The organism is Sedimentitalea nanhaiensis DSM 24252 (genome assembly GCF_000473225.1).
Classification (GTDB): Bacteria; Pseudomonadota; Alphaproteobacteria; order Rhodobacterales; family Rhodobacteraceae; genus Sedimentitalea; species Sedimentitalea nanhaiensis.
This window is the reverse complement of the sequence record NZ_KI421509.1, coordinates 1-112,428: the sequence shown is the minus strand read 5'-3', so window position 1 is coordinate 112,428 and position 112,428 is coordinate 1. Positions and strand designations below refer to the sequence as shown.

The 112,428-nt window shown below is 60.5% G+C and carries 113 protein-coding genes, 2 tRNA genes, 1 other RNA gene and 2 pseudogenes (1 of these 118 only partly in view); 55 read left to right on the top strand and 63 right to left on the bottom strand.

Translation table 11 applies throughout. The features are described from left to right. Both NANH_RS0102100 and NANH_RS0102095 read left to right on the top strand, forming a co-directional pair. On the top strand, positions 1-28 hold the end of the coding sequence (locus NANH_RS0102100; protein WP_027260556.1) for a LysR family transcriptional regulator ArgP. The gene continues 872 nt to the left of window position 1, outside the view; 28 of the gene's 900 nt are visible here — the last part of the coding sequence; the start codon falls outside the window, past its left edge; the stop codon is at positions 26-28. A 41-nt stretch (positions 29-69) separates the two neighbouring features. Continuing rightward, positions 70-762, top strand: a complete 693-nt coding sequence (locus tag NANH_RS0102095; RefSeq protein WP_027260555.1) for a nitroreductase family protein — start codon at positions 70-72, stop codon at positions 760-762. A gap of 105 nt (positions 763-867) precedes the next feature. Here the strand turns inward: NANH_RS0102095 and NANH_RS0102090 are convergent, their stop codons facing one another. Together NANH_RS0102090 and NANH_RS0102085 are read right to left on the bottom strand one after the other, a co-directional pair. Then, the gene (locus tag NANH_RS0102090) at positions 868-1,608 is read right to left on the bottom strand and encodes a YebC/PmpR family DNA-binding transcriptional regulator (protein WP_027260554.1); all 741 of its coding nucleotides are present in this window, start codon (positions 1,606-1,608) and stop codon (positions 868-870) included. A gap of 100 nt (positions 1,609-1,708) precedes the next feature. Further along, entirely contained in the window at positions 1,709-2,446 is a 738-nt protein-coding gene (locus NANH_RS0102085; protein WP_027260553.1) for an SDR family NAD(P)-dependent oxidoreductase, read from the bottom strand. Positions 2,447-2,544: 98 nt separating this feature from the next. On the opposite strand from NANH_RS0102085, the gene NANH_RS0102080 reads away from it, so the two are divergent. The 4 genes from NANH_RS0102080 (at position 2,545) to NANH_RS0102065 (ending at position 7,549) form a co-directional block, all read left to right on the top strand. Then, complete coding sequence (locus NANH_RS0102080; RefSeq protein WP_036049276.1) at positions 2,545-3,138, top strand: TetR/AcrR family transcriptional regulator; 594 nt, start codon at positions 2,545-2,547, stop codon at positions 3,136-3,138. Positions 3,139-3,202: 64 nt separating this feature from the next. Beyond that, complete coding sequence (locus NANH_RS0102075) at positions 3,203-4,975, top strand: SLC13 family permease (protein WP_027260551.1); 1,773 nt, start codon at positions 3,203-3,205, stop codon at positions 4,973-4,975. A 104-nt stretch (positions 4,976-5,079) separates the two neighbouring features. After that, a complete protein-coding gene (locus NANH_RS0102070) occupies positions 5,080-5,814 on the top strand; it encodes a glutamine amidotransferase (protein ID WP_027260550.1) in 735 nt (244 codons plus the stop codon). Positions 5,815-5,890: 76 nt separating this feature from the next. Beyond that, positions 5,891-7,549: an FAD-binding dehydrogenase gene (locus tag NANH_RS0102065; RefSeq protein ID WP_027260549.1), complete on the top strand. Its 1,659-nt coding sequence runs from the start codon at positions 5,891-5,893 to the stop codon at positions 7,547-7,549. A gap of 213 nt (positions 7,550-7,762) precedes the next feature. Here NANH_RS0102065 and NANH_RS0102060 read toward each other — a convergent pair whose 3' ends face one another. The 6 genes from NANH_RS0102060 to mgtE all read right to left on the bottom strand — a co-directional run bounded on the left by NANH_RS0102060 (position 7,763) and on the right by mgtE (position 13,912). Next, entirely contained in the window at positions 7,763-9,541 is a 1,779-nt protein-coding gene (locus tag NANH_RS0102060) for an SLC13 family permease (protein ID WP_027260548.1), read from the bottom strand. Between the two features lie 34 nt (positions 9,542-9,575). After that, on the bottom strand, positions 9,576-10,505 hold the full coding sequence (locus tag NANH_RS0102055) for a DMT family transporter (protein WP_027260547.1): 930 nt from the start codon (positions 10,503-10,505) through the stop codon (positions 9,576-9,578). Then, positions 10,502-11,314, bottom strand: a complete 813-nt coding sequence (locus NANH_RS0102050) for a TIGR00282 family metallophosphoesterase (protein ID WP_027260546.1) — start codon at positions 11,312-11,314, stop codon at positions 10,502-10,504. The genes NANH_RS0102055 and NANH_RS0102050 overlap by 4 nt, the downstream gene beginning before the upstream one ends. 142 nt (positions 11,315-11,456) lie before the next feature. Continuing rightward, entirely contained in the window at positions 11,457-11,879 is a 423-nt protein-coding gene (locus NANH_RS0102045) for a globin domain-containing protein (protein ID WP_027260545.1), read from the bottom strand. 78 nt (positions 11,880-11,957) lie between these two features. Then, positions 11,958-12,521 carry a 5-formyltetrahydrofolate cyclo-ligase gene (locus NANH_RS0102040; protein WP_027260544.1) on the bottom strand — a complete coding sequence of 188 codons (564 nt, stop codon included), beginning with the start codon at positions 12,519-12,521 and terminating at the stop codon, positions 11,958-11,960. After that, positions 12,518-13,912 (bottom strand): magnesium transporter, encoded by a 1,395-nt coding sequence (mgtE, locus tag NANH_RS0102035; protein WP_027260543.1) that lies wholly within the window; start codon positions 13,910-13,912, stop codon positions 12,518-12,520. Before mgtE ends, NANH_RS0102040 begins: the two co-directional genes overlap by 4 nt. 134 nt (positions 13,913-14,046) lie before the next feature. On the opposite strand from mgtE, the gene guaD reads away from it, so the two are divergent. Then, a complete protein-coding gene (guaD, locus tag NANH_RS0102030; RefSeq protein WP_027260542.1) occupies positions 14,047-15,330 on the top strand; it encodes a guanine deaminase in 1,284 nt (427 codons plus the stop codon). Positions 15,331-15,438: 108 nt separating this feature from the next. Beyond that, positions 15,439-16,179, top strand: coding sequence for a VPLPA-CTERM sorting domain-containing protein (locus NANH_RS0102025; protein ID WP_027260541.1), 741 nt, complete (start codon positions 15,439-15,441; stop codon positions 16,177-16,179). Between the two features lie 74 nt (positions 16,180-16,253). On the opposite strand, the gene NANH_RS0102020 is transcribed toward NANH_RS0102025, so the two are convergent. From NANH_RS0102020 to NANH_RS0102010, 3 genes are all read right to left on the bottom strand, one after another. Then, positions 16,254-17,594, bottom strand: a complete 1,341-nt coding sequence (locus NANH_RS0102020) for an 8-oxoguanine deaminase (protein WP_027260540.1) — start codon at positions 17,592-17,594, stop codon at positions 16,254-16,256. Positions 17,595-17,710: 116 nt separating this feature from the next. Continuing rightward, positions 17,711-18,520: a histidinol-phosphatase gene (hisN, locus tag NANH_RS0102015; RefSeq protein ID WP_027260539.1), complete on the bottom strand. Its 810-nt coding sequence runs from the start codon at positions 18,518-18,520 to the stop codon at positions 17,711-17,713. Between the two features lie 50 nt (positions 18,521-18,570). Beyond that, positions 18,571-18,942 (bottom strand): helix-turn-helix domain-containing protein, encoded by a 372-nt coding sequence (locus tag NANH_RS0102010; RefSeq protein ID WP_027260538.1) that lies wholly within the window; start codon positions 18,940-18,942, stop codon positions 18,571-18,573. Positions 18,943-19,281: 339 nt separating this feature from the next. Here NANH_RS0102010 and NANH_RS0102005 point away from each other — a divergent pair, with 339 nt between their 5' ends. Then, positions 19,282-20,244: an NADPH:quinone oxidoreductase family protein gene (locus NANH_RS0102005; protein ID WP_027260537.1), complete on the top strand. Its 963-nt coding sequence runs from the start codon at positions 19,282-19,284 to the stop codon at positions 20,242-20,244. A gap of 4 nt (positions 20,245-20,248) precedes the next feature. On the opposite strand, the gene NANH_RS0102000 is transcribed toward NANH_RS0102005, so the two are convergent. Continuing rightward, positions 20,249-21,127, bottom strand: coding sequence for a LysR family transcriptional regulator (locus tag NANH_RS0102000; RefSeq protein WP_027260536.1), 879 nt, complete (start codon positions 21,125-21,127; stop codon positions 20,249-20,251). A gap of 125 nt (positions 21,128-21,252) precedes the next feature. Here NANH_RS0102000 and NANH_RS0101995 point away from each other — a divergent pair, with 125 nt between their 5' ends. The 3 genes from NANH_RS0101995 to NANH_RS0101985 all read left to right on the top strand — a co-directional run bounded on the left by NANH_RS0101995 (position 21,253) and on the right by NANH_RS0101985 (position 22,761). Next, complete coding sequence (locus NANH_RS0101995; protein WP_027260535.1) at positions 21,253-21,462, top strand: DUF1127 domain-containing protein; 210 nt, start codon at positions 21,253-21,255, stop codon at positions 21,460-21,462. Between the two features lie 172 nt (positions 21,463-21,634). Beyond that, a complete protein-coding gene (locus NANH_RS0101990; RefSeq protein ID WP_027260534.1) occupies positions 21,635-22,384 on the top strand; it encodes a Bax inhibitor-1/YccA family protein in 750 nt (249 codons plus the stop codon). Between the two features lie 53 nt (positions 22,385-22,437). Further along, positions 22,438-22,761 (top strand): DUF1272 domain-containing protein, encoded by a 324-nt coding sequence (locus NANH_RS0101985; RefSeq protein ID WP_245601376.1) that lies wholly within the window; start codon positions 22,438-22,440, stop codon positions 22,759-22,761. Between the two features lie 8 nt (positions 22,762-22,769). On the opposite strand, the gene NANH_RS0101980 is transcribed toward NANH_RS0101985, so the two are convergent. After that, a complete protein-coding gene (locus NANH_RS0101980; RefSeq protein WP_027260532.1) occupies positions 22,770-22,958 on the bottom strand; it encodes a hypothetical protein in 189 nt (62 codons plus the stop codon). 178 nt (positions 22,959-23,136) lie between these two features. Further along, complete coding sequence (gene rpmG, locus NANH_RS0101975) at positions 23,137-23,304, bottom strand: 50S ribosomal protein L33 (protein WP_027260531.1); 168 nt, start codon at positions 23,302-23,304, stop codon at positions 23,137-23,139. A gap of 234 nt (positions 23,305-23,538) precedes the next feature. On the opposite strand from rpmG, the gene NANH_RS29535 reads away from it, so the two are divergent. After that, positions 23,539-23,667, top strand: coding sequence for a hypothetical protein (locus NANH_RS29535; protein ID WP_281170989.1), 129 nt, complete (start codon positions 23,539-23,541; stop codon positions 23,665-23,667). Positions 23,668-23,714: 47 nt separating this feature from the next. Here NANH_RS29535 and rnpB read toward each other — a convergent pair. From rnpB to gatC, 5 genes are all read right to left on the bottom strand, one after another. Then, positions 23,715-24,111: RNase P RNA component class A (gene rnpB, locus NANH_RS27650), an RNA gene on the bottom strand. Positions 24,112-24,122: 11 nt separating this feature from the next. Then, positions 24,123-24,860 (bottom strand): N-acetylmuramoyl-L-alanine amidase, encoded by a 738-nt coding sequence (locus NANH_RS0101965; RefSeq protein WP_027260530.1) that lies wholly within the window; start codon positions 24,858-24,860, stop codon positions 24,123-24,125. Further along, positions 24,799-25,566 carry a hypothetical protein gene (locus tag NANH_RS0101960; RefSeq protein ID WP_051372597.1) on the bottom strand — a complete coding sequence of 256 codons (768 nt, stop codon included), beginning with the start codon at positions 25,564-25,566 and terminating at the stop codon, positions 24,799-24,801. The genes NANH_RS0101965 and NANH_RS0101960 overlap by 62 nt, the downstream gene beginning before the upstream one ends. Before the next feature lie 41 nt (positions 25,567-25,607). Continuing rightward, positions 25,608-27,095 (bottom strand): Asp-tRNA(Asn)/Glu-tRNA(Gln) amidotransferase subunit GatA, encoded by a 1,488-nt coding sequence (gatA, locus tag NANH_RS0101955; RefSeq protein WP_027260528.1) that lies wholly within the window; start codon positions 27,093-27,095, stop codon positions 25,608-25,610. Beyond that, a complete protein-coding gene (gene gatC, locus NANH_RS0101950) occupies positions 27,095-27,382 on the bottom strand; it encodes an Asp-tRNA(Asn)/Glu-tRNA(Gln) amidotransferase subunit GatC (protein WP_027260527.1) in 288 nt (95 codons plus the stop codon). Before gatC ends, gatA begins: the two co-directional genes overlap by 1 nt. A 129-nt stretch (positions 27,383-27,511) precedes the next feature. Between gatC and NANH_RS29200 the strand changes: the two genes are divergently transcribed. The 3 genes from NANH_RS29200 to NANH_RS28300 all read left to right on the top strand — a co-directional run bounded on the left by NANH_RS29200 (position 27,512) and on the right by NANH_RS28300 (position 29,444). Next, on the top strand, positions 27,512-28,297 hold the full coding sequence (locus NANH_RS29200; protein ID WP_245601373.1) for a DUF4440 domain-containing protein: 786 nt from the start codon (positions 27,512-27,514) through the stop codon (positions 28,295-28,297). Between the two features lie 56 nt (positions 28,298-28,353). Next, the gene (locus NANH_RS0101935) at positions 28,354-29,046 is read left to right on the top strand and encodes a metal-dependent hydrolase (RefSeq protein ID WP_027260526.1); all 693 of its coding nucleotides are present in this window, start codon (positions 28,354-28,356) and stop codon (positions 29,044-29,046) included. Positions 29,047-29,219: 173 nt separating this feature from the next. Further along, the gene (locus tag NANH_RS28300) at positions 29,220-29,444 is read left to right on the top strand and encodes a hypothetical protein (protein ID WP_139236269.1); all 225 of its coding nucleotides are present in this window, start codon (positions 29,220-29,222) and stop codon (positions 29,442-29,444) included. Here the strand turns inward: NANH_RS28300 and NANH_RS0101930 are convergent. Then, the gene (locus tag NANH_RS0101930) at positions 29,438-29,899 is read right to left on the bottom strand and encodes a nucleoside deaminase (RefSeq protein ID WP_027260525.1); all 462 of its coding nucleotides are present in this window, start codon (positions 29,897-29,899) and stop codon (positions 29,438-29,440) included. The genes NANH_RS28300 and NANH_RS0101930 overlap by 7 nt on opposite strands. A 61-nt stretch (positions 29,900-29,960) precedes the next feature. Here NANH_RS0101930 and NANH_RS0101925 point away from each other — a divergent pair, with 61 nt between their 5' ends. The 15 genes from NANH_RS0101925 (at position 29,961) to NANH_RS0101850 (ending at position 46,736) form a co-directional block, all read left to right on the top strand. Beyond that, a complete protein-coding gene (locus NANH_RS0101925; protein ID WP_036050304.1) occupies positions 29,961-30,812 on the top strand; it encodes a pseudouridine synthase in 852 nt (283 codons plus the stop codon). A 203-nt stretch (positions 30,813-31,015) separates the two neighbouring features. After that, complete coding sequence (locus tag NANH_RS0101915) at positions 31,016-31,921, top strand: 5-bromo-4-chloroindolyl phosphate hydrolysis family protein (protein WP_027260523.1); 906 nt, start codon at positions 31,016-31,018, stop codon at positions 31,919-31,921. Positions 31,922-31,951: 30 nt separating this feature from the next. After that, a complete protein-coding gene (locus NANH_RS0101910) occupies positions 31,952-33,142 on the top strand; it encodes a toxic anion resistance protein (protein WP_027260522.1) in 1,191 nt (396 codons plus the stop codon). A 10-nt stretch (positions 33,143-33,152) separates the two neighbouring features. After that, on the top strand, positions 33,153-34,109 hold the full coding sequence (locus NANH_RS0101905; RefSeq protein WP_139236267.1) for a DUF2927 domain-containing protein: 957 nt from the start codon (positions 33,153-33,155) through the stop codon (positions 34,107-34,109). Between the two features lie 25 nt (positions 34,110-34,134). Beyond that, positions 34,135-35,253: an SPFH domain-containing protein gene (locus tag NANH_RS0101900; protein ID WP_027260520.1), complete on the top strand. Its 1,119-nt coding sequence runs from the start codon at positions 34,135-34,137 to the stop codon at positions 35,251-35,253. A 44-nt stretch (positions 35,254-35,297) separates the two neighbouring features. Then, a complete protein-coding gene (locus NANH_RS0101895; protein ID WP_245601511.1) occupies positions 35,298-36,413 on the top strand; it encodes a TFIIB-type zinc finger domain-containing protein in 1,116 nt (371 codons plus the stop codon). A 63-nt stretch (positions 36,414-36,476) separates the two neighbouring features. Then, a complete protein-coding gene (locus NANH_RS0101890) occupies positions 36,477-37,151 on the top strand; it encodes a nitroreductase (protein WP_027260518.1) in 675 nt (224 codons plus the stop codon). Continuing rightward, positions 37,151-37,588, top strand: a complete 438-nt coding sequence (gene dtd, locus NANH_RS0101885; RefSeq protein ID WP_027260517.1) for a D-aminoacyl-tRNA deacylase — start codon at positions 37,151-37,153, stop codon at positions 37,586-37,588. The genes NANH_RS0101890 and dtd overlap by 1 nt, the downstream gene beginning before the upstream one ends. A gap of 51 nt (positions 37,589-37,639) precedes the next feature. Next, complete coding sequence (locus NANH_RS0101880) at positions 37,640-39,634, top strand: CocE/NonD family hydrolase (RefSeq protein ID WP_027260516.1); 1,995 nt, start codon at positions 37,640-37,642, stop codon at positions 39,632-39,634. Between the two features lie 110 nt (positions 39,635-39,744). Continuing rightward, the gene (locus tag NANH_RS0101875) at positions 39,745-41,328 is read left to right on the top strand and encodes an ABC transporter substrate-binding protein (protein ID WP_027260515.1); all 1,584 of its coding nucleotides are present in this window, start codon (positions 39,745-39,747) and stop codon (positions 41,326-41,328) included. A 1-nt stretch (position 41,329) separates the two neighbouring features. Further along, the gene (locus NANH_RS0101870; protein ID WP_027260514.1) at positions 41,330-42,286 is read left to right on the top strand and encodes an ABC transporter permease; all 957 of its coding nucleotides are present in this window, start codon (positions 41,330-41,332) and stop codon (positions 42,284-42,286) included. Continuing rightward, positions 42,283-43,098, top strand: coding sequence for an ABC transporter permease (locus NANH_RS0101865; RefSeq protein ID WP_027260513.1), 816 nt, complete (start codon positions 42,283-42,285; stop codon positions 43,096-43,098). The genes NANH_RS0101870 and NANH_RS0101865 overlap by 4 nt, the downstream gene beginning before the upstream one ends. Then, the gene (locus NANH_RS0101860) at positions 43,098-44,735 is read left to right on the top strand and encodes an ABC transporter ATP-binding protein (RefSeq protein ID WP_027260512.1); all 1,638 of its coding nucleotides are present in this window, start codon (positions 43,098-43,100) and stop codon (positions 44,733-44,735) included. The genes NANH_RS0101865 and NANH_RS0101860 overlap by 1 nt, the downstream gene beginning before the upstream one ends. A gap of 241 nt (positions 44,736-44,976) precedes the next feature. Continuing rightward, the gene (locus NANH_RS0101855; RefSeq protein WP_027260511.1) at positions 44,977-45,606 is read left to right on the top strand and encodes a VPLPA-CTERM sorting domain-containing protein; all 630 of its coding nucleotides are present in this window, start codon (positions 44,977-44,979) and stop codon (positions 45,604-45,606) included. A 293-nt stretch (positions 45,607-45,899) separates the two neighbouring features. Next, positions 45,900-46,736, top strand: a complete 837-nt coding sequence (locus NANH_RS0101850) for an alkaline phosphatase family protein (RefSeq protein WP_027260510.1) — start codon at positions 45,900-45,902, stop codon at positions 46,734-46,736. A gap of 19 nt (positions 46,737-46,755) precedes the next feature. Here the strand turns inward: NANH_RS0101850 and NANH_RS0101845 are convergent, their stop codons facing one another. The 3 genes from NANH_RS0101845 to NANH_RS0101830 form a co-directional block, all read right to left on the bottom strand. Beyond that, on the bottom strand, positions 46,756-47,682 hold the full coding sequence (locus tag NANH_RS0101845) for an alpha/beta hydrolase (RefSeq protein WP_027260509.1): 927 nt from the start codon (positions 47,680-47,682) through the stop codon (positions 46,756-46,758). Between the two features lie 32 nt (positions 47,683-47,714). Then, complete coding sequence (locus NANH_RS0101840) at positions 47,715-49,604, bottom strand: acyl-CoA synthetase (RefSeq protein ID WP_027260508.1); 1,890 nt, start codon at positions 49,602-49,604, stop codon at positions 47,715-47,717. Positions 49,605-49,861: 257 nt separating this feature from the next. Next, complete coding sequence (locus tag NANH_RS0101830) at positions 49,862-51,670, bottom strand: ABC transporter transmembrane domain-containing protein (protein WP_027260506.1); 1,809 nt, start codon at positions 51,668-51,670, stop codon at positions 49,862-49,864. A 218-nt stretch (positions 51,671-51,888) separates the two neighbouring features. Here NANH_RS0101830 and NANH_RS0101825 point away from each other — a divergent pair, with 218 nt between their 5' ends. From NANH_RS0101825 to modC, 4 genes are all read left to right on the top strand, one after another. Continuing rightward, positions 51,889-52,764: a hypothetical protein gene (locus tag NANH_RS0101825; RefSeq protein WP_027260505.1), complete on the top strand. Its 876-nt coding sequence runs from the start codon at positions 51,889-51,891 to the stop codon at positions 52,762-52,764. 100 nt (positions 52,765-52,864) lie between these two features. Further along, complete coding sequence (gene modA / locus NANH_RS0101820) at positions 52,865-53,653, top strand: molybdate ABC transporter substrate-binding protein (RefSeq protein ID WP_027260504.1); 789 nt, start codon at positions 52,865-52,867, stop codon at positions 53,651-53,653. Next, a complete protein-coding gene (modB, locus tag NANH_RS0101815; protein WP_027260503.1) occupies positions 53,650-54,348 on the top strand; it encodes a molybdate ABC transporter permease subunit in 699 nt (232 codons plus the stop codon). The genes modA and modB overlap by 4 nt, the downstream gene beginning before the upstream one ends. After that, on the top strand, positions 54,345-55,430 hold the full coding sequence (gene modC / locus NANH_RS0101810) for a molybdenum ABC transporter ATP-binding protein (protein ID WP_027260502.1): 1,086 nt from the start codon (positions 54,345-54,347) through the stop codon (positions 55,428-55,430). The genes modB and modC overlap by 4 nt, the downstream gene beginning before the upstream one ends. 50 nt (positions 55,431-55,480) lie before the next feature. Here modC and NANH_RS0101805 read toward each other — a convergent pair whose 3' ends face one another. The 24 genes from NANH_RS0101805 to fabD all read right to left on the bottom strand — a co-directional run bounded on the left by NANH_RS0101805 (position 55,481) and on the right by fabD (position 76,144). Continuing rightward, entirely contained in the window at positions 55,481-59,401 is a 3,921-nt protein-coding gene (locus tag NANH_RS0101805; protein ID WP_027260501.1) for a baseplate multidomain protein megatron, read from the bottom strand. Further along, complete coding sequence (locus NANH_RS0101800) at positions 59,401-59,850, bottom strand: NlpC/P60 family protein (protein ID WP_027260500.1); 450 nt, start codon at positions 59,848-59,850, stop codon at positions 59,401-59,403. The genes NANH_RS0101805 and NANH_RS0101800 overlap by 1 nt, the downstream gene beginning before the upstream one ends. Then, positions 59,850-60,737, bottom strand: a complete 888-nt coding sequence (locus NANH_RS0101795) for a DUF2163 domain-containing protein (RefSeq protein ID WP_027260499.1) — start codon at positions 60,735-60,737, stop codon at positions 59,850-59,852. The genes NANH_RS0101800 and NANH_RS0101795 overlap by 1 nt, the downstream gene beginning before the upstream one ends. Continuing rightward, positions 60,737-61,369, bottom strand: coding sequence for a DUF2460 domain-containing protein (locus tag NANH_RS0101790; protein ID WP_027260498.1), 633 nt, complete (start codon positions 61,367-61,369; stop codon positions 60,737-60,739). Before NANH_RS0101790 ends, NANH_RS0101795 begins: the two co-directional genes overlap by 1 nt. Before the next feature lie 24 nt (positions 61,370-61,393). Next, on the bottom strand, positions 61,394-62,053 hold the full coding sequence (locus NANH_RS0101785) for a phage tail tape measure protein (RefSeq protein WP_027260497.1): 660 nt from the start codon (positions 62,051-62,053) through the stop codon (positions 61,394-61,396). Beyond that, complete coding sequence (locus NANH_RS0101780) at positions 62,046-62,249, bottom strand: rcc01693 family protein (protein ID WP_027260496.1); 204 nt, start codon at positions 62,247-62,249, stop codon at positions 62,046-62,048. The genes NANH_RS0101785 and NANH_RS0101780 overlap by 8 nt, the downstream gene beginning before the upstream one ends. Continuing rightward, the gene (locus NANH_RS0101775) at positions 62,246-62,566 is read right to left on the bottom strand and encodes a gene transfer agent family protein (protein WP_027260495.1); all 321 of its coding nucleotides are present in this window, start codon (positions 62,564-62,566) and stop codon (positions 62,246-62,248) included. Before NANH_RS0101775 ends, NANH_RS0101780 begins: the two co-directional genes overlap by 4 nt. Positions 62,567-62,570: 4 nt before the next feature. Continuing rightward, positions 62,571-62,984 (bottom strand): phage major tail protein, TP901-1 family, encoded by a 414-nt coding sequence (locus tag NANH_RS0101770; RefSeq protein WP_027260494.1) that lies wholly within the window; start codon positions 62,982-62,984, stop codon positions 62,571-62,573. Positions 62,985-63,008: 24 nt separating this feature from the next. Next, positions 63,009-63,422, bottom strand: a complete 414-nt coding sequence (locus NANH_RS0101765; protein WP_027260493.1) for a DUF3168 domain-containing protein — start codon at positions 63,420-63,422, stop codon at positions 63,009-63,011. Further along, complete coding sequence (locus NANH_RS0101760) at positions 63,419-63,757, bottom strand: head-tail adaptor protein (protein WP_027260492.1); 339 nt, start codon at positions 63,755-63,757, stop codon at positions 63,419-63,421. Before NANH_RS0101760 ends, NANH_RS0101765 begins: the two co-directional genes overlap by 4 nt. Next, the gene (locus NANH_RS0101755) at positions 63,754-64,353 is read right to left on the bottom strand and encodes a head-tail connector protein (protein ID WP_027260491.1); all 600 of its coding nucleotides are present in this window, start codon (positions 64,351-64,353) and stop codon (positions 63,754-63,756) included. The genes NANH_RS0101760 and NANH_RS0101755 overlap by 4 nt, the downstream gene beginning before the upstream one ends. A gap of 168 nt (positions 64,354-64,521) precedes the next feature. Beyond that, a complete protein-coding gene (locus tag NANH_RS0101750) occupies positions 64,522-65,703 on the bottom strand; it encodes a phage major capsid protein (protein ID WP_027260490.1) in 1,182 nt (393 codons plus the stop codon). 36 nt (positions 65,704-65,739) lie between these two features. Beyond that, a complete protein-coding gene (locus NANH_RS0101745) occupies positions 65,740-66,297 on the bottom strand; it encodes an HK97 family phage prohead protease (RefSeq protein WP_027260489.1) in 558 nt (185 codons plus the stop codon). 35 nt (positions 66,298-66,332) lie between these two features. Continuing rightward, entirely contained in the window at positions 66,333-66,560 is a 228-nt protein-coding gene (locus tag NANH_RS0101740) for a GTA head formation protein, RCAP_rcc01685 family (RefSeq protein ID WP_027260488.1), read from the bottom strand. After that, positions 66,553-67,740, bottom strand: a complete 1,188-nt coding sequence (locus NANH_RS0101735; protein ID WP_027260487.1) for a phage portal protein — start codon at positions 67,738-67,740, stop codon at positions 66,553-66,555. Before NANH_RS0101735 ends, NANH_RS0101740 begins: the two co-directional genes overlap by 8 nt. 137 nt (positions 67,741-67,877) lie before the next feature. After that, entirely contained in the window at positions 67,878-69,221 is a 1,344-nt protein-coding gene (locus NANH_RS0101730) for a terminase large subunit domain-containing protein (protein ID WP_175543399.1), read from the bottom strand. Next, complete coding sequence (locus tag NANH_RS0101725; protein ID WP_245601371.1) at positions 69,172-69,510, bottom strand: hypothetical protein; 339 nt, start codon at positions 69,508-69,510, stop codon at positions 69,172-69,174. Before NANH_RS0101725 ends, NANH_RS0101730 begins: the two co-directional genes overlap by 50 nt. Positions 69,511-69,732: 222 nt before the next feature. After that, complete coding sequence (gene mltG, locus NANH_RS0101720) at positions 69,733-70,887, bottom strand: endolytic transglycosylase MltG (protein ID WP_027260484.1); 1,155 nt, start codon at positions 70,885-70,887, stop codon at positions 69,733-69,735. Further along, positions 70,887-72,152, bottom strand: coding sequence for a beta-ketoacyl-ACP synthase II (gene fabF, locus NANH_RS0101715; protein WP_027260483.1), 1,266 nt, complete (start codon positions 72,150-72,152; stop codon positions 70,887-70,889). The genes mltG and fabF overlap by 1 nt, the downstream gene beginning before the upstream one ends. A gap of 142 nt (positions 72,153-72,294) precedes the next feature. Next, complete coding sequence (locus NANH_RS0101710) at positions 72,295-73,038, bottom strand: 1-(5-phosphoribosyl)-5-[(5-phosphoribosylamino)methylideneamino]imidazole-4-carboxamide isomerase (RefSeq protein ID WP_027260482.1); 744 nt, start codon at positions 73,036-73,038, stop codon at positions 72,295-72,297. Between the two features lie 101 nt (positions 73,039-73,139). Next, positions 73,140-73,679 carry a GNAT family N-acetyltransferase gene (locus NANH_RS0101705; RefSeq protein ID WP_027260481.1) on the bottom strand — a complete coding sequence of 180 codons (540 nt, stop codon included), beginning with the start codon at positions 73,677-73,679 and terminating at the stop codon, positions 73,140-73,142. A gap of 137 nt (positions 73,680-73,816) precedes the next feature. Further along, on the bottom strand, positions 73,817-74,050 hold the full coding sequence (locus NANH_RS0101700) for an acyl carrier protein (RefSeq protein ID WP_005982462.1): 234 nt from the start codon (positions 74,048-74,050) through the stop codon (positions 73,817-73,819). Positions 74,051-74,393: 343 nt separating this feature from the next. After that, on the bottom strand, positions 74,394-75,131 hold the full coding sequence (gene fabG / locus NANH_RS0101695; RefSeq protein WP_027260480.1) for a 3-oxoacyl-ACP reductase FabG: 738 nt from the start codon (positions 75,129-75,131) through the stop codon (positions 74,394-74,396). A gap of 74 nt (positions 75,132-75,205) precedes the next feature. Then, entirely contained in the window at positions 75,206-76,144 is a 939-nt protein-coding gene (gene fabD / locus NANH_RS0101690; protein WP_027260479.1) for an ACP S-malonyltransferase, read from the bottom strand. A 159-nt stretch (positions 76,145-76,303) separates the two neighbouring features. Here fabD and NANH_RS0101685 point away from each other — a divergent pair, with 159 nt between their 5' ends. Then, complete coding sequence (locus NANH_RS0101685; RefSeq protein ID WP_027260478.1) at positions 76,304-77,551, top strand: cytochrome b/b6 domain-containing protein; 1,248 nt, start codon at positions 76,304-76,306, stop codon at positions 77,549-77,551. 7 nt (positions 77,552-77,558) lie between these two features. Here the strand turns inward: NANH_RS0101685 and NANH_RS0101680 are convergent, their stop codons facing one another. From NANH_RS0101680 to NANH_RS0101670, 3 genes are all read right to left on the bottom strand, one after another. Continuing rightward, the gene (locus NANH_RS0101680) at positions 77,559-78,149 is read right to left on the bottom strand and encodes a YceI family protein (RefSeq protein ID WP_036049257.1); all 591 of its coding nucleotides are present in this window, start codon (positions 78,147-78,149) and stop codon (positions 77,559-77,561) included. A 105-nt stretch (positions 78,150-78,254) separates the two neighbouring features. Then, a complete protein-coding gene (locus NANH_RS0101675; RefSeq protein ID WP_322786775.1) occupies positions 78,255-78,821 on the bottom strand; it encodes a YceI family protein in 567 nt (188 codons plus the stop codon). Positions 78,822-78,978: 157 nt separating this feature from the next. Continuing rightward, a complete protein-coding gene (locus tag NANH_RS0101670; RefSeq protein WP_139236265.1) occupies positions 78,979-79,500 on the bottom strand; it encodes a hypothetical protein in 522 nt (173 codons plus the stop codon). 231 nt (positions 79,501-79,731) lie between these two features. Between NANH_RS0101670 and rpsF the strand changes: the two genes are divergently transcribed. The 8 genes from rpsF (at position 79,732) to NANH_RS0101630 (ending at position 86,595) form a co-directional block, all read left to right on the top strand. After that, positions 79,732-80,085 (top strand): 30S ribosomal protein S6, encoded by a 354-nt coding sequence (gene rpsF, locus NANH_RS0101665; protein WP_027260474.1) that lies wholly within the window; start codon positions 79,732-79,734, stop codon positions 80,083-80,085. A gap of 29 nt (positions 80,086-80,114) precedes the next feature. After that, the gene (gene rpsR, locus NANH_RS0101660; protein WP_005852865.1) at positions 80,115-80,342 is read left to right on the top strand and encodes a 30S ribosomal protein S18; all 228 of its coding nucleotides are present in this window, start codon (positions 80,115-80,117) and stop codon (positions 80,340-80,342) included. Positions 80,343-80,354: 12 nt separating this feature from the next. Beyond that, the gene (gene rplI / locus NANH_RS0101655; protein ID WP_027260473.1) at positions 80,355-80,984 is read left to right on the top strand and encodes a 50S ribosomal protein L9; all 630 of its coding nucleotides are present in this window, start codon (positions 80,355-80,357) and stop codon (positions 80,982-80,984) included. Positions 80,985-81,241: 257 nt separating this feature from the next. Continuing rightward, positions 81,242-81,691: a lytic transglycosylase domain-containing protein gene (locus NANH_RS0101650; protein ID WP_245601510.1), complete on the top strand. Its 450-nt coding sequence runs from the start codon at positions 81,242-81,244 to the stop codon at positions 81,689-81,691. A gap of 702 nt (positions 81,692-82,393) precedes the next feature. Next, complete coding sequence (locus tag NANH_RS0101645) at positions 82,394-84,352, top strand: bifunctional 2',3'-cyclic-nucleotide 2'-phosphodiesterase/3'-nucleotidase (protein ID WP_027260471.1); 1,959 nt, start codon at positions 82,394-82,396, stop codon at positions 84,350-84,352. Between the two features lie 215 nt (positions 84,353-84,567). Next, positions 84,568-84,966, top strand: coding sequence for a helix-turn-helix domain-containing protein (locus tag NANH_RS25155; RefSeq protein WP_074920520.1), 399 nt, complete (start codon positions 84,568-84,570; stop codon positions 84,964-84,966). A gap of 37 nt (positions 84,967-85,003) precedes the next feature. Next, positions 85,004-85,705: an autoinducer binding domain-containing protein gene (locus NANH_RS0101635; RefSeq protein WP_027260470.1), complete on the top strand. Its 702-nt coding sequence runs from the start codon at positions 85,004-85,006 to the stop codon at positions 85,703-85,705. An 89-nt stretch (positions 85,706-85,794) separates the two neighbouring features. Continuing rightward, positions 85,795-86,595, top strand: a complete 801-nt coding sequence (locus NANH_RS0101630; protein ID WP_027260469.1) for an acyl-homoserine-lactone synthase — start codon at positions 85,795-85,797, stop codon at positions 86,593-86,595. A 153-nt stretch (positions 86,596-86,748) separates the two neighbouring features. Here NANH_RS0101630 and tig read toward each other — a convergent pair whose 3' ends face one another. The 3 genes from tig to NANH_RS0101615 form a co-directional block, all read right to left on the bottom strand. Then, complete coding sequence (gene tig, locus NANH_RS0101625; RefSeq protein ID WP_027260468.1) at positions 86,749-88,080, bottom strand: trigger factor; 1,332 nt, start codon at positions 88,078-88,080, stop codon at positions 86,749-86,751. A gap of 180 nt (positions 88,081-88,260) precedes the next feature. After that, positions 88,261-89,361 carry a porin family protein gene (locus NANH_RS0101620; protein WP_027260467.1) on the bottom strand — a complete coding sequence of 367 codons (1,101 nt, stop codon included), beginning with the start codon at positions 89,359-89,361 and terminating at the stop codon, positions 88,261-88,263. 125 nt (positions 89,362-89,486) lie between these two features. Beyond that, the gene (locus NANH_RS0101615; RefSeq protein WP_027260466.1) at positions 89,487-89,930 is read right to left on the bottom strand and encodes a hypothetical protein; all 444 of its coding nucleotides are present in this window, start codon (positions 89,928-89,930) and stop codon (positions 89,487-89,489) included. A 586-nt stretch (positions 89,931-90,516) separates the two neighbouring features. On the opposite strand from NANH_RS0101615, the gene NANH_RS0101610 reads away from it, so the two are divergent. Together NANH_RS0101610 and NANH_RS0101605 are read left to right on the top strand one after the other, a co-directional pair. Beyond that, positions 90,517-94,095: a hypothetical protein gene (locus tag NANH_RS0101610; protein WP_027260465.1), complete on the top strand. Its 3,579-nt coding sequence runs from the start codon at positions 90,517-90,519 to the stop codon at positions 94,093-94,095. 19 nt (positions 94,096-94,114) lie between these two features. Further along, positions 94,115-94,720, top strand: coding sequence for a hypothetical protein (locus NANH_RS0101605; protein ID WP_027260464.1), 606 nt, complete (start codon positions 94,115-94,117; stop codon positions 94,718-94,720). 443 nt (positions 94,721-95,163) lie between these two features. Here NANH_RS0101605 and NANH_RS0101600 read toward each other — a convergent pair whose 3' ends face one another. Then, positions 95,164-96,018 carry a LysR family transcriptional regulator gene (locus NANH_RS0101600; protein ID WP_027260463.1) on the bottom strand — a complete coding sequence of 285 codons (855 nt, stop codon included), beginning with the start codon at positions 96,016-96,018 and terminating at the stop codon, positions 95,164-95,166. A gap of 97 nt (positions 96,019-96,115) precedes the next feature. Between NANH_RS0101600 and tmpA the strand changes: the two genes are divergently transcribed. Continuing rightward, entirely contained in the window at positions 96,116-97,261 is a 1,146-nt protein-coding gene (gene tmpA / locus NANH_RS0101595) for a 2-trimethylaminoethylphosphonate dioxygenase (RefSeq protein WP_027260462.1), read from the top strand. Then, positions 97,258-97,851, top strand: coding sequence for a (R)-1-hydroxy-2-trimethylaminoethylphosphonate oxygenase (gene tmpB / locus NANH_RS0101590; protein WP_027260461.1), 594 nt, complete (start codon positions 97,258-97,260; stop codon positions 97,849-97,851). The genes tmpA and tmpB overlap by 4 nt, the downstream gene beginning before the upstream one ends. Before the next feature lie 123 nt (positions 97,852-97,974). On the opposite strand, the pseudogene NANH_RS27720 reads toward tmpB, so the two are convergent. From NANH_RS27720 to NANH_RS0101580, 3 genes and pseudogenes are all read right to left on the bottom strand, one after another. After that, positions 97,975-98,124: pseudogene (locus NANH_RS27720) on the bottom strand (IS5/IS1182 family transposase); the annotation flags it as partial. A 112-nt stretch (positions 98,125-98,236) separates the two neighbouring features. Beyond that, a tRNA-Leu gene (locus NANH_RS0101585) sits at positions 98,237-98,320 on the bottom strand. A 121-nt stretch (positions 98,321-98,441) separates the two neighbouring features. Beyond that, positions 98,442-100,025, bottom strand: a complete 1,584-nt coding sequence (locus tag NANH_RS0101580) for a bifunctional ADP-dependent NAD(P)H-hydrate dehydratase/NAD(P)H-hydrate epimerase (protein ID WP_027260460.1) — start codon at positions 100,023-100,025, stop codon at positions 98,442-98,444. A gap of 170 nt (positions 100,026-100,195) precedes the next feature. Between NANH_RS0101580 and NANH_RS0101575 the strand changes: the two genes are divergently transcribed. The 4 genes from NANH_RS0101575 (at position 100,196) to NANH_RS0101560 (ending at position 104,159) form a co-directional block, all read left to right on the top strand. Beyond that, positions 100,196-100,534 (top strand): P-II family nitrogen regulator, encoded by a 339-nt coding sequence (locus tag NANH_RS0101575; RefSeq protein WP_027260459.1) that lies wholly within the window; start codon positions 100,196-100,198, stop codon positions 100,532-100,534. Between the two features lie 35 nt (positions 100,535-100,569). Further along, positions 100,570-101,976 carry a type I glutamate--ammonia ligase gene (glnA, locus tag NANH_RS0101570; RefSeq protein ID WP_027260458.1) on the top strand — a complete coding sequence of 469 codons (1,407 nt, stop codon included), beginning with the start codon at positions 100,570-100,572 and terminating at the stop codon, positions 101,974-101,976. A gap of 290 nt (positions 101,977-102,266) precedes the next feature. After that, positions 102,267-103,256, top strand: coding sequence for a M10 family metallopeptidase C-terminal domain-containing protein (locus tag NANH_RS0101565; RefSeq protein ID WP_027260457.1), 990 nt, complete (start codon positions 102,267-102,269; stop codon positions 103,254-103,256). 96 nt (positions 103,257-103,352) lie between these two features. Beyond that, positions 103,353-104,159 (top strand): lytic murein transglycosylase, encoded by an 807-nt coding sequence (locus NANH_RS0101560; protein ID WP_036049249.1) that lies wholly within the window; start codon positions 103,353-103,355, stop codon positions 104,157-104,159. A 13-nt stretch (positions 104,160-104,172) separates the two neighbouring features. Here the strand turns inward: NANH_RS0101560 and NANH_RS0101555 are convergent, their stop codons facing one another. Continuing rightward, positions 104,173-105,492 (bottom strand): ATP-binding protein, encoded by a 1,320-nt coding sequence (locus tag NANH_RS0101555; protein WP_027260455.1) that lies wholly within the window; start codon positions 105,490-105,492, stop codon positions 104,173-104,175. Between the two features lie 40 nt (positions 105,493-105,532). On the opposite strand from NANH_RS0101555, the gene NANH_RS0101550 reads away from it, so the two are divergent. Both NANH_RS0101550 and NANH_RS0101545 read left to right on the top strand, forming a co-directional pair. Further along, positions 105,533-106,450, top strand: coding sequence for an MBL fold metallo-hydrolase (locus NANH_RS0101550; RefSeq protein ID WP_027260454.1), 918 nt, complete (start codon positions 105,533-105,535; stop codon positions 106,448-106,450). A 78-nt stretch (positions 106,451-106,528) separates the two neighbouring features. After that, positions 106,529-106,603 (top strand) — tRNA-Asn (locus NANH_RS0101545). Between the two features lie 109 nt (positions 106,604-106,712). On the opposite strand, the gene NANH_RS0101540 is transcribed toward NANH_RS0101545, so the two are convergent. The 4 genes and pseudogenes from NANH_RS0101540 to NANH_RS0101520 form a co-directional block, all read right to left on the bottom strand. Continuing rightward, positions 106,713-107,099 (bottom strand): hypothetical protein, encoded by a 387-nt coding sequence (locus NANH_RS0101540; RefSeq protein ID WP_027260453.1) that lies wholly within the window; start codon positions 107,097-107,099, stop codon positions 106,713-106,715. A 72-nt stretch (positions 107,100-107,171) separates the two neighbouring features. Then, positions 107,172-108,367 (bottom strand): annotated as a pseudogene (locus NANH_RS0101535) (IS3 family transposase). 57 nt (positions 108,368-108,424) lie between these two features. After that, positions 108,425-108,967, bottom strand: a complete 543-nt coding sequence (locus NANH_RS0101525) for an ATP-binding protein (RefSeq protein WP_027260450.1) — start codon at positions 108,965-108,967, stop codon at positions 108,425-108,427. A 198-nt stretch (positions 108,968-109,165) separates the two neighbouring features. Then, positions 109,166-109,612, bottom strand: a complete 447-nt coding sequence (locus tag NANH_RS0101520; protein ID WP_139236702.1) for a hypothetical protein — start codon at positions 109,610-109,612, stop codon at positions 109,166-109,168. A 319-nt stretch (positions 109,613-109,931) separates the two neighbouring features. On the opposite strand from NANH_RS0101520, the gene NANH_RS0101515 reads away from it, so the two are divergent. Next, positions 109,932-110,957: an IS110 family RNA-guided transposase gene (locus NANH_RS0101515; protein ID WP_027260448.1), complete on the top strand. Its 1,026-nt coding sequence runs from the start codon at positions 109,932-109,934 to the stop codon at positions 110,955-110,957. A 596-nt stretch (positions 110,958-111,553) separates the two neighbouring features. Here the strand turns inward: NANH_RS0101515 and aroB are convergent. Next, positions 111,554-112,428: 3-dehydroquinate synthase (aroB, locus tag NANH_RS0101510; RefSeq protein WP_027260447.1), on the bottom strand; the 875-nt coding region annotated here is incomplete at its 5' end.

Sequence of the window (112,428 nt, the reverse complement as noted above, 5' to 3'; positions counted from 1 at the left end):
GATCGCAAACGGACCTTGCCGCGTCTGACCTGCGCGGCAATACTGACGTGCACTCAACCGGAGACCAAGATGTTCGCCAAGGAAGCCCTGAGTTACTTTGCCATCCCCCTGCCCGACCGGACCGAAATGGACGATACGCAAATGCGCGCGCAGGCTCGGGAATTCTACGACAGGATGCGCCGTCGGCACACCGTGCGGGACTATTCCGACCGCCCGGTGCCACGCGACGTGATCGAAAGCTGCATCCGCACCGCTGGCACGGCCCCATCGGGCGCCAATCATCAACCCTGGCATTTTGTCGCCATCGCCGATCCGGCGCTCAAACAACGGGTGCGCGCCGCTGCCGAAGAAGAAGAACGCCGGTTCTATGACGGTGGTGCGGGCGATGAGTGGATCAAGGCGCTGGAACCGATCGGGACCAACGCCGACAAACCCCACCTGACCGTGGCCCCCTGGCTGATCGTGGTCTTCGCCCAACGCTGGGGCACGTTTCAGGACGGCACCCGGTTCAAGAACTACTATGTGCCCGAAAGCGTCAATATCGCCACCGGTTTCCTGCTGGCGGCGCTGCATCACGCGGGCCTGTGCACGTTGACCCACACACCCAACCCGATGAAATTTCTGAACGAGGCGCTTGGTCGCCCCGCCTCGGAAAAGCCGACCATGATCATCGCCGTGGGACACCCCGCCAAAGACGCGACAATTCCATCGGTAGCCAAGCAAAAGAAACCGCTGGCCGAGATCCTGAGCGTGTTCGACTGAAGCGTGTTGCGTTCAATTGTAGACGGCTAACGGCAATGCACACTCGGTGCCCTGGACAGTTCCAGTTATCCGATCAATTTTCCCGCAGTACAATTGACGCCCGCGTCAAAGCTGGTCCATCACCTCGTCTGAGGCTTCAAAGTTGGTGGTGACGCGCTGCACGTCGTCATCGTCTTCCAGGGCATCGATCAGCTTCATCAGCTTTTCCATCCCCTCCAGATCCATCTCGGTGGTGGTGGTCGGTCGCCAGACCAGCTTGGTCGAGTCCGAGTCGCCCAGCTCTGCCTCAAGCGCGCTGGCGACATCGTTCAAATCCGTGTCCGCGCACCAGATGATATGCCCGTCCTCGGTGCTTTCCACATCCTCGGCCCCGGCCTCGATCGCCGCCATCATAACCGTGTCCGCATCGCCGACGCTGACCGGATAGGTCACCTCGCCCTTGCGGTCGAACATGAACCCGACACTGCCGGTTTCACCCAGGTTCCCGCCGTTCTTGGAAAACGTCGAACGCACGCTGGACGCGGTACGATTGCGGTTGTCTGTCATCGCCTCGACGATCACCGCGACGCCATTGGGGCCATAGCCCTCATAGCGGATTTCCTCGTATTCGTCCCCATCTCCGACCTGGGATTTCTTGATCGCGCGGTCGATCACGTCCTTGGGGACCGAACTGGATTTGGCCTCTTTTACCGCCAGGCGCAGGCGCGGGTTCTTGTCCGGATCCGGGTCGCCCATCTTGGCCGCCACGGTGATTTCCTTGCTGAGTTTGGAAAACAGCTTGGACCGCGCGGCATCCTGCCGCCCCTTGCGGTGCTGGATATTTGCCCATTTGGAATGGCCGGCCATGAATAGCCTCCTGAAGATAGACCCGATTTCATGCTCTATAGGTGAAAGCGCTGGCCGGGTTCAATCCCTGTAAAGAGGACAACCCTGCAATGGCCGCCACTCAGGCACCGCCGATTTGCCGCACGTTTGGCCCACGCAGCAACCGGTGGGCCAGCGCCGGAGACAGCCGGTTGAGCAGACGCAGCAAGCGGGTGCGCTCGATCCAGATCTCGTCCCGGCCCGCTTCGATCCCCTTTAACAGATCCTCAGCCGCCCGTTCGGGCGGATACCGATCGGGCATATCCCGCGACAGCGAGGTCGCCACCAGCGTCATCACCGTTTCGCTGACATGCACCGGCAGACCGGCATCCTGACACTGATATCGCAGCGTCCGCACAAAGCTGCGCAACCCGGCCTTGGTCGCGCAATATATCGCCGCCTCGGCGCGGGACGCGATGGCCAGACCGGAGGTGACGACATTGACAAAGCCGGGTCCATTCGCAGCCAGTTGCGGCACCATGGCTACGGCCAATTGCATCGGCGCGGTCAGGTTGATGGACACTTCGCGCGCGATCCGCGTGTCATGATCGCCCTGCGTCAGGTCGACATGCTCCATGATCGCCGCGTTCGCGATCAGCCCGCAACATGCCGGATGATCCCGCGCAATCCGCTCCGCAAGCCTGCGCGCCGCGCCGGTCTGCTCAAAATCCAGCAGCAACGGCGTAACCCCCGGAACCTGAAATGCGGTCCGCGCAACCCCCAGTACATCCACGCCGCGATCAATCAGCAACCGGGCGAGTTCGGCACCGATCCCGCGCGAAGCCCCTGTCACCAGCACGGTGCGTCCCCTCATGTTCATGTTGCCGCTCCTTTTTCCCCGCTTGCAATCAGTCTTGATGACCCCAATAATCCGAACAATTGCTCGACTTTTCCACTCGTCTTCCCGAGGTATTGGCCATGGTCCAGATTTCTCTGCGGAAACAACCGGTTCAGGCCCGGTCTCAGGCCACCTGTGCGGCGATCAAAGAGGCGGCTGCTCGGATTCTGGTGACCCGTGGCATCGAGGCTCTGAACACCAACCTGATTGCGGAAACCGCCGGGGTCTCGGTCGGTACGCTGTACCAGTATTTCCCGTCCAAACAGGCCATCCTGGCCGAATTGATCCGCGACATGCGCGCCGAAATGCTGACCGATTTGCAGCGCGGGCGCCAAGCGGCCCAGGGCTGCGATCTGAACACGACCGTGCGCATTCTGATCGATGCCACGCTGGATCACCACCGGCGCGATGCACCGCGCGCCGAAGCCCTGGAGCATGCCGAAGCCACGCTGCGGATGGATGGCGAAACCGAACGGCTGAAAGCCGACATTCACCTTCTGGTCGTCGAAATCCTGACCTTGTTCGGCGTGGACGCACCGGCGCGGGCGGCGCGCGATCTGGCCGCCCTTGCCAGCGGCATGGCGCGGGCGGCGGTCTGGGCGGGCGAGACCGATTTCGACGACGTGGCGGCCCGGATCACACGGGCGGCCACGGGCTATCTGAGGCCAAACTGAATTGGCCCCGTATCATCCCCTATCATCCCGGCCAGGCAACTGATCACAACAGGCGAACCACCACATGACCACCGACCAGATCATCCTTTTCGCGCTGTTTGGCGCCGTATTCGCAGGCTTGCTGTGGGGGCGCTTCCGATATGATCTGGTGGCGTTTTCAGCCCTGATGCTGGGCGTCGTACTGGGAGTCGTGCCGACCGAGGATGCGTTTTCCGGCTTTGGGCATCCCGCCACGCTGGTGGTGGCATTGGTTCTCATCGTTTCGGCCGGGCTGGTGCGTTCGGGGGCGGTGTTTCTGATCACCCGCACAATGGTCGACAGCAGCCGCGCGCTGCAGGGGCACATCGCCCTGATGGGCGGCATCGGCGCGGTACTGTCGGCCTTTATGAACAATGTCGCCGCACTGGCCCTGCTGATGCCGGTCGATATCCAGACCGCGCGCAAGGCCGAACGCAGCCCGGGGCTCAGCCTGATGCCGCTGAGCTTTGCCACTATCCTGGGCGGGATGGCCACGCTGATCGGCACCCCGCCGAACATCATTATCGCGTCGATCCGGGCCGATGCGCTGGGAGAGCCGTTCAGGATGTTCGACTTTGCCCCGGTAGGCGGGATCGCCGCAATTGCCGGCCTGATCTTTGTGGCCCTGATCGGCTGGCGGCTGATCCCCGACCGTGGCGAAGCCACGGGCGGAGCGGGTAAACTGGCCGAATACATAGCAGAACTGACCGTGCCCGAAGGCTCGGATCAGATCGGCAAACGTCTGGCGGAACTGGACGAGACGGCCGAAAAGACCGACGTGGCCATTCTGGGGCTGATCCGCGATGGTAAGCGGCGCTATGGCCGCGCGGCCAATGCGCTGCTGCGAGGGGGCGACACGCTGGTACTCGAGGCGCGGCCCGACGCGCTGGATGAATTCCGTTCGGCACTCAAACTCGATTTCTCGGATGCCAAACGTCAGGAAATGCTCACCGCCGCCGGCGAAGGTCTGGAGGTGATCGAGGTCGTGGTGCGCGAATCTGCCCGCATCGCGGGCAAGACCGCCCAGGGCATCGGGTTGTCCTGGCGGCAGAACACCGTGCTGATGGGAATCTCGCGCCAGGGCCAGCGGATCACCAAGCACATGCGCCAGACCGAAATCCTGCCCGGCGACATCTTGTTGCTGCTGTGCCCGCGCGACCGGGGGCCGGACGTGACCGAATGGCTGGGCTGTCTGCCGCTGGCCGAACGGGGGCTGAATGTGACCGCCAATGAAAAGGTCTGGCTCGCGACCGGCCTGTTCGCCGTGGCGGTTGCAGCGGCCAGCCTGGGGCTTGTGTACCTGCCAATTGCGCTGGGGCTGGTGGTGGTGGCCTATGTGCTGACCCGGATCCTGCCCATCGCCGAGATTTATGACCATGTCGAATGGCCGGTGGTGGTGCTGCTGGGGTCGATGATCCCACTTGGCGCGGCACTTGAAACCTCGGGCGGAACCCAATTGATCGCGGGCGCCCTGACCGATCTGACCCGGGGCATGCCGGCCTGGGCGATCCTGACGGCGCTGATGGTCGTGACCATGACGCTGTCGGATGTGCTGAACAATACCGCGACCACCATCGTCGCCGCTCCGGTCGGCATTCAGATGGCGCAAACCCTTGGGGTGTCACCCGATCCCTTCCTGATGGCCGTGGCCGTGGCGGCGTCGTCGGCTTTTCTCACGCCGATCGGGCACAAGAACAACACCCTGATCCTGGGCCCCGGCGGCTATCAGTTTGGCGACTACTGGCGCATGGGCCTGCCGCTCGAAATCATCATCGTCGCGGTCTCGATCCCCGCAATCCTGCTGTTCTGGCCGCTCTAGGGTCAGGCGGGGTCCAGCAGGAAACCGGGCAAAATTGGCCGCGACATCGTTGATCCGCGCGAAAACCGCTTCACAGTGCGCAGCTCGCCCGATAAGCCCAGGTCATGAAACGCTTTCTGATCCTGCAACTGCGCCCCGAGTCCGACGCTGCGGATGACGAGTTCGCCGCAATCCTGAACAAATGCGCACTGGACACCGCGCGCGTCCACCGCGTGCGGCTGGACCGCGAAACGCTGCCCAGCACTCTGGACGTATCCATCTATGCCGGAGTCATCGTGGGCGGCGGCCCCGGCTGTGTCAGCGATCCCGCCGAGACAAAATCCGATCTGGATGCCCGGACCGAAGCCCAGATCTTGGCCCTGATGCCGCAAATCATCGCCCGCGATCATCCCTTCATGGGATGTTGCTACGGGCTGGGCATCCTGGCTCATCATCTGGGCGGCGAGGTCAGCAAGGCCCGGTACGGCGAAGCGGTCGGCCCAACCGATTGCCGCCTGACCCCAGAGGCGCAATCCGACCCGCTGACAGCCGGGTTGGACAATAATTTCCAGGCCTTCGTCGGTCACAAAGAAGCGGTTCAGGCCCTGCCGCCGGGCTGTGTGCATCTGCTGGCTTCGGACCCGTGCCCGATCCAGATGATCCGCTATGGGCAGAATGTCTATGCCACACAATTCCATCCCGAGGCGGATGCAGGCGATTTCGAACGCCGCATCCGGATCTACCGCAACCACGGTTATTTCCCGCCTGAACAGGCAGACGCGCTGATCGAGCTCTGCCACGCCGCCACGGTCACCGAACCCGGTGAAATCCTGCGCCGCTTTGCCGCCCGCTATGGCTGACCCCACGGCGCGCACCGTCGGCCCATTGCCTGAGCGACCCCGACCTGCATAACCTGTCCTGAAACAGGAGAGGCGGATGGACAACGCGGACGTGATCATCGTGGGTGCAGGGTTGTCCGGGCTGACAGCTGCTGCGGAACTGGGCGACCGGGGGAAAAAAGTGATACTGCTGGATCAGGAGCCCGAAGGGTTTCTTGGCGGTCAGGCGTTCTGGAGCCTCGGCGGATTATTCATGGTCGACACCCCCGAACAACGGCGCATGGGGATCCGCGACAGCGGCGCACTGGCCTTGCAGGATTGGTTGGGCAGCGCCCAGTTCGACCGCCCCGAAGACGAATGGCCGCGCAAATGGGCCGAAGCCTATATCAATTTCGCCGCTGGCGAAATGCGGCCTTGGCTGCACGCAATGGGCCTGCGCTGGTTTCCCGTGGTGGGCTGGGCCGAACGCGGCGGCGGATGGGCAGACGGGCACGGAAACTCGGTGCCCCGGTTTCACATCACCTGGGGCACCGGACCAGGTGTCATGGAACATTTCGAACGACGCGTGCGCGAACATGCCGCCAATGGGCTGATCCAGATGAAATTCCGTCATCAGGTCAGCCGGATCATCCTGCAAAACGGCAACGCCACCGGTGTGGCAGGCGAAGTCCTGGCCCCTGACAGCGCGTCGCGTGGCCGGAAAACCAACCGCGAGGTGGCGGATGAATTCGAACTTTTCGCCCCCTCGATCATCGTCAGCTCCGGCGGCATCGGAGGCAATTTCGATCTGGTGCGTCAAGCGTGGCCAACGGATCGACTGGGTGGACCGCCCGCGAAAATGATCGCCGGCGTTCCGGCCCATGTCGATGGGCGGATGATCGCAATTTCCGAAGCCGCTGGCGGCCATGTCATCAACGGCGACCGGATGTGGCACTATACCGAAGGGGTACAGAACTGGGACCCGATCTGGCCTTCCCACGGCATCCGTATCCTGCCGGGGCCGTCCTCCATGTGGTTCGATGCCACCGGACGCCGCCTGCCGCCACCCTGCCTGCCGGGTTTTGACACCCTGTCCACGCTGCGCGAGATCCTGAAAACCGGACACGACTACAGCTGGTTCGTTCTGACCCAGAAGGTGATCAAGAAGGAATTCGCGCTTTCAGGTTCGGAACAGAATCCCGACTTCACCTCGGGCAAATGGTCCAAAGTGATCCGCCAACGCATTCTGGCCGGTGCCAAGGCGACCGCCCCGGTCGAGGCGTTCAAGAAGCATGGCAAGGATTTTGTCGTGGCCAATACGCTGGGCGATCTGGTCAGGGGGATGAACCGCATCGCCGGGAATGACCTGATCGACATGACGGCACTGCAGGCGCAAATCGCGGCGCGGGACGCACAGGTCGACAACCCCTTCACCAAGGATGTGCAGATGATGGCAATCCACGCCGCACGCAACTATTGCGGCGATCGCCTGATCCGCACCGCCAAGCCGCACAGGTTTCTGGATCCCGCCAATGGCCCCTTGATCGCTGTGCGGCTGAACATTCTCACCCGCAAGACACTGGGCGGATTACAGACTAATCTGGACAGCCAGATGATCGGTTCGGATGGGCAGGCGGTGCCAGGCCTGTTCGCCGCCGGTGAAATTGCCGGGTTCGGCGGCGGCGGTTACCACGGCTACAACGCGCTGGAGGGAACCTTTCTCGGCGGCTGCATCTTTTCCGGGCGCAAAGCCGGACGTTCGACCGCCATCGCCTGAGCTCGCCCCGCGCATCACCAAGGGGCGCTGCCCCTTCGCAGGCTAAGCCTGCTCATCCCCGGAGTATTTTTCGCAAGAGGAATAACTGAAGGATCACCAAAGCCTTCCTCTTGCACCAAATACTTCAGGGAGTTTGAGGGACAGCGTCCCTCAAGGCCCGCGTGGCCTGAACGCAAATCATTCAAGTGCGCGCGGCACGCGTGCTCCGCTGGATCAAAGCGGCCAGATCAGCGGAATCAGTGCCGAAGCCAGCAGCCCGATCGATAGATTCAACGGGATACCGACACGCATGAAATCGGTGAACCGATAGCCACCGGGGCCATAGACCAGCATATTGGTCTGATACCCGATTGGCGTGGCAAACGAGGCAGAAGCCGCGATCATCACCGCCACAACCAGCGGTCGGGGATCCAGCCCCATCGCGCTGGCAAGACCAATGGCAATCGGCGTCACGACGACGGCTACCGCGTTGTTGGACACCAGTTCGGTCAGCACCGAGGTCAGCAGATAAATCGCCCAGACCACCAGAAACGGTGGCAGTATATCCAGAAAGGGTGCAATCGCGTTGACGATCATCCCCACCGCGCCAGAACTTTCCAACGCGGCCCCGATCGCCAGCATCGAAAAGATCAGCGCCAGAAGCCGCCCATCGACAAAGGAAAATGCCTCGTCCGCGTCGATGCAACCTGTGATCAGAACCACGGACACCGCAAGGATCGACAGGTACAAGATGGGCGCGACCCCCAATGCCGCAAGCAATACGATACCGGTCAGCGCCGCGATGGCGATCGGCGCGTGGCTGCGCCGATATGCGCGGGCCGAGGGATGGCTGACATCTACCATCTCCATATCCGCCGCCAGCCGCTGAATATCGCCCGGCGTTCCCTCCAGCAGCAGCGTATCGCCAACCCGCACTATCAGATCGTCCAGTTGCCGCCCGATATTCTGGTTGCGCCGATGCACCGCAAGAACATAGACGCCGTAGCGCCGCCGCAAGCGCAGCGCGCCCAGACTGCGCCCGACCATCTTGCAGCCCGGTGTGATCAGAACTTCGACGGTCGAGGTTTCGACCGCGGACACCTGGTCGACGCGTTTCAACTCCTTGTTGGCCTGCAGGCTCAGCAACTCGGTCATCTGCGTTCGCAGCACGACCCGGTCACCCACCTGCAGCTCGACGCCTTTCAGATTGCGCCGCAACGACACATCTCCCCGGACCACGTCGATCAGCCGCACGCCTTCGCGCTTGAACAGCTGCACCCCCGTCACTTCCCGCCCGATCAGGTTGCTCTCGGGGGGAATCACCGCCTCGGTAAAGAACTTCATCCGCGACCGGTCGCTCAGCATCATTGCCATGCTGTCGCGATCCGGCAGCAGGCGCGGTGCGACAAAGCGCAGATAGATCATCCCCCAAGCGACAACCGCCAGGCCCAGCGGCGTGACCTCGAAGATGGTAAAGGCCTCCATTCCGTTGGCCCGCGCAACACCGTCGACCAACAGGTTGGTCGAGGTCCCGATCAGCGTCAGCGTCCCCCCCATCACCGCAGCATAACTGAGCGGGATCAGCAGCTTGCTGGCCGACATCTCCAGCGTCCGCGCCAGTTGGATGAACACCGGGATCATCACCACCACCACCGGCGTGTTGGACACCACAGCCGAGGCCAGCACCACAAAGGCCATCAACATGCCAATCGCAAACCGGGGATTCACGCTGGCCTGTTTCTGCGCCAGCGACGTAAAGGCATCCAGCGCCCCGGTCCGCACCAGCGCCCCCATGATGATGAACATCGCCGCTATCGTCCAGGGGGCCGGGTTGGCCAGCACAGGCAGGGCCGCCTCATAGGGCAGCACACCGGTCACCAGCATCAGGGATACGCCCGTAATCGCAACCACTTCGGTCGGAAATGCCTCTCGCAGGAACAACACGAACATCGCGGCCACGATGGCCAGCGACAGGATCGCGCTGCCGGTGTCGGAAAGCTGGAAAAGCTGCATGTTTTCTGTGAGGTCCGGGCGCAGGGGTAATCGGCTAGCGCGCAGTTTCCACGATTGACGCGCCGGGGGCAAGTGCATCTTGCCGTCGCGGCTGCACCAGGAATACTCCCGCCAGAATGATCCCCATCGCCGCCCAGAAATATGGCGAGTAGCTTTCACCGAGAATCACCAGCGAAAACAGTACGCCAAACCCGGTCACGAGATAGCTGACCTGAACCGCAAACACCGACCCGGCCCGCGACACCAGCCAGACATAGCAGGAATAGGTGATTACATGGATGAGAGCCGCAACGATCAGCGCCCATTCCGCCGCCCCATAGCTGCGCAACGGCGAAATAAATTGACCCGTGACCAGCGCCAGCGGCAGCGACAGACCGGCTGCCACCAGTGAGGCCCCTAGCAGAACCTGCATCGGACCCAGCCCCGCCGTCCCCCAGCGCGACACGTAATTGCCTTCACACGCATAACAGACCGAAGACACCAGCGCCAAAGGTACCCAGATCAGCATCGCCGGATCCGGCAGGCTGGCCTGCGGTAGAACCAAAAGCAGGACCCCGATCAAGCCGCCGAAAAGACCCGCAAAGCGGCGCAGGCTAAACCGTTCCAGCCCCAGCCCCAGCGCGATGGGAAACGCCAGCATCGGCACCAGCGACAACAGAACCGCCACGACCCCGGCCGGCAGATGATGCAGCGCCTGATACGAAGCGGCATTCGGGATCAAGGTGCCCAGCAGCGCGATCACCACATAGACCCGCAGCGCGGATCGGTTCAACGGTAGGGGCCGCCGCAGCAGCGCCAGAACCACGCCCAACAGTGCAGCCCCGATAAACGTGTCCCAGAAGATCAGCCCAAAATGCCGGTGTCCGGTGCTGACAGCAATCTTTGACAGAGGTACCGTCAGCCCCCATCCCGCGCCCAACGCGATCAGGATCAGCATGAACAGGACCACCTCTCGTCGGGTCACGGCGCGGATTGCTCCAATCGGCCGCCGACCCGCACCATTTGAACGGACTGTGCCGCGCCGGTGCGGTTGTCGGTTTCGACAAAAATACCCGAAAGCGTCGCTTCGCCCGCGGCCGGGGTGAACCGCGCCTTGGGCATCCCGGTAATGAACCGGCGCATCGGCTCGGCCTTGTCCATGCCGATGACCGAATTGTAATCGCCGCACATGCCTGCGTCACTCAGATATCCGGTGCCACCCGGCAGCACCATCGCATCCGCCGTTGGCACATGGGTGTGGGTGCCCACCACCAGGCTGGCGCGCCCGTCGCAGTAATGGCCCATCGCCATCTTCTCCGAGGTCGCCTCGCAATGCACATCCACGATGACCGCATGGGCCAGCCCGCCACGGGGGTGCGATTTCAACACCGTTTCCACCGCCGAAAACGGATCGTCAAAGGCGCGTTTCATGAACACCTGCCCCAGCACCTGCAACACAAGCACCTTGCGCCCCCCCGGAGCGGTGAACAGCCGATAGCCCTTGCCGGGCGCGTTCTTGGCAAAATTCAACGGGCGGATGATTCGCGGCTCGTTTTCGATGAACTGCAGCATGTCCTTTTGGTCAAACGCATGATCGCCCAAAGTCAGACAATCCGCCCCGGCAGCCAGCAGCGCCTTGGCATGATCCCCCGACAGGCCCATACCGCTGGTCGCGTTCTCGCCGTTCACCACGACAAAATCTAGCCGCCAATCGGCGCGTAGCCGTGGCAGGTGTTCACTGATGGCGGCGCGCCCGGCGCGGCCCATCACATCGCCCAGAAACAGAATTCTCATGCCCGCGTGTTAGAGAGTGACAGCCCCAAGGGCAAGCACGCGCTAAAGGCAATTCAGGTCTGCGGCGGCCCGGCGATCACGGCCACGAATCCCAACTCTGCCCTCTCACCCGGCAGAACAGGAAAAGGCGCGCAATTTCTGGTCAGGCACCGGGTATCGCCCCGCGGCGGATCATGTTGGCCGACACCTTATCATAGGCCTTGCTCCATGCGGCTTCGAGTTCCGGCGTGAAATCCTCGCCCAGCCCGGCGCGCAGGGTCTCGATCAGCGCTTCGCCCATCGGCGCGAAATGGGCCGCCTTGATCCCGAGCATGGCATGTTTGCGACCCAGCCCGTTGTATTGCGCTTCGCTGAAGTCTTCATCGTTCAGCTTTTCCACGATCACGCCCAGCGTGCTCATGAATTTCATCCCCTGCCCCGCCAGATCCTCGCGGAACAGGGTGCGCATCTTGGGGGCGCGGCGAAACAGGGCCTCGTAGAAATACAGCGAATGCCCGTCAAATTCCGAACGCAGCCGATCCAGACTCTTGCGGACCATCTCATGTTCAGCGGAAGTGAGTTCCATGACCTCTCCTTTCTGCACTGAACGAATCATTAGCACAGCCCGGCTGCGCGCGACTTGATCTGGCACCATGCCCGCCGGTCACAGCCCCGGCGTCAGCACCCGGCTTTCGGTCACAATCAGGTCCAATGGCTGATCGGTCGCCTCCAGCGGCAGATCCTCGGCCAGTTGCGCGTCATAGGCAAAACCGATGGCCAGCGTGGCCCGCTTGCGGCGCAGCCGCTCGAGTGTACGGTCATAAAACCCGCCACCATATCCCAATCGCCCGCCGTTCAGATCAAACGCCACCAGCGGCACAATCACGATCTCGGGATCCAGAAAATCATCAACCTCGGGTACGCTGGCACCAAAAGGCCCGTCCCGCATCGCACCACCCGGTTCCCAGCGACTGAACCGCAGCGGCTTACCCGCGCCCAAAATCACCGGCACGCCCACGGGACCGTGCGCCGCCGCTTCGGCCATCGCCGGCAGCGGGTCGATCTCGGTGCGGATCGGCACGTATCCGGACAGCGGCACACCGCGATACCCGGCCAGCACCTCGGACAGCAGGGCCGAACTAGCCCCGTTCGTCGCCGCATGTGCGGCCTTGCGCCGGGCGAATCCGGCCTTGCGCGCTGCGGCCTTGCGTTGTTCCAGATCGCTCACATCATCACCATACCGGCCAGCCCCAGAAAGGCGAAAAATCCGACCACGTCGGTTACCGTGGTAACAAAGGTGCCCGACGCCAGCGCCGGATCGACCCCCATCTTGTCCATAACAACCGGAATCACGGTTCCCGCCAAACCCGCCACCATCAGATTGATCACCATAGCCACCGCGATCACATAACCGATTATGGGCGAATTGAACCAGACCAGACCGATAATTCCCATGGACACGGCAAAGACCAGCCCATTCAGCAAGCCGACAACGACCTCGCGCCGGATCACCCGCCATACGTTGGCTCCGGTCAAATCCTTGGTCGCCAGCGCCCGCACCGCCACTGTCAGCGACTGGGTTCCTGCATTGCCCCCCATGGATGCAACGATGGGCATCAGCACCGCCAGCGCCACGAATTTCGACAGCGTTTCCTCGAACTGGGAAATCACCAGCGACGCCAGGATCGCCGTTAGCAAATTCACCGCCAGCCACGGCAGACGACGCTTGGCCGTGTCCGCGACGCTGTCGGACAGCGAACTGTCATCGGAAACCCCGGCCAGACGCAGAATGTCTTCTTCATGTTCCTCGTCCAACACCGCCATGGCGTCGTCGATGGTGATCACCCCGGCCAGCCGGCCTTCTTCGTCGACCACCGGCGCCGAAATCAGATGATACTGGTTGAACGCATAGGCCACGTCTTCTTCGTCCTGGGTGGCCGGGATCACCCGGAACATGTCTTCGGTCAGATCAATCAGGGGCACCTCACGGCGTGACCCCATCAGCTTGCCCAGGGTGACATTGCCGATCGGGTGCATCCGCGGATCCACCAGCACGATATGATAGAACTGCTCGGGCAACTCGTCGCTATTGCGCAAATGGTCGATGGCCTGCCCGACGTTCCAGTGCTCGGGCGCCATCACCACTTCGCGCTGCATCAGACGACCGGCAGAGCCTTCGGGCCAGGCCATCGCCTGTTCCACCGCAACCCGGTCGGAGTCTTCCAATGCGTCCAGAATCGCCTCTTGCTGCGGCTCTTCCAGATCCTCGATCAGATCGACGACATCGTCGCTTTCCAGTTCGCGGACCGCATCGGCCAGAACCTGCGGGCGCAGGGTCGCGATGACCTCTTCGCGGATGCTCTCGTCCAGTTCCGACAGGATATCCCCGTCGAATTCACGGTCATACAGACGGATCAGCCGGGCCCGGTCATAAGAATTCAGCTGTTCCAGAAGGTCGGCGATATCAGCCGCGTGCAGCGGCTCCATCAATTCGGTCAGCTGGGTCTGATCCTCGGTATCCACCGCATACAGAATTGCTGCGACGGCACGCCGGTTCAGCACATAGGACGAGTCGTCGCGGGTTTGCTCGTCTTCGACCCGATCGGTGTCTTCAACCATTCTCTGCTCCCCGCAATTGGCCGCAAAATAGAAGAAGCTGCTACCCGAAAACAATGACAATAGCGGAATTTACCGGAAGAATTCGGCCCTGTAGTCTTTGCTCTGGCAATACGGCTGCAAAAAGGGGCGGGTTTATGGACGACACGACAATTCTGAAAGGACAGGTGCTGTCCTTTGACGGTTCACCCTTTGACGCCCCCCCCACAGAGGCGGCCCGCATCGACCAAGCGGTTGCAATCAGCGGCGGGCGAATTGCCGCGCTCGGTGCCACCGATGCCCTGACCCGCGCCTATCCACAAGCGCGCATAGAAGATCGCGGCGACCGGGTGATCATGGCGGGGTTCGTCGATGCCCATGTGCATTTCCCGCAGACCGCGATGATCGCCAGCTGGGGCAAGCGGCTGATCGATTGGTTGAACACCTATACCTTTCCCGAAGAAATGCGGTTTGCCGATGCCGATTATGCCGCCGAAATCGCCGCGCGCTATCTCGACCTGACGGCCGCCCATGGCACCACCACCATGTGCAGCTTTGCCACCATCCATCCGCAAAGCGTGGATGCGTTTTTTACCGAGGCACAACGCCGGGGCCAGCGCGTCGTGGCCGGCAAGACCTGCATGGACCGCAACGCCCCGGAAGGCCTGCGTGACACGCCGCAATCCGCCTATGACGACAGCAAGGCGTTGCTGGCGCGGTGGCACGGCGTGGACCGGATCGGCTATGCCATCACGCCGCGATTTTCACCGACTTCGACGCCGGAACAGTTGGAGGCGATGGGTGCGCTGTGGGCCGAACATCCCGATTGCCTGATGCAGACCCATCTCAGCGAGCAGGTCGATGAAATTGCCTGGGTGAAATCCCTGTACCCCGAGGCGCGTGACTACCTGGACACCTACGAGGCGCATGGGCTGTTGGGCGCACGCGGCCTTTACGGGCACGCCATCCACCTTGAGCCGCGCGAGCAGGACCGGCTGCGCGAGGTCGGTGGCGCACTGGTGCATTGCCCGACCTCCAACACTTTCATCGGCTCCGGCCTGTTCGACATGGCCGGGCTGATGGCGCAGGGCCAGACCGTCGGGCTGGCCACGGACACCGGGGGCGGCTCATCCTTTTCGATGCTGCGCACGATGGCGGCAGCCTACGAAATCGGGCAGCTGCGCGGCACGCCCCTGCACGCGGCGCAATTGCTGTGGCTCGCCACCGTCGGCTCGGCCCGCGCGCTGCATATGGACGGGCGGATCGGCAACCTGCAAGTGGGGCACGAGGCCGATCTGATCGTGCTGGATCTGGCCTCGACCCCCGCAATCGCCCAACGGACCGCACAGGCCAAAGACATCTGGGAGTCGTTGTTTGCCACCATCATGATGGGCGACGACCGCGCCATTGCAGAGACCTGGATCGCCGGCGCGAGCCGCTAAAATTTACCGAAAATCAGGTTCAGACTGGCGAAACCGGCGCTTACGCTGTATCAAGTCTTTACAGGTTAACGATTTAACGAAAGCTCATTGGCCAGAAAGAATAGATTCATGCAAAAATTATTTACGTCCCTACTCGCCATCGCGGCGGCGACAGGCTCACATGCCGGTACCGTTGTCGTTCCCTACACGGGCAGCTTCGACGAAGCCGCGATCGTTGCCGAAGGCGGTTTTCCCGCCGGCGATTTCGACACTTTGGGCGGCGCCGAGGATGTCGGCCTGTTCAACCTCGTCGCGGGCACGAACACCTTTTCCGGTTCGGTCTACAGTGCAAACGATCCAGCCGACACTTTCCTGATCGCCATCGCCGAAGGCATGCAGATCGTCGGTGCCAGCATCGCCTGGGCGACCAACCTGCCCGGCATCGAGTATGATTTTCTGTCGCCCTCACCGGCTGGCTTCCTGCAACAGAACACTTTTGGCGCAGAAGCGCCCTATTGGACGCTCGAGGAAAGCTCGATCACTCCAACCGTTTTCCGGTTGGACGGGCTCGAAGCCACCAAGGTCGGAAACACGTTCGACGTGGCACCGTCCAGCTATGACGCGCCTGATTTCATGCGCGGTGCCGGCATCTATAGCAGCCTGCTGGACGCAACCGGCACCTGCGGCCAGATCTATGTGGCTGCCGATCCCGGCGTAAACACGCAATGCGCGTCGGGCCTGAGCTATACGCTCAGCTTCCAGGTTGAACCGACGATCTCGGCAGTGCCGTTGCCGGCGGCCGGCTCTTTGCTGGTGTTTGCGCTGGCCGGATTCGGTGCCGCGGGTCTGCGCCGCCGCAAAGCCGCCTAAGTTCAGGCCAAGATCGGCCTCGTGAGAACGGCGCCGTCCTATGGGCGGCGCCGTTCGTCCGTGTCGCGCAACGTTCAGATCGCTGCAGACAGGCCTTGCGCCAGAGCGTTCTGCCGTTCGATGACGCGCGGCAGATCCAAAGTGGCGATCCGGTGATCGGCCACCACCAGCCGGCCCTCGACGAACAAATGCTTCACCCGCACAGGTCCGGCCAGCAACAGCGCCCCCGGATCCCAGCTCCCGGCGCTCTCGATCCCGGTCGTGTCCCACAGGGCGATATCGGCGCGTTTGCCCACCGCGATCCGACCGCAATCGGGCCGCCCCAGCACATCCGCCCCGCCACGGGTTGCGATCTCCAGCGCCTCGCGCGCACTCATGGCGTCGGCCCCGTTGGCAACCCGTTGCAACAGCATCGCCTGACGGGCTTCGCCAATCAGTGTGCCGCTGTCGTTGCTGGCAGAGCCATCCACCCCCAACCCCACCGGCACCCCGGCATCGCGCATCCTGCGCACCGGGGCGATGCCACTGCCCAGGCGGCAGTTGGAACAGGGGCAATGGGCAACGCCCGTGCGGGTGCGGGCAAACAGGTCGATTTCCGCGCCGTCCAGCTTGACACAATGGGCGTGCCAGACATCGGGACCGGTCCAGCCCAGATCTTCGGCATATTGACCGGGACGGCAGCCAAATGTCGCCTCGCTATAGGCGACATCTTCGTCATTTTCGGCCAGATGGGTATGCAGCATCACCCCCTTGTCCCGCGCCAACAGCGCCGCATCGCGCATCAGGTCGCGACTTACCGAAAACGGCGAACACGGTGCGATCCCCACCCGGCACATCGACCCCTCGCGTGCATCGTGATGGGCATCGATCACCCGGATACAATCGTCCAGAATAGCCAGCTCGGCCTCGACCAGCGCATCGGGGGGCAAACCGCCTGCGCTCTCACCAATGCTCATCGCACCGCGGGTTGGATGAAACCGCATTCCAATTTCGGCTGCCGCCGCGATGGTATCATCCAATCGTGCCCCGTTCGGATAAAGATACAGGTGATCCGAGCTGAGCGAGCACCCCGACAGCGCCAGCTCTGCCAGCCCGATCTGGGCTGAAACGAATATTTCCTCGGGTCCGAACCGGGACCAGACCGGATAGAGGGTCTTGAGCCATCCGAACAGCAGCGCGTCCTGTCCGCCGGGCACCGCGCGGGTCAGGGTCTGGTACAGATGGTGATGGGTGTTCACCAACCCCGGCGTCACCACGCAGCCCCGTGCCGAATGCACCGCCCCGGTCGTGGTCAGGTTTTCACCAATGGCCGCGATCACCCCGTCGCGCAGCAGTATATCGGCACCCGCCAGTTCGCGGCGCGCGTCGTCCATGGTCAGGATGGAATCGGCCTTCTGGATCAGGATTTCGGACATGACAGTCTCCACACTTCAGGTTTGGCCCGATTCGGTATGAAGTGTGATGGCGCGCCGACAGAATACGGGCAAAGGACTCGGCACGGGCGCAAGCATAGCGCCGGTGCCGGACCCGCTCAACCCTCTGGAGTTTGACTTAGGGTCCGCAAGGCTGCGGCGTGCAATTCAGCGTTCGCAGCCGCCAGAACCCGCCCGCCGTCATGTGCCGGACCACCCTGCCAATCGGTGACGACACCGCCCGCCGCCTGGATCACCGCAATCGGTGCCTGAATGTCATAGGCATTCAGTCCGGCCTCGATCACCAGATCGATCTGTCCCGCCGCCAACAAGGCATAAGCGTAACAATCCATGCCGTATCGGGTCAATTTCACCTGCCGGGATACGGCCTGAAACCCGGCCCGTTCGACAGCCGAGCCGACCTCGGGAAAGGTAGAGAACAGGATCGCCCGGTCCAACGCCACCCCGTCCCGCGTCGACAACGCCATTGATCCATGTGGCCCAGTCATTTCGGCATGACCCAGACCGCCAATGAACCTTTCCTGCGTATAGGGTTGGTCGATAAGTCCCAGGATCGGACCGTTCTGGTCCGCCAGAGCAATCAGCACACCCCAGGTCGGTGTGCCGCTGATAAAGCCCCGGGTGCCGTCGATCGGATCAAGCACCCACTGGCGCCCGGAGTCTCCGGGCATAGAGCCGAATTCCTCGCCCAGGATTCCGTCGCCGGGCCTGTGTTCGGTCAGCAGGTCGCGCATGGCCTGTTCGGCTGCGCGATCCGCGATTGTGACCGGGTCAAACCCTCCGGCGCATTTGTTCTGCGCCATCAGCCCCGGCTGCCTGAAATGCGGCAGAATCACCGCTCGCGCCGCATCTGCAAGCAGATGGGCCACGCCCAAATCGGACAGTTCAGAATTTTCTGCATTGGTCATGCTCGTCCGACTGCCAGCCGGGCGTGCAAATTGCAAGTCGTCCCGGCCCGTCAGGCAACGTCGCTGAGCACTCGGGCCAGTTCAAACAGCCTGCGGCGCTGGTTCTCGGGGATGGCGTAATAGGATCTCACCAGATCCAGTGCCTCCTTGTCCGCCATCAAATCGGCCGGCAGCGTGGTTTTGCTGTCTTCCGGTTTTTCGTCGCCCTGCAGTCCTTCGAAGAAGAAGCTGACCGGCACATCGAGCGCATCGGCAATATCCCAGAGCCTTGAGGCACTGACCCGGTTTGCACCCGTTTCGTACTTCTGAATCTGCTGGAACTTTATCCCAACCTGTTCAGCCAATTGCTGTTGCGTCATGCCAATCAGCCACCGGCGATGGCGCACGCGCTTTCCAACGTGCACATCTACGGGATGAGTCATACAATTCTCCTTTACCAATACTAGTTACAAACGAGTTAGACTAGAGGACTGCTGTAACCTTTGATCGCCCGATGCGATCATGGCCTTCCCCGGTAGCCAAACCCATTCCCCCACCACATGCGCATACTACTGGCTTTTGGGTTGATTTCAAGTCAGGCCGCTCTCGGATAACGGGAGAATACCCCTTATTCAGAACGATTTACTCTTGATTCGAAACAATTTTTTCTGCCAATCACGACCACATCATCTTTCGGCATGATCGTGGATCGCCCATTCGCGGCACTGTGCGACCCAATAGGAAACGTGCCCTCAAACCGTTAAAAAGACAAGGATATTATTGTGCAGGCATATCGTATCGTAGCGTCAAGAGGCCCAGCCAACCTTACTCGTATAGCGACCCCCGAGCCCGGATTCGGACAGATCCAGGTCCGCATAAAGGCCTGTGGATTGAATTTTGCCGACCTGCTCACTTTAGAGGGTCGTTACCAAGATATTCCCTCAGCACCGTTTACGCTTGGGATGGAATTGTCCGGAATCATCGAGAAAACCTGCGATTCGGTTGACAATCTGGCAGTCGGAGACCGAGTCGCGGTGTTCTCGGGTCAGGGCGGCCTGGCCGAAATGGGCGTTTTTGATTCGTCCCGCGCCATCCGGATTCCCGATGAGATGAGCTATGAACACGCCGCCGCCTTTCAGATCGCCTATGGCACCAGTCACATGGCGCTGGACCATCGCGCCCGGTTGCAACCCGGCGAAACCCTGCTGGTGACCGGCGCCGCGGGTGGCGTCGGGCTGACAGCGGTCGAGATCGGCAAGCTGATGGGCGCAACCGTCATTGCCCACGCGCGCGGCGCGGACAAGCTGGCCGTGGCGCAACAGGCCGGGGCCGACCATCTGATCGACGATTCCGAGGATCTGCGATCGCGCGTTCTTGATCTGGGCGGGGCCGACGTGGTCTATGACGCAGTTGGCGGCGCGGCGTTCAAGGCCGCCTTCCGCGCCTGCAAGCCCGAAGGCCGGTTGCTGCCCATCGGCTTTGCCAGTGGCGAGGTGCCACAGATCCCGGCCAACCACCTGCTGGTCAAGAACCTCTCGGTCCTGGGCTTCTATATCGGCGGCTACATGAAGTTCCGCCCCGATCTGGTGCGGGGCAGCCTGACCCAACTGATCGCCTGGTATCTCGACGGTCGGCTCAAACCCCACCTCAGCCATGTGCTGCCCCTGTCGCAGGTCGCCGAAGGCATCGAGTTGCTGCGCAGCCGCAGATCCACCGGCAAGGTTGTAATCCGAACCGGCGACTAGCCCCCTAGCCTGCCGCTTGCAGGCGTGGGGCTGCAGGCCTGCCAAAGGCATTGCGCAACAGGGCCATCAGCGCCTGCGACGCTTCGCTTTCAGTGTTCCCGCGGGTGTAGAAGTTGATGAATTGCAGCGGCAGCGGCGGCAGGTTGCCACAATGATCCACGATCTCCAGATGCGGTGGCTGGGTCCCGTCCAGCATCGCCATCACCGCCAGGTCGGCGGCTACGCTGGCCTCGATCGCGCGATCAGAATCGGTGTCGATCGCTATATTCCACTCGACCCCAGCCCCATCCAGCGCCCGCAGGACTATGGGCCGAAAGATGCAGCTGCGCCCCTGGGCCAGATCCAGCGGTCGCTTGCGCCAGGCCACGCCGCAGGGCGCACCGACCCACACCAGAGGGATCGCGCTCAGAACCTGGCTTCCCGCGACCTTTTCCGGCTCGGTGGTCAGGATCATGTCGCATTCACCGCGCTCGAACCGGGTTTTCAGATCCAGTGTATTCGCCGTGACCAGTTGGACTTTCATCCGGGGATAGGCCGCATTGAATTGCTGTAAAACACGCGGAATCGCCGGATAGACCACATCGTGCGGCACACCCAGGACAATCTCGCCTTCAAATTCCTGATCCGTCAGCCGCCCGATCAGCTCGTCGTTCAGCGCCACCATCCGACGCGCGTAGGTCAACATCTGCTCCCCCGACGCGGTCAGCGCGATGGTCCGTCCCGAGCGGTCCAACAGCTCGACCCCCAACAACTCCTCCAGCCGTTTCAACTGCATGGACACCGCCGATTGGGTCAGATGCAGAAAGCCGGCCGCGCGGGTGACACCGCCAGAGTCGGCCACGGCTACAAAAGACCGCAGGGTGGTAATGTCGAGATTTCTCATACTTCACAATCCTTGATGGATGAGCGCACAATCATTGGCTTTTATAATGTGCCACTGCCGGGCATATTTATCAAGGAAGTTGATTCAATAGACACGATTCATCGCAAATCGGAAAGGAAATAGCCATGACCGCCCTTAATGCCGCCCGCGCCGCACCGCACTGCACGCCCTCGCTGGGCCGTCGTCTGGTGCGGGCCCTTGGCCTGTGGCGTCAGCGTCGGGCGCTGCGCCGCCTTGATGCCAAGTCCCTGTGCGACATCGGCATCACCCGCGCGCAGGCCGAAGCAGAGGCCCGCCGTCCACTCTGGGATGCGCCCGCCAACTGGCGGATCTGACCGCCCCGCACGGCATTTTTCGCCCTGCCTTCCCCGGCAGGGCAATTTTTGCCAAGTTCTACCGATAATCCGTGTCGGATTCACTTGAAAATGCCGCCGGTACACCCGATATTTCAAACAAGAGCTGTTGGGCTGTTTCCAGCGGCACCCTTGTCTTGAACGGAGACCTTGAATGGCTGAATTCGACATGAACCGCGTGGCGGGCCGGACCGCGGCCGGAACACGATCTTCCGCGATCGATGCGGGATTGCGTGCACATATGAACAAGGTCTACGGCACGATGTCCGTGGGCACCTTGCTGACCTTCCTCGTGGCCTGGGCCGTCGGCACCAACCCGGCACTGCTGGGCGCGTTCCGCGATCCGGTCACTCTGTCGCCCAATATCCTGGGCTGGATCGTGATGTTTGCACCGCTTGGCATGGTATTCGCCTTTGGAGCGGCAATAAACAAGCTTTCGGTGGCGGGCGCGCAACTGTTCTTTTACGCCTTCGCTGCCGTGATGGGTCTGTCGATGGCGTGGATCTTCGTCGCCTTTACCGGCCTGTCGATCGCCAATGTCTTTCTGGTAACGTCAATCTCGTTTGCCGGGCTGTCGCTGTATGGCTACACCACAAAGAAAGACCTGTCCGCGATGGGCACTTTCCTGATGATGGGGGTTATCGGCCTGATCGTAGCGATGGTGGTCAACATTTTCCTGCAGTCGCCTGCGATGATGTTTGCGATCTCTATCCTGGGCGTTCTGATCTTTGCGGGCCTCACCGCCTACGACACGCAAAAGATCAAGACCGAATACATCCAGCACGCCGCACATGGCGATGCCGAATGGCTGGGCAAGTCCGCAATCATGGGCGCGCTGACCCTGTACCTGGACTTCATCAACATGTTCATGTTCCTGCTGCAACTGTTCGGCAATCGCGAATAACGCAGCACCGCAGACGACAATCGGGGCCGGTCCTTGCGACCGGCCCTTTTTCTATGCAAACTGCCCATATGCTAGAGCTGCGCCCGAACTGCGAAATTTGCGACCATGACCTGCCGCCCGCCTCACCCCTGGCGCGGATCTGCAGCTATGAATGTACCTATTGCGCCGATTGCGCCGACCGCGCGTTACAGGGGGTCTGCCCCAATTGCGGTGGAAACCTGGTCGCGCGGCCGATCCGCCCTGCGCACAGCTGGCGCACAGGCACCGGTCTGGCAACGCATCCGCCTGCCACCCAAAGGCGCAGCTGCAAATGGGATCAGGCCGACCGCGCCGAGTTGACCGCCCGTCTCAAGGACGTTGCGCCTGATCAGAGGTGACGCGCGCCTCAGCGGGTGCTGCCCCGCTCCGACGCCGTCGTCTCGCGCGCCACAAAGGCCAGCCCCTGAAAGTCCAGCGCATAGGCGGCCCGCAGCGATTGCGCGGTCCCGACCTCGCCAAAACCGACATCGCGTTCCGGTTCACATCCGGCGGTCAACAAGGCGGCCGCACATGCGATAACGATCCTGACTGTCATGATCCCCTCGTTTTGTCTTTAATCGGATCTATCGGCAATTCCTTGACAGCCGGTTAATCCAGACCGCACCGGGGTGCTCAGCATCCGGTTGACGCCCTGCAAACGCCCACCGTTCACACAAAAGAAAAAGGGCCACGCGCTGGCGTAACCCTTTGACTTTCGATCCGGTCGGACAAGATTACTTGATCTTGCCTTCCTTGTACTCGACGTGCTTGCGAACCACCGGGTCATATTTGCGGACCACCATCTTGTCGGTCATGGTGCGCGCATTTTTCTTGGTCACATAGAAATGGCCGGTGCCTGCGGTCGAGTTCAGGCGGATCTTGATTGTGGTCGGCTTCGCCATGGTCTCTCTCCTGCAACGAAAGGCAAATGCCTGCTGGGGCACCTTTCGACAAATTCGTATGAAGCTGCGCTTTTACCCGGGCGCGGGGCCGAGTCAACAGCGGATTTGCGAATGCAGCCGATTCAGCAACGATAGCCCCCCTCGAACAGCGCATTCTTTACAATCTGACATTGTCCGGTTACACAAGGGCTGTATTTTTCGATGTGTTTTTGATGTAACGATTAGGAGTTTGTCATGCGTGTCCCGCATTTTCCCCGCTTTGCCATCCTGGTGATCCTCTGCGCCGCAGCGCTCGCGGCCACCCAGGTCGTCGCCTCGCGCGCCACCCTCGATGCTGAAAGCCCGGTGCTGTCCGGCAGGTAGCCGCCCTGACGGCCCGTCACGTCCCAGAGGCCAAGGTCCGTCAGAAATTGCGCGGAGGGCCTGTAAGCCGGATTCTGTTCAGGGGTTACCCCCGTCGATGACCATTCCTCTAGCGCCCGTGTTGCCACGTGCGTCCAGCTGCCAACCCGACCCCTCTCGGCCAACGCGCGCCTAGCGGCGGTATCCCGTTGCCGGGACCGGTCCCGCGCGGGGGTCCTATTTGGCATTGCTCCCGGTGGGGCTTGCCATGCCGCCCCTGTTGCCAGCGGCGCGGTGGGCTCTTACCCCACCGTTTCACCCTTACCTGTGCGGACACAGGCGGTCTGTTTTCTGTGGCGCTATCCGTCAGGTTGCCCTGCCCGGGCGTTACCCGGCACCGTTGCCTTGTGGAGTCCGGACTTTCCTCTCGTGCCTTGCGACACCAGCGGCCATCCGGCCCTCCGCGCCCCTGCGACTTAGGAGGTCCGCGCCGCCCGGTCAACGCCAAAGCGTGCCGCCAGATCGGCGATCAGTGCACGGTCCTCGGCCTCCAGCGGACCCTGTGCATGGGGTCGAAACCGGGTGCGGAACGCAGCCAGCGTTGCCGTCCGGTCCTGCACCGGATACCCAAAGCACGCCGCGTCGTCCCAAAAGTCACCGCCTTGTGCCGGCCTCGGCCAAACCGACAGCCCCTGACGCGCCAATCGGCGCCAGTCAAACCGGGGGCCGGGATCAAACTTGCGCGCCGGTGCCATGTCGGAATGACCGATGACGCCCTGCGGCGCGATCTCCCATCGCAGCAGTATCCCGGCCAACAACGCCTCAAGCGCGCTCATCTGCGGCTGTGAAAACGGATGGGTGCCGCGATTGTCAAGCTCGATGCCGATCGAACGCGAATTGACATCGCCCCGCGCGGCCCATTCCCCCGCACCCGCATGCCAGGCGCGCAGGTCTTCGCGCACCATCTGCCAAACCGTGCCATCGCCCCCGATCAGGTAATGCGCGGACACTTCGGCGCTGGCATCGCACAGCCGTTCCAGCGCCGCTGCGGCGCTGTTCATCGCGGTATAGTGAAGCACCACCAGTTCCGGGCGCAGCCCGTCCCGGCGCGGCCCGGCGTTCGGCGAGGGATGCCAGATCGGCGTCACCGGATCAGTTGTCGACCGCGCGGCGGAACGGGGCCGGATCCCAGCCGCAGGCATATCCGTCGCCATCCGGGTCCAGCCCGGCACGGTCGCGTTGTGGCCCGCCCTTGGCCAGGAACTCGGCCTGCGCCATGTCGGGCGAGGTAAAGGCGTTGCAATTGCGCTCGGCCTTGGCCACCAGGTTCGAACCGCTTCGGCTGTAAACGCGGGTGCCACGCGGGTGCGCGCTGGCCAGCGCATAGCTGACGATATTCGGCTGCGCGGTATCGGTGCGTTCCGGCAGGGCCGTGGGCTCGATCACCTGATACTGTGCGCGGTTGGTGGCGATCAGCGCGGCATCGCCCTGGATCGTGCGGCTGCCCGACACGGCCGTGAAATCGTTTTCCGCCGACAGGCCCGTCGCCGTGGTCACCACGCCAGCCGAAGGCGTTCCCGAACTGGCGGCCAGCGCCGCCGCTGTCTGGGCCGCGATATCATCCGCACCCGCGCCCGGCGGCAACGCCGCGCTTTGCACACCGGTCGAACTGGCCACGGTGCGCATCGGCGCCCCCGGTGCGGTCACCGGAGCAAGCGGTTCGCTGGACAGCAGCTGCGGCGGCGCCAGCCGCTCGGTCGAGGCATCTGCCCCGGCCAGCTCCATCTCGCGCGCCCGCATCGCATCGGCGTCCGAGCCGAACCCAACCCCCGCCATCGTATCCGGTGGGGTTTGCGCACAGCCCGCCAGCACCGCCAGCGCAAAGCCAAACAGGATGGGAAATCGGATCTGGTTCTGCATCTCTTCCGTCCTGTCGTTACTGCCGGTTCCGGTCCTGTATTCTACCACCACTTGCCCGGCTTGGCCACGAACCCGGCGGCGTTTTCCAGCGCATGGGCGGTGTTCAGCAGATCGCCTTCCTCCCAGGGTCGGCCGATCAGTTGCAGCCCCAGCGGCAGCCCCTGCTTGTCCAGCCCGGCTGGCACTGAAATACCCGGCAACCCGGCCAGGTTCACGGTGACCGTGAACACGTCGTTCAGATACATCTGCACCGGATCGGCATCCGTCATCTCGCCCAGACCAAAGGCCGCCGAGGGGGTCGCCGGGGTCAGGATCGCGTCGACCCCGGTGGCAAACACATCCTCGAAGTCCTTTTTGATCAGGGTGCGAACCCGGCGGGCGCGGTTGTAATAGGCGTCATAGAACCCCGCGCTCAGCACATAGGTGCCGACCATCACCCGGCGCTGCACTTCGTGGCCGAACCCCTCGGCGCGGGTCTTTTCATACATCTCGGTGATGCCGTCACCGTGAGCCAGCGTGGCGCGGTGACCGTACCGCACCCCGTCATAGCGCGCCAGATTGCTGGACGCCTCGGCGGGCGCAATGACATAATAGGCCGGCAGCGCGTATTTCGTATGCGGCAGGCTGATATCGACAATCTCGGCCCCCGCATCCTTCAGCATGTCGGCACCGTCGGCCCACAGCTTTTCAATCTCGCCCGGCATCCCGTCCATGCGGTATTCGCGCGGAATACCGATCTTCTTGCCCTTGATGTCGCCGCTCAGCATCGCTTCGAAATCCGGCACCGCCAGATCGGCGCTGGTGCTGTCCTTGGGGTCATGGCCGCACATCGCACCCAGCATGATCGCCGCGTCGCGCACCGATTTGGTCATCGGCCCGGCCTGATCCAGCGAACTGGCAAAGGCGACAATGCCCCAGCGCGAGCAGCGCCCATAGGTCGGCTTGATCCCCACCGTGCCGGTAAAGGCCGCAGGCTGGCGGATCGAGCCGCCGGTGTCGGTGCCGGTCGCCGCAAGGCACAGATCGGCCGCCACAGCCGCCGCCGAGCCACCGCTTGATCCGCCGGGCGTCAGCTCTGCCGCGTCATTGCCACGCCGCCAGGGGCTGATCGCGTTGCCATATGTGCTGGTTTCGTTGGACGATCCCATGGCGAATTCGTCCATGTTCAGCTTGCCCAGCATCACCGCGCCCGCATCGGCCAGGTTCTGGCTGACGGTGGATTCGTATTCCGGCAGAAACCCCTGCAAAATCCGGCTGCCGGCCTGGCTGGGTACGCCTCTGGTACAGAACAGATCCTTGATGCCGATCGGCAGACCGCACATCGCGGGCGCGTCGCCCGCCTGAAGCCGCGCATCCGCCGCCGCCGCCCGCTCCAGGGCGATTTCCGGTGTCTTGTGCACAAATGCGTTCAGCGCATCCGCGCCGTCGATCGCCGTCAGGCAGGCCTGCGTCAGCTCGACTGCGGTGGTTTCACCCTTGCGCAGCGCGTCGCGCGCCGATGCCAGTCCCAGTTTGTTCAGATCAGACATTATTCAACCACCTTGGGAACCGCAAAAAATCCTTCGCGCGCATCCGGCGCATTGGACAAGATCTTGGCCTGCTGATTGCCATCCGTGACCTCATCGACCCGCCGTTTCAGACGTTGCGGCGTCACCGAGGTCATCGGCTCGACCCCGTCCACATCCACTTCGTTCAACTGCTCGATGAACCCAAGGATGGTGTTGAACTCGTCGGCCAGCGCCGGCAGCGCATCCTGCTCGACCTTGATGCGGGCCAATTTGGCCACCCGGGCGGCGGTGTTCTGATCAATCGACATGGGACCTCTCATGCTGTGTTAGGGGCATTTACCCCCGTGACGGGCGGCTCGCAAGGGGCGCGGACCTGTACAGCGGCCGCAACAGCCGTCAAGGTGACGCCTGACGCAATCACAAGGCACGGCCCAACGATGAAACTGACCCTGCATCATCTCAACATGGCCACGGAAAATGTGGCGCGTATGGACAGGTTTTACCGCGACATTCTGGGGCTTGAACGCGAGACCGCGGGCCTGCCGGTGCTGGAAAAGACCAAAGGCTATGCCGGCGACGTCACCTTTGTCACCGATGGCGCGATTCAGACCCATCTCGCCCAGCGCGACATACATGCCGGATTTGCCACCGGCCAGATCGTCAACCCGGTCAGCCACGGCCATATTGCCTATCGCACCGATGACCTGAGCGCCTTTCGCGCCCATCTGGAAAACCACGGCATCCCCTATTCGGACTGGGGCCATGCGGCGGTGGCAGGCTGGCATCAGATCTTTTTCTACGATCCGGACGGCAACGTCATCGAAGTCCATCAGGTCGGTGGCCCGTCACATCCGCCAGAGACCAGCCTGCTGGCAGAACTCGAAACCTGCGAACGGCAGGTCTGGGATGCCTTGGTGACCGGCGATCAGGACAGCGACGCGGCCCGGCTGGACGATGGCTTTCTCGGGGTTTATCCCGACGGTTTTTCCGGCAAGGCCGCGCATGTGGCACAGCTTGCCGACGGGCCTACGATCAACACCTACGACCTTAACGACATGCGCTGCGTCGACCTCGGGGCGGACCACGCCATGTTGTGCTATCAGGCAACATTCACGCGGGCCCCCGGCTCCGATCCGGAACGGATGTATGTCAGCTCCATCTGGAAACGCTGGCAAGGCGGCTGGATCAACCTGTTCAGCCAGGACACCCCCGCCGCCACCTGACCGGTGCAAAACCGCAATCCAGGCGTTAGCCTCTGCCTGAAAACAAGGAGTACGACATGAAGATCATCTGGCTGGGACATGGCAGCTTTCGCATCGAGACGGCCGACCTGGTGCTGTTGCTCGACCCGTGGCTGACCGGCAACCCGATGCTGACCGAACACCAGCACGACGCCGCCGTTTCGGGGGCCACCCATATCATCCTGACCCATGTGCATTTCGATCATGTGGTGGACGTGCTGCCGCTGGCCAGGCGGCTGAACATACCGGTGGTCGGGCAATACGACATCATGGGCCTTTGGGGTGAAACCGAGGGCATCGAGACCATCGGCTTCAACAAGGGCGGCACCGTCGATCTGGACGGCGCCAAGCTGTCGATGGTCACGGCCCAGCATTCCTCGACCTTCTCGACCGAAGACGGGCTGCGCACCGGTGGGTCCGAAGTGGGTTACATGCTCGCCGCCGAGGGCCATACCGTCTATCTGTCCGGCGACACCGACATCATGGCCGACATGGAGTGGTTCGGGGACTATTACAAACCCGATATCGGCATCCTGTCCGCCGGTGGGCATTTCACCATGGACATGGCCAAGGTCGCCTATGCCGCCAAACGGTACTTTGCCTTCAAGACCCTGATCCCCGCCCACTACCGCACCTTCCCGATCCTGGAACAATCCGCGCAAACGCTGGCTGCGGCTCTGCCCGGTGTCGACGTGATCGAACCCCAGGTGCTGCAGGCGATCGAGATCTGACACAGCGACCGCCCCGATCCCGCCATCACGCCGGAGTAACGGGGCGGACCGCCAAACAGAGCGCCACACATCACCATACGTGATGTCACCCTGGACAAACATTCATTTTCCTAATGACAAATCCGGTTCTATATCCACGGTATCAAAATACACCGTCAGGATCGGAGATCACCATGACGCCAACTGTTAACTGCCTGTCTTCGCCCGCGCCGCGCACGCCTGCTCCGCGTCCACGCGGACACTGGCTTTGGGTTACTCTTCTGCTGGGGATTGCCGTCGCCGGATACGCGGTGCTTGAGCGCACCGGCACGCCGTTGAGCGGGTTGAAAATTGAAACCGGGTCCATTCCCGGCCAGGACTGGCACGGCAACGTGCGCCGCTCGTCCCCCGGCTACTGATCCTTGCCGCGCCGCTGCGCAAAGAACCTGCGCAGCAGATCGGCGGATTCGGCTTCTGCGAGCCCGTCGTAAACCTCGGGGGTGTGGTGTGTCTGGGCATGATCAAAGATCTGCGCCCCGTGCGCCACACCGCCCGACTTCGGGTCGGATGCGCCGTAATACAACCGCTCGATCCGGGCATAGGCAATGGCTGCGGCACACATCGGGCAAGGCTCCAGCGTGACATACAGGTCATGCCCGACCAGCCGCTCGCTGCCCGCCGCCGCACAGGCCGCCCGGATCGCCAGAATCTCGGCATGGGCCGTCGGATCGTTCAGCTCGCGCGTGCGGTTGCCTTCCGCCGCCACCACCTGCCCATCCGGGCCAACGATGACCGCGCCCACCGGCACCTCTCCGCGCGCGGCGGCGGCCCGCGCCTCAATCAGCGCCTGAGTCATCTGCGACTTGAAAACCATGGCGCACCCTGCCCCGCGATGCACCCTTTCGCAAGACCGTGGATTGAGCTATGCGCAGGCCATGAAACAGTCCCCCACCCCGCCACCGACGACTCCCGGTGACCGCATCGCCAAGGTGCTGTCGCGCGCCGGTGTCGCCAGCCGCCGCGAAGCGGAGCGGATGATCGCCGCCGGTCGCGTCAACGTCAACGGCGCCCGCATCGACAGCCCTGCCCTGAACGTAACCGACACCGACAAGATCACGGTGGACGGCAAGCCGCTGGCCGAACCGGAACCCGCCCGCCTGTGGCTTTATCACAAACCTCAGGGATTGGTGACCACCAATGCCGACGAAAAGGGCCGCAAGACCATCTTTGACGACCTGCCCGAGGACATGCCCCGGGTGATGAGCGTGGGCCGGCTGGACCTGAATTCCGAGGGGCTGTTGCTGCTTACCAATGACGGTGGCATCAAACGCCGCCTGGAACTGCCCAGCACCGGCTGGCTGCGCAAATACCGGGTGCGCATCAACGGGCGCCCCAGGGACGAAGATTTCGCCCCCCTGCGCAAAGGACTGGTGATCGAAGGCGAGCGGTTTCAACCCATGACCGTGGCGCTGGACCGCCAGCAGGGCGCAAACGCCTGGCTGACCATCGCCATCCGCGAAGGCCGCAACCGCGAAATCCGCCGCGCCATCGAGAATGTCGGCTATGCGGTGAACCGGTTGATCCGGGTGTCCTATGGTCCTTTCCAGCTCGGCACGCTCAAACCCGGCACCGTCGAAGAAGTCCGCCGCCGCGTGTTACGCGACCAACTGGGTCTGGACGCGGGCGACGACAGCGGCACCGCCAAACCCAAGGCCAAACAGCCGCGCCCCGGAGCCAAGCCCGCAGCGCGTCCGCAACGCAGCAGAACACCGCCGAAATCCCGCTGAACTGGCGCGAATCCGGCCTCAATCTGACAGGTTGGGGCAACTCTTCCCCCTAGCAAGCTGGCCCCACATGGCGTAGGTTTGCATTGTCAAACAATGTCAGGGGGTTGGCATGTCACCGTCAGGATTGCAGAAAACCGCGTATGCGGCGCTGATCGTGCTGCTGTTCGGCGTCTGCACCGGCTGGCTGGGGGGGCTTTAGACACATGGCCAAACGTTTCGGCGGCAAATACAGCCCGGATGGTGCATCGGACGTTGACGCGCCCGACCCGCGCGGCGCGTATGAAGGCGCGCAGGTCGACCCGGCGGGCGCGCGCACCAACATCCTGTTTATCCCCGCCATTGTGCTGGTGTTCATGTCGCTCAACGATGGGGCTGTCGGCATGGCTCTGGGGCTGGTGGCTGCCGGGACGCTGACCCTGGCCGCCTGGTTGCTGCGCGAGGGCCTGCGCGCCCAGGCCGCCTATGACGCGCGCAAAGTGGCCCGCCGTCCGGCCTTTCCGCGCAAGATGGTCGCCAGCGCACTGACCGGCATCGGTGTCGCGCTCGCCGCCTACAAGACCGAACCGGGGCTGGTGGCGCCGCTGCTCTATGGCGGCGCGGCGACAGCGCTGCATATGATGTCCTTTGGGCTGGACCCGCTGAAAGACAAGGGCGTCGAGGGCATCGACACGTTTCAGCAGGACCGCGTCGCCCGTGTCGTGGACGAGGCCGAATCCCGTCTTGCCGAGATGGCCGACGCGATCCGGCGCGCGCGGGATCCCAAGATGGAAGCCCGCGTCGAGCGGTTTCAAACCACCGCCCGCGACCTGTTCCGCACCGTAGAGGAAGACCCCCGCGACCTGACCGGCGCACGCAAATACATGACTGTCTACCTGCAGGGCGCGCGCGACGCGACGATCAAGTTCGCCGACATCTATTCCCGCAGCCGCGACACGGAGGCACGGGCGGATTACGCCGCCCTGCTGGATGATCTGGAACAGAACTTTGCCGCCCGCACCCGCAAGATGCTGCTCGAAGACCGCAGCGATCTGACCGTTGAAATCGACGTGCTGCGCGACAGGTTGCGGCGCGAAGGCGTCCACACCAGCCCCCCCGACACCGCCCAGTAAAGCCGCCCTGTAAACACGAGGAACCATTTTATGTCCGACACCATCCGCAAGAAAGCCCAGGACGCCCTGAGCCAGGTCGAAGAAGTCACCGCCGTGGTCCTGCCCGAACCCGTCAACGAGATTGTACCGCTGGCCAAGGCCGACGCGCCGGTCGGGGCGGAAATTCGGCGGCGGATGGACGAGATCGACATGGGCGACACCCATTCGATCGTCGCCTTCGGCTCGGGTGCGCAGGCGGAATTGCAAGAGATCAGCCAGGCGATGCTGGCGGACGTACGCAACAAGGATGTCGGCCCCGCCGGTGACAGCCTGCGCGACATCGTCACCACCATTCGCGGTTTTTCGGTCAGCGAACTGGACGTGCGCCGCGACCGCAGCTGGTGGGAAAAACTGCTGGGCAAGGCTGCGCCCTTTGCCAGGTTCACCGCCCAGTTCGAGGATGTGCAGGGCCAGATCGACAAGATCACCGACGATCTTCTGAGCCACGAGCACACCCTGCTCAAGGACATCAAGTCGCTGGATCTGCTGTACGAAAAGACGCTGAATTTCTACGATGAACTGGCGCTGTACATTGCGGCAGGCGAGGAAAAACTGGCCGAACTCGACGGCACCGAGATCCCCGCGCAAGAGGCCGCCGTGGCCGCCGCGCCCGAAGCCGAACAGGTCATGGCCGCCCAGGAATTGCGCGATCTGCGCGCCGCGCGCGACGATCTGGAACGCCGGGTGCACGATCTGAAACTGACCCGCCAGGTCACCATGCAATCCCTGCCCAGCATCCGGCTGGTACAGGAAAACGACAAATCGCTGGTCACCAAGATCAACTCGACCCTGGTGAACACCGTGCCCCTGTGGGAAACCCAGCTGGCCCAGGCCGTCACCATCCAGCGCAGCGCCGAAGCCGCCGCCGCCGTGCGCGAGGCCAATGACCTGACCAACGAACTGCTCACCTCCAATGCCAAGAACCTGCGCGACAGCAACAAGGTGATCCGCCAGGAAATGGAGCGTGGCGTGTTCGACATCGAAGCGGTCAAACAGGCCAATGCCGACCTGATCGGCACCATCAACGAAAGCCTGGCGATTGCCGACGAAGGCAAGGCCCGCCGTGCCGCCGCCGAGCAGGAGCTCAAGAAGATGGAGGCCGAATTGCGCGACACTCTGGCCTCGGCCAAGTCGCGACGCGACGGGGTTGGCGACACCTCGGGCACCGCGGTTCCGGGCTGAGGCGCGCGCCATGCGGGGACGGATATCCATGCAGATCCTGTCGCTGGGGGCCGCTGCCGCCTTGCTTGCAGGCTGCGAGACCATCGGCCTGCGCTCGTCCCCGACACCTCAGCCCCGCCCGGCCTCGCTCCGGGTGACGCCCCCCGCACCGGCCGCGCCTTCCGCACGCAGCCAGGATCTGTCGCGCTATTACCTGCAGGTCCAGAATGACCTGCTGACCCGCGATCAGCTGCGTACCGATGGCGGCGGGCCGGACACCCCCTTTACCATCGACGATCTGACCCGCAATTTCGAGAACATCGTCTTCTTCGATGAATACACCCGTGGCGGGGGTGTCACCACGCGCGGCGGCAGCGGGCGCCTGAGCCGCTGGAGCGATCCGGTCCGCATCGGCACCGAGTTCGGCACCAGCGTGCCCCAGGCCACCCGCGACAAGGATCGGGCCCGCATCGAGGGCTATGCCAAACGGCTGGCCCGGCTGACCAACCACCCGATAGCGGCCACCGATCGCAACGCGAATTTCCACGTCTTCGTGGTTGGCGAAGACGACCGCGATTTCGTGCAGCAGCGCCTGACACAACTGGTGCCCGGCATCAGCAAGGCAGAGCTGGATCTGTTCGGCAATCTTCCCCGTTCGTTCTACTGCCTGGTGGTGGCCGTATCCGGCAGTCGCGCGCCCAACACCTATACCCGGGCCATCGCCCTGATCCGTGCCGAACATCCCGATCTGGTGCGCCTGTCCTGCATCCACGAAGAAATCGCGCAGGGCCTGGGCCTGCCCAACGACAGCCCCTCGGCGCGTCCGTCGATCTTCAACGACGACGATGAATTCGCGCTGTTGACCACGCAGGACGAAAAACTGCTGACCATGCTCTATGATCCCCGGCTGCAACAGGGCATGACCGCAGAAGAGGCGCGCCCCATCGCCCGCACCATCGCCGGTGAACTGATGGGCCAACCACAGTGATTGACGATTTGAAAGGAACCTGAACATGGGCATCTTCGACTTTCTGACCGGCGAATTCATCGACGTGATCCACTGGGTCGATGACACCCGCGACACCATGGTCTGGCGCTTTGAACGCGAAGGCCACGCCATCAAATACGGCGCCAAGCTGACCGTACGCGAAGGTCAGGCGGCGGTGTTCGTCCACGAGGGCCAGCTGGCCGATGTGTTCACGCCGGGCCTGTATATGTTGGAAACCAACAACATGCCGGTGCTGACCACGCTGCAACACTGGGATCACGGCTTCAAAAGCCCGTTCAAATCCGAGATCTATTTCGTCAACACCACCCGGTTCAACGATCTGAAATGGGGCACCAAGAACCCGATCATCTGCCGCGATCCGGAATACGGCCCGGTGCGGATCCGCGCCTTTGGCACCTATTCGGTGCGCGTCACCGACCCGGCACGCTTTCTCACCGAAATCGTCGGCACCGACGGCGAATTCACCATGGACGAGATCAGCTTTCAGATCCGCAACATCATCGTACAGGAATTTTCCCGCACCGTCGCCGGTTCCGGCATCCCGGTGCTGGACATGGCCGCCAACACCGCCGATCTGGGCAAACTGGTCGCCACCGCGATTTCGCCAACGCTGCAAGGCTACGGGCTGACCATCCCCGAGCTTTATATCGAAAACATCTCGCTGCCCCCGGCGGTCGAAGCCGCGCTGGACAAACGCACCTCGGCGGGCCTGGCCGGCGATCTGGGCCGCTTCACGCAATATTCCGCCGCCGAGGCGATGACCTCCGCCGCCAGCAATCCGGCGGGCGGGGGCATGGCCGCCGGTCTGGGTGCGGGCATGGGCATGGCGATGGCGGGGCAGATGGCCAATTCCGGCCCCTGGGGCGCCGCTCACGCACCGGCCCCCCAGGCCGCCGTACCGCCCCCGCCGCCACCGGTGGAACATGTCTGGCACATCGCCGAAAAGGGCCAGACCAAGGGCCCGTTCTCCAAGGCCCGGCTGGGCCGCATGGTCAGCGACGGCACCCTGACGCGCGACACCTATGTCTGGACCCCCGGCCAGGACGGCTGGCACCCCGCCGAGGAGGTGCAGGAACTGGCACAGCTGTTCACCATCCTGCCGCCCCCGCCACCGGGGACCTGATCCCCGCCTTCCTCTTGCCCTAAATACTCCCGCCGGAGGCGCAAATTTCCTTGTCCGACACAGGCCCCGATATCCCGGTGACCGAACACCGTTTTCCCTGCGAACAATGCGGCGCGGACTATCGCTTCGCGCCCGCGCAGAACCGGATGATCTGCGACCATTGCGGTCATACCCAGCCGATCGACGGCGGCCCCTGGGGCAGTGCCACCCTGACCGAGCTGGACTTCGACGCCGCCATCGCCCAGACCCTGCCCGCCACCGAGATCGAGGAAACCCGGGTTCTGTCCTGCCCGAACTGCGCCGCGCAGTTTGAATTCGACCCCGATTCCCATGCTGCCGAATGTCCGTTCTGCGCCACGCCCGTGGTCACCGATACCGGCATCAGCCGCCATATCAAACCGCGCGGCGTGTTGCCCTTTGCGCTGGACGAACGCACCGCTCATGATGCGATGAACGACTGGCTGGGGCGGCTGTGGTTTGCCCCCGGCGGGTTGCAGGCCTATGCCCGCAAGGGCCGCAGGATGCAGGGCATCTATGTGCCCTACTGGACGTTCGATGCCCAGACCCGCACCCGGTATCGCGGCGAACGTGGCACGATCTATTATACCACCCGCACCGTCGTGCGAGACGGCAAGCGGGTCCAGGAACAGGTCGCCAAGGTGCGCTGGACACCCGCTTCGGGCCGGGTCGCGCGGTTCTTCGACGATGTGCTGGTGCTGGCCTCGCGCAGCCTGCCCAAGAAATACACCGATGCGCTGCAACCCTGGGATCTGTCCGCGCTTGCGCCCTATCAGCCGCAATACCTCGCCGGGTTCCGCGCCGAGGCCTATACCGTAGAGCTGCCCGATGGCTATGGCGAAGCGCGCCAGATCATGGCCCGCACCATCGAACGCGACGTGCGGTTCGACATCGGCGGCGATCAGCAACGCATTCACGGCATCGATACCGATGTGCGCGACGTGACCTTCAAACATGTGCTGCTGCCCGTCTGGCTGGCGGCCTATAAATACCGTGGCCAGACCTATCGCTTTGTCGTCAACGGCCAGACCGGGCGGGTCCGGGGCGAACGCCCCTGGTCCGCGATCAAGATCGCCATCGCGGTCACCCTGGGCCTGCTGGTTGCGGCGGGCATCGGCTATGTGTTGGCCACCGGCCAGTAATCGGCCCCTTGCACCGCCTTGAGCCGCGGACCATCCTGCCGCGCGAACACCAAAGGAGTCCTCATGCCCCATGCCGACCTGGACGCCCTGATGGGCCAGCGCCATTCCTGCCGCGCCTTTCTGCCCGACCCGGTGCCGCGCCCGCTGATAAAACAAATCCTCTCGACCGCGCAAAAGGTGCCCACCTGGTGCAACGCCCAGCCCTGGCATGCGACCGTGACCAGCGGGGCGGAAACCGACCGCTTTCGCGCCGCGTTGCAACAGCAGGCCGCAACCGGCACCCCCGCGCCCGATCTGGATTGGCCAACGCGCTATACAGGCGTCTATCAGGACCGCCGCCGCGACTGCGGATGGAAACTGTACGACGCCGTCGGGGTACAAAAGGGCGACTGCGCGGGATCGGCACGGCAGATGATGGAAAACTTCGCCCTATTCGGCGCGCCCCACTGCGCCATCATCTCCAGCCCGGCGGACCTTGGCCCCTACGGTGCGATGGACTGCGGCGGCTTTGTCGCCGCCTTTACCATCGCGGCGCAATCGCTGGGCATCGCCACCATCCCCCAGGCGGCGGTGGCCTCGCATGCACCGTTCCTGCATGACTATTTCGACATTGCACCGGACCGCCTGATCCTCTGCGCCATCTCGTTTGGCTATGAAGACGCCGACCATCCCGCCAACGCCTTTCGCACCGACCGCGCCGCATTGGGCGAATTCGTCGACTGGCGGGGGGCGGACTGATGCGCGCCCTGATCCAGCGGGTCACCCGGGCCAGCGTGACCGTCGAGGGCACCGTGATTGCCGACATCGGCCCCGGCCTGCTGATCCTGGTCTGCGCCATGCAGGGCGACACCGATGCGGATGCGCGCAAACTGGCCACCAAGATCCCCAGGCTGCGGATCTTCCGCGATAACGCGGCCAAGATGAACCTGTCGCTGGCCGATACCGGCGGCGCGGCGCTGGTGGTCAGCCAATTCACCCTCGCCGCCGACACCGCGCGTGGCAACCGCCCTGGCTTTTCCACCGCCGCCGCCCCTGGCGAAGGCGTGCGACTGTATGAACTGTTCACAGCCGAACTGGCCGCACAGGGGCTCGCGGTGCAAACCGGGCAATTCGGTGCCGACATGGCGGTGGCGCTGGTCAATGACGGCCCGGTGACGATCTGGATGGAAAGCTGACCGTAATCCAACGGCTTGACACCTGCCCGCCATGACGAAACAGTCGCGGCGATGAACACATCCGAACCTGCCCTGCGCGAGATCGAGGAACTGCCCGATCTGGGCATTCCCCTGCCTGACGGCTGCCGCCTCTCCGCCCGCGTCTGGCGGCCCGTGGACGCCAGCGAACACCCGGTTCCGGTGATCCTGGAATACCTGCCGTACCGCAAACGCGACGGCACCACGGCGCGCGATGCGCTGACCCACCCCTGGTTCGCTCAACGCGGCTATGCCTGCGTGCGGGTCGACATGCGCGGCAATGGCGACAGCCAGGGGCTGATGAGCGACGAATACACCGAACAGGAACTGGCCGACGCGGTTGTGGCGATCGGCTGGCTGGCGGCACAACCCTGGTGCAGCGGCAGCGTCGGCATGATGGGCATCAGCTGGGGCGGCTTCAATTCCCTCCAGGTTGCCGCCCGCCAGCCGGAGCCGCTGAAGGCGATCATCACCCTGTGCTCGACCGTCGACCGGTTTGCCGACGACATCCACTACAAGGGCGGTTGCCTGCTGAACGAAAACCTCGGCTGGGGTGCCACCATGTGGGCCTATTCCAGCCGCGCGCCCGACCCCGCCCTGCGCCCGGACTGGCGCGAAATGTGGCTGGAGCGGCTGGAAAACGAACCCTTCCTGCCCTCGGTCTGGCTGCGCCATCAGCGCCGCGACGCCTATTGGCGGCATGGCTCGGTCTGCGAGGATTTCAGCGCCATCAAGGCCAGGGTGCTGGCGGTCGGCGGCTGGGGCGATGCCTATAAGAACGCGGTGCCCCAGATCGTCGAGAACATCCCCGGCGCCAAAGGCATCGTCGGCCCCTGGGTGCACAAATACCCGCATTTCGCCGTTCCCGAACCGCGCATCGGCTTTCTGCAAGAGGCGCTGCGCTGGTGGGATCAATGGCTCAAGAACATCGACACCGGTGTGCGGACCGATCCCGACTATCGCGCCTGGCTGATGGACGGGGTGCGCCCGGCCACCTGGTACAGCGAACGCCCCGGCCGCTGGGTCACCGAAACCGGCCACGCCACGGCACGGATCCCGCAACAGACCCTTCACCTGACAGATACCGGGCTGACCGGGTCCGGCGGCGGGCTGTCCGCTACCGTCCGCTCGCCGCACCACTGCGGCATGGCCGCGGGCGAATATTGCGCCATCTGGCTGGGGCCCGAACTGCCCGGCGATCAGCGCGCCGACGATGCGCTGTCGGCCTGTTTTGACAGCGCGCCGCTGCCCCGGGACATGGACATCCTCGGCGCGCCCCGCCTGCGGCTGCGCCTGTCCTCTGACCGTCCCCAGGCGCAGATCGCGGTGCGCCTGAACCATGTGCATCCGGACGGTGCCAGCACCCGCATCACTTATGGCGTGTTCAACCTCAGCCATCGCGACGACCCGGCAGAGCCCCACCCCCTGCCCTGCGGCCAGCCGATCGAGATTGACCTGCCGCTGGATCACATCGCCTACCGCGTCCCGCGCGGCCATCGGCTGCGGGTGGCGATCTCGACCGCCTATTGGCCGCTGATCTGGCCCGCGCCGCACACCGCCGAACTGTCCCTCACTCATGGCGCGCTGGACCTGCCGGTGCGCGATACGGCCACCGACGATGAATGGTCCTTTGCGCCCCCCGCCGCCGCCGCGCCCCAACAAACCCGCGCGCTGCGCCCCCCCAACCACGTCCGGCGGATGGAAACCGACATGACCACGGGCAAAGTGCGCCTGGTGATCGAGGACGATTTCGGCAAACAGCAGAATTGCGATCACGGGCTGATCACCGGGTCCGCCGCACGCGAAACCTGGACCATCCATCCGGACGATCCGCTGGCCGCGCACGGGTCCTGCCACTGGACCACCGAGATGGAGCGCGACGACATCCGTCTGCGCACCGAAACCAGCTGCGAAATGTGGTCGGATGCCACCCACTACCACCTGCGCGCCCGCGTGCAGGCCTTTGAAGGGTCCGAAAAACGCCATGACCGCACGGTCACCGACCGCATCAGACGCGACAATGCCTGAACCAACCCTCCGTTTTGGCCCTTGCGGGTGTCGCTGAAATGCGTAACCCTTGGGACATCAAGCAACAAAATTGCGCGCCAAGCGCATTGAACTCAATCGGGAGTATTCCAATGAATGACCAAATTGCCTTTATGACACGATGCGTGACGACAGGCAGAATGACCCGACGCGAATTCATTGGCCGGTCCGCGGCCCTTGGGATCGGCGCCGCGATGGCCAACACTATTTACGCTCAGGCCGCCCGCGCCGCAGACCCGGTGATGGGTGGCACCATCAAATTGGGAATGCAGGGCGGTTCGACCACCGACAGTCTGGATCCGGCGCTGACCACCAATGCGGCCGGCTTGATGCTGCTCCGGCTTTGGGGCGAGCCGTTGGTCGAGCAGGATGACGATGGCGGGCTACAAGGCAAGGTTGCCGAAAGCTACGAAGGATCTGATGACGCCGTGACATGGCGCTTCCGCATCCGCAAGGGCATCACGTTTTCCAACGGCCAGGAGGTCACGCCCGACGATGTCGTTGCGACACTCCAGCGGCATTCGGACGATGAATCCAAATCGGGTGCTCTGGGCTTGATGCGCGATATCAAGGACATCCGCGTCGACGGCCAGGACGTGGTGATCGAATTGAACGCGGCAAATGCCGACCTGCCCTATCTGATGTCGGACTATCATTTGCTGATCCAGCCCGGCGGTGGCAAGGGCGCGCCGGACGCGGCCATCGGCACCGGCCCCTACATCCTCAAGGATGTGGATATGGGTGTGCGTTTTGTGGCCGAGAAAAACCCCAACTACTGGGGCGATCTGGGCTATGCCGACACCATCGAAATCCTGGTCATCAATGACGACACCGCACGGGTTGCAGCATTGCAATCGGGTCAGGTTGACCTGATCGACAGGGTGCCGCCACGCACCGCCGGTCTGGTTGCGCGGGCACCCAACATCAACGTCCACAAGACATCGGGACCGGGTCACTATGTCTTTATCATGCATTGTGACACTGCGCCGTTTGACAACAACGATCTGCGGCTGGCGTTGAAATATGCCATGAACCGGCAGGAAATGGTGGACAAGATTCTGTTCGGCTATGGTTCGGTCGGCAACGATACACCGATCAACGCCTCCTACCCGCTCTTTTCCGAAATGGAACAGCGCACCTACGACCCGGAAAAGGCAGCGTTCCATTACAAGAAATCCGGCCATGATGGCTCGGTTCTGCTACGCACCTCGGACAACTCCTTTCCCGGCGCGCCGGATGCGGCAGCCTTGTTTCAGCAAAGCGCAAAGGCGGCAGGCATCGATATCGAGATCAAGCGCGAACCCAATGACGGCTATTGGTCCGAGGTCTGGAATGCGCAACCGTTCTGCACCAGCTATTGGGGCGGGCGACCAACCCAGGACCAGATGTATTCCACGGCCTATCTGTCGACTGCCGACTGGAACGACACGCGGTTCAAGAACGAACAGTTCGACCAGATTCTGCTGGCCGCGCGCGCCGAGTTGGATCAGGCCAAGCGCAAGCAGATGTATGCCGACATGGGCAAGATCGTTCATGACGAAGGCGGGTTGATCTGCCCGATGTTCAACGATTTCGTCGAAGCTTCGAGCACACGCGTATCGGGCTTTATCGAAGGTATTCCCGGCCAGATCCTGATGAACGGCTACGCACCGCATCGGATGTGGGTAAACGCGTGAAATGGGACCGATCCTGACACTTCTGGCTCAGCGCATTGCGCTGAGCCTGCTTCTACTTCTTATGGTTTCAGCGCTGATTTTCGCCGGAACGCTCATTCTTCCCGGCGATGTGGCGCAATCCATTCTGGGCCAATCGGCAACCCCCGAGGCCCTCGCCAACCTGCGCGCGGAACTGGGCCTCAACGAGCCCGCGATCAGCCGGTACTTCAGTTGGCTGAGCGGGATTTTTCACGGCGATCTCGGCACCGCCCTGACCAGCGGGCAAGATATCGCCGCAAGCATCGGCAGCCGCCTCAGCAACACATTGTTCCTGGCCTTCTGGGCGGCGTTGATCTCGGTGCCGCTGGCTATCTTTCTGGGCCTGTTGTCGGTCCGCTTCAAAGACCGCTGGCCGGACAAGCTGATTTCGGCGGTGACCCTGACCTCGATCTCGATCCCCGAATTTCTGATCGGCTATGTGCTGATGTACCTGATTGCGGTCAAGCTGGGCTGGTTCTCTTCCGTGGCGATGATCAATGACGGCATGTCGCTGGGTCAAAAGCTCAACGCCATCGCGCTGCCGGTCATGGTGCTGACGCTGGTGGTGCTGGCGCATATGATGCGCATGACCCGCGCCGCGATCCTGAACGTCATGCAATCGGCCTATATCGAAACCGCCGAACTCAAGGGCCTGTCGGGCCTCGATGTGATCCGCAAACACGCCTTTCCCAACGCCATCGCCCCCATCGTCAATGTCGTGATGCTGAACCTGGCCTATCTGGTGGTCGGCGTGGTCGTGATCGAAGTGGTCTTTGTCTATCCCGGCATGGGGCAATATCTGGTCGATCACGTCGCCAAGCGGGACGTGCCGGTGGTACAGGCCTGCGGTCTGATCTTTGCCGCCGTCTATATCGGTCTGAACATGATTGCCGACATCGTATCGATCCTCGCCAACCCCCGGTTGAGGCACCCAAAATGAAAAATATCCCCCCCGCGGCCCTGATCGGGCTATTCTTCACCGGCCTCTATTTCCTGATGGCGCTGTTCGCGCCCCTGCTGGCCCCCTACGGCATGGCCGAAATCGTCGGCGGTGTCTGGGAACCCTCGTCCAGCCAGTTCCTGTTGGGCACCGACAGCATTGGCCGCGATCTGCTCTCGCGGATGATCTATGGCGGGCGCACCACCATCTTCATCGCCACCATGGGCACCATCCTCAGCTTTGTCACCGGCTCGATCCTGGGCTTTCTTGCGGCGGTCTCCGGCGGTTGGGTCGATCAGCTTCTCTCGCGCTTTGTCGATCTGCTGATGTCGATCCCGACGCTGATCTTCGCATTGGTGGTGCTGTCGGTGATGCCGGTGACGATTCCGGTGCTGATCCTGGTCATGGGCCTGCTGGACTCCACCCGCGTCTATCGTCTGGCCCGCGCCGTTGCCGTCGATATCGCAGTGATGGACTTTGTCGAAGCCGCACGCCTGCGCGGCGAAAAGACCGCTTGGATCATCTTCCGCGAAATCCTGCCCAACGCGTTGTCGCCGCTGGTGGCGGAAATGGGCCTGCGCTTCATCTTCATGGTGCTGTTCGTCTCGACCCTGTCCTTCCTCGGCCTGGGCGTGCAACCGCCCGAAGCCGACTGGGGTGGCATCGTCAAGGAAAACAAGGAAGGCATCGTCTACGGCATTCCCGCCGCCCTGCTCCCGGCCTTTGCCATCGCCACGCTGGCGATCTCGGTCAATCTGGTGGCAGACTGGGTGCTGAACCGCACCACCAGCCTGAAAGGAGGACGCGGATAATGTCTGACCCCCTCGTCAAGGTCCGCGGCCTGAAAATCGGCGCAACCGTCTACCCGCCGGGTGAAAAACCCCATGACATCGAAATCGTCCACGGCGTCGATTTCGACCTGCAAAAGGGCAAGGTTCTGGGGCTGATCGGCGAATCCGGCGCGGGCAAATCCACCATCGGACTGGCCACCATGGCCTATGGCCGGGGCGGTGTGGAAATCACCGGTGGCGAGGTCTGGGTCAACGGGCGCGACATCCTGAAAACCGGCCTGCGCGACGTGCGCCGCCTGCGCGGCTCCGAAGTGACCTATGTCAGCCAATCCGCCGCCGCCTCGTTCAACCCGGCCAAGAAGATCATGGAGCAGGTCACCGAAGCCGCAATCCGCCACAACAAGTTCAACCGCAAAGAGGCCGAGGCCCGCGCCGTCGAACTGTTCGCCAAACTCGGCCTTCCAGAGCCGGAAACCATCGGCAACCGCTATCCGCATCAGGTCTCCGGCGGTCAGCTGCAACGCTGCATGACCGCGCTGGCGCTGTGCCCGGAACCGGATCTGGTGGTGTTTGACGAACCCACAACCGCGCTGGACGTGACCACCCAGATCGACGTCCTGGCCGCGATCAAGGAGGCCATCCGCGACACCGGCGTGGCCGCATTGTACATCACCCACGATCTGGCCGTGGTGGCGCAGGTCAGCGACCACATCATGGTGCTGCGCATGGGCGATATGGTCGAATACGGCACCACCGACCAGATCATCAACAGCCCGCAAGAGGAATATACCCAGGCGCTGGTCTCGGTCCGCTCGATCAAACACATCGAGAAAGATCCCACACCCGAACCGGTTCTGAGCGTGCGCAACATCACTGCGCGCTATCCCGGCACCCATTTCGACGTGCTGCATGACGTCACCGTCGATCTGCATCCGGGCCAGACCCTCGCCGTGGTCGGCGAAAGCGGCTCGGGCAAATCCACTCTGGCCCGTGTCATCACCGGCCTGCTGCCACCCAGCGACGGCACCATCGACTTTGCCGGGCGCACCCTGTCCGCCGGCCTTGGCGGCCGGTCGCGCGAAGACCTGCGCGAATTGCAGATGATCTATCAGATGGCCGACACCGCAATGAACCCGCGCCAGACCGTTGGCACCATCATCGGGCGACCGCTGGAATTCTATTTCGGGCTCAGGGGGCGCGAAAAACAAAAGCGCATCCAGGAATTGCTGGACGAGATCGAACTGGGCGAAGGGTTTCAGGACCGCTATCCTGCGGAACTGTCCGGCGGGCAGAAACAGCGCGTCTGCATCGCCCGCGCCCTGGCCGCCAAACCCAAGATGATCATCTGCGACGAGGTCACATCGGCGCTCGACCCGCTGGTCGCGGACGGCATCCTGAAACTGTTGCTGGACCTGCAAAAGATCGAGGATGTCGCCTATCTGTTCATCACCCACGATCTGGCCACCGTGCGCGCCATCGCCGATTCCATCGCGGTAATGTATCAGGGCAAGGTGCAACGCTATGGCAGCAAGACCGAGGTCCTGTCACCGCCATTCGATGACTACACCGATCTGCTGCTGTCCTCGGTCCCGGAAATGAAGCTGGGTTGGCTGGAAGAGGTTATCGCGCACCGCAAGATGGAAAGCGCCGGCAACTGAGTCGCCTCGGCCCGTTGCAAGGTTTTTTCTGCCCCGGCCACAATCCGGGCCGCTTCGCCCCATTGATGGCGAAGCGGAAACCCGACCAGATCATAAAAACCTCTGATAACAAACAGCAATACCCTTACGTAGCGTCAAGCGCGGCATAAGCGGGTTCCTGCCCGCTTGTTTCAATTTTAGCAAAAAGATAGGGTGCCCTTCGAGAACTGTAACTTGTGAACCAATGTGGAGTAGGTTGATTATGTCATTTCAATCCAAATTTATTGCAGCCGCCAGCGCAGCAGCACTTACGCTGATCGCCGGCACTGTTTCGGCGGCCACCATTTTCGAAGATAACTTCAATCGTTCCAACAGCAACACTGTCGGGAACGGCTGGAACGAATTGGAATGGAATAGCAACGACGTTGCCATCAACAACAACAGCCTGATGTTGCGCGACTATTTGGGCGGCGAACCCGATGCGGCCGCCTCCAGCCTGGTGATCGATGCCAGCGGCTATGAAAACATCTCGGTCGAGTTCAAGTGGCGGTCGCTCAGCCCCAACGAGAACAACGACGATCTGTACCTGTCCTGGGCTCTGGACCCGGCGCCGGCCATCACCGATGAAAACGCCTGGACCCAGGTGTTCCAGGGCAATGACGGCGGAACCAATTGGTTCACCGCAAACGTCGCGCTGGCCGGGGCCGAAAACGGGATGTTCAACCTCATGCTGTGGACCGATGTCGGCTCTTACAACGAAGGCTACCTGATCGACTATGTCACGGTGACCGGCGACGCGATTTCCGCTGTTCCGCTGCCTGCCGGTATGCCCCTGTTGCTGGGTGGTATCGCCGCCTTTGCCCTGGCGCGCCGCAAGCGCGCGCAGGCCTGACCTGGGCCACATCGGCGCATTGACATCAACGGATCCGGCGCTGCCGGGTCCGTTTTTCTTTTGCTAACCTTTTCGACCGCACCCGGTGTTAATCTGGGAAATCCGGCAAAATCCACGCCCTGCGTATGTACGCGGCATGTACAGGCTATGGACGGATAGAAAACCGCTCATCGCCAGCGAAACAAGGGGGGGGTTAACGGCCGATCCCCGATCTGGCGGATTTTGTACACACAACTGTTGCCTTTGTTCCCTGCCTCGGCTCTGCTCGGCCCGAGATCCAATCGGTGGAAGACATGAAGAAAAAGCTCCTGCTCATCATCCTGGACGGTGTCCCTTACCGCAACTGGCGGCGCCTGTTCGGCAATCTGGAAGGCTGGGTTCAATCCGGCGACGCCCGCGTCTGGAAGCACCGCGCAGTGGTGCCGTCGACCTCGGCCAGCTGCTATGCTTCGATCCATACAGGCGTGTCGCCACAGGTGCATGGCTGCACGGGCAATGGCAACGTTTTCCGCCTGTCCCAGCCGGATGTGTTCAGCCAGGTGCGCGCCGCCGGTGGCGTGACCGGGGCCGTGGCCCACAGTTTCTGGAGCCAGTTTTTCAACCGCCATCCTTTTGATTTCGTTCGCGATATCGAGTATGATGAGCCCGACAGCACCACCATCAACCACGGCCGGTTTCACAGCATGACCGGCTATGGCACCGACAATCAGATGACCCCCTGCGACGTGGACCTGTTCGCCACCCTGACCAACCTGTGCCACCGGTTCGGCCTGGATTACGGGATGCTGCACACCTGCACGCTGGACAGCATGGGGCACCGGTTCTATCACGATTGCCAACAGATGGACCACGCCTGTTTCGTGATGGACGAAATGCTGGCCCCGTTCATTCCGCAATGGCGCGCCGCTGGGTATGAGGTGATCGTTACCGCCGACCACGGCCAGGACGATCGCGGCCACCACGGCGGCGTATCCGAATGGCAACGGGATTGTGCGCTGTATTACTTCGGCCCCGCCGATGGCCCGCCGCCGGACACGGTCATCGACCAGCTGCAACTGGCCCCTACGATCCTGTCCCGCCTTGGCGCACCGATTCCAGACAGCATGCAGGCCCCATTATTTCTGACATGATTGCAGGCGCTTGGCCCGTTCAATCATAGGGCCACAGCCCCTGCCCCAGCGCCTCGATCGCAACCGTGATCCGCTCGAAACTGTCCCGCGCACGGGCCACCGTGCCGCGCGCGCGCAGATAGCCATGCACCAGCCCCGCCTCGCAGATCCAATGGGCCCGCCCTCCGGCGGCCACGATACGCGCACCATAGTCACGCCCGTCATCGCACACCGGATCACATTCCGCCGACACGATGACCGTCGGCGGCAAGTCCCTGAAATCATTGCCCTGCAACGGTGAATAGGTCGGATCATCGCTCGGAGCCACACCGCCCTGCGCCCGGATCCCCGCATATTGCAGGAGATAGGCTCGCTGCAGCAGCGGTGCCTCTGCATGTTCGATATATGATCCGGACTCCATATCGCCCCCCAGGCTCGGATAGATCAGCACCTGCCCCAAAATACAGTCCAGCCGCCCCCGCGCGTGATATGCCACCGCCGCCGCGAGATTGCCGCCCGCGCTGTCCCCGGCCAGCACGATCGGATCTCCGAACTCGGCCCCGGCCCAACAGGTCGCGGTATAGGCATCGTCAAACGCCGCCGGGTGCTTGTGTTCCGGCGCCAGCAGATAATCCACCGACACCACGCGATACCCGGTCTGGGCACAGATATCGGCACAGACATCGTCATGACTGTCCAGCCCGCCGACAACAAAGCCGCCGCCGTGAAAATACATCACCGTGCGCGATGGGTTGCCTGCCACATAGACCCGCACCGAAACCCCATCAGCCAACTGGTCCTGCGTCGCAACACCTTCGGGCCGGGGTTGGCGAAACACGTCACACATCGCGTCATAGGAGGCGCGTTCTTCCTGTAGTGTGCGAGCGGTGGAATCGTCGGGATAGGCCTCGCGCGTGCGACGGATGAAATCCCATGTCTCGGCGTCAATCAGACTGTCATAGTCCATGCGAATCTCCGGTCCGCTCTTAAAGGGTCGGGTCAGATTGCCCATTCCCACGGGCGTGTAAAGTCGCCCAGAACCTTGCCCACTTCGGCCTCGTCGGCATCATTGCGGCGCAACTGGGCAACGAGGCCCCGCTTCTTATCGTCGATCACGTTCTCGACCCGCGCGGAAATTCCGGCCTCTTCCAACGCCGCGTCGTAGACCCGCATAATGGCATGTTTGCGCAGATCGGGCTTAAAGATCTTGCCGACCGCGGTCTTGGGCAACTCGTCCAGAATAGTAATATGTTTGGGCCGCGCCGCCCGTTCATGCACGTGGATCTCGCAATATTTCAACAACTCGTCGGGCGTGGCGTTTGCACCGCCGACCAGTTCGACAAAGGCACAGGGCAGTTCGCCAGAATGCCGGTCCGGTTGCCCGATTGCTCCGGCAAAAGCCACCGCGTCGTGACCCAACAAGGCCTCTTCGATCTCGGCGGGATCGATGTTGTGGCCACCGCGGATGATCAGATCCTTGGCGCGCCCGGTAATCCAAAGATAACCATCGGAATCTACCCGCCCCAGATCGCCGGTTCGCAGGTATTTATCGTGATAAAACAGATCCTTGTTCTTTGCCGCTTCGGTATAGGTATGCCCGGTATAGACACCGGGATTCGAGATGCAGATCTCGCCGATTTCATCCACGCCCACCTCGACCGGCCCATCCGGGCCACCCTGAAAGATCTTGACGTCCGAATACGGGAAGGGAATGCCGATCGAGCCGACTTTCTTTTCACCTTCCACCGGGTTCCCGGATACCAGACAGGTCGCCTCAGTCAAACCATAGCCTTCGATGATGGTGACTCCGGTGGCTTCCTCGAACCGGCGGAACAACTCCAGCGGCAAGGGGGCGGACCCCGAAAACGCCTTTTTCACCGTCGAGATATCGGCATCCACCGGGCGTTGCATGGTGGCCGCGATAGCGGTCGGAACCGTTGCGATAAAAGTGGTTTTCCAGCGCTCGTTCAGCTTCCAGAAGTTGTCGAACACCCCCTCGCCGCGATAGCCCTGCGGCGTGGGAAAGACCACGTGACAGCCACAATAGACGGCCGCCATCAGCATCACATGACAGGCCATGACGTGAAACAAAGGCAGGGGACACATGATCGTGTCCTTTTCGGTCAGCAGGAGTTCGCCCCCAACCCAGCCGTTATAGACCATGCCCGAATACAGGTGCTGCGCGACCTTGGGCATGCCGGTGGTCCCGCCGGTGTGGAAATAGAACGCAACCCGGTCGCCTTTGGAATCGGCAAAGCTCAGGGTTGCGGGCTGTTTCGCCATCTCGCCGTTAAAGCTCTTGTAATCCGCATGGGCCAGATGCTCGCGATCCGCGAATTTGGGACGGACCAGCGGCACGATCCAGCTTTTGGGCGGGGTCAGATACCGGTTCAGGTCGACCTCAAGCACCGTGTTCACGCTGGGCGCATGACGTACCGCCTCTGCAACCTTCTGGGCCACGTCGGTCTTGGGAAACGGCTTCAGCGTTACCACCACCTTGGCGCCGGTCTCGCGCAGGATCGACGCAATCTGCTCGGGCTCGAGCAACGGGTTTATCGGATTGACAATACCCGCCACCGCACCGCCCAGCAGCGCCAGGATGGTTTCATTGCAGTTGGGAAGGACATAGGCCACCACATCCTTTTCGCCGACGCCCAGCGAACGAAACAGGTTCGCCGCCTGGGTCACCTTATCTTTCAATCCGGCCCATTTCAGCGTTTCCGCCTTGTCCGTCGGGCCCGACAAAATCTGATAGCTGAACGCGTTGTAGCTCGGGTATTTGTCGGCCGTGCGCGACAACATCTGGTACAGTGTCTTGGGGACCTCGCGGGACTCCCACGGCATTTCGTTCTCGATAGCGTTGCGGTCCGCCATGTTTGCTATGGTCATATCGCACTCTCCCCTGATGCCCGTTTCGGGCTATCTCCTCTGAATTGTACCCAAAATGGTCGGAAACCGCCCGTGGCGCAAGCCATCAGGCATCGGGGTGGTTCATTGCGCCGGGATGACGTTGCGCAACAAGACCGACACCGCCTTGCTGTGCCGGCACCTTGCAATGGCAGACCAGATCAACGGCGAGAGTGCGTCGCGTTTTCCACCGGGAAACGGCCGGAACATGGCGCGGCCCGAAACGGGCTTCCGCCGGATTACTCCGCCGCGAGCCCATCGGTGAATTGCAGCCGGGCCAGACGCGCATACAACCCGTCCTCGGCGACCAGCTGATCATGCGGCCCCATCGCGACAATGCGCCCCTGATCCAACACCACGATCCGGTCGGCTTTTTTGACCGTCGCCAGCCGGTGCGCCACGATCAGCGTCGTGCGTCCTGCGCTCAGCTCGTCCACCGCATGTTGCACCGCGCGTTCGCTTTGGGCATCCAGCGCACTCGTCGCCTCGTCCAGCAACAGCACCGGTGCGTCGCGCAGGATGGCGCGGGCAATGGCGATGCGCTGTTTCTGGCCGCCGGAAAGCATCACGCCACGCTCGCCGACAAAACTGTCATACCCCTGTGGCAGGGCGGCGATGAACTCATGCGCCGCCGCCGCACGCGCCGCCGCTTCGACCTCGCTGTCGCTTGCATCAGGGCGGCCAAAGCGAATGTTCTCGCGGGCCGAAGCGGCAAAGATCACCGGATCCTGCGGCACCAGCGCGATATGTTTGCGGTACACCTCCCGCGTCAGTTCGCCCAGATCGACCCCGTCCAGCAGAATCCTGCCCCGATCCGGGACATAAAACCTCTGAATCAGTTGAATGATCGTCGTCTTGCCTGCCCCCGAAGGACCGACAAAAGCCACCGTTTCGCCGGGCGCGATATCCAGTGACACATCCTGCAACGCGGCCGTTTCCGGACGCGCCGGATACCGGAAGGACACGTCGCAAAAGGTGATCTGCCCGCGCACCGGGTCCGGCAACAGCCGTGGCTGCGCCGGATCCTGCACCGTATCCACACTGTGCAGCAGCTCGACCAGGCGCTCTGTCGCCCCCGCCGCACGCTGCAATTCGCCCCAGATTTCGGACAGGGCCGCAACCGATCCGGCCACCATGACGGAATAGATCACGAACTGTACCAGCGCACCCTCGGTCATGACCCCCATGCGCACGTCCAGCGCGCCCATCCACAACACGCCAACGACCCCGGTGAAGACCAGAAAAATTACGATCACCGTCATCAGCGCCCGGGTCCGAATGCGCCGGAGCGACACCTCAAAGGCGGTTTCCGTCATCTCGGCAAACTGCACGCGGCTGGCGGCCTCGTGGGTAAAGGACTGCACCGTCTGCACCGCTCCCAATGCCTCGGACGCATTGCCTGAACTGGCGGCGATCCAGTCCTGATTCTCGCGACTGATCACCCGCAGGCGACGCCCTAACACCAGGATCGGCACGATGACGGCAGGCACAATCAACAGCACCATCCCGGTCAGCTTGCCCGATGTCAGCAGCATCAACACCAATCCGCCGAAAAATATCAGGAAATTGCGCAGTGCAATCGAGATCGACGAGCCCAGAACCGACTGGATCAGCGTCGTGTCCGTTGTGATTCGGCTGAGCACCTCGCCGGTCATGATCTTTTCAAAGAACTCCGGGCTCATGCCGATTACCCGGTCAAACACCGCCATCCGGATATCCGCAACCACACGCTCACCCAGCCGGGTGACCAGCGCATAGCGCAACCCCGTGCCCACGGCCAGCAATGCGGCGATCGCCAATGCGGCGATGAAATACTGGTCCAGAATGGCACCGTCCTGCACCCGGAAATTGTCGACCACACGGCGTACCGCCAACGGCAGCGTCAGCGACACGCACGCCGTCAACACCAGCGCCATTCCCGAGGCAACGATCAACCCGCGATAAGGAACCATGAACGGCCACAGCGCGCCCAGCCCCCCGATGTGCTTCGAGCGGGCGCGTTCATCGCTGGCACCGGGTACAGGTTGGGCGGTCTGGTTTCGCGCCATTGCAGTTCCTCGCGTCCTGCGGGTGCCCGTCTTGCCGGCAACCGCTGTCTGGCCCCGCTAAATGGCCGGGCTAGCCCCCGGGGTCAAGCCGCCAGATGCCGCGCCGGATTGCCGCGTCGGTCTTGCCCGACAAGCCATTTGACCCAACCGCCACGAAACGCTAGCTAAAACGGCGTGTCAGCAGAGAGAGTATCCAGATCCCACATGCCGGTCCCTAGATGCAGGTCATAATTCATGCCGGCGCACATTGCACCGATGACGACCGGTTGTTGAAAACCCTTCTGCGTAACAAACAGGATTTTTCCCGGTATGGTATCGCCGTTCCCGGACCGGGCAAATACCGCGACCTTCTGGCGCATTCATTTCGTGCAATGGAAGTGTCCGAGCCGGCACCGGACGCACGCGAAATCCTGCTGGACGCCTTTTTGGACGACGAGATCGCAGATCGGCTGATCCTCTCGAATGCGTTTTTCTTTGGCTCCAAGCGTCAGGCATTGTACGACGGGCGGCTGTATCCCACCGCCCCGGCGCGAATCGTGTATCTCAGAAAACTGTTTCCTGAGGACCGGCTGAATGTGTTCATGGCGCTGCGCAATCCGGCGGGTTTTCTGCCCGCGCTCTTGGGGCCGACCACCCCGCAACAGATGTTTGACATCATGGGGCGACAGGATCCGCGACATCTGCGCTGGTCCGAATTGCTGAACCGCATCCGTATCGCCGCCCCGGATGTCGGATTGACCGTCTGGTGCAACGAAGACACCCCGCTGATCTGGGCTGCGATCATTCGCGAGATGGCGGGGCTGGAGCCAGGGCAAAAGATCACAGGCGGTTTCGATCTGCTCAGCACCCTGATGTCAGGCGAAGGTATGCAAAAATTCCGCGCCTATTTGCACAAACACCCCCGGCTTGACGAGAGCCGCAAACGCGATGTGATAGCCGCGTTCCTGGAAGAATTCGCGCTTGAGGACGAGCTGGAAGAGGAGCTGGACCTGCCAGGGTGGACCGAGGACCTGGTGCAGGAATTGACCGAGATCTACGACGCGGACGTGACACACATCCAGAACATGCCCGGCATCACCATGATTGCCCCCTAGACAAAACCGACCGCAATGCTGGTTGCGCAAATCCCCTTGCATCCTGTCCGGGCCGCTTGCGATACCTGTCACTGAACCCCTGACGCGGAGAGTAGTTCCAATGCCCGCCCATCTGCTTCGACGGATGACCGCCGCAATGCTGCTGGCGCTGACCCTGTGTGGCACGGGGCAATCCTTGCGGGCGCAGGCTCCGATCACGGTTTTTGCCGCCGCCAGCCTGAAATCCGCACTGGACGAAATTGCGCAGGGCTTTAGTGCGACCCGCGGCCCGATACAGCTATCTTATGGTGGCAGTTCGACCCTTGCCCGGCAAATTCAGTACGGCGCGCCGGCCCAGATCTTTTTGTCGGCCAATACAGACTGGATGGATGCCCTGGAACGGGACGGGCTGATCGTCGCAGACACGCGCGTTGACCTGCTGACCAACAGCCTGGTGTTGATTGCCGGCCCGGATGTCGGTCCGGTACCACCGATATCGCCGGGCTTCAATCTGGCCGGGGCGCTGGGAACCGAACGGTTGGCAATGGCACTGGTCGATGCGGTGCCTGCTGGGCTGTATGGACGGGCAGCCTTGCAATCTCTGGGGATCTGGGAGACGGTCCGCGACCGGGTCGCGCAGGCCGACAACGTTCGCGCCGCACTAATGTTGGTGGCTATGGGCGAAGCGCCCCTTGGCATCGTCTATACCACAGATGCTGCCGCCGACCCCCGGGTGCGCGTCGTAGGAACCTTTCCCCCCGACAGTCATCCGCCAATCGTGTACCCCATCGCGCTGATCAAAGGCCCGAACCAGCCCGAAGCGCAGGCTTTGCTGAATTATCTGCGCAGCCCAGAGGCCAGTGCAGTGTTTGAACGCCATGGTTTTGGCCTGGCTCCGGCCATCAAATGAGCGACTGGCTGGGCCCGACCGAATGGCAGGCATTGGCGCTGTCGCTCAAGGTATCTTTCTGGTCCACCCTGCTCAGCCTGCCGTTCGGCATTCTGGTGGCCTATGCGCTGGCGCGCTGGCAATTTCGCGGCAAACAAGTCCTGAATGGCCTGGTCCATCTTCCACTGATCCTGCCGCCGGTGGTGACCGGTTACTTGCTGTTGCTGACGTTCGGACGGCGCGGCGCGGTCGGCGGCTGGCTGGAAGATACATTTGGACTGGTATTGGCCTTTCGTTGGACCGGCGCGGTGCTGGCGGCCGCGATCATGGCCTTCCCGCTGCTGGTACGCGCCCTGCGCCTGGCAATCGAAGCCGTCGACCCGAAATTGGAACAGGCTGCCGCCACGCTTGGCGCGCCACACTGGTGGGTTTTTGCCACCGTGACACTGCCGTTGATCCTGCCGGGCCTTATCGCCGGCGCGGTGCTGGGATTTGCCAAAGCGATGGGAGAATTCGGCGCTACGATCACCTTTGTATCCAACATCCCGGGCCAGACCCAGACCCTGCCTTCGGCGATCTATACTTTCCTGCAAGTGCCCGGAGGCGAGGACCCCGCCCTGCGCCTGGTGGCGGTCTCGGTGGTCGTTGCGATGGGTGCGTTGCTGGTCTCGGAACTGCTGGCCCGGCGGGCCGCGCGGCGGGTGGCCGGCGCATGAGCCTGTCAGTAGATATCCGACACCGACTGGGCACACTGAATTTGCATATCGCTTTTCAGGCCCCCACCGGTATCACCGCCCTATTCGGACAGTCCGGCACCGGAAAGACCACCGTGGTCGACGCCGTCGCAGGGTTACTGCGACCGGAATCGGGACATATCGAACTCTCCGGTCAGATCCTGTTTGATTCGGCCAGCGGGCGATCTCTGCCGGTACATAGGCGGCGTCTGGGTTATGTGTTTCAGGACGGACGTCTGTTTCCACATATGTCCGTACGGCAGAACCTGACCTATGGGCAACGGTTCGCAGCCCTAAACAAAGGGCCTTCTTTGAACGAGGTCACTATTCTGCTTGGCCTGAATGACCTGCTGGATCGTCGCCCCGGAAAACTGTCCGGTGGCGAGAAACAGCGCGTAGCCATCGGTCGCGCCCTGCTGTCCCGTCCTCGTATGCTGCTGATGGACGAACCATTGGCAGCGCTGGACTCCGCCCGCAAGGCCGAAATCCTGCCCTATCTCGAGCGGCTGCGGGACCAGACCGACATCCCAATCCTGTATGTCAGTCACTCCGTGGCCGAGGTCGCGAGACTGGCCACCACGGTCGTGGTTCTGGAAGCGGGACGTGTCGTGCGCGCAGGCCGTGCCGAAGTCGTCCTGTCCGATCCGGATATGGTGCGCCAACTTGGCGTGCGCGAGGCGGGCGCAGTCCTGTCGGCAACCGTCCGTGCCCATCACGCCGACGGGCTGACCGAACTCGCGTTTTCGGGTGGTCGCCTGTTTTTGCCCCGGATGAACATTCCAGAAAGATCGCCGACCCGCGTCCGAATCCTCGCCCAAGACGTCCTTCTGTCACGCGTTGCCCCAATGGGCCTGTCGGCGCTTAACATCCTGCCCGTGCACATTATCGCAATTCGCGAAGGCAGCGGTCCTGGGGTCATCGTGCAAATTCAGTCCGGCCAGGACCGGCTACTGGCCCGCATCACCCGCCGGTCCGCCGATGCAATGGAACTACGGACCGGTGACGCAATTTACGCTGTAATCAAATCGGTTTCGATCGCGCGCACGGATATTGGAGCGGGCTGACGTTCTTCCCGTCGCGCAAGGTCAACCGCTTCGGGCGCACCCACCGACCTTCACACGCCAATACTTGCAAACAGACCGGGGCCGTATCGGGCCGACATCTGTGCAACCTCTATTCGCGCAGGGAAGGTTACGTTATCCTCCGCCTGCATAGAAACGCTATATGTCCAATGGGGTGAAGTGACCATCGCCTCACGTAGCACCGTCGCGCCATTCCGAACGCGGATCAAATAGGATTCACTATCTTCGCCTAATGGAACATCCGGCAGTTCCCAACTGTCGCCCTCTATTCTTGTACGGCGAATCCAGTTGACGTTGATATCAGCTCCGTTTTCCAAAGAAACTGAGAGGTGGCATGGTGGATAGGGGCGCAGACCGTTGCCATCGAATGCCTCAACCAAATGCGTATACGAAGGATCATCATAGCCGCGTTGTGCTGGCCCGATACGAAAATGGCGGGCGATCCTCTTCTGTGCGCTGCTCAATTCGATTTGCCCAGGCGCACCGTTCAACAGAACGAAATACGATCCAGCCGGCCACGCATCCGGCATCAAGCCATCACTTCCCAATTGACCACGCAAGCGCGTCGACAAAAGATAGCAGCCCTCTTTCAATAATTCCGCACTCTGGAATTGAAATAATTCCCAGTTTCCACTCGAACCGTCTCCAATAACAGCAAGATTTGCTCCGTTCAGAATAGCATTCGCGTCGCGCGACTCCAATGCCCCAGATAGGATTTTGACTTGCAGAGCGGCACCCTGATCCCAAACTCCGGTGGATGCAGCGAACAACGGTGTTTCCGTGATACCAATCACGCTGCGTTTGGAAATCACTTGGCTCAGAGTATAATTTTCGTCGGAAAGCGACGCATACATCGCCACCGAGCCCGGCCAAGGTATTGCCGAAACTGCGAGATGCGGAGCATGCGGAACTTCGTCTCCGCTGATCAGAGGCAGGTCCATAAAGAGGGAAAACACGGGTAATGGAGGCACAAACGCCTTTGTTCCGGGCGTGTCATCCGCAATTTCAGATGGGGTGTATACTGCGGGCTCAATTCGCACGGCCTCTACGATCTGCAATTCCGATTGTTCAATGCGATCAATTCGATACACTGCGTCATCACCTTCCGAGACGAAAGGCAACCGAACGATATCCCCTGCGCCCAGCTCCATTTTTGAAGGAGGTAACGCAAAACGTGCCTTGTCGCGAGACACGCGGGCTTCGGTCAGCCAACGCTCGACCACCTGACGACCTTCGGCGCGCGACATTGCCAAAGGTAGATCACTGGACGTCACAGCATGAGTCGCAGCATCTGGCAAGACAGCCTCTTCGGCAACAATGTCGTGATCCGCGCCAGCCTGGACGAAACGAACTCGAACCCGACCCGTCATCTCTGCTTCTGCATCCCGGGTCTTGTCCAGCAAACTGTCCAGATCGCCAGATTCCGCCAGGTCTTCTTTCTCCAAAACCCGAACGTTCTTGCCATTTCGCGTGACAAAGCGCAGCACGCCATCTCGCTCGATGGCATCGAAGCCGTACCGCAACATGAGCGGCTGAAGCGCTGAACGCGCATTGGCTACCTCATCCAAGACATAGCCATGTACCATCCCAAACAACTCGCTTGTATCCACATCTGCGATACCCGAGTTGCGACAGATTTCTTCCACAACCGAAGTGAGGGTACGAGACCCAACCCGCCCATTGATCCAATGTCCACGTGCGTAATTTGCACCATCGCTCCACTGTATCCGGGTGTTCGGAAATGCGGGAAATGGACGGACATCCCACGCCCAGACATAGGCATTCTCCATGTCGATCATGGATTTTCCATAGACCTCGGACACCGGATTTTTGGTTTCGTCCCCCCAATAGCTCAGGATTGTTTTCAAGTACTGGTGCTGGATAAAATCGTCGCGCAGTCCAATTGAACCCCGAGGCACACTCGACTCCGATGATTTAGGGTCCAGGAATTTGTTTGGCTGGTTTGTCCCCTTATCTATTGCAGCACAGCCGAATTCGGTGAACCAAATCGGCTTGGATTGCGGTATCCAAGCGGTTGGAGCGGACCGCCGCACCCCACCGATCCGTTCGTAGTGCTCGTTTTGCCACCAGTTGCGTAGATCCTTGTAGCGCCAGATCCATGGTTCGCCGTGCGCCGCGTCCTCAATCGGTGTTCGAATCTGCGCCGCTTCGGCTTCTGGCGAATGATAATACCAATCATAGCCTTCACCACCTTCGATGTTAGCCGCCAAATAGTCCGTATTATAAATGCTTCCCCATTTAGCGTCGGCATGACTTTCGCCTTCGCGCCAATCCGAAAGCGACATGTAATTATCGACTCCGATAAAATCGATATTTTCATCCGCCCAAAGCGGGTCCAGATGAAAATACCTGTCACCGCTGCCATCCTGAGGCTGGTATCCAAAATACTCGGACCAGTCAGCGGCATAACCGATCTTGGTCTCCGGCCCCAATAATTGACGCACCTCGGCCGCAAGATCCTTCATCGCGGACACCGATGGAAATTCGTTTGCGCCTCGGATCTGCGTCAGCCCCCTCATTTCCGAACCTATACAATACGAAGCTACCCCGCCCGCTGCTTTGCAGAGCGCAGCATAGTGGAGGATGAAACGGCGCATCCCCCATTCCTCAGGGCCTGAGTAGTTGACTTTGCCATTTAATACACGGAAATCATTGGCACTTGCCGATCCAAAGAACTTGGCAACCTGCGCATCAGCCTCCAGCGTTCCATCCGGCGACCCTGCGGTCCCAGGGGCGTCCGAAAGAGTTATTCTACCCCGCCAAGGCAATACGGGTTGCTCCGGCTTTCCGGTCCATGGGTCTTTCAATCCGTTCCCGGAAAGCTGGTCCATTAAAATGAAGGGGTAGAACATCACCCGTTTTCCGGAAGCATTCATGTGCTTGATTGCTTCGACAACTGCAGCATCCGCCGGCGTGCCGCCGTAGATCGGGCGGTCGTCTTCTCGAACGATTTGCTCTGCCGTAGATCGTGTTAACCCAGCTACAGTCCACGGCATGTTTTTGCCATCGATATTGGCCCGTTCGATCTTCGGGGTAATCTGGCAGGAATCGCAGCGCAAATCATTGCCAAACCACGATACAACAAGCGACACGGCGGAACAGGCCGGCAGCTCCTCTTTCAACATGTCTATTGACGTAACCATATCGGATCGGCCTGATGGGCTATTTGTATTGGCTGCCCAACTGCTGCCTGGTCCTTTGGTGTAGTGTACAGATGATTGCGCCAGCGTGTATTCCCCGGTGCCGGGCATCAATGCCACGCCCTTGATGAGCTGCGGCAATTCATGATCATAACTCTTTGACGCCGCTTGCTCCGGGCGCACGACTTCAAACGAAAATTGCGGAACCCGATTTCCGTACCGTCCTAGACCAATGTTCTCCATGACCACATATGCCGTACCGCGATAGGCTGGCACTGCGCCCTGGCCTTCGATTGCTTCGATCACCGCATCAGGCAGTTGATCCATGGATCCAGTGTAGATTCTCATATTCAGGTCATCGCGAGAAACCTCTTCGCCATCGGCCCAAACACGCCCGATTGACGAAATCTCACCCTCGCAAACGGCGATAGCAAGCGACACAAAATAACTGTGCGACGTAATCTCGGGCTCACCTGGGCTTCCCTTTCCTCCGCCGCCGGTCGTGCTCGTGGTCTCCAGGAAATCTGATGCCCAGATAACCTGCCCACCCACACGCATCCGACCAAAAACCTGAGCAATCGGTTCCCCGTCGCCGGCACTTGTTAGTCGAAACCGATCGACTCGGCCGGTCTCGACGGGCTCGGACCCCTGTCCCAAAAGACGTTGATCGATCACTTGCCCCAAGGTCGCGCCGACTGCCCTGCCGATCGCCACCGACGACAGCCCCGCCAAAGTACCGCCAACCGCGCCTCCAATGGCCGCACCTGCAGCTGAAAGTAGAATCGTAGCCATCAGAAATTCTCCATAGGAAATTTGAAACGCGCCACGATGCGCGTTTTCCAAGGCGCGCTCAGAGGGCTTTCGACGACACCATGATTTGCATACGCGTGAACAAATGACGAACTGTGCTTAGTTTCGGCGATGATCCCAAGATGCTTGGCCACAGAACCACTGCGCATTCGAAAAAGGACAACATCACCGGGATCAAAAGCCAACTCACCCAAAACAACGCTGTGCAAATGGCGTTTGGCAGCGGCCCACAAACGTTCTTCACCCTGCGGTTCGGACCAATCCATCGAATATGCCGGAACTGCCTCCGGTTCCGCTCCCAGCAATTCGCGCCAAACTCCCCGCACCAGGCCCAGACAATCCGCGCCCGCGCCACGGCATGCGGCTTGATGGCGATATGGTGTCCCAATCCAGCTCCGCGCGATTTCTACAATGCGTTTGCGATCTGACATCAACGCAGGCTCCCGCCGGTGTTCGCCTTGGATTGCTTGGGTGTCGCCATAACCCAATCTTCGCCCGGAATATCCGGAAATCCCTGATAATTCAAAATGTTGTTAAACTTTAACCGGCAAGTCTCCATACGCTTGTCACATCCGGCATCTAGGCGGACCTCATCGCCGGCCATCACTTTTGCGCGGATGGGCTCCCACAATTCGACAACCCGGATTGTGCCATCGAACCAATCTTTCTTGATTGTTCCCCATAACCCATCGGCATCGCCAGACTTGACTGAAAGTCGGCCTCGCGCAAACCAACCAGGTTCAAAATCCGTCATACCCTGCCAGCGAAACATACGAGACGATTCAACTTTCTCAACCATTCGCAGGCTAGAGTACCCCGGAGCATCCAAATCGAACCGGCATCCGGCGTCCGCCAACACTGCTGTACACGGTTTCTGGAACACGCGACCCAAGGGCCGGTTTAATGCCTCAGTCAAACCGCGCAATTCGGCATGAAAGGCACCACCGCTGCGACGCAGCTCTCCAATCGACCCACGAAACTGCAGCCAACGCACGTTGACATCTTGCCAGTTGACCAACCAGGCACGGACCTCAGCACCGTCAAAACGTCCCGCTTCAATATCTTCGTCACGCACCGAAGCATCGCTGAGCGCGCCGATCGCTTCGGTGTTGTCCACCGACAGGCCAGTGCTTTGTTGCAGCGCAAGTGCCGACAGCCCCGCGTCGGCCTTAAAGGTGACTCCATCGAATTCCAGTGTCAGATCGTGATCTGTGAATCCAAAGGTCAGGCCATCCTTTCGAATAATGGCCCAGCAACGACACAAAGTCGTCAAACCTGATCTCACATGTGCCTGAAAAGCATCGTCCAGCCCAACCATCAGACCCGCACCTCGACCACTGGAACATTCGGAACATCTCCGGCCTGAAAGCTCGCCACGCTGGTCTGAATGCGATCAGTGTCGAATCTCACCGGCACGTCAAATTCGTAACCTGCGGTGATACGCATGGTCTCTGCCGGCGTCTTCAGGAAACGAACCATACCGCTCGCGGTATCGACTTCATAATCCAGCGCCTCACGCAACTCATCCTGCTCGACACCGATCCGTACCGTGCCGGGAACCGGCTTCTTGATAGGCCTGACATAGCTAAAAGCCCCCGATTGGTAGGTCTTCACCAACGGAAATTCCGAAGTTCGCCCGTCCGCGATAGCAATCACCTGATCTTCACAAGAGATTTCCGCCGACGCGCGTCCCGACTTGAAGTCAGACCAGTCTTTCCATCGGAACCCAAACATTTGCCCACGCCGCGCCTCGAAAAACGAAATCAGGATCTCAACGTCGTCCAGTGAACGCATGCCCAAACCGGCATCATAGCGACGGCGCGAATGTGCCCAAGGCGTATTGCGCTCTTCGAACCCATTCGCCAATGTAACGACATCCGTACGCCGTTCTGGCCCACCGACCGAGCCAAAACTCAGCGATGCGGGAAACCTGATTTCATGAAAGCTCATCACTTTCTCCCCTTCTCGTCCATGTTACCGGTTGCGATTTCCACGCCCCAATGCACGGCTCATCTGCGCCGCAATCTGCCCCTGGCTGCGATTGAAGCCCTGCACATCAGGGGTGCTGATGTTCATCACAACGCTGACGCCTTGGCCGCCGGCGCTACGCACGCCCAACTTGCCATCCGCACCCCGTGCGAGTGGCATAATTGCTTCGGGTCCTGCCTCGCCCATCAGGCCAGTGCCGCCGCGCATAGGAAAGGTCACCGGGCCGGACACGACGCCACCCTTTGCAAAGGGCATCACACGTCCCTGCGAGAAACTGCCGCCATCCGCAAACGGCAAAAGACCTTCAACCATCCCGCTTACGCCTTGCGACAAAAGCCCCCCAAAATGGTTTGCCACCGGCTTAATCGCGGCATTGTATGTTGTCTGGATCATCGACTTGGCCACGGTTTCCAATGCGTCCGACAATTTCATGCCGTCCAGAACCACGCCGTCAAACGCTCGGCGCAGCCCCTTGGACAATCCCCGTTCCAAGGTCGATACATCCTTGCCTGTCGCCGCCAGAGACGCGCGCATGCGTTGCAATTCACTGTCGAACCCCGCCGCCATATTCGCCGCAGCTCCAAGGCTATCTTCCAACGCTTCCGCGTTGTCGCCCAGGTCCTCTGAACCGTTCCGATCACTCATTGACCTCTCCTCGTTCCTTGTCCGGATAGGCCGCCAAAAGCGTTTCCAATCCTGCGCGCGACAGCGGGGCCTGTGCACCTCCCTGTCCCAGCAATAACCGCAACTCTGCGGGGGTAAGCTTCCAGAAATCCTCCGGCTTCAACCGCAGCCCCTGAAGCCCGGCCCGCATCAGCGCGGGCCAGTCAAAGCCCGTCATGTGTCTGTCGGCAGCATGAACGCCCGTGCCAGCAACTCTGCCGCCACCCGCGCCGCCATCATCGGCCCACCTTCAATCTCGGCTCTACGCAACTCAGCATCCGAAACGTCGTTGTCGCCCCCCCGCAATCCCGCGCCGATCAAAGCAAGAACATCCCGAGTCGAAAATGACCCACCTTCAAACCGTTCCACCAGCGCCACCAGCGAAGGCGTGTGCAGTGCCTGTTCAAGTTCTGCCAATGCACCAAGTGTCAATTTCAGCACCCGCCGCTGCCCATCGATGACCAGCGCCACCTCTCCCGTCCACGGATTAGCCATTGGTCTAAAGCGCCGTGAAAGTCAGAGCGCCAGCACTGGCCATCGACAACTCATACGTTGCCTCGCCGTTGTGGCTGCCGGAATACTCGATCGAGCTTACCTGAAACGCCCCCTCAACGATGCCAAAGTCCGGAATGATCACCTGAAATTCCGGCGTTTCGCCATCGAAAAACAGCTGCCGCGCCCGTTCGTCGGTTCCCGCATCCTTGAACACACCTGACCCAGAGATGGCGGCCGATTTCACACCCGCACCCGACAACAGCTCGCGCCACCCGCCTTGGCTTTCCAAACTGGTCACGTCTACACTTTCCGCATTGAAGCTAACCCGCGTTGCACGTAGCCCCGCAATTGTTTCAAAAAGACCGTCACCGGTCATGTCTACCTTGACCAACAGATCCTTGCCGTTCTGAGCACCCATTTCGTGTCTCCAAAGTTTGATTGGTTAACTGTCTTCCACGCGCGCGCGAAATCTCAGATCTATGCGCCGAACGCGTCCTGCCTTGCCCGTACGCCTGGCGGTAGCACGGTCAAACCACACGCCCACTAAACGACCGCGATCCAGGGTTAGGTCGGCATCTACCAACGTATCACTGATCGCAGCGGCCAGCCCTTTTGCACGAACAAAGCTCGCACCGTCAGTAACCACGGACACGGTGAACAGATGCATCGCTCCATCGCCCGTCTGATCGGATTGATCCCGAACCGACTCGGGGCCAAGCGTGACGTACAGGCTGGGGATTTCCCCAGGCGGCAAGGCATCATAGATTGCGTCGCCGACGATTCCGCTCACGTTGGTATCGCTCATCAGCCGTTGATAGACTGCCATCTGCAACGCGGCCGCCATGCCATAGCTCATGTCACGATCTCCTCCTCTGCAAAACAGGTCAGGAAACGGCCCTCTGGATCACGTTCCGCAATCGCCTGGATCAAGAACAGGCGCTCACCGTCCCGAAATCTCTGCTCTGGCATCGGTCGCGCGGCTGAACCGTAGGGGGCGCCACGCACCACAATATTGTAGGTCACCGTCGAAACCGGAACGCCGGCCTCGGATCTTTCCCCCCCTGTGCGGGTACGAACCTCGGCCCAATGCTCGCCCAGCGCCTGCCAGATCTCGGCATATCCTCCCGCGCCATCGGGTGCCCTGAAAGGAGCCTCCAGCACCAGTCGGCGGTTCAATTGCGGCAAGCTCATATTCCCGCTCCTATTCCAATCCGCATCGACCGATACCGCTGAATCAGGCTGGAAACCCCAAACGGCATGCACCCGTCGCTCAGCGCAGTTTCGTTCCGGTATTCATAGTAGTGCGCCGCCAACAGCAGAACCGCCTGACCAAGATCGGCCGGCAACCGACCCCATTCGCTCGCATACCCGGCCGTAAGACCGATGCGAACACCCCCGCCAGTGCGCACCATCGGCAACAGGCTCCCGGCGGGTCGAATACGCGGCCTCTGGCTATCCTGCTCCAGTCGAAACTGATCGGCCGGCATTTCGGTCTCAACCTCAAGTTCGTCAATCAAGGTGACACCGGTGATTGCGGTCACCGGAGCAACCGGCAGGATCTGACCTGAGCGATCGCGCCAACCTGTTAACGACCATGTAAATTCACGGGAAATCAGAATCTTACCTGTGCGGGCTTCGATCGCTGCAATGGCCGCCCGCAGGAAACCCTTTAGAACGCCATCCTGCAAACTATCCTCGCCAAACCCGGTTCCCAGCCGCAAATGCGCCTTGAACTCTGCCACCGGCAACGCCGCATCCGGGACGGTCACCTCTTCGATCAACATCATCACTTCACTCCGCAAGGTCGGACCCCTCTGGGCCAATTCATCTGGAAACGGTGGGCACGCGCCGCCCCAAGTTGCTCGGACGGAGGGGAGCAGCTAGACAACAAGGAGGGTTTCCCATGGCACGTGCCCACCACAGAGCCGGGTTACCGGCCCTGTACCCGGTGCCGTTTAGGCGACGCCGAATTTCAACAGCTTGATCGCAGCAAAGTCGGAAACATCCCCGCCTACGCGCTTGGTGGCATAAAACAAGACATGCGGCTTGGCGCTGAACGGATCTCGCAGAACACGCAGATCAGGGCGTTCTGCAATGGTATAGCCAGCGTGAAAGTCGCCAAAGGCAATCGAATAGGAATCGTTGGCCGCATCCGGCATATCCTCGGCAATCACCACCGGATACCCCATCAGCCGGGCCGGCTCTGCCGCTGCCAGACCATCCGACCACAGGAACCGCCCATCCGCATCCTTGAGCTTGCGAACCAGTCCTGCGGTCTTGGAATTCATCACAAAAGTCGCATTGGCGCGGTATTGCGCACCCAGAGCATAAACCAGATCGACTATCGCATCGCCGTCGTCAATGTCTCCATCTACGCCGGTAGGAACATATCCAATGCTTCCCCAGGCCCAGACATCGTTGTCGATCTTGGAGTGGTTCAACACGCCGCGCGGCTTGTCCAGACCGTCACCATTGATAAATGCCGCCGCTTCCGCACGCGAGAACTTGTCCGCGATGCGGCCGGCCAACCAGCCTTCGATATCAAAGGCACTGTCATCCAGCAGGCGCTGACTTGCCTTCGGCAAAGCACTCAGCTCGTGCAGCGGAATTGTGATCCGGTCAATCTGCGGACTGCTTGTTTCGCTCTGCGAACCAGCTTCCGTTGCCCATCCAGCACCAACGTCGGTGTGATCCACCAGCACGTCATAACTGGTGGCCTCGACGTTGACGACCGAGGCAATCGCACGGATCGAAGCTGTGGAGTGCAGCACCGATTGAACCGTGTCAGACGTCTGCGGATCCACCAGATACCCGCCATCGCTGTTTACAGCGGTGGTCATGGACTTGCCGGCCAGTTCCAGACCGCGCAACCCATCATCGTCGCCCGAGCGCAGATAGGCATTAAACGCCTTTTGATGCGGCGCACCTTCATCAGTGGATGCAGACAAATGCGGGCGTGCCGCGAATTTCGATTTACGATCCAGCATGGTCAGTCGCTCTTCCGTTTGTTTAATTTTTTTCTCAATTTCACCTTGAAACCCCTTAAATTCGCTGACGAAGCCGGTCATCGCCTGCTTCACCTCCTGAACCAGGGGCGCACCTTCTCCGGCCATGGCCGCCGTTTCGGTCTTGCTCATCGGAACATCCTGTTTTTGGGTGAGTGATAGGCGCCCTCAGCGGCGCGCCAGCTCCAGCCGCGCACGTTCCAGTGTCGCCGCCAATTCACGCAGCGTGGCTTCCGCCTCCAAGCTTTCGCTTTTGGCCGCCACCCGCGCACTGGGCAGCATCGGAAAGGTCACCAATGACACCTCCCAAAGCTCCAGTTCCGTCAAGAGCCGCTGGCCCTTGTCATTCTTACTCGCTTTTGTTGTGCGATATCCGATCGACAGTCCGTCAATGGCTCCGGCTGCAATCAACGCTGCCGCTTCACGCCCTTTCAGCGTGCAGTCCAGCAGGCGGCCCTTGACCCAAAGCCCCTCGCCATCTTCGCGCACCACGTCCCAGACACCGATTGGCTGCGCAGGGTCATGTTGCCACAGCATCTTGACCCGCCGACCGGCTTTTTCCAACGCGGTTATCGACCTGGCATAGGCACCCTTTTGCACAATATCGCCACCTTGATCGGCTTGCCCGAACAGGCTCGCATATCCTTCGATCACCGCATCTTCGGAAACGCTCAGCCCATCGCCAAACTTGGCAAACTTATGCTCCAGCCCGGTGTCAGTAGTCATAACACACTCCTTGTAATCCATTGTGATTCCCTCACTTACGGCGCTGCTGCGAGAAAGGATTGCACCGCCTGGCTCAGAATTACGGCGACCACGCCATAAACCGTAAGCCACAGCCGCTTTTCCAGCCGCTCCATCATCTGGTCCAACCGATCCAGGCGGCGCACCAGGTTATCGTGATGGATCTGGCTCACGCGTTCATGAGCGGCCAACCGCAATCCCGGCGCACATTCAAAAGCCTCAAACCTGCGACCGCCGTCATTCATCCGCACCGCCTTCGGGAACCGCTGGCAATCCAAGCAACGCCCGCTTTTCAGCTGTCGTCAAAAAATCAGCTCCCGAAACGCGCGACCACTGTGCATCGCGTTCGGCCGACAGCGCGGGAACCTGATCCAGATCGGGCTTCAACTCCAGTTCATCGCCACTGAACTGTGACAGCCAGTCGCCCAGAGCCGACGCCACCCGCGTCGCCAACGGCAGTACCGTCAACCGATAAAAGGCGCGGTTCGCTTCCTGGTAGTTGGCATAGGTCGCGTCACCCTGGATGCCGATCAGCATCGGCGGCACCCCAAAGGCCAGAGCAATTTCGCGCGCTGCGGATTCCTTGGTTTTCTGGAATTCCATATCGCTGGGCGAGAACCCCATCGGCTTCCAGTCCAGCCCCCCTTCCAGAACCATCGGGCGGCCAGCATTGCGAGCCCCCTGATAGTTTGCCTCGATTTCCTCGGACAAGCGGCGGTACTGGTCGTCGGCCATGGCCCCATGACCATCGGAACTGTTGAAAATCAACGCTCCACTGGGCCGCGCGGCATTGTCCAACAACGCCTTCGACCAACGCGAAGCACTGTTATGCACGTCCACTGCCATTGCTGCCGCCTGCATCGGCGAGAACCCATAGTGGTCATCCTGCGGATGGAACGACTTGATGTGACAGATCGGCGAAACCGCCGTCGTCGCATTGAACCGATGCTTCTTCGCACCAACACTATAGTCATAGGCAATGGGCCAACCATCGGCACCCGGAACCACCTTCATACGATCCGACCGCAGAACGTGCAGTTCCAGCGGCACCCCATCTTCCCCAGCGACCGCCTCGACATAGGCATTGCCGGACAACAGCAATTGACCAAACAGCGCCTCCATCAGTTCGGCGCGCCCCTGGGCGGCGTTGGGCTGCATGATCAACGCCAGCACCGGATGAGTTTCAAAGCGTTGGCAGCGATCCTGCAATACCAGAGGCAATGCCGCTGCCGCTTCCGCAATCAACTTGACCGAACGAAACCCGACCGGGTTCCCCGAAAACCCTGTCCGCGTTAGCGACACCGTATCCCGCGGGCTCCAGGCTACCCGACCCGCGCTGTGATAGGCCACAACCGGCCCTGTCGCGCTTGCCTTGGTCTCCGGCACTTGGGAAGCTGTGCCGCGCCGCAAGAAATCAAATACCATAATCGATGCTCCTATCTGATCATCGCCGCACGCCTGATCCGCGCCGACCGGTCCGTTGCGAACCTTTTGCCTGATGATTGGCAAAATTCGAAAAACCCACCGTACGGTGGTCCGGCAACACCCCCTTACGCGCGGCGCTACAGAGTACGGATTCGAGGACGCCGAAATTGGGCAGCTGGGGCGATCATCAGCTCGTGCAAGGCCCAGACCAACGCGTCAACTCGGTCAGGACTACCCCGACCCTCATAGCCACGTGGGGTTATAAGGCACATCTGTTCTTCCAACTCGGCCAGGCCCTTGGCGTGGCGCACCCGCCCCTGTTCATACAGCGCCGCAACCGGCTCCGCCCTTGCAACCTTGCCTCGCGAAGCATGTACCGCCTTGTACGGCACCAGGGCATCTATCTGACGAACCACTTCCTCGACCAACTGCCCACCCTGATTGACCTCGGCCACCAGCCGTTCTGCCCCATATTGATCCATTGCCGCAATTGCGGCGCGGGCCCATCCCGTGGGTCCAACACCCTGAACCGTACAATCGGCCAGCACATAAGCTCGCCAATCCTGTGGCGGCCCCTGGGTTTGCGCGCCGACCACGACGATACCGCAATCATCTGCACCTGCCCCGGCACTGACGGCGGGGTCCAATGCAACGACCACCCGGTCCAGTTTTGGAATGCTGCTCACGCGCGCAGCCTGCACCATATCCGTCGTCCACAACGCCCCCTCGGCGTCGGCCAACAGCACCCCATCCAGTTCCTGACGCCCCAATCGCGTTCCGGCATAGCGACTGCGCACTTCCTCCAGGAAGCTCTCTGCCAGATTGGCCCGGTTCGCTTCTGTAGGGGCGTGGGTCACCACGGTCGACGGCGATCCCAACAGATCCTTCAACACCCCGACATTGCGCGGCGTCGTCGTCACACAAACCTGCGGCTGCTCTCCGAGCCGCAACGCGAATTGCAACATGTCCCAAGTGTCCTGAGCTCTTTTCCACTTGGCCAGTTCATCAACCCAGGCCGCATCGAACTGCGGTCCCCGCAACCCTTCTGGATCATTGGCCGAAAACGCCTGCGCCTCGGCACCATTGTCCCAGACCAGTTTGCGTTCGGTCGCTTTCCAAGTTGGCACCCGGTCTGGTGGCGAGCAGGCCAGAATTCCGCTTTCGCCCTTGATCATTACATCGCGAACCTGATCGAACGTTTCCGCCACCAATGCCACGCGCTTTTTCTTTCCCGGATCCAGCGGCCGCGCACCTTCAACTTGGCTGCGCACCCATTCTGCCCCAGCCCGGGTTTTGCCCGCGCCTCGTCCCCCCATGATCACCCACGACCGCCAATTTCCCTCGGGCGGCAGTTGATGCTCCAGTGCCCAAAACTCGAAAAGAAAAGGGAGGGCGCAAAGCCCTCCCTCCCCAAGTGAATCCAAAAACTGATCACGTATCGCAACATCTTTTGAGGCGAGCCAATCGGCACCCGATCTCAATCCGAGCGGCGTCCATATCAAGGGCGTATCCGCCTCTAACAATTCCCTCTTGTTTCCTTTGCTGCTCGACAAGGCTCATCTCCACCTTCTGGCAAGCCCCGATCAGCCTTTCGACCGCCGCAACTTGCTTACTACCATCAACAAGATCTGTTTCCTCCCCGGCTGCCAGTTGCTTACGCAGATCTTCTGCCTGCTGACGCAATCTTATGAGCGTCTTTTCGACCGACTGAAACAATTCAGCCGTTCGCAGAATGCGCTCCTCCGGGGTAATCAAAGTCATTTTGCTCATCTACCTCATGCGTTGAACTTCTCCGCACGAGAGAAACGAAAAAACGGCCTACGGGAATTCCCGCGGCCGTTCGCCCACTTCTTCTAGCATGACACAACCTATACGCGAGACCGTTCGCTAAGTCAAGCAAATTCGGAGCGGATAAACCTTCTAACCGTAAGGTATAGTTAAGAAACTCCTAACTTCCGTCCAAGCGGCCCCCGCCGAACAAACGGCACGGCTTCAATTATTGGCCCGATCCGCTTCGATCTCACGCCACTTGGCAACGTTCCGATTGTGCTCCTCCAGCGTGGTGGCGAAAGCATGCCCGCCGGTCCCATCCGCAACAAAAAACACGTAATCCGTATTCGCTGGCGCAACCGCTGCCTCCAGGCTGGCCATTCCGGGATTGGCAATTGGTGTCGGCGGCAAGCCGTTAATCACATAGGTGTTCCACGGCGTTTGGCGACGCAGTTCGCTTTGCCGCAAGCCGCGCCCCAAAATACCTTGCCCCTGGGTGATGCCGTAAATTACCGTCGGATCGGTTTGCAACTTCATACCCTGGTTCAGCCGGTTGATGAACACACTGGCCACTTGCCTGCGCTCCTCGGAAACCCCGGTCTCCTTTTCGATAATCGATGCCAGGATCAGCATTTCCTCGGGGCTGTTCAGCGGCAAACCATCCTGACGGCTTTCCCAGGCGGCGGCGATGCGCAGGGTTTGAACTTCCTGCATCCGCGCAAGCAAGGCACTCCGGTCCGCACCGTCAACCAACTCATAGCTGTCCGGCGCCAACATACCTTCGGCTGGCAAATCCGTCACATCACCGCTCAACACATCCATCGCCTTGACAGCCTCGACCACCTGCCAACTGGTCACACCTTCCGCCAGAGCGATCCGGTACCGCGTGTCAGCTTCAGCACGTTTTTCGGTATAGATGGCAGGAATGTCTTCCCCGGCAGGGTCAAACGCGGCAACCTCGACAAACTGGTTGTTGGCTGGATCCAACTCGCGCACTTGCGCCTCGGTCCGGGTGACCCCAACCCGATATACGATCTCCGTACCGCACGTGCTTGCCCCGCCACGTGTGACCTGCTCGACAATCTGCTCCATCGAGACGCCCGGCCGGACCAGATAACTGCCAGCCTTCAGCAAAGCGGATTTGTCGGCGTAATCCGCGCCCAGTCGGAAGATGGTGCCGTTGGAAACCGCACCCTGTCGCTCCAGATCGCGGCTAACCGCACCCATGTTCGAGCCACGCTCGACCCGCAGACAAATGGCTTGCTCCAACGGGCCTTGTGCCGTGTATTGCGACTGCCCCCAGAGAATGAACCCGACCAGCAGGAAAAGACCCACAATCAGAAATGTCAGCATGTTCGAAGCAAGGCCGCGCCACATCAGTCGGCTTTCCCGAACAGGACACTCGCGTTGGTGCCGCCAAACCCGAATGAATTGGACAAGGCAACGTTGATTTCACGCTCTCGCTTGGCATTCGGGGCCAGATCCACAACCGTATCCACCGCCGGGTTATCCAGATTGATTGTCGGTGGCGCGACCTGATCGCGGATCGCAAGGATCGAGAAAATCGCTTCAATTGCCCCGGCAGCCCCCAATAAATGGCCCGTCATCGACTTGCTTGACGACATGGTGACCTTGGACGCCGCATCGCCCATCATCCGCTCGACAGCAGCCAGTTCGATGGTATCTGCCATCGTACTGGTTCCGTGCGCATTAATGTAATCGATGTCGGCTGGCTCCAGCCCCGCCTGCCTCAGTGCCGCCCGCATCGATCGTTCAGCCCCGTCGCCGGTCTCGGAAGGGGCCGTGATGTGATAGGCATCGCCCGACAGGCCATAGCCCAGAACCTCGGCATAGATCTTGGCTCCGCGAGCCTTGGCATGCTCATATTCCTCCAGCACCACAATGCCTGCGCCCTCGCCCATGACAAACCCGTCACGATCCGCATCATACGGGCGGCTCGCCGCCTGCGGATTGTCTGCGAACTTGGTGCTTAGCGCCTTACACGCGTTGAAACCGGCGATGCCGATCTCGCAAATCGCCGCCTCGGCACCACCCGCGATCATCACATCGGCATCGCCGTGCTGGATAAGCCGCGTGGCGTCGCCGATGGCATGCGCGCCGGTCGAACAGGCCGTCACCACCGCGTGGTTCGGCCCCTTGAACCCAAACCGGATGCTGACTTGGCCCGAAATCAGATTGATCAGTGCACCCGGAATAAAGAACGGCGACACCCGGCGCGGGCCCTTCTGCTTGATCATCACCGCCGTATCGGCAATCGAACTCAGCCCGCCGATCCCCGATCCGATCATCACCCCGGTGCGCAGTCGGTCTTCTTCGTCTTCCGGAGTCCACCCGGCATCGTGCACGGCCATATCAGCCGCCGCGATACCGTAAAGGATGAAATCGTCGATCTTGCGCTGTTCCTTGGGGGCCAGCCAGTCATCGGCATTAAAGGTGCCGTCGCTGCCATCGCCCTGGGGAACTTCGCAGGCATAGGTGGTCGTCACGCCGCTGGCGACCGCATCAAACTGCTTGATCGGGCCTGCACCGGATTGCCCGGCCAGCAATCGCGACCAGCTTTCCTCGACACCACTGGCCAAAGGGGTAATCAGCCCCAGCCCCGTTACGACTACTCTGCGCATGAATTGCCCTCTTGCCAGCCATTTGTTGCGCACCGCTCTTACCCTGCCCCGGTACGCGGGGGCAAGTGCACCCGATACCTGAGGTCAGCGCATTTCCGCAAGTGGTTGGCACATTTTCAACCGTCAAACAGCGTCAAGTATACTACTGGAACTCCGCAACCGGCTCCGGACCGGGCTGCGCTATCGCCAACGCCTGGCTCAGATCAACCGACTTGCGGAACAGGGCCCTCCCCACCAAAGCGCCAGCAATGTTGGGAATATAGGTCAGGCGGGCAATATCATCCGTACTGCGTACGACGCCGCTGGCAATTACCGGCGACCGGGCCTGTGCGGCAAGACCGGCAATCAGCCCAAGCTGCGCTTCGACCTCATCCACGTCACTGTCGACATCCGTTATGATGATTCCGGCCAACGGCACATCCGCGAATGCGGCGATATAATCTTCGGGCTTGAGAGCACTAGCCGACCGCCAGCCTTCGGTCATCACCTGACCGCGCCACACATCCACCGCCAGAACGATCTGGTCGGGATGGTATTTTGCCAACTCCCGAACAGCATCCGGGCTCTGCGATGCCAGCGTACCGATCACGATTCGCCCGGCTCCCTTGTCGATCCACTGCTCTGCGGTATCGCGGCTCCGGACGCCTCCGCCCAATTGCACAGGGATTCCCACGGTGCGAATGATCTCTTCGACCAGATCCCGGTTCTCGTCGCTGCCGACCACGGCGTCAAAGTCGGTCAGATGCATCCACTCGGCACCGGCGGCCGCAAACCCGCGCGCCGTCTCCACCGGATCCACATGCCAGATCGTCGCATTGTCCAGGTGCCCCTTTTCCAGTGACACGCAACGACCGTGCTGAATTTCGATTGTCGGGTAAATCAACATGACCTCTCCCCCCAATGTTGGCCATCTCTATCCGACGCAACATAACACAAACTGTGACCCGACGATTCCATAATCCGCCATTGCCGGTCCCGTTTGCGGCGTCATTTGATCCGGGGCGGACCATTCCGACGCAGCAACATGACCGATTCGCCGCCAATCTCGGTCTGCCGCATCTCGGCATATCCGAGCTCAGCGGCCAGTTTCAGCGATGGCGTGTTCCGCGGGCTTATCTTGGCCACCAACGGGCCCGGGATAACGCGATCGAACCAATCGTGCGCCGCCTCTGCCGCCTCCAGACCCAACCCAGCGCCCTCCGTTTCGGGCGCAAGGATCCACCCTGCCTCGGGAAACGGATCGAAATCCTCTCCCAAGGCCCGCGCCCCAAAGAAAAAGCCGGTTTGCCCGATCACCCGGCGCGTACGCTGTTCGACGACAGCCCACTGACCAAAACCGGTTATCTGCCAATGACCCGCATTGCGCAGAAACGACTCCCACGCTCGGCCCCGGCTCCACGGTTGCCCGCCAATGTGACGTACCACCTCAGGCGTCGCCCATATCTCGGCGAACCTATCAAAATCCTCGGGCCGCATTGCGCGCAGCGTCAGATGCGCAGTGTTGATGTTGGGAATCGCACGGGTCATTGCACCGCTTTATTTGTCCGCCTCGACCGATCAATGACAGCACACAACCGCCGCGATCAACCCATAACGCAACACGCAATAAAAAAACCGGCACTCCCCGCCGGGAAGCGCCGGTCAATACTGTTGTCAGGCGTCGATCAGGAAGCTTCGGAAATGAACTTTACCGCATCGCCAAAGGTCTGGATGGTTTCGGCCGCATCATCCGGAATCTCGATTCCGAACTCTTCTTCAAAGGCCATGACCAGTTCAACCGTGTCCAGGCTGTCTGCGCCCAGATCGTCGATGAACGAAGCGTTCTCGGTCACTTTGTCCTCTTCAACACCCAGGTGTTCCACAACGATCTTCTTCACGCGGTCTGCGACATCGCTCATGTTTATTCCTCATTCCTTTACGGGCTTCTTTGCCCCAGTCTGCCCTTGCCCGCTCGGGGTGGGTTGGTTTCGCCCTCGTCGGGCAGCTCTTTCCCGGAATCCCGGGCAAGACAGTAAAAGGTCATTGCCTAACCTGTCCAAATCTGCGCCGCCTATAGCACAGAGTTGCAAAGAGGCAAACGCTTTCGGCAACGCCCAAACGCCACAGACTGCAGGTTCGAACCGACCGAATTTTTACGTGTTTTACCCCGATGCAAATAATCCGTTCCACGATCCGAAACAAGACCCGTCTGCCCTGGCGGAACCCGACGTCGTCCGCACCGCATTGCATTCATCGTGTCATTTACAGCATTGCCATGCCACCGTTCACATGCAGTGTCGCGCCCGTGACATAGCCCGCCTCGGGGCTCGCCAGATACAGGACAGCGGCTGCAATCTCGTTGGGATCGCCCATCCGCCCGGCCGGGACCTGCTTAAGTATTGCGGACTTCTGGTCATCAACCAGCTTGTCCGTCATCGCAGTTGCAATGAAACCGGGGGCCACAGCGTTAACGGTAATGCCCCGGCTCGCGATCTCGTAGGCCAGACTTTTGGACATGCCAATCATGCCTGCCTTTGACGCTGCATAGTTCGCCTGGCCCGGATTTCCGGTCACACCCACCACCGAACTGATGTTGACGATCCGCCCCCAACGCGCTTTCATCATCCCCCGCATCACGCCCTTGCAAAGCTTGAACGTCGCGGTCAGGTTCACATCCAGAACGCTTTGCCACTCGTCATCCGACATACGCATGAACAGGTTGTCCCGAGTGATACCGGCATTGTTGACCAGAATATCCAACCCTCCCATGGCTTCGGACGCCCGTTTGGGCAAAGCCTCGACCGCCGCCATATCTGACAGGTTGCACGGCACGACATGTGCCCGTTCGCCCAGTTCCGCCGCCAATTCATGCAACGGTTCCAACCGCGTTCCCGACAGGGCAACCGTCGCCCCGGCCCCATGCAGAGCACGGGCGATCGCGGCACCGATACCGCCTGATGCGCCGGTCACCAGCGCGGTCTTTTCCGTCAAATCGAACATCTACAACTCTCCTTGAACCGGTGCCCCGTTTCCCAATCGGAAAACGGCCCGGACTATTCCAGAATTCCGCCGCTTCAGACCAGCGTTTCCATGACGAACTTTACATCCTCGGCCGTTCCGACCGCGCGGCATGTCACAGCACGATCGATCCGCCGCACCATGCCCGACAAAGCCTTTCCGGCCCCGATTTCCCAGGTCTCGTCGACGCCTTGCGCCACCAGATATTCGACGCTTTCACGCCACCTCACGGCACCGGTGATCTGCTTCACCAACAAGTCCCGGATCGTCTCGGGATCCTGAACCGGCTCTGCCAGCACGTTGGCAATGACCGGCACCTTGGGTGCCTCGATCCACACGGTGGCAAGCGCCTCGCCCATCACCTCGGCTGCGGGGGCCATCAACTGGCAATGAAACGGTGCGCTTACGGGCAACATCACCGCCCGCTTCGCACCCCTGGCCTTGGCCAGATCGACCGCGCGTTCGACGGCCTCTTTATGGCCCGACACAACCACCTGCGCCGGATCATTGTCGTTGGCGGCCTCGCAAATCTGGCCCTGCGCCGCTTCGTCGGCCACCGCGCGTACCGCCGCCAGATCCAGCCCCAACACGGCCGCCATCGCGCCGACACCAACCGGAACCGCCTGTTGCATCGCCAGCCCGCGCGTCCGCAACAGCTTGGCGGTATCATGAACGCTCAGCGCGCCCGCCGCAGCCAAAGCCGAATACTCGCCCAACGAATGCCCCGCCACAAAAGCCGCATCCGTCACGTGCACCCCTTCGGCCTCTAGCGCACGCATTGCCGCCAGCGAGGTCGCCATAAGAGCCGGCTGGGCATTCTGTGTCATGGTCAGGGTTTCAATATCACCCTCCCAGATCAGTGTGCTCAACTGCTCGCCCAGCGCCTCGTCGACCTCGTCAAATACCGCCCGGGCCGCCGGATAGGCTTCGGCCAATGCCTGCCCCATCCCGATTGCCTGCGCCCCTTGTCCGGGAAATACAAATGCTCTGCTCATCCTGCGCCTCCGCTTGCCTGCCTCCGGCATAGCCCGCAGCGACATCAGAGGCAACGCCCCCATCATACCTCCGTGTCATCGCTCGGGATCTGTGCCAATCCACGGCGTTGTCAGCGCGCGGATATGGCCTATGGTGCCTCAAACCTACCGGAATGAGCGATGAGCCTCGGAAATACCACTGCACGCTACGGCACCGTCAGCAAAACACTGCACTGGCTGACGGCCGGTCTGATCCTGACCGTCATTCCCCTTGGGCTGATCGCAAATGGCATCGCCGAGGATATTCGCACCCAAGGGATCACCAACACTGCGGCCCAGGCGTCGCAAGCTGCACTCTTGTTTTCACTGCATAAAACGCTCGGACTTACAATCTTTGCGGTGGCGCTTGTCCGTATCGCCTGGGCCGTCAGCCAACCCAAACCCGCCCCGCTGAATCCGGAACGATGGCTGGAAGCTCTAACGGCAAAAACCGTGCACTGGCTGCTTTATGGATCGCTGGTCCTGGTGCCGCTGAGCGGATGGATACACCACGCCGCGACAACCGGGTTTGCACCAATTTGGTGGCCATTCGGCCAATCGTTACCGTTTGTTTCGGTCGATGAAGGCACAGCCGATCTGTTTGCCCGATTGCACCGCCTTCTGGAGCGGGTTTTGCTCGTCGCGCTGGGGCTGCATATCGTTGGGGCATTAAAGCATCACTTTGTCGATCGTGATCCAACCCTGGCACGCATGTGGCCCGGAAATGGCGACGCGGCGATTTCTCCGCAACCGCTGTCGACCAGACACCGCTCCAGCCTGCCGCCAATCATCGCGCTGGCGATCTGGGCCTCCGCGTTGGGGGTTGGATATTTCACAAGCGGGTTCTTTGACTCAAAAACCCACCCCCCCACAGCAGAGGCGTTGGGCGCGGTTCTTTCACAGTGGCAGGTCACAGACGGCACAATCCAAATCACCATCACCCAACTGGGCAGTCCTGTAACGGGCCAGTTCGCGGACTGGACCGCCGCCATCACCTATGACGACATCGACGCACCGGGGCCGGCCGGGTCGGTCAAAGCACAGATTGCCATCGGATCGCTGACGTTGGGGTCGGTTACCGACCAGGCCAAAGGCGCGGATTTTCTTGACGTAGCCAACCACCCCACGGCAACTTTCTCGGCTCGGATCGACAAGACGGCAACTGGCCATCTTGCGGATGGAACCTTGACACTGCGAGGCATTGCCCTGCCACTCACGCTGCCGTTTTTACTTGAAATCGAAGGCGACACGGCCCGTATGACCGGCAGCACTGACATCAACCGCCTGGACTATGGGGTCGGCGAGACCACAGCCGACGAGGCCACGCTCGGGTATGGCGTCCATATCTCTGTTGCCCTGACCGCGCAACGCCAGCCGGTCAGAAACTAGCCAGCGATCATTCAGGGACTTCTTCCCTCAGCTCCGAGTTGATCTCGATGCGGATCTCATCCGACCCGATGGGCACGAACGCCCCCATGCCCCATTCCGAACGACGAATGGTGGTCACGGCCGTCACACCCAGCCAGTTGCCTTGGAACTGGCTAAAAAACCGCCCGACGGGATGTTCGCCAACGTTGTGTACGATAACATCGAATGTCGCCTCCTTGGTCACATCCTTGATGGTCAGGTCGCCCGTGACCTGGACCTTCATCGGTCCGACCTGGCGAAAAGATGTCGAATTGAAGCTGATGGTTGGATAGGTTTCGACGTCAAAAAACGTAGAACTCCACAGATCGTGATTGAACCGTTCGACACCTGTGGCCATGCTTTTGACCGGGATCGTGAAAAATGCGTGCGACTCCGAAACCGAATCCAGCGAAAATTGTAACGATCCATCGACCTCGGTGAATTCCAGCGACTGCTCCGAAAACCCGGCATGGTCCCAATAGGCCCGCACTTCCGTGTGATCAGGGTCGATCTTCCAGGTCTCTGCTGTGACGGTCGTACAAAAGACCGCAATAACTGCCGCAAATGCTGCTGTCTTCATGTCCCGTTTTATTCCTCAAAAACCATAAATTTCGGCGCAGTCTGCGCGAAAGCCGGAACTCCGACAAGCCCGGTCGCAATCCGAACTCTTCGTTCGAACGAAAAATTACTGCAATTGCATTGCCTCGATCGAAATCTCGACCTCGACCTCGTCGCTCACAAACGGCGCAAACAGGCCCAGGTCATAGTCGCTGCGCAAAACCGTAGCGGTGGCACTGACACCTATCGCAGGCTTGCCGCTGAACGGCGGCACCGGGTATTGGTCCGTCATCCCGTCCAACACCGCATCCAGCACCACTTGCCGGGTCACACCGTTGATCGACAATTCTCCGGCAATCAAAGCCGTCTTGGCACCCGTGACCTCGATGCCCGTCGATTGAAAGCTGATCGTCGGATAGGCTTGGATGTCAAAGAAAACACCCGACTTTACAACCTGTTCATACCGTTCCGGCCACCCTGTTTGCAATTTGTCGACCTCAATCGACGTGGCCACGGACGAGTCCGCCGGAGAGTCCGCATCAAACACGATTTGGCCTTCAAATCCGGACAGGATCCAGTAGGTCGTGGAAAAACCCCCGTGCTGATACGAAAACGCCACCTGACTGTGGCTTGGATCCATCGTATAGGTCGCGGGCGCTCCCAAAGCAGAGGTGGCGGTAGCGATGATTGCCATGACAACGCGTGTTGATTTCATATCCCTACGGGCCTCACAAATTGACGTGCATTGTGCTCTTATACGACAAAATGAGGCCGTGCGTGGTCGATGCAATCGCAGAAAAGTCAACATATGTTGCGGAGCAATGAACACACATTGCCGTCCGACCCAGAGTTCAGACGCCGGTACCCCACGCGCGCCCCAACTGCATGCGCAGGGCTCCGCGGGCCTTTGTATCCTGAATAAGCAACCGCATCAGAACAGTGCCATCAGAATCACGCAAATCGACAAATTTCGCAGGCGGTCGCGGCGGGGCGAGCCGGGTCGACTCGCGTTTCCCGTATCCCGGCCTCTCCTTGCTGCTTCGCGCAGTCCGCTCCGGCGGTAACAACCGGACCACCCGGCTGTCACGCGCAGGCTCGGTGGCGCGGGTCTCGCCACTCAGCAAAGACGCGCCACACAGGAAACAGAACACCGTTACACCCAGCTTGAGCAAAAGGAATTCCGATCCGGGCATGCCCGCGTCGATGACCCATACACCAGAGGCGCTCAGGATCAGGGCCGTGCCAACCAGGCGCAGCACTATGGTTTTCAATGGGCAGCCCGGCTCATGGGCATATTTTTCCATGAATTGCCCGCGTTTGACCGCTCGTCCTGTCCTGCCCAGCCTTGCGATAGGTGACTGCCTCGCGCTCATCTGCCTTGCCTCTCGATCCTTTCGCCCGACGGTCAACAGCACTACCTGGAAATGGTTAAGAATACGTCAGACCGCACATGGCGTCCCAAGCAGGCTTGTCCCTTGGATCAAACCGTGTATATGGGGCCATCCCTTCGCAAAGACGTGAACCGCGCAGTCTCTCGTGGCGGGGCCGCGAAAGGGAAATGGCCCCACCTATGAAATGCGCCTTGAAACAAAACAGGAGTCCACATGCCACTCTATGAGCATGTCATGATTGCGCGTCAGGATCTGTCCAACACGCAAGCCGAAGGTCTTATCGAACATTTTGGCGCGGTCCTCACCGACAATGGCGGCAGCCTCGTCGATCACGAGTACTGGGGCGTCAAGACGATGGCCTATAAGATCAACAAGAACCGCAAGGGCCACTATGCCTTTCTGCGCACCGATGCCCCGGCACCCGCAGTGCAGGAAATGGAGCGCCTGATGCGTCTGCACGACGATGTGATGCGGGTTCTGACCATCAAGGTCGACGACCACAAAGAAGGCCCGTCGGTTCAGATGCAGAAACGTGACGAACGTGACAGCCGTCGCGAACGCCGTTGATCTTTAGCTTGAGAAAAGGACTGTAAACCATGGCAGCCAAACCATTTTTCCGCCGCCGCAAAGTCTGCCCCTTCTCGGGCGACAACGCACCGGCTATCGACTACAAAGACACCCGCCTGCTGCAACGCTATATCAGCGAGCGCGGCAAGATCGTCCCCAGCCGCATCACCGCCGTCTCGGCGAAAAAGCAGCGTGAACTGGCCCGCGCCATCAAACGCGCCCGCTTTCTCGCCCTGCTGCCCTATGCCGTGAAATAAGGAGAATTTGACATGCAAGTGATCCTTTTGGAACGCGTCGCCAAGCTGGGCCAGATGGGCGAGGTCGTGGACGTCAAGAACGGCTATGCCCGCAACTTTCTGCTGCCCCAGGGCAAGGCACTGTCGGCGTCAGAAGCCAATATTGCCAACTTCGAAATGCAGAAAGCCCAGTTGGAAGCCCGCAACCTCGAAACCCGCAAGGAAGCCGAGGCTCTGGCCGTAAAGCTCGACGGCCAGCAGTTCATAGTGATTCGCTCGGCGTCGGATTCCGGTTCGCTCTACGGCTCGGTAACACCACGTGACATCTCGGATGCCGCAACCGAAGACGGGTTCACCGTCGACCGCAAGCAGGTGGTGCTGACCGCCCCGATCAAGGAATTGGGCCTGCACACGGTTTCGATCGTTCTGCACCCCGAGGTCGAGGCCGAGATCGCGATCAATGTCGCACGGTCCGTCGAAGAGGCCGAACTGCAGGCATCGGGCAAATCGATTCAGGAACTGGCCGCCGAAGAAGAAGCGGCTGCCGATTTCGAGATCGCGGAGCTGTTTGACGATATCGGAAGCGCCGCGTCTGACGACGACGATCTGGCCGACGCCGCCGGTGTCCAGGCAGATGACGAGGACGACACCTCCAAAGGTTGATCGTCTCGATCCGGAAAATCTAAATCGCGCGGGATACAGTCCCGCGCGATTTTTTGACATCTCGCCAAAAGGCGATGGGCAACGCCTCTTACCGCCACCAGGGACTTTGCACTCCGGCGCATCGGCAATCTGCCGCGCAACATGCGACCACTTGCTTGCCGGGCACGGGTCTCGGGCGCTAGAACGCCATCATCTTTAACAACTACGGAAATGTCATGCTTGCTCTGTCCCGCCGTCGGATGCTGGCGATGATTGCCATGGGCTTGACGACCTCTGCTTGCGCTGCGACGCCTCCCCGCAAAATGGTGTCCAGCGAGCCGCCCTTGTACCCCAATGAAACCCCCGAGCTGCGCAGCCTCATCAACGAATACTCAGAGATGTACGAGATCCCGACATCTCTGGTCCATCGTCTGGCCATCCGCGAAAGCACCCATCGTCCCTGGGCGGTGAACCGCCCTTATTACGGGCTGCTGCAAATCCTGCCGGCCACGGCCCGCTCGATGGGTTTTAAGGGTCAGCCCAAAGACTTGCTGGATGCGGAGACCAACCTGAAATATGCGGGCAAATACCTGCGCGGAGCCTGGCTTCTGGCCGATGGCAGCCAGGACAATGCAGTCAAGCATTATTCCCGCGGCTATTGGCATGAAGCCAAGCGGCGTGGAATGCTGGTGGAAACCGGGTTGGTCAAGCCCAGCGCGTCTTCGTAAGCGCTGACCGCAAATGGCTCAGCCGTCCGTTGTTTCCGCCCTCCCGATCGACGCGCAGACCGCCCCGCCGATCAGTGGCGCGCCCCAGGACACCCACAACTGCGACAGCGCCGGCCCATCCGCGTACAACGCAGGCTTGTGGGGCGGACCGAGTCGAGGAATGCGTTGCTTAAGGGTATTGAGATCAAATGGATTACGGTCAGGTCTGGTCCGATGGCAATGGATGCAAACCCAGTTGACGCTTCGGGCGACGTCGCAACCAGAATGATGATCCGGAAAAGACCGTCGATACGATCTCGATCACACGAGCCGAGAGCCGAGAGCCGAGAGCCGAGAGCATGTCGAATTCTTGCGTTGATGCCCCGCCATATCCGTTACTGCCAAAGATCCCTGCGCCTTGAAAATCGGCAAATCCCGGAAACACAGCCTACGGAACCGCGCTGCCGCACCCACCGAACACCAACCGAAATGAGCCGTAGAATTCGACCATCGGCTTTTTAGGACGCGTCACATCCCCATCCCTTGACGGCGCCTCCGTATCGCAAATGATCACAGCATCTTGGAGCCATGTATGTCTCGGGTTCTCAAGGCGCAGATTTCGCAACAGGCGGTTGGGTCGCTGGAACCCGCTCGATTTTCTTGCATTTCCATCATGTGACCGTGCTAGTCTCGGCGAGTCTCACCCCATTGCAGGAGGCTCTCATGCCGCTCCATCTTGATCGCCGGTCCTTTCTTGCAGGCAGCGCTGGCCTGATCGCGCTGCACCCGTTCTCCGTGTATGCTGCGTCCAACCAGGTGCATTTGCGACTGATGGAAACCACCGACCTGCATGTGCATGTCTTCCCTTACGACTACTATACCGACAAACTGGTGGACACCGTGGGGCTGGCCCGGACCGCGTCGATCATCCGACAGATCCGCGCCGAGGCGACAAACGCATTGTTGCTGGACAATGGCGACTTTCTGCAGGGCAATCCGATGGGCGACTACATCGCCTATGAGCGCGGCATGAAAGAGGGCGACATGCATCCCGTCATCGCGGCGATGAATACCGTCGGCTTTGACGCCTCGACGCTGGGCAATCACGAATTCAACTACGGCCTGGATTTCCTGATGAAATCTCTGGACGGAGCGAATTTTCCGGTGGTCAGTGCCAATGTGGTCAAGACCGCAGGGGCCACTCCGACCGACGATACCACGCTGATTGCGCCCTATGTGATTCTGGATCGCATGGTGACCGATGGCGCGGGCGCGCAACATCCGATCCGCATCGGCGTGATCGGCTTTGTTCCACCGCAAATCATGAACTGGGACCGTCGCCATCTGGAAGGCAACGTGACGACACGGGACATCCTTGAAACCGCCCGTGCCTATGTACCCCAGATCCGCGAACAGGGCGCGGACATCATCATCGCCCTGTCACATTCCGGGATCGGAGCCGCAGATGTAAGCGACGGCATGGAAAACGCCTCGGTTCCGCTGGCCGCAATTGACGGGATCGACGCCGTCATGACCGGACACAGCCATCTGGTGTTCCCATCCTCGACCTATGCCGACTTCGCCGCCGTGGATGCACACGCCGGAACGATCCACGGTAAACCTGCGACCATGGGTGGGTTCTGGGGCAGTCACCTTGGCCTGATCGATTTGGTGCTGGAACGCGACGGTAGCGGCTGGCGCATTGCCCGCCATTCCTCCGAAGCACGCCCGATTTCCAGACGTAACGAAGACCGCTCCTATACCGCATTGGTGCAAAGCGACGCGGCGGTGCTGGCCGCTGTGCAGAAAGAACATGATGAGACGCTTGCCTATGTACGCCGCGCGGTCGGTAAGACGGATGCGCCCCTGCACAGTTACTTTGCGCTGGTGGCCGATGATCCGTCTGTCCAGATCGTGTCGAACGCGCAGACCTGGTACATCCGGCAGATGCTTCAGGGCACGGAATACGAACAATTGCCGATACTTTCCGCTGCCGCACCTTTTAAGGCCGGAGGCCGTGGCGGGCCGGACTATTACACCGACGTGCCCAAGGGGGACGTGGCAATCAAAAACGTCTCAGACCTCTATCTGTACCCCAATACCGCACGGGCGGTTCTGGTGACGGGTGCCCAGGTCAAAGGCTGGCTGGAAAGGTCTGCGGGCATGTTCAACCAGCTCCAGCCGGGAGTAGCCGACCAGATCCTGTTGAACGGCAGTTTTCCGTCCTACAATTTTGATGTGATCGACGGGGTGACCTATCGGATCGACCTTAGTCAACCGTCCATGTTCGACAGCAAGGGCGAGCTGGTCAATCCCGAAACCAATCGCATAACCGACCTGAAATACAAAGGACAACCAATTGACTTTGATCAGAAATTCATCATCGCAACAAACAACTACCGGGCCAGCGGCGGCGGAAAGTTTCCCGGTGCGATGGGGAATTCCATCATTTTCGAAGGCCCCGACACCAACCGCGACGTGATCGTCCGTTACATTGTCGAGCAGGGGACAATCGACCCCAAAGCCGATGCCAACTGGACCTTCAAACCGCTGGATGGCGCGACGGTTCTGTTCGACACCGGCCCCAAGGCGGCCGCCTATATCGATCAGGTGCAGGGGGTGACAATCGAACCTGCCGGCGATGGGCCGGACGGGTTTGCCCGCTTCCGTATCCAATTATAAGATCCCGCTGCCAGGTTCTCCGTCGCCCCTTATTGCGTCGACTCATCGTCGAGGCGAACAATCGAAAACTCATTGTCTGCACGGTTGTTCTAGTGCAGAGTGCAGTGATGTAAGAAAATGAAGTACGAAGACTGCAACATTCATCAAGCGGCAGGGGGGCCGCTCGTGGCAGGCGCAGTTGCAAGCTTCACTGAAGTGGTGAACAGAGGGCTGATATGAATAGGGTAGACAATTTCGTTGGTCAACGTATACGCGCCTGCCGGCGCGCCTTGGGCATGAGCCAGACCGATCTCGGTCAGGCAATCGGCGTGCGATTTCAACAGGTGCAGAAATACGAAACCGGAGCAAATCGCGTCAGCGCGTCGCGTCTCTGGGCAATCGCGGATGTTCTTGGCGTGGATGTCACACAGTTTTTTGAAGGCATCAAGGCGCATGAGGACGGTGGCACCGGCAAGGACGCGACACCGCAAGACAGCATGTCGTTTCTTTCCGACCCGGAAAAACTGGAATTGATCGAACTGTACAACAGCCTGCCACAAGGGCAAAAGAAAGCAGTTCTGGCCTTTATCCGTTCAATGGCGCATACCGAGACTGGCTTGGAGATGACGACCTAGCCGGGGCAGACTTGCACCCGGCACTGAGGACAACGATGTGAAACTGATCGATCTGAGTTCAGTGCAGGATGTAGACCAGCACGCTGATGCGTTTCTGGATGAGTTGTGCCAGATGCTTGGGTTTGACTTCGCATCCTATGCTGCGACCAATCCGATCAGCGGCGATGTGCGCGGCTATGCCAACTACCCCGATGAATGGAAGCTGCACTACACCAAGCGTGGCCTCCATCACGTCGACCCGACCTTGTACAATTCCGCCAAAAGTATTGCGCCCGTGGATTGGGGTCGCTTTGAGCACGACGGAAAATTTACCAAAGTCTTTCGCGATGCCCACGACTTCGGAATCAGTGATCGTGGTTTGACCGTGCCGATACGTGGACCCTATGGCGATTGCGGACTGCTGAGCGTCACCCGAAACTGCAAGCCGACCGAATGGGAAAAGTTGAAGCAGGAGGTCATGGGAGACCTGCAGATATCGGCAGTGCACATACATGACAACGTCATGCAGACCGGCGTTCTGAGCAAGGCATTGTCCACCCCTGCGCTTTCTTCTCGGGAAAAAGAAATCCTTCAATGGGTCGCCGTCGGTAAATCCCAGCAGGACATTGGTGACATCCTGTCAATCTCGCATCGCACTGTCGAAGTCCATCTTCGCTCGGGCCGCGAGAAGCTGGGGGCGTTGTCAACCCCCCAGGCGGTTGGCCGGGCGATCGGCTTGAACCTGATTATGCCGGGTTAACCAACTTCGCCTTTCCATACGGGAATCCCCCAATAGATCAGACTTCCTACATATGTAAATTTGTAGATGGAAAGACGATGGGGAATGGAATGATTATCATTATTGACGAACTTAACAGGCACAAATACACCTCGGTACTCGAGGATATGTACAGGCTCCGCGCACGGGTCTTCCAGGACCGTCTCGGTTGGGAAGTCAACGTACAGGACGGCAAGGAAATCGACGACTTCGACGGTCTCCAACCAACTCATGTGGTCTGCATTGATGACGAAGGGGATGTCGTCGGATGCATGCGGCTGCTGCAAACAACGGGCCCGCATATGCTGGCGGATGTCTTCTACAGCATCCTTGACGGCGAGCCGCCTCTGCGCAGCGCACAGGTCTGGGAAGCAACTCGCTTTTGTGTCGATACGGCAAAACTGTCCGGCGGCAAGACCAGGAATTCGATCTCATATGTCACCAGCGAGGTGATGATCGGAGCCTTTGAATATGCCCAGAAAGCCGGGGTTCTTGACGCGGTCGCCGTGATCGATCCGGTGATGAACCGGGTCCTTAAACGATCCGGAAATGCGCCCTATGACTATCTCGGCACGGCCAAACCTATGGGCAAGGTCACCGCGATGGCCGCGCTGATGGATTGCTCGGACGAAAGGATCGAGAGCATCCGCGAATTCTCGGATATTCGTCACGATGTATTTGCATCTGAGGAAGAGGTGCGGCAACGCCGCGCCAAACGGGAATTGCGCAAACAAAAGGACAGCGACCAGCCGACCGGCGATCTGCACGATTATTTCGAACAGCAACTGCGCGATGCCAATGATGCAGAAGAGGTCGCCGCCGTTAAGCGCTTGATCCAGGCCGTCGCCGATCAGCTTCCTGGCGACCTGTAGAAAACCGACCGTCGGCTGAATTGAGCCAGAATACCAAACACCACTCAACCAAACGACCCTCTACCCAAAAGAAAAGAGCCGCCCTACGGGGCGGCTCTTAACATTTGGCGGGTCTTCGCCAGGTGGGAACCACGCTGGCGAAGGCCCGCGGACTTATTCGTCTTCCATCGCCTCAACGGCTTTTTGCAGGTCGTCCTTGTTGGCTTCCTTGTCGGAAATGTCAGCCAACTCGAAAATGTAGTCCACGACCTTGTCTTCAAACAGCGGGGCGCGCAGTTGCTGTTGCATCTGCTGATTCTGCTGCACGAACTCAAAGAACTGGCGTTCCTGGCCCGGATACTGACGCGCCTGGTTCATGATGGCCTGGGTCATCTCGGCATCGCTGACCTCGACCTCGGATTTCTGTCCGAGATCCGCCAACAGCAGCCCCAGCCGCACGCGCCGTTCGGCCAGTTTCTTGTGTTCCTCAGTCGTTTCGATCTCAGGATGATCATGCCCTTCAACATCCGGGTTCTCGTCATGCCACAGCTGATGCGCGATCTGACCGGCCTCGGCATCCACCAGACTGGGCGGCAGATCAAAGCTGACCATCTTGTCCAATTCGTCCAGCAGGGCCCGCTTCATCACCGCACGGGCCGCACCGGAATACTCCGCTTCCAGCCGTTCACCGATTTGGGTCTTCAGCGCAGCCAGATCTTCGGCACCGAATTTCTTGGCCAGTTCATCATCGAGCTTGGCGGCAACGGGTTTTTTGACTTCCTTGATCGTGCAGTCGAATACCGCTTCCTTGCCAGCCAGCTGATCGGCTTGGTAATCCTCGGGGAAATTGACCGTAACGACCTTTTCCTCTTCGGCCTTCACACCGATCAATTGCTCTTCGAAGCCGGGGATAAAGCTGTTTGAACCCAGCACCAGCGGATAATCCTCGGCCGAACCGCCTTCGAACGCCTCGCCGTCGACCTTGCCGACAAAATCCATCACGATCTGATCGCCGTCCTGGGCTTTGGTGCCTTTTTTGCGGGCTTCGTAATCCTGCGCCGTTTCGGCGAGATTCCCCAAGGCTTCCTCGATATCGGCTTCGCTGGCTTTGACCACCAGCTTTTCCAGGCTGATCGATTTCAGATCCACCTCGGGAATGGCAGGCAGGGCCTCATAGGACAGGGCCACCTCGACATCGTCGCCCTCTTTCCAGTCCTCGTTGGTCATCTTGACCTCGGGCTGCAGCGCCGGGCGATCGCCGCTGTCCTCGAAATGTTTGCTCATGGCTCCGTCGATGCTTTCCTGCATCGCTTCGCCCATCAGACGCTGGCCGAACTGCTTTTTCAGCAATGGCATTGGCACCTTGCCCTTGCGAAAACCCTTCATCTCGATTTCAGGCTGGGCTTCGGCCAGTTTCTCGCTAACCTTGCTTTCAAGTTCAGCCGCAGTGACGGTGATCGCGTATCCGCGTTTCAGACCTTCGTTCAGTGTCTCGGTGACCTGCATCAGATATCCCCATAGGTTCATGCGTACGCCGGCTGCGCACGGTGCAAATTTGTGGCCTTCTATTGGGCGGCGCGGCCTGGTGCAAGGGGCATTGGCTCCGGAAGGCCCGGCATTGTCCGTCCAGTGCGAAAAAGGTGCCCTGAAAGGCACCTTTATGCGAGAGACCAACCAGTGATACCCTTAGAACTTCCAGCGTGTGCCGAAAAAGATGGACGAGGCATCCTGATAGTCCGCGGCGGCATCCGTCAGCTCGTAAGTGCGATATCCCAGATAGATCTCGGCATTGATATCGTCGATATGCTGCACGGCTCCAAACCCGAATGCATCGGACCTTGAGCCTTGGATGCTCCGGTCCCAGCCGCGATAATAGTCTATGGATAACGCGGTCTTGCCGAACGACAGCCAATGTCCCTGATACCCCAGCTTGCCGTAGGCATAGTGCCCCTGTTCCGAGCGCCGCCCCGACGCAACTGTCACGCTGGTCCCTGACGAATGCAACACGCTGAACGAACCGATGGTATCTGAGAAATCTTCCGCTCCTTCCGGGTCGGTCCGCGCATAGGCCAACGCGCCCGCCATCTTGAAGTCGCCGATTTCACCGGCATAGTTTATCGCGATGCTGGCAGAATCCAGATCGACGTTCTCGGCCAGGATCTCGGTCCCGTAAGAAGCAGATATACTGAAACCGCTGAAAACCGGTGTGTCATAACGGATCCGGCCCAGACGGCCACCGTCGAAATCACCGAATACATCACCGATCTGCCAATTTGACAGGTTGCCACCAGTTTCGCGAAAGCTGAAGGCCCCGGCGGTGTCGGGAATCGAAACATATGTCGCCAGCGTCGTTCCCGAAAGATCGACCTCGGCGGCACCATCTGCGGCCATGCTGCCCTGCCCAGCCGAAAACACCCCGTAGCGTTCGGTTTTCAGGCTGAAATCGATCTTGCGGATATTGACCCGCTGCCAATTCAGCGCATCCGCCTCGAATGTCTGCGACACGGAGGACGACGGGCGCAGCCCCAATCCGGTTTCGAAGTTGAACGTGAACGTGTTCTCTCCAAAGGCCTGCCGTACCCACAGCCCGATCCGGCTGTTGGAATGCGTACTGTCTGTAAGCGCGTCGGTGGTTTCCTGGCCGTCGTCAAAAGACAGATACGCCGGGTTGAGCTGGCCATAGAGTTCAACGCTACCGCCGGTATCGTTTTGATATTTCAACTCCGCTGAGGCCGAAGTCGCAATGACGGCAAGCGCCGCGCAGAATGGGAGAGAGTAAGACGTCATGTCTGAAAACTCGCTTTCTTGTTCGTAGGGAGATTGGATAACATCGGAATCGTTAACGCGCTACACGGTAGCCTTGACCACACATAAAACGGCAGGCTCAAGTGTAACGACACGTCGCAGACGGATCAGAACCGGTAGCGCATCCCGAACCGTAGCGCCTGTACATCATTAAAAGGTACCATAGATGGGTTCAAAAAGCTGTAGTGACGATACCCCAGATATATCTCGAGATCCTCATCTTTCAGCGGCTGGACGGCACCGATGCCCCAGGCCGCCGACCTGGATCCACGCGCATTAATATCGGTCGCACAATTGTAACCGGCCCAAAACGCCGTTGTCCCGGCGTCGACAATCCCAGCCAGATATCCCAGCTTGTAGTAGCTGTGGTTGCCGCCGTGACTGGATACCCCAGTGGACACTGTAAAGCCCGGCCCGGTCGGTTTGTGCGGAACCGACAGGTCGGGCGCGTCGCACCGTTCGTTGCCAACGGGCCATGCCGAAAAGTGAAACCCGCCCCTCCAGGCAATTCCCTGACGCCATCCACCATGCGAATATCGGTCCGGTTGCATTCGATCAGCAGCTCTTGCGCCAACTGTTCGAACCCAGTTGATTTCCGAATTCCGAACCCGGTTTCAAAGCGGAGCTGTAACCGCTTGGAAAACGGCGGCAGACCCGGACGAATCGGGGGCTCTTAGATAAATCCGATCCGACCGTCCAACTTTATCCTCGATGGCCGCAGCAGAGCTTCGGGATCACAACAGCGAATGCCAGGGCCCGCGCCAAATTCAATCTGTTCTCAAGTCTCAAAGCGAGTACTGCATCGGTCGTTCCTGGCCCGGGTCCCGTGCGCCTTGCCAAGAGAAAACAGCCAGTTCCGACCAATGTTAAGGGAATTTCATACATCTCCCCCTCTGAAACGACGTTTGGTGCATATGGGCTTGCTTGACCATACCCTGCTCCGGGTCTGAAAACTCAACCTGATCGGCGCATTCATGCACAGGTGGAACTTGCTTTGCACGCGGATGTCGGTTTACCTTCATCGCGCAACCAACTGAATTGAAACCAAAGAGAAAACCGATCCGATTTTGACGCATCTGCACTGTCGCCATTGTCGGTCAGCAGGCTGTCGCGTTTCGGAATTCCTGGAGAGATGTTATGCCGCTGGACGACAAGCAACGCGCGTTTGTGGAGAGATTCATCAAGGGCGGCATCTTCAATCGAAAGTCTGACAAGTCAAAGGTTCGCAACTACGAGGCGTTCCTGGCCGCCGAGGCCCAGGCACAGGCCGCAATCGACCTGTTGACCGGTCTAACCCCGAATGTTCGATCCATTACTGACCAGCTGAACCTGGCGCGGGCCCACAGCGACAAGGGTGAATTCGACAAGGCCGTGGACGAGGCGCAAAATGCTTTGTCGATGGCCCGTGAAGTGCAGGCCGCGTTGGACATCCGGCGTCGTGAACGCGATGCGATGCAGCAGCAGCTGGCCCAGTTGACCGACAATCCCGACGGCGCCCTGAATGCCGAGATCGCAGACCTCGACACTCAACGGGCGGCCATTGCCGCCTTGCTGACCGATCAGATCCCCTCTCCCACGGACGCAAGCGCCGCGGCGTCGGCACTGGCGACGTTGCGCAATGCCATTGCGACGGTGCAACAGGCCGCAGCGGCCCGAGCTGCCGAAAAGGCACGCCTTCAACAGGGCCACGTGGCCCAAACCGCCCGCATCGCCAAACTGCGCCAACTGCTTGGCCGCGTCACCACCGATGCCGATCATGGTGCGATGGAGACATTGGCAGACGGAATCCAGACTGACCTGGACGCGATAAACACCGCCCTCACGGCGAATGACCCGGTGACCATCACCGCCCGCCTGACCGATCTCGACGGAATGCCAGCGCGGCTGGAAACCCTGGCCGACCGAATTGACGCTGCCTTGTCACGGGTTCTGACGGCAACCCTGGGCAACACCGGCACCAGCGGCGCGCAAAAGGAAAAACTGGTGGCGCTTGGCAAGGCGAACCCGGCCGCACTCGCCGCCGCGATGACCGTGCTGGAAACGATCCAGACCGACCTGGGCGATGTCACCGTCGATCGGGCGCTGTTGCAAAGCAAGCAACAAGCCGTCGACACAGCCGCAGGCGAGGTTACAGCCAAATCCGACGCACTGAAATTGGCGCAAGAGGCACAGAAAGCAGCCGTCGCGCATGAAAAACAGCTTAACAAGACGGCAAACGCGGCCTTCAAACCGGCCAAGATTGCGCTTGATGCAATCAGGACCTTTGAGAAGACCAACGCCGCCCTTCTCAAGGATACGACCCACAAGGATCACGCCAAGAGCATGGTGGCCTATCGTCAGTTGATTGCTGATTTCGAAGGCAAGGATGCCCTTTTCAAACAGGCGAAAGCCACTGCCAAACAGGCACAGACCGACGTGTTGGCCAAGCAGACCGATGTTGGCGATGCGCAAAACGAACTGGACACGGCGAACGCCGCGCTGGCGGCAAACAAGAAAGGGCTGCGCCAGGCCGAGGGCAAGAAAAAGCTGCTGGAAGCGATCGGCTTTGGCCCCCTGTCACCCGACAACGGGACCGCGGTCGACCCGGCCATCGCCAAGGATCTGATCGAACTCTATGGCCGCAATCCACGCGTGGCCGAGGTTGCAACCGACGCCGCTGCAAAAGCCGACTATCCCGACAGTGTCGCCATCGCGGCAAAGCTGATGTGCGACAAGGCCGACGACCGTTTCGAGTCAGATACCGGCACGTCCTTTGTGAATGCGGATTACGCGGAAACCTACGCGCAAAACCTGATCAAAATGTCGGCAAACCTGCCCCCGACCGAAGCCGCCAAGCTGGACGGCTACCTCAAGTCCGGGCGCCAATTCAAAGATGGAGGTCCGGTTAAACCGGGCACGACACGCAACGAAACCGGCACCAAACGCACCAAACATGTCGGCGCGGCCCTGCTGAAAGACGACGGCTCGCTTGACCTTGCCAAAGGCCGCGACGCATTGCTGGACGTGATGTTCCACCCGTCGGCCATGCAGACGCAAACTCCTGCACAGATCAAACATATGCTGGATACGATGACTTTTCTGGAAGGCTCTGCCGAGGCGCGCAAGATCCTGACCGACGTCAAGACGACGCCGACGTCGGACTCGGCGCTGGCTCTGCTGGCAAAGTCCAGCGGCAAGGACGCGGTCGATGTCGGTCCCGGCGAATGTCGGGGCGCGATCCTGAATGCCATGCTGACCCCGGTGTTCCAGGGCGACGTCGGATCCTGTTTTGCCACTGCCGGCATTGTCAAGCTGCGCAACGACTCCCCTCTGGAAGCCATGAAGAACTACCGCGACCTGGCCAAGGACGGTGAATACAACCCCAAGACCGGCGACCCGGTGCCCGCGATCCAGAACGTGCCCGACGATCAGGATCCGCTGGTGCGCAGTCTGGAATACACCGCCGCGACCGCCATTGCGCGCACCGATTTCAGCGGACTGAACCAAGAAATGACCGCCTCTGTCTCCGGTATGGTTTCGGTCATCACCGAAAAGGTGAAATCCAAGAGCCGCGCCGATGTGACCGCCAAACTCGAAAACGCGATCAAAAATGCAGTCGAACTGGTCTATAATCCCGAAGTCGAGATCGTGGATTCCAACGACGGATCGTCCAGCAAGGGTCGCTACCAGCTGATCAACAAGACCGACGGCAAGCCGATCGAAAATCTGCGGCAATACCAGGAGATCGTCTGGGATCTCGTCTGGGACGTGGTCAAGAAAAGTGACACCAAAATGTTCACCTCGGTCAAGGATGTGGGCGAGCAGGTATTGGAAAGCGACTTTGCCAACGCAATCAAGATCGGCGGCAAATGGCCATGGGAACTGTCCAGCGGCGGGCAGACCCACGAAGCGAGCCGCACGATTTTCGGCGGCGATATCACCGCCTCGGACATCGTTCCCCGAACCAACCCAAAGACTGCGGATATTTCCGAACGCACCAAAGAGGTCTTGGCCAGCGTGCTGTCGAATTTCGCACCCAGCAGCGACCCGCCCGACCCGAACGAAATGTGCTCCGTTCTGACCTGGGGCATGCACGGGTTCAATATTACACCCGGAGACGAGTCGCTGGCCCCGCTGCGCACAGGTGGGCCGGAGGCCCTGAACGAAAACATCAAACGCGAATTGCTGGATCCGGGCAAGAAAATCGCCGAGGCCGAGATACCTGTGGATCAATTGGCCTTCATGTTTGAAAAGGAAATATCGGCCTTTGGCGCAGATGCAACCGGCAACGCCAAGACCGCGCTGGATCAGATCCTGTCCACTCAGGCTCCCACCGCCCCGATGACACCCGCCCAGTTCAAGGCGCATGTCAAAACCGCCAGCACCGCCTATGTCGAGGCGGTGGCCGAGGTCGAGGCCAACTACTGGCGCGACAATCAGACCACGGCACCGACACCCGAAGCCATCGCCAAAGAAAAGGACGAGTGGAAAGAGTATTTCGCAGGCAAGCTTGAATCCGCCGTGGACAATCGCCTGATCGACGATCTGGGCGCGCCGCAATTCGTGATTGCCGACACCAACTGGGGCAGTGCCCGGGATCATACCTATTTCGTGATCGCCGCCGATCCGGCAACAGGCCTGCCCACGCTCTATGCCAAAACCGACCCGCCCGGCACATTGACGCCCCAACACGAAGCCGAAAAATGGGTCAGCACCGGCTGGGCCAAGGTCGCATGAAACCCACAGGAGAGCCAACATGACCGAGATTTCCGACATTGTCCCGGGACACGGCCCCGATGGGACCCCGGCCGCCTTCGTCGGCGATACCACTTATGCCGACCTTGGCCAGCTGCTACAGGCCGAACCTGCCCTGATGGCCCCCGAGGCGGCGGCCGGGCTGGCCCTGCATGTCACGCATTTCGCGCGCGATGGGGCCTATGCGGTGATCGATGACCCCAAGTCATTCGAATCTGCCTACCGGGAGCGGCTCGAACGCGAGGACCCAAACCAACCCTGGCAGCAGAATGTGATGCGCTTACGGGATTTTGGCGTGCCCGACTTCTCGGCGATCCATGCGCCGGCGCATGAAGGCGATGCGCTGGTGTTCTATGCCTCGGACGCGCTGACCGGTCTGCCCTATCGGGTTACCGCGCCGCTGAGCGACCTGTCGTCGCCAGACTTTGCGCCCCTGCCTCTGACCCCTGCCTCAGCCCCGCCCCGTGCCACCAACGCCTCCCGGCAACCCCAGATGCAGGCCCCCGAACCGTCAGCGGAAACCACCCGCAAGGCGGATCAGGCCCAGGCGGACACGCCACCGCAGTTCGATCCCTTGCCCGACGATCTACCGTCATTGGACGATTAACCCAAATACGGCAGAACGTTGCCCGTAAACGTAAGGCAAGATATCCCGGTGACTTTTAGATATCGTTGGTGCGGCTAGAGAGAACGTTTGAGCCCACTCTTCGGCACGCTCCTGATCTGGGATGAGCATCTCACACAACACGATCGTAGCGAGCCTCTGGGCTCCTCTATCACGCGCAGGGTCTTCAACGGCAAAGGCGGCGGTGGCAAGCGCGCCTGCCCCGTCTGCGCCGTCTAATCAAGGATGAACAGAAGCCTGGCCAATCCCCCATCGCCAACGACTTGAACCAGCTCGCCAAGGCGATGAACATGGGCAATTTTCCCGTGATGCCGGACACAGAGTGCAACATTCGCCGCGCATTGCTGCGCCGCGAACTACCGCGGGCACTTCTTTGCTCTGTCATTGAATGATGACAAAGCTCGACATGCGACTGAAGCAGAGTGTCAGGCAAGCGCCTTGGCAAGCTCATTCCATTGGGTCCGCGCGATAGCATCCGGTCCAGCGATTGCCCAATAGCTTTCGTGGTGGTCAATAGTCTCGTTGTCGAGCCGGACCAACCGCCTGGCCCTGAGATCGTCTTCGCAAAGCGGCAATGATCCCAGAACCACCCCCATGCCGACGCGTGCAGCACCAAGGGCTGACAGGAACGTGTCAAAATGCAGATGCGGGAGGGGGGTCGTCGAGATGCCGAAGCGGGTGGCCCAGGTGTTCCATCCCGGACGAGGCCCCGAACAGGCGATGCGGGGCCAGTCCGTCCAATAGCCGCCACGCTTGACCAGTTCGGGCGATGCAAGTGGGGCGATCTTCTCCGAGAACAATTGCACTTTGTGGTCATGGGGCCAGTCGCCTGACCCGTAGCGGATGCGGACCACATCGTCCAAAGCGGCATCCTGCGTGCCGAGCACCATGGATTGAATGGTCAACTGCCCTTTGCCGACGTCTCCCAACTTCATAAGGCGAGGCAGCAGCCACAACTCAATGATCGATTGACTGGCCGAAATCGTCACCTGCCCCCGACCAGAGCCAAAAAGCGCTTGCGAGCTGTCACGCAAATTACTCAGCGCCGTGCGCACATGCGGCAACCATGCTTCGCCTTCGACAGTGAGGTCGATGGACCGAGCCCGCCTGAAAAACAATGTCGTCCCGAGCTGCTTTTCAAGATGGCCGATCCGTTGACTGATGGCCGATTGTGTCAGTCCGATCTCGGCGGCGGCGGCGGTAAAGCTGCGGCAACGGGCGGCCGCTTCGAATGCGCGTATCCACTCCAGCGGGGGCATCTTGAATTGAGGATCAGCCATTAGAAGATCTAAGCCTTGGTCTAATAACTTCTAATTTGATCTTATGCCAGACTATTGCGAGGCTGTCGCCACAAATCTGCCAACCAAGGACAACACCATGACATCCGTTACCGTCGATCTGTCAGGCGAACACCTGACGCTCGTGACCTCAAACTCTCGTCGTCGCTTCCACGCGATCTGGTTGCGCGACAATGCGGGCGACCCCGAGACACGGGCCCCCGGTAACGGCCAGCGTCTGATTGCCGTCCGTGATATACCGGCTGACACGCGTATCGACGACGCCGATTTGAAGGGCAATTTGCTGGAGGTCCGTTTTGCCCCCGAGGGCAAGGTGGTCGGCTACGATCTGGGCTGGCTTGAAGCGCATGCCTATGACACGGACCAGCCACGGCAACGCGGCTGCACGGCTCGGAGTGTCGAAGTCTGGGATGCCCAGTTGATGGGCAACCTTCCCGTAGGCGATTACATGGAATTGTCGCGGAATGATGCTGCGCTGTCCCAATGGCTCGGACTGGTGACCAAGTATGGCTTCGGCAAGGTGGTGAACGGGCCGATCGAAGACGGTGCTCTCTTCAAGATCGTCGATTTGTTCGGCTATGTGCGAGAAACAAACTATGGGCGGCATTTTGATGTTCGGACTGAGGTCAATCCAACGAACCTCGCCTTTACAGGGCTTGGCCTTCAGGCGCATACCGACAACCCCTATCGCGATCCTGTCCCGACCCTTCAGGTGCTCTACTGTCTCGAAAGTTCGGCCGCGGGGGGCGAGAACATGGTCGTGGACGGATTTGCCGCGGCCAAACGCCTGCGTGAGGAGAACGAGGCCTATTTCGATGTCCTTGCCGACCATTGCGCCCGGTTCGAATATGCGAGCGCGACGGGTGTCTGCCTGACATCGCGCCGTCCGATGATCGAGCTTGCGCCAGACGGCGAGTTGATCGCCGTGCGCTTCAACAACCGCTCGCTCTCCGCCATCACAGATGTGCCTTTTGACAAGATGGCCACCTATTACGCGGCCTATCGCCGCTTCGGTGAAATCATCGATGACACCGCGATGGAAATTACCTTCCGCCTGAACCCCGGCGAAGCATTTCTTGTCGACAACACGCGTGTGCTGCATGCGCGCAAGGGATATTCCGGCGAAGGGACACGCTGGCTTCAGGGATGTTATGCTGACAAGGACGGATTGCGGTCGACCTATGACGCCTTGTGCCACGCGCAAGCATTGGAGGCCGCAGAATGAAACCCGACATCGACAGCTTGACCCGCGAGACGATCGTGGATTTTATCGGGTCCATCTTTGATCGGCGCGGCAATGAGGAATATCTCGGCGAGCCTGTGAATATGGGTCAACACATGCTGCAAGGGGCGACAATTGCCGAGCAGAATGGTCAACCCGAGGAGATCATTGTCGGTGCGCTGCTGCATGACATCGGGCACTTCACCAGCGAGTTCGGTACATTCACCATGAATGACACCGAAGACCGCCATCATGAGGATGCAGGCGCCGAGGTGCTGGAGAAATTTTTTCCGAGCATCATCACCGATTGCGTGCGCTACCATGTGGCCGCCAAACGGTATCTTTGCGCGACGCGGACCGAATATCTCCGACGTCTGTCCAAGGCCTCGATCCACTCGCTCAACCTTCAGGGTGGCCCAATGAGTGCCGAGGAGGTCGCAGAATTTGAAACAAATCCGAACCTCGAACAGATCATCGCAGTGCGTTATCTGGACGATGCCGGCAAACGACCGGATATGGAAACACCCGACTATTGGCATTTTGCGCCAATGGTTCAACGGATGGTTGACCGGCACGGTGCGGCTCAGACATAGCTGGCCAGTGCCCGACAGGCGGGAACCGGCCAGCTATGTCTGCATTACGGCCATCAAACCCGTATGGCCGTTTTTGCTGATTGGGGACTGCCGACGTATACACGCTGGCGAATGGCTCCTGGGTCATGTTGGCAAGAGACGGAGCCGAAGGCGGATTGATGCAATGTCTATGGGGCCGGGGAATCTCTCGGCAGTCTTGTCATAGCGCGTAGTGACGCGGCGGGCGCTCTTGAGCTTGCCGACACAGCGTTCGACCAGGTTGCAAAGGCGATATCCGCCCGTCATGCAGTCCACGCCGAGCGACAGAGGCATCGGCTATCAAATCCATTAGAGGGGGTAGAACGGCGTATTAGCTCCGTAATTTACCAATTTTTGTTGTAAAAAATGGTGCGGGTGAAGGGACTCGAACCCCCACGCCAAAGGCGCCAGAACCTAAATCTGGTGCGTCTACCAATTCCGCCACACCCGCACATCTCCACGCCCGGCAACATAGTGCCGCCGTGGGGTCCACGCTGCTTACCAAAGGTTGTTTGCGGATGCGAGGGGAATTCTGCACGCACCGCACCTTCGGCCCATTTCCAGTCCGGCGCTTAAATACTCAGTTCGCGCAGCACCGATGGCAGCTCTTCGGGGATGTCTTCGGCGATCAGGCCGGGTCCGAAGCTCAGCGCGCATTGCGTGTGCAGCCAGGCGGCTGTCTCGCACGCTGCCATCGGCGCTGCTCCGCGCGCCAAAAGACCGGTGATGAATCCAGCCAGTACATCGCCTGACCCGGCTGTCGCCAGCCAGGGTGCCGCGCGCTCATACTGCGCTGAATGCACCGAACACCGACCGTCCGCCGTGGCAATGACCGTCGCTGCGCCTTTAAGCAAGACCGTACACCCTGCCCGCGCCGCTGCCGCCCGCGTTGCGTCAACCTTGGAATAGGCTGGTCCGATGCGGGAATTTGTCGCCAGCCTTTGCGCAAGATCGGGAAACAGGCGAGCAAATTCACCGCCATGCGGGGTAAGAACCGCCTTTTCATGAAGCATGTCGAACAGGGTTGAGGGCGCATCGCGGAACACCGTCAGCGCGTCCGCATCCAGAACCACAGGGCGTCGAGATGCCAGGGCAGCCACCACCAGGTCGCGGCCGTGGTCGGCGACACCCAATCCCGGCCCCAGACACAGCGCATTCAACCGCGTGTCGGCCAACAGGTCTGTCAGCGCTTTGGCGCCGGAAATACGGGTCAGCATCAGCGCCGTGATCTGGGCGGCGACTTCGAATTGTGCCGCGGGCGGAACGCCCAGCGTGACCAGCCCGGCCCCAATCCTCAGGGCCGCGCGCGCCGCCAGCCGGGCGGCACCGGTTTTTCCGGGCCCACCGGACAGAACCATGGCGTGCCCATGAGCGTATTTGTGGGCCTGTACGTTCTTTTCTAGCCCGGCCACCGAAACGGCATCAACCAGTTGGGCGACGTCGCCCGGAGTCCGGCCTCTGGCCTCAAGGCCAATGTCCTTGACGACCACCTTGCCGCAAATCTCTGCCCCACGCGACAAAACGTGCCCGAGCTTGCAGGAATGAAACGATATGGTCAGGTCGCAGTGGAATACTGCATCGCGGTCCTCTCCTATCACTTCCCCGGCGTCGGCGCAGAGACCCGATGCGATATCAACCCCGACGATCCTGGCCCTTCCCTCTTTCGGTCCCTTTCGGTCATTCAACTGCTGCGCAATCCTTGCCAGGTCGTCCGGTATTGCGCGGGCAAGTCCGGTGCCAAAGACCGCATCCACGAACAGATCGATGTCAGGGCAGCCGGCATCGACGCCTGGATATTCCAGACGGTCGACGAGATCGCCGTGCGGCAGGGTCTCTCCTATGTCCCGCCACCGTTCATAATTGGCCCGCGCATCCGGCGGCAACCTGTCAGGATCACCATAAAGAAAAACCTCCACCTCCCAGGCCCGCTCTTTCAGCAGCCGCGCCACCACGAATCCGTCGCCGCCATTGTTGCCCGGCCCGCACAGCACGACAGCGCGGTGCGAGGTTTTTGCACGCTCGGGCCATTCCTCGAGAATCGCCTCAACCACGCCGCGCCCGGCGCGCTCCATCAGCTCTAGCCCGGTCACCTTGCCGGACGCGATCGCTGCCTGTTCGATGGCGCGCATCTGCGCGGCGGTCAGCAGTTCGGCCATGTCATTCTCTCCGTCGATTCAATTTTGCCTGTTTTTTATGCGCGACGCACAAAAAGTCGGCTTGCCCGCCATTTACACCGCTGCGGACCGGACCTCGCCACAGTAACCGATTGTCGGCAGTCAATAGAAGTGATCTCACCCGCCTGAACAGCGGCGTACAGGGGGACCCCATGAAAAAGATCGAAGCGATCATCAAACCGTTCAAGCTTGATGAGGTCAAAGAGGCGCTTCAGGATGTTGGCGTTCAGGGGCTGAGCGTCATAGAAGTCAAGGGATTCGGTCGCCAAAAGGGTCATACTGAACTGTATCGCGGCGCCGAGTACGTCGTCGACTTTCTGCCCAAGGTCAAAATCGAGGTCATTCTGGACGACGACCAGGTCGATGCCGCAATCGAAGCCATCATCGCAGCGGCGAAAACCGACAAGATCGGTGACGGCAAGATCTTTGTCAGCCCCATCGAACAAACAATCCGCATCCGGACCGGCGAAACCGGCTCGGACGCGCTGTAATATCACCACCAGTTTCCAAGAAGAGGACTTAGGGAATGAGCAAGGACGCGATTCTCAAAACGATCAAGGACGAAGACGTCGAATACGTCGACATCCGCTTTACCGATCCGCGCGGCAAACTCCAGCACGTCACCATCGTATCCGATCTGGTGGACGAGGACTTTATCGAAGAAGGGTTCATGTTCGACGGCTCATCGATCGCCGGCTGGAAGTCGATCGAAGCCAGCGACATGAAGCTGATGATGGACACCGACAGCGCCTATATCGATCCATTCTACGCCGAGAAAACCCTGTGCGTGCATTGTTCCGTGGTCGAGCCGGACACCGGTGAACCCTACGAGCGCGACCCGCGTGGCACCGCCGAGAAAGCCGAAGCCTATCTGGTCTCTTCGGGCATCGGCGATGTGGCCTATTTCGGCCCCGAAGCCGAGTTCTTTCTGTTTGACGACGTGCGGTTTTCCAACAGCATCAACAAGGTCTCCTATGAGGTCGATGCCACCGACGCCTCGTGGAACACCGACACCGAATACGAAATGGGCAACATGGGTCACCGCCCGGGCCTGAAGGGCGGCTATTTCCCGGTCAACCCGACCGACGAAGCCCAGGACCTGCGCAGCGAAATGCTGTCCACCATGAAGCGTCTGGGCATGAAGGTGGACAAGCACCACCACGAGGTCGCGTCCTGCCAGCACGAACTTGGCCTGATCTTTGGCACCCTGACCACTCAGGCGGACGAGATGCAGAAATACAAGTACGTGATCCACAACGTGGCCCACGCCTATGGCAAGTCAGCCACTTTCATGCCCAAGCCGATCTATGGCGACAACGGGTCCGGCATGCATGTGAACATGTCGATCTGGAAAGACGGCAAGCCGCTGTTTGCAGGCGATAAATATGCCGATCTGTCCCAGGAAGCGCTGTATTTCATCGGCGGCATCCTGAAACACGCCAAGACGCTGAACGCCTTTACCAACCCGGGCACCAACAGCTACAAGCGTCTGATCCCCGGTTTCGAAGCCCCGGTTCTGCGCGCCTATTCCGCCCGCAACCGGTCGGGCTGTGTGCGCATTCCGTGGACCGAAAGCCCCAAGGCCAAGCGCGTCGAAGCCCGCTTTCCCGATCCCAGCGCCAACCCCTATCTGTGCTTTGCCGCCCTGCTGATGGCCGGTCTGGACGGGATCAAGAACAAGATCGATCCGGGCGAGGCGATGGACAAGAACCTCTATGACCTGCCCGCCGAAGAGCTGAAAGGCATCCCCACTGTCTGTGGCAGCCTGCGCGAGGCGCTGGATGCACTGGCGGCCGATCACGACTTCCTGCTGCAGGGTGACGTGTTCACCAAGCATCAGATCGAGGGCTACATCGAACTGAAGATGGAAGAAGTCCACCAGTACGAGCACACGCCGCATCCGGTCGAGTTCGGCATGTACTACAGCTGCTGATCCAACGATCAGATGACAGATGGGCGTCCCGGCACCGGGGCGCCCTTTTTCATTCCCCCACGGCATCCGGCGTCGCGATAGACAAGCCGGTGGCCAACGAATAATATTTGAGCGGTATTTTTAACAAGTGATGGGGTTTGTGGACGATGGGTGGATTGTCAGAGCCGACGGGTGAAGTCGCGGAGGTCGCGAAAGATAGCTCTTCAGTTTCTCCCTTTTATCCCATCCCCCCTGCCATTTGCGTATGTTTTACTATGGTGGATCCTCTGTAAAACCCGCCGAAGATCGACGTGACCACACAATCCGACAGCGGCAGCATCGAATATGCATATCGCGGAGTATTCGAGAACGCTTACCGTATTCTTGGATATGAAATCGATGGACCAAAGGGGCAGATCAAAACCGGTCTATTGCTGACGGGTACAAAGGACGCGTTTACACTCTATGACATCACCGATGATGGAGCATTTTACTTCGCGCGCCACATTGACAATTCCGGAACAATCCAAGGCCGTGACTATTCGATTTACAGCCTCAGCAACGTGACAAGTTTGATCACCAACTCGGGTACATTGAAGGGCGACGTGGTTTTGGGTCACGGCGTGGATCAGGTGATCAACACGGGTAAAATTTTCGGCGCACTGCAGACCGGAGACAATACCGGTGATTGGTTCAAAAGCGGCGACCACGTCGAAAACCACGGAATAATCCGCGGAATTGTCACCATGAGCAACTTTGATGACATTTTCACCGCCTTCGGCGATGCGCGGGTGGGCAGCGTCGAAGCACCCAAGGTGGTGCGGGGCGGGCTTGGAAATGACACGCTGACCGGTGCCAACCAGAACGACAAATTTCGCGGCAACGATGGCAACGACCAGCTGAACGGCCTGGGTGGCAACGGCGGAGATGATAACCTGCGCGGCGGCCCCGGCCAGGACCAGATCATCGGCGGGCATGGGCACGACAGGCTGTGGGGCGGAACCGGTGCAGACGTGTTTGTCTTTCGTGCCGTCGCGGACTCTGCCGCAGACGCGCCCTCTGACCGGATCCTCAATTTCGAACCCGGTGTCGACCGGATCGACCTGAGCCAAATGTCCACCGACATCGCATTTGTCGGCGACCGGGTCTTCTCCGCCACCGGCGATGTCGAATTGCGGTTTTCCGTGCTGAACAGCGGCACGGCGCGGGTGATGCTGGATGTGGATGGTGACGGAACAGGCGATCTGCGTTTTCTGGTATTGGACACGTTGCATCTGACCACGTCAGACTTCATTCTGTAGGCGGCGGCGCGTCCGCCGCGTCACTCGCCCACCGGTGTTCGGGACCCGAACCTCCGGCGGGCCACACCCACGACCCTGCAAGGAGCTTGCCGCGCCATGAAATTCCCGTCCCTGCCCCGGCTGGCGCTCGCGACCACGCTCGCTTTTCACCTCGCCCAACCCGCTGCCGCGAGCTGCGGCAATACCAGCGCTGGTTTTGAAAGCTGGAAGGCCGATTTCGCGCGGCAGGCCCAGAAGTCCGGTGTCAAGAAAAAGGGGCTTCAGGCCCTGTCTCAGGCAAAATATGCAACCCGGACCATCGCGGCGGATCGCAACCAGAAGTCGTTCAAATATTCGCTGGACAAGTTCATGCAGGTGCGCGGGGCCAACACGATTGTGGCCCAGGGTCGCAAACGCAAGGCTCGTAACCCCGGTTTCTATGCCACGCTTGAGCGCCAATACGGCGTCCCGGCGGGCGTTCTGATTTCAATCCACGGTATGGAAACCGCCTTTGGCGGCTTTATGGGCGACAGCCAGGTGGTGTCGGCGATCACCACATTGGCCTATGATTGCCGACGCTCGGAATTCTTTATTCCCCATGCCATCGGGGCGCTGAAGCTCGTCGATCAGGGAACGCTGACCACCGCAACTCTGGGGGCCAAACACGGTGAGCTGGGGCATACCCAGTTCCTGCCCGGCAATGCGCTGACCTATGGGGTGGATGCCACCGGCGACGGTAAGGTCGATTTTTACAATGTCACCGATGCGCTGGCCTCGACCGCAAACTTTCTGCGCCAAAAGGGCTGGAAACCCGGCCAGGGGTATCAAGAAGGCCAGCCGAACTTTGCAGTGATCCAGCAGTGGAACGCCGCCAGCGTCTATCAAAAGGCAATTGCAATCATGGCGGCGCGCATCGACGGATGAAACGCCCGAAAATCTAGCGCGCAATCACGATATCCGCGCTCAACCCGCCCAGCGTCTCGCTTTCGCCCAGACGCAGTACACCGCCATGGGCGCGCGCCACATCGGTCACGATGGCCAGCCCCAGGCCTACGCCGCTGCCCTTGTCCTGATTGCGCGCCGGATCCAGCCGGGCAAAAGGCTTGATCGATTCACCGCGCCGGTCGATGGGAATGCCCGGCCCGTCATCCTCGACCCGAATGCGAAGGGATTTTTCGCTAAGCACCACGGAAACCTCGGCGCGGGTTCCGTAGCGCACCGCATTGTTCAACAGGTTTTCCAACGCCCGGCGAATTGCGACCGGACGCAGCATGATGGTTCCCTCACCGCTCGCCTGGGTCAGTTCAATCGGGTTGCCTGCACGTTGCGCATCCTCGACGATCAGGCGCACAAATTCCAACGGATCGACCTCTTCGGGGTCACCCTCGGCCAAGCCGCTGGAAAAATCCAGAAACGCGTCCAGCAACCGCTGCATCTCGTCCACGTCACGCAACAGCGGCTCTGCGTCATCCTCGTCGATCATCGCCAGCCCCAGCCTGAGACGGGTCAGTGGCGTGCGCAAATCGTGGCTGACACCGGACAGCATCAACGTGCGCTGCTCGATCTGCCGTTCGATCCGTGCGCGCATATCCAGAAACGCACCGCCCGCCGCACGCACCTCGGTCGCGCCGGACGGCGTATAGGGAACCGTGCGCCCGCGCCCGAACGCCTGCGCCGCATCGGCCAGGCGGGTAATCGGGCGCAGCTGATTGCGCATGTATAAAAATGCGATCACCGTCATAAGCGCGCCAAAGAACGCCATCGTCACGATCAGCTGATGCGGATTCGTCACCGCCACCCGTCCCCGTGCAAAACTGATCCGTGTCGGCCCGAGATGCGAATCCAGATACAATTGCACGGATCGGTTGTCCGGAAACGCCGTCGCCAGCGTGCTCGGCACTTCGGCCCGGACCGTATCCCGAACGATGCCAGCCGAAAAATCGTACCAACGCAAATAGTCTTTGGCCGGCACCTCGGCCTCGGACACAAAGGTCACATCCATTTGGAAGGCCGACATATAGGGCTGCATCTGAATCAACGCTTCATCGGTCGTGGTGGCCTGCACCATCTGACTGGCAATGACATCCAGTTCGCGCAACAACGTTTCGGACATCTGGGTCGTGACATTTTCCAGATGTTTCTGCACAAAGGCAATCGAAACAACCAACTGCACGCTGACAACCGGTACGATCAGGATCAGGGCCGCACGTCCGTACAAACTGCGCGGCATATAGTGTTTGAGCCATTGAAAAAACATGCGCCAAGCCTAGCGGGCCGCCGCGATGAGAGGAAGAGCAATGCCCCTGCCCCCAGACGATTTCAACCCGCCCGCCGGTGCGGCACTTCAACTGGAACCCGGACTGCGGCGCATTCTTGCGCCCAACCCATCTCCGATGACCTATCGCGGCACCAACACCTATCTGTTGGGCACGCGAGATCTTGCAGTCATCGACCCCGGCCCTGCCGATCCGGTTCATCTTGACGCGATTCTCGCGGCGCTCGAACCGGGCCAGCGTATCAGCCATATCATCGTGACCCATTCCCACCTCGATCACTCGCCACTGGCCAGCGACCTGAGCGCACGCACCGGGGCACCCGTCCTTGCCTTCGGCGGTCCCCAGGCCGGCCGCAGCAAGGTGATGAGCGACCTCGCAGCCAGCGGAATGGCAGGCGGCGGCGAGGGTATAGACATGGGATTTCAGCCTGATCAAACGGTCGCGGACGGGGCAATCATCCAGGGTGACGGCTGGCAGCTCGACGTGATCCATACCCCTGGTCATCTGGGAAACCATATCGCGCTTGGCTGGCACGACGCCTGTTTCACCGCCGATCATGTCATGGGCTGGGCCAGTTCTCTGGTGTCGCCGCCAGATGGCGATCTTACGGACTTCATGGCCTCCTGCCGCCAGTTGCAAAAGCACAACTGGCGCGTGTTTCATCCCGGACATGGAGCCCCCATCAAAGACCCTGGCGCGCGGCTGGACTGGCTGATCACCCACCGCCTCAGCCGCGAAACCGCGATCCTTCAGGCGCTCTCGACCGGACCGGCCACCGCGCGTGCACTTGCAGAGCAGATCTACACCGATACCCCACCCGCGCTTCTGCCTGCCGCAGAGCGAAACGTACTCGCCCACCTCATTGATTTAATGGGAAAAAATTTAACCGCACCACAGACCGATCTATCGGCCGCATCGATATTTTACCGTGTCGAATGAGACATGGCAAAATTTATGGTTTTTCGGACGAATGTCACTGGACTGGGCAAAACCAGCTTGCTATATGCCCGACACCGTTCCGGCGTAGCTCAGCGGTAGAGCAGTTGACTGTTAATCAATTGGTCGTAGGTTCGATCCCTACCGCCGGAGCCAAAATCTCACAACGAGATCAAAGGCATAAAGGCCGCTTTGATGAGCGGCCTTTGTCTTTTTCGTAGGCTCTGCAACAACTCTACAACATTAGGCAGAGCTGGCTTAGCTTTCAGTTTCTCATGCGCGCGAAGCGTTCAGGATCATAGCAGAAGCCGAGGTAGCCCTTCTCATCGCGAACGATGTCGGTCACGAAACGTAGATCGACGTACTCATTGATCTTGTCCTTCGCCGCTTCGACCGTTCGAAGCGCCATGTCGTCAGTCATTGGTGGCTTCTCCCGGAGGTCTTCAAGGATGCCCGATAGCTGCGATGCCAAGTCATTGAGCTTCTCCAGCGTCGGCTTGTGAAGAGCCAACACACTCAGCATGTCTTGGTCGAAGAAGTCATTCAGGTTGATATGATGACCATTCAACTCAATCGTAGCCTCGCCCCAGTTGTCGGATTCCTCCACAATCTGCATTGCAGCCTTGAGGATTTTTGCGTCGTGAATGCTCATGCCGCTGCCCTCTTGACCTGAGACCCATCTCTCCTCCAGCCTTTGGGAGAATCCGGGTTTTGTTTTCTGGCCTCATGCGGCCTGCTTTTGCAACGTCATTTTGTCTGCGAACTCGTTCGGCGTGAGATTTGCCAGCGACGAATGCGGCCGGTTTCGGTTGTAATCCTCCTTCCATTTTTTGATCTCTGATCTGGCGTCTGCGAGGGACGAGAACAGCGTCTCGTTCAAGCACTCATCGCGGAAACTGCCGTTGAAACTCTCGATGAAAGCGTTCTGTGTTGGCTTTCCTGGAGCGATGTAATGCCAGTCGATCTTTGTTTTCTGGCACCATTTCAAAACCGCTGAACTGGTCATTTCGGTCCCGTTGTCGCTGACAATTGTCTTCGGCATTCCGCGCACCTGAATGATAGCGTCCAATTCACGCGTCAGCCGCGCGCCCGACAGCGATGTATCCGGAACAAGAGCCAAACATTCACGGCTAAAATCATCTACCATCGCCCGAACGCGGAACCTGCGTCCATCTGTGAACGCGTCCGAAACGAAATCCAGGCTCCAACGCTCATTGATGGTCTCTGGCACGATCATCGGGCGGCGCGTGCCCAGGGCGCGTTTCCGGCCACCACGCTTACGCACCTGGAGCCCTTCTTCGCGATACAAACGCCGCAGCTTCTTCTGGTTCATGTAGATGCCTTGACGCTCCAGCATGATGTGTATGCGCCTGTAACCGAAGCGCCGACGTTCAGCAGCCACATCCTTCATGGCTTTGCGCAGGTCAGCATCATCTGGTCGGATGCTGCGATACCGCACACTCGACCGATCCACGTCCAACACATCGCACGCCCGCCGCTGGCTCACCCCGTGCTGATCACAAAGATGAACCACCGCTTTCCGCTTTGCCGCGGGCGTCACCATTTTTTTGAGTTCACATCCTTCAGCATGGCGTTATCCAGCATCTGTTCTGCCAGCAGNATGAACCACCGCTTTCCGCTTTGCCGCGGGCGTCACCATTTTTTTGAGTTCACATCCTTCAGCATGGCGTTATCCAGCATCTGTTCTGCCAGCAGCTTCTTCAGCTTGCCGTTCTCATCCTCAAGCGCCTTCAGCTTGCGGGCATCGGACACGTCCATTCCGCCGAACTTCGATTTGTATTTGTAGAACGACGCTGTGCTGATGCCATGCTTGCGGCATACCTCAGCCGTTGGGACACCGCCCTCCTGCTCTTTGATCATCCCGATGATCTGCTCTTCTGAAAATCGTGACTTCTTCATATTCCGTCTCCAATGCTTGGGACAGATCCTACTCAAAAGTGGAGGAGGTTTAAGGTCTCAGGTCAGAGTCCTGTCTAGGATCAGGTCAATACCGAAAGACCGTTTGAAGATGTCGCTGAGTGCGATCTCGCGCGCTTCGTTGGAGAAAATCTGATTTATCGCGGTATCGATTGTGTTGTTGTAACCGGTGCCGTGAAGTCGCTCGTGTGCAGGCAAGAACTTTCTAAAGGACGCCTCCACGCTATTTGGAAGTCTGCCCTTCGCAACAGCACTCCTTAAAGTAGAGGTCTTGTAACTGCCGCCACTGTAACCCTTCTCAAACTTGAACCGATCTTCCTCAGCATCATACGCTTCAGTTTCATGAAATCGATCCAAGAATTCTTTCGGCGTTCCAAGCAGCTTTGATTCAACTTTCCGGGCGATCCAACCTGTATAGCCCTTCTTTCCTCGGCCCGAGCCAAAGTGCTTGTCGATATCTCGTAGGAAAGTACTCTTGCCCGAGTTATTGGGGCCGGTAACAATCGTGACCGATCCGGGTTTAAGGGGCAGTTCGCTTCCATCTGCGAACTCGATTTTTTCAACTACAAGACCTGCTTCCATTCGTCCCTACTCGCTGCCTCAACCGCAATATTTGCTCAAATATCTTCTGCACCCCACCACCTATAGTAGATAACTAGGTGTCTTTCCAGAAGTCACCTGCGTAGCCTTACTCCAAACAATTCCGGTTGACCCGGTCACCTGACCGGCACTTATGAAACATGCCTCCATCAACCGATGCCTTGGAGGCAGACTTGATTTCTATCCAACAGACAGATTGGCCCTTGGACGCGAAGGCCCGCCTCGCATCGAGTTGTAAGCCTCCTTCTCGACGACGGCATCAAGACCTTCGGCCTGTGCCTTTGCGGCCAGTTCGTCGCCCAGCCGATGTGTCGGCACATAGTAGTCGGCCATGAACATGAAACCGATTTTATCCATATACCGTTTTTCAACGCCAAGCTGGCGCAGCGCCGCCGTTGATTTGCCGCCACCTGCCGTGATCCGTATTCCAGTCAGTCGCGGCCTGTCACGATCCCCGATAGCGCGGCGCATCGCGTCAGCCAGCCGGTTTTGTGCCTCGTCTAGGGGCATCGGGTCATAGTGCTGACGGAACGCCCGTGTCGTGCGGCGAGAGCCTTTCACGCCGGGGAATTTTTTGCGGGTGTATAGCTCGCCAAACTCGCGGCGATCCTTAGCCGGGACATTCAAACGGTCATATTCAGCGGACAGAGCCTGCCAAGCCTGAACCGGGTCCAGAATTCATGACCCCTATTCAATATCGAATTCGGCAATCAGAAAGCCGACCGTCGCTTCATCACGCAACTTGCAGGCGATGTTCAACCAATACCCATCGTGGGATCTTCGACACGCTTTCCATCAATTTCACCCGCTTTTTCCTCCGCACTTTTTACGCGGATGTTAACGAAAACAGGTGGGTCAATTTTGATGGAGTGGATGCCCCCACCCGACGGCATCGCAATGTGCCAAGATGGTGATGTTGAAGTCACCATAGAAAGAGGAGGCATCCATGGATGAGGTTAGCATCGTTGGCGTTGATCTGGCAAAACAGGTCTTCCAGGTTCACGGAGCTGCGGCGGATGGGAGGGTCCTGTTTCGCAAGAAGTTATCACGGCCGCAGTTTCTGAAGTTTATGGCGGGTTTGCCGCAGTGCGTCGTGGCAATGGAGGCCTGCGGGACCGCACATTACTGGGGCCGGGAACTGACACGGCACGGCCATGAGGTTCGGCTTATTCCGCCAATCTATGTGAAGCCCTTCGTAAAACGCCAAAAGAACGATGCGGCTGATGCCGAGGCTATCGCCGAGGCCGCGCAGCGCCCGACGATGCGCGGTGTCACGGTGAAAACTGCCGAACAGCAAGCGCAGGCAATGCTCTTCCGCACCCGCGATCTGCTTGTCGGACAGCGCACCCAGTTGGTGAATGCACTCCGGGGGCACCTTGCCGAACATGGTATCGTTCTGGGAAAAGGTATCGGCAATGTCCATCACCTCGCCGTGCGCATCGAAGAAGATAAAAGCCTTCCAGGCCTTGTCAGAGACATGGCGCGGCTCTACCTCGACCGGATCGCCGGACTAAGCGCCGAAATCGACAATCTGAACACCCGCATTGCGGCTGCGGCGAAGGAAAGCGATGTCGCGCGCAAGCTTCAGACGATGCCGGGGGTTGGACCGATTTGCGCCATGGCGATCACAACCTTCGCGCCCGACTTGCGCGAGTTCCGCCGGGCTCGCGATTTCTCGGCCTGGCTCGGTCTTGTTCCCCGGCAGCACTCAAGCGGCGGAAAGCAGAAACTTGGCCGCACGTCGAAGATGGGCCAGCGCGACATCAGGCGCTTGCTGATCGTGGGCGCCATGTCCGTCGTGCATTGGCGGGGCCGAGATGGAGGTCGGCCAGGTTCGTGGCTTTCTCGAATGCTGGCTCGTAAACCACGAATGCTGGTCGCCATCGCCCTGGCCAACAAGATGGCTCGAATGGTCTGGGCCATGCTTGTTCGAAATGAAGAATACCGAGATCCGGCTGGCGCGGTTTGCTGACCAAGACTGCCGGAGTGTCGGCGATGTGAGGAGGACGACGATCTGTATGGGCAAATGATCGACTAGATCCGGAACGGGGAAGCCTGTGGCGTGCAACGAGCTCGAGCTCGGAATTTTGATGAGGCCTCCGATCCGCGCATCACCATACCGGCCCGCGGCATGTCATGGCCGCACCAGAGAGGCCTGAAACATGACCGCACCCGATCACACGCTCAGAAAGTCAGAGAATCCTTGCATTGAAGGGGGCATCCAAACATGCACGCCGGTTCACAGCCGGAAAGAGACACGAGAGGGCAGCGAAAGACCCGACGCGTTTCGCGGTGGCCGCGCGAATAGCAACCATCCAACAGCTGACGCGATCGCATGGCTCGCTCAATTTTGGGGTCGGGATATTGACGCCGAACACCTGGACCAAAGAACATCCGCATGATGATCGAATGTCTGGCCGACACCACAATGTCGCAAGGGAAGCGAGCACCTTCGCTGGAATACCCGGCGGTTGCTTGAGGAGCGGAACGCCGCGCAAAACCTCGGCTACCTTCAGGCCAAGAAAGGGATTTGTTCAATCCAATATCTTCGCGAATTGCGGCTGACGGTCAAGCCGCCCGCGTCCGCAACCCGTCTTGCAGCAGTTCCAGAACCCTGTCTCCCGGCACATCGGCGGTCACAAACGCCTGCCCGATATCGCGTGCCAGGACAAACCGCAGCTGACCGTCCACCACCTTTTTGTCCTGCCCCATCAGATCCAGCAAAGCCGCTGCACCCGGCAGGTCTCCCGCGATATCGGACAGGTCGGTCTTCATCCCCATGGCCCGCAGATGGGCGCGCACCCGACTGGGGCATTCCTGACTGCACAGGCCCAGCCGCGCCGACAGTTCGAACGCCAGCGCACAGCCGATTGCCACACCTTCACCGTGCAGCAGCCGGTCACCATAGCCCGTCGCCGCCTCGAGCGCGTGACAGAACGTATGCCCCAGGTTCAGCAACGCCCGGTCGCCCTGTTCGGTCTCGTCGCGCGCCACGATATCGGCCTTCATCTGAACCGAGCGCGTCACCGCCTGCACCCGCGCAGCCATATCGCCCGCTGCCAGCGCCGGGCCATTGGATTCCAGCCAGTCGAAAAACCCGGCATCCCCCAACAGCCCGTATTTCACCACCTCACCGTACCCGGCCAGAAAATCGCGCGGCGCAAGTGTGCCCAGCACCGCCGTATCCGCCAGCACCAGGCTCGGCTGATGAAACGCCCCGATCAGGTTCTTGCCCTGCGGCGCGTTGATCCCGGTCTTGCCCCCCACCGAACTGTCCACCTGCGCCAACAGCGAGGTCGGGATTTGCACGAACCGCACGCCGCGACGCAGCACGGCGGCTGCAAACCCGGCCAGATCGCCGATCACCCCGCCCCCCAGCGCGACCACGATGTCGTTGCGCTCGACCTTGGCCGCCAGCAGCCATTCGACGGTGCGGGTGAACT

Excerpts from the sequence above, each read along its gene's own strand:
- NANH_RS0101740 (WP_027260488.1), bottom strand. The coding sequence starts at position 66,560 with ATGAATGACGGCGGTCGCAGGTTTGAGGCTTTTGAATGTGCGCCGGGA.
- tmpA (WP_027260462.1), top strand. The coding sequence starts at position 96,116 with ATGACATCCGTTACCGTCGATCTGTCAGGCGAACACCTGACGCTCGTG.
- NANH_RS0102095 (WP_027260555.1), top strand. The coding sequence starts at position 70 with ATGTTCGCCAAGGAAGCCCTGAGTTACTTTGCCATCCCCCTGCCCGAC.
- gatA (WP_027260528.1), bottom strand. The coding sequence starts at position 27,095 with ATGTCTGATCTGAACAAACTGGGACTGGCATCGGCGCGCGACGCGCTG.
- NANH_RS0101750 (WP_027260490.1), bottom strand. The coding sequence starts at position 65,703 with ATGAGCAAGACCGAAACGGCGGCCATGGCCGGAGAAGGTGCGCCCCTG.
- NANH_RS0101960 (WP_051372597.1), bottom strand. The coding sequence starts at position 25,566 with ATGCAGAACCAGATCCGATTTCCCATCCTGTTTGGCTTTGCGCTGGCG.
- NANH_RS0101540 (WP_027260453.1), bottom strand. The coding sequence starts at position 107,099 with ATGAGCATTCACGACGCAAAAATCCTCAAGGCTGCAATGCAGATTGTG.
- NANH_RS0102010 (WP_027260538.1), bottom strand. The coding sequence starts at position 18,942 with ATGACTCATCCCGTAGATGTGCACGTTGGAAAGCGCGTGCGCCATCGC.
- NANH_RS29200 (WP_245601373.1), top strand. The coding sequence starts at position 27,512 with ATGAAACTGACCCTGCATCATCTCAACATGGCCACGGAAAATGTGGCG.
- modC (WP_027260502.1), top strand. The coding sequence starts at position 54,345 with ATGAGCCTGTCAGTAGATATCCGACACCGACTGGGCACACTGAATTTG.
- fabD (WP_027260479.1), bottom strand. The coding sequence starts at position 76,144 with ATGAGCAGAGCATTTGTATTTCCCGGACAAGGGGCGCAGGCAATCGGG.
- NANH_RS0101965 (WP_027260530.1), bottom strand. The coding sequence starts at position 24,860 with ATGGCGACGGATATGCCTGCGGCTGGGATCCGGCCCCGTTCCGCCGCG.
- fabG (WP_027260480.1), bottom strand. The coding sequence starts at position 75,131 with ATGTTCGATTTGACGGAAAAGACCGCGCTGGTGACCGGCGCATCAGGC.
- NANH_RS0102080 (WP_036049276.1), top strand. The coding sequence starts at position 2,545 with ATGGTCCAGATTTCTCTGCGGAAACAACCGGTTCAGGCCCGGTCTCAG.
- NANH_RS0101685 (WP_027260478.1), top strand. The coding sequence starts at position 76,304 with ATGAGCCTCGGAAATACCACTGCACGCTACGGCACCGTCAGCAAAACA.
- NANH_RS0101615 (WP_027260466.1), bottom strand. The coding sequence starts at position 89,930 with ATGCAACCGGACCGATATTCGCATGGTGGATGGCGTCAGGGAATTGCC.
- NANH_RS0101580 (WP_027260460.1), bottom strand. The coding sequence starts at position 100,025 with ATGGCCGAACTGCTGACCGCCGCGCAGATGCGCGCCATCGAACAGGCA.
- NANH_RS0102060 (WP_027260548.1), bottom strand. The coding sequence starts at position 9,541 with ATGCAGCTTTTCCAGCTTTCCGACACCGGCAGCGCGATCCTGTCGCTG.
- NANH_RS0101760 (WP_027260492.1), bottom strand. The coding sequence starts at position 63,757 with ATGAGCTTGCCGCAATTGAACCGCCGACTGGTGCTGGAGGCTCCTTTC.
- NANH_RS0101765 (WP_027260493.1), bottom strand. The coding sequence starts at position 63,422 with ATGAGCTATGGCATGGCGGCCGCGTTGCAGATGGCAGTCTATCAACGG.
- NANH_RS0101550 (WP_027260454.1), top strand. The coding sequence starts at position 105,533 with ATGCCCCTGCCCCCAGACGATTTCAACCCGCCCGCCGGTGCGGCACTT.
- NANH_RS0102070 (WP_027260550.1), top strand. The coding sequence starts at position 5,080 with ATGAAACGCTTTCTGATCCTGCAACTGCGCCCCGAGTCCGACGCTGCG.
- guaD (WP_027260542.1), top strand. The coding sequence starts at position 14,047 with ATGGACGACACGACAATTCTGAAAGGACAGGTGCTGTCCTTTGACGGT.
- NANH_RS0101600 (WP_027260463.1), bottom strand. The coding sequence starts at position 96,018 with ATGGCTGATCCTCAATTCAAGATGCCCCCGCTGGAGTGGATACGCGCA.
- dtd (WP_027260517.1), top strand. The coding sequence starts at position 37,151 with ATGCGCGCCCTGATCCAGCGGGTCACCCGGGCCAGCGTGACCGTCGAG.
- NANH_RS0101785 (WP_027260497.1), bottom strand. The coding sequence starts at position 62,053 with ATGAGTGATCGGAACGGTTCAGAGGACCTGGGCGACAACGCGGAAGCG.
- NANH_RS0101985 (WP_245601376.1), top strand. The coding sequence starts at position 22,438 with ATGCAAACTGCCCATATGCTAGAGCTGCGCCCGAACTGCGAAATTTGC.
- NANH_RS0101770 (WP_027260494.1), bottom strand. The coding sequence starts at position 62,984 with ATGGGTGCTCAGAACGGCAAGGATCTGTTGGTCAAGGTAGACATGACC.
- rpsF (WP_027260474.1), top strand. The coding sequence starts at position 79,732 with ATGCCACTCTATGAGCATGTCATGATTGCGCGTCAGGATCTGTCCAAC.
- NANH_RS0101915 (WP_027260523.1), top strand. The coding sequence starts at position 31,016 with ATGGCCAAACGTTTCGGCGGCAAATACAGCCCGGATGGTGCATCGGAC.
- NANH_RS0102090 (WP_027260554.1), bottom strand. The coding sequence starts at position 1,608 with ATGGCCGGCCATTCCAAATGGGCAAATATCCAGCACCGCAAGGGGCGG.
- fabF (WP_027260483.1), bottom strand. The coding sequence starts at position 72,152 with ATGCGCAGAGTAGTCGTAACGGGGCTGGGGCTGATTACCCCTTTGGCC.
- NANH_RS0101645 (WP_027260471.1), top strand. The coding sequence starts at position 82,394 with ATGCCGCTCCATCTTGATCGCCGGTCCTTTCTTGCAGGCAGCGCTGGC.
- NANH_RS0101850 (WP_027260510.1), top strand. The coding sequence starts at position 45,900 with ATGAAGAAAAAGCTCCTGCTCATCATCCTGGACGGTGTCCCTTACCGC.
- NANH_RS0101830 (WP_027260506.1), bottom strand. The coding sequence starts at position 51,670 with ATGGCGCGAAACCAGACCGCCCAACCTGTACCCGGTGCCAGCGATGAA.
- NANH_RS0101870 (WP_027260514.1), top strand. The coding sequence starts at position 41,330 with ATGGGACCGATCCTGACACTTCTGGCTCAGCGCATTGCGCTGAGCCTG.
- rpmG (WP_027260531.1), bottom strand. The coding sequence starts at position 23,304 with ATGGCGAAGCCGACCACAATCAAGATCCGCCTGAACTCGACCGCAGGC.
- mltG (WP_027260484.1), bottom strand. The coding sequence starts at position 70,887 with ATGTGGCGCGGCCTTGCTTCGAACATGCTGACATTTCTGATTGTGGGT.
- NANH_RS0101905 (WP_139236267.1), top strand. The coding sequence starts at position 33,153 with ATGCGGGGACGGATATCCATGCAGATCCTGTCGCTGGGGGCCGCTGCC.
- NANH_RS0101875 (WP_027260515.1), top strand. The coding sequence starts at position 39,745 with ATGAATGACCAAATTGCCTTTATGACACGATGCGTGACGACAGGCAGA.
- NANH_RS0102050 (WP_027260546.1), bottom strand. The coding sequence starts at position 11,314 with ATGAGAATTCTGTTTCTGGGCGATGTGATGGGCCGCGCCGGGCGCGCC.
- modA (WP_027260504.1), top strand. The coding sequence starts at position 52,865 with ATGCCCGCCCATCTGCTTCGACGGATGACCGCCGCAATGCTGCTGGCG.
- tig (WP_027260468.1), bottom strand. The coding sequence starts at position 88,080 with ATGCAGGTCACCGAGACACTGAACGAAGGTCTGAAACGCGGATACGCG.
- NANH_RS0101780 (WP_027260496.1), bottom strand. The coding sequence starts at position 62,249 with ATGACGGGCTTTGACTGGCCCGCGCTGATGCGGGCCGGGCTTCAGGGG.
- rpsR (WP_005852865.1), top strand. The coding sequence starts at position 80,115 with ATGGCAGCCAAACCATTTTTCCGCCGCCGCAAAGTCTGCCCCTTCTCG.
- NANH_RS0101855 (WP_027260511.1), top strand. The coding sequence starts at position 44,977 with ATGTCATTTCAATCCAAATTTATTGCAGCCGCCAGCGCAGCAGCACTT.
- NANH_RS0101840 (WP_027260508.1), bottom strand. The coding sequence starts at position 49,604 with ATGACCATAGCAAACATGGCGGACCGCAACGCTATCGAGAACGAAATG.
- NANH_RS0101630 (WP_027260469.1), top strand. The coding sequence starts at position 85,795 with ATGATTATCATTATTGACGAACTTAACAGGCACAAATACACCTCGGTA.
- hisN (WP_027260539.1), bottom strand. The coding sequence starts at position 18,520 with ATGACCAATGCAGAAAATTCTGAACTGTCCGATTTGGGCGTGGCCCAT.
- NANH_RS0101935 (WP_027260526.1), top strand. The coding sequence starts at position 28,354 with ATGAAGATCATCTGGCTGGGACATGGCAGCTTTCGCATCGAGACGGCC.
- NANH_RS0101525 (WP_027260450.1), bottom strand. The coding sequence starts at position 108,967 with ATGGAAGCAGGTCTTGTAGTTGAAAAAATCGAGTTCGCAGATGGAAGC.
- NANH_RS0101995 (WP_027260535.1), top strand. The coding sequence starts at position 21,253 with ATGACCGCCCTTAATGCCGCCCGCGCCGCACCGCACTGCACGCCCTCG.
- NANH_RS0101725 (WP_245601371.1), bottom strand. The coding sequence starts at position 69,510 with ATGAGCAAAATGACTTTGATTACCCCGGAGGAGCGCATTCTGCGAACG.
- NANH_RS0101930 (WP_027260525.1), bottom strand. The coding sequence starts at position 29,899 with ATGGTTTTCAAGTCGCAGATGACTCAGGCGCTGATTGAGGCGCGGGCC.
- NANH_RS0101980 (WP_027260532.1), bottom strand. The coding sequence starts at position 22,958 with ATGACAGTCAGGATCGTTATCGCATGTGCGGCCGCCTTGTTGACCGCC.
- NANH_RS0102025 (WP_027260541.1), top strand. The coding sequence starts at position 15,439 with ATGCAAAAATTATTTACGTCCCTACTCGCCATCGCGGCGGCGACAGGC.
- NANH_RS0101620 (WP_027260467.1), bottom strand. The coding sequence starts at position 89,361 with ATGACGTCTTACTCTCTCCCATTCTGCGCGGCGCTTGCCGTCATTGCG.
- NANH_RS0101910 (WP_027260522.1), top strand. The coding sequence starts at position 31,952 with ATGTCCGACACCATCCGCAAGAAAGCCCAGGACGCCCTGAGCCAGGTC.
- NANH_RS0101865 (WP_027260513.1), top strand. The coding sequence starts at position 42,283 with ATGAAAAATATCCCCCCCGCGGCCCTGATCGGGCTATTCTTCACCGGC.
- NANH_RS0102000 (WP_027260536.1), bottom strand. The coding sequence starts at position 21,127 with ATGAGAAATCTCGACATTACCACCCTGCGGTCTTTTGTAGCCGTGGCC.
- NANH_RS0101710 (WP_027260482.1), bottom strand. The coding sequence starts at position 73,038 with ATGTTGATTTACCCGACAATCGAAATTCAGCACGGTCGTTGCGTGTCA.
- NANH_RS0102045 (WP_027260545.1), bottom strand. The coding sequence starts at position 11,879 with ATGGAACTCACTTCCGCTGAACATGAGATGGTCCGCAAGAGTCTGGAT.
- NANH_RS0101775 (WP_027260495.1), bottom strand. The coding sequence starts at position 62,566 with ATGGCTAATCCGTGGACGGGAGAGGTGGCGCTGGTCATCGATGGGCAG.
- NANH_RS0101755 (WP_027260491.1), bottom strand. The coding sequence starts at position 64,353 with ATGATGTTGATCGAAGAGGTGACCGTCCCGGATGCGGCGTTGCCGGTG.
- NANH_RS28300 (WP_139236269.1), top strand. The coding sequence starts at position 29,220 with ATGACGCCAACTGTTAACTGCCTGTCTTCGCCCGCGCCGCGCACGCCT.
- NANH_RS0101575 (WP_027260459.1), top strand. The coding sequence starts at position 100,196 with ATGAAAAAGATCGAAGCGATCATCAAACCGTTCAAGCTTGATGAGGTC.
- NANH_RS0101795 (WP_027260499.1), bottom strand. The coding sequence starts at position 60,737 with ATGGTTGGGCTGGACGATGCTTTTCAGGCACATGTGAGATCAGGTTTG.
- NANH_RS0101845 (WP_027260509.1), bottom strand. The coding sequence starts at position 47,682 with ATGGACTATGACAGTCTGATTGACGCCGAGACATGGGATTTCATCCGT.
- NANH_RS0101745 (WP_027260489.1), bottom strand. The coding sequence starts at position 66,297 with ATGACTACTGACACCGGGCTGGAGCATAAGTTTGCCAAGTTTGGCGAT.
- NANH_RS0101880 (WP_027260516.1), top strand. The coding sequence starts at position 37,640 with ATGAACACATCCGAACCTGCCCTGCGCGAGATCGAGGAACTGCCCGAT.
- NANH_RS0101925 (WP_036050304.1), top strand. The coding sequence starts at position 29,961 with ATGAAACAGTCCCCCACCCCGCCACCGACGACTCCCGGTGACCGCATC.
- NANH_RS0101610 (WP_027260465.1), top strand. The coding sequence starts at position 90,517 with ATGCCGCTGGACGACAAGCAACGCGCGTTTGTGGAGAGATTCATCAAG.
- NANH_RS0101860 (WP_027260512.1), top strand. The coding sequence starts at position 43,098 with ATGTCTGACCCCCTCGTCAAGGTCCGCGGCCTGAAAATCGGCGCAACC.
- NANH_RS29535 (WP_281170989.1), top strand. The coding sequence starts at position 23,539 with ATGCGTGTCCCGCATTTTCCCCGCTTTGCCATCCTGGTGATCCTCTGC.
- NANH_RS0101735 (WP_027260487.1), bottom strand. The coding sequence starts at position 67,740 with ATGGTATTTGATTTCTTGCGGCGCGGCACAGCTTCCCAAGTGCCGGAG.
- NANH_RS0101900 (WP_027260520.1), top strand. The coding sequence starts at position 34,135 with ATGGGCATCTTCGACTTTCTGACCGGCGAATTCATCGACGTGATCCAC.
- NANH_RS0101555 (WP_027260455.1), bottom strand. The coding sequence starts at position 105,492 with ATGTTTTTTCAATGGCTCAAACACTATATGCCGCGCAGTTTGTACGGA.
- modB (WP_027260503.1), top strand. The coding sequence starts at position 53,650 with ATGAGCGACTGGCTGGGCCCGACCGAATGGCAGGCATTGGCGCTGTCG.
- NANH_RS0101670 (WP_139236265.1), bottom strand. The coding sequence starts at position 79,500 with ATGAGCGCGAGGCAGTCACCTATCGCAAGGCTGGGCAGGACAGGACGA.
- gatC (WP_027260527.1), bottom strand. The coding sequence starts at position 27,382 with ATGTCGATTGATCAGAACACCGCCGCCCGGGTGGCCAAATTGGCCCGC.
- NANH_RS0101700 (WP_005982462.1), bottom strand. The coding sequence starts at position 74,050 with ATGAGCGATGTCGCAGACCGCGTGAAGAAGATCGTTGTGGAACACCTG.
- NANH_RS0101680 (WP_036049257.1), bottom strand. The coding sequence starts at position 78,149 with ATGAAGACAGCAGCATTTGCGGCAGTTATTGCGGTCTTTTGTACGACC.
- NANH_RS25155 (WP_074920520.1), top strand. The coding sequence starts at position 84,568 with ATGAATAGGGTAGACAATTTCGTTGGTCAACGTATACGCGCCTGCCGG.
- mgtE (WP_027260543.1), bottom strand. The coding sequence starts at position 13,912 with ATGGTTGAAGACACCGATCGGGTCGAAGACGAGCAAACCCGCGACGAC.
- tmpB (WP_027260461.1), top strand. The coding sequence starts at position 97,258 with ATGAAACCCGACATCGACAGCTTGACCCGCGAGACGATCGTGGATTTT.
- NANH_RS0101990 (WP_027260534.1), top strand. The coding sequence starts at position 21,635 with ATGGCTGAATTCGACATGAACCGCGTGGCGGGCCGGACCGCGGCCGGA.
- NANH_RS0101675 (WP_322786775.1), bottom strand. The coding sequence starts at position 78,821 with ATGGCAATCATCGCTACCGCCACCTCTGCTTTGGGAGCGCCCGCGACC.
- NANH_RS0101605 (WP_027260464.1), top strand. The coding sequence starts at position 94,115 with ATGACCGAGATTTCCGACATTGTCCCGGGACACGGCCCCGATGGGACC.
- NANH_RS0101705 (WP_027260481.1), bottom strand. The coding sequence starts at position 73,679 with ATGACCCGTGCGATTCCCAACATCAACACTGCGCATCTGACGCTGCGC.
- rplI (WP_027260473.1), top strand. The coding sequence starts at position 80,355 with ATGCAAGTGATCCTTTTGGAACGCGTCGCCAAGCTGGGCCAGATGGGC.
- NANH_RS0101790 (WP_027260498.1), bottom strand. The coding sequence starts at position 61,369 with ATGAGCTTTCATGAAATCAGGTTTCCCGCATCGCTGAGTTTTGGCTCG.
- NANH_RS0102020 (WP_027260540.1), bottom strand. The coding sequence starts at position 17,594 with ATGTCCGAAATCCTGATCCAGAAGGCCGATTCCATCCTGACCATGGAC.
- NANH_RS0102065 (WP_027260549.1), top strand. The coding sequence starts at position 5,891 with ATGGACAACGCGGACGTGATCATCGTGGGTGCAGGGTTGTCCGGGCTG.
- NANH_RS0102085 (WP_027260553.1), bottom strand. The coding sequence starts at position 2,446 with ATGAACATGAGGGGACGCACCGTGCTGGTGACAGGGGCTTCGCGCGGG.
- glnA (WP_027260458.1), top strand. The coding sequence starts at position 100,570 with ATGAGCAAGGACGCGATTCTCAAAACGATCAAGGACGAAGACGTCGAA.
- NANH_RS0102075 (WP_027260551.1), top strand. The coding sequence starts at position 3,203 with ATGACCACCGACCAGATCATCCTTTTCGCGCTGTTTGGCGCCGTATTC.
- NANH_RS0101805 (WP_027260501.1), bottom strand. The coding sequence starts at position 59,401 with ATGGCTACGATTCTACTTTCAGCTGCAGGTGCGGCCATTGGAGGCGCG.
- NANH_RS0101800 (WP_027260500.1), bottom strand. The coding sequence starts at position 59,850 with ATGTCAGATCGCAAACGCATTGTAGAAATCGCGCGGAGCTGGATTGGG.
- NANH_RS0101825 (WP_027260505.1), top strand. The coding sequence starts at position 51,889 with ATGCAGGTCATAATTCATGCCGGCGCACATTGCACCGATGACGACCGG.
- NANH_RS0101890 (WP_027260518.1), top strand. The coding sequence starts at position 36,477 with ATGCCCCATGCCGACCTGGACGCCCTGATGGGCCAGCGCCATTCCTGC.
- NANH_RS0101515 (WP_027260448.1), top strand. The coding sequence starts at position 109,932 with ATGGATGAGGTTAGCATCGTTGGCGTTGATCTGGCAAAACAGGTCTTC.
- NANH_RS0101650 (WP_245601510.1), top strand. The coding sequence starts at position 81,242 with ATGGGCTTGACGACCTCTGCTTGCGCTGCGACGCCTCCCCGCAAAATG.
- NANH_RS0101560 (WP_036049249.1), top strand. The coding sequence starts at position 103,353 with ATGAAATTCCCGTCCCTGCCCCGGCTGGCGCTCGCGACCACGCTCGCT.